General features: G+C 63.7%; 89 protein-coding genes, 2 tRNA genes, 1 pseudogene and 1 riboswitch. Of the genes and pseudogenes, 49 read left to right on the plus strand and 43 right to left on the minus strand.

All coding sequences use genetic code 11. The annotated features are described in order from the left end of the window. Positions 1 to 31 precede the first annotated feature (31 nt). The 3 genes from AC5PZ0_RS21975 to arsC are packed head-to-tail and all read right to left on the minus strand — an operon-like array spanning position 32 to position 1,393. Positions 32 to 445 (minus strand): DUF2069 domain-containing protein, encoded by a 414-nt coding sequence (locus tag AC5PZ0_RS21975; protein WP_493855727.1) that lies wholly within the window; start codon positions 443 to 445, stop codon positions 32 to 34. Continuing rightward, entirely contained in the window at positions 438 to 1,043 is a 606-nt protein-coding gene (gene wrbA / locus AC5PZ0_RS21980) for an NAD(P)H:quinone oxidoreductase (RefSeq protein WP_027595839.1), read from the minus strand. Before wrbA ends, AC5PZ0_RS21975 begins: the two co-directional genes overlap by 8 nt. Continuing rightward, positions 1,040 to 1,393, minus strand: a complete 354-nt coding sequence (gene arsC, locus AC5PZ0_RS21985; protein WP_493855728.1) for an arsenate reductase (glutaredoxin) — start codon at positions 1,391 to 1,393, stop codon at positions 1,040 to 1,042. Before arsC ends, wrbA begins: the two co-directional genes overlap by 4 nt. A gap of 85 nt (positions 1,394 to 1,478) precedes the next feature. On the opposite strand from arsC, the gene AC5PZ0_RS21990 reads away from it, so the two are divergent. After that, entirely contained in the window at positions 1,479 to 1,943 is a 465-nt protein-coding gene (locus AC5PZ0_RS21990; protein ID WP_493855729.1) for a TlpA disulfide reductase family protein, read from the plus strand. Positions 1,944 to 2,078: 135 nt separating this feature from the next. Here AC5PZ0_RS21990 and AC5PZ0_RS21995 read toward each other — a convergent pair whose 3' ends face one another. The 4 genes from AC5PZ0_RS21995 to AC5PZ0_RS22010 all read right to left on the minus strand — a co-directional run bounded on the left by AC5PZ0_RS21995 (position 2,079) and on the right by AC5PZ0_RS22010 (position 6,890). Then, a complete protein-coding gene (locus AC5PZ0_RS21995; protein WP_493855730.1) occupies positions 2,079 to 2,483 on the minus strand; it encodes an META domain-containing protein in 405 nt (134 codons plus the stop codon). Then, on the minus strand, positions 2,480 to 2,917 hold the full coding sequence (locus tag AC5PZ0_RS22000) for a hypothetical protein (protein WP_027595843.1): 438 nt from the start codon (positions 2,915 to 2,917) through the stop codon (positions 2,480 to 2,482). Before AC5PZ0_RS22000 ends, AC5PZ0_RS21995 begins: the two co-directional genes overlap by 4 nt. A 31-nt stretch (positions 2,918 to 2,948) precedes the next feature. Beyond that, positions 2,949 to 3,938 (minus strand): 2-hydroxyacid dehydrogenase, encoded by a 990-nt coding sequence (locus AC5PZ0_RS22005; RefSeq protein ID WP_493855731.1) that lies wholly within the window; start codon positions 3,936 to 3,938, stop codon positions 2,949 to 2,951. 195 nt (positions 3,939 to 4,133) lie between these two features. Beyond that, positions 4,134 to 6,890, minus strand: a complete 2,757-nt coding sequence (locus AC5PZ0_RS22010; protein ID WP_099428502.1) for a response regulator — start codon at positions 6,888 to 6,890, stop codon at positions 4,134 to 4,136. Positions 6,891 to 7,085: 195 nt separating this feature from the next. Between AC5PZ0_RS22010 and AC5PZ0_RS22015 the strand changes: the two genes are divergently transcribed. The 7 genes from AC5PZ0_RS22015 (at position 7,086) to AC5PZ0_RS22045 (ending at position 15,403) form a co-directional block, all read left to right on the plus strand. After that, entirely contained in the window at positions 7,086 to 7,802 is a 717-nt protein-coding gene (locus AC5PZ0_RS22015) for a response regulator transcription factor (protein ID WP_099428503.1), read from the plus strand. Positions 7,803 to 7,805: 3 nt separating this feature from the next. Next, a complete protein-coding gene (locus AC5PZ0_RS22020; RefSeq protein WP_493855732.1) occupies positions 7,806 to 9,194 on the plus strand; it encodes a sensor histidine kinase in 1,389 nt (462 codons plus the stop codon). Between the two features lie 94 nt (positions 9,195 to 9,288). Then, on the plus strand, positions 9,289 to 10,188 hold the full coding sequence (gene cysM / locus AC5PZ0_RS22025) for a cysteine synthase CysM (protein ID WP_027595848.1): 900 nt from the start codon (positions 9,289 to 9,291) through the stop codon (positions 10,186 to 10,188). Continuing rightward, a complete protein-coding gene (rlmD, locus tag AC5PZ0_RS22030) occupies positions 10,189 to 11,547 on the plus strand; it encodes a 23S rRNA (uracil(1939)-C(5))-methyltransferase RlmD (RefSeq protein WP_099428505.1) in 1,359 nt (452 codons plus the stop codon). Positions 11,548 to 11,643: 96 nt separating this feature from the next. Next, positions 11,644 to 13,884, plus strand: a complete 2,241-nt coding sequence (gene relA, locus AC5PZ0_RS22035) for a GTP diphosphokinase (protein WP_027595850.1) — start codon at positions 11,644 to 11,646, stop codon at positions 13,882 to 13,884. 123 nt (positions 13,885 to 14,007) lie between these two features. Further along, positions 14,008 to 14,841, plus strand: coding sequence for a nucleoside triphosphate pyrophosphohydrolase (mazG, locus tag AC5PZ0_RS22040; protein WP_027595851.1), 834 nt, complete (start codon positions 14,008 to 14,010; stop codon positions 14,839 to 14,841). Between the two features lie 22 nt (positions 14,842 to 14,863). After that, entirely contained in the window at positions 14,864 to 15,403 is a 540-nt protein-coding gene (locus AC5PZ0_RS22045; RefSeq protein WP_027595852.1) for a DUF2058 domain-containing protein, read from the plus strand. 57 nt (positions 15,404 to 15,460) lie between these two features. Here the strand turns inward: AC5PZ0_RS22045 and AC5PZ0_RS22050 are convergent, their stop codons facing one another. From AC5PZ0_RS22050 to purM, 4 genes are all read right to left on the minus strand, one after another. Then, positions 15,461 to 15,643: a hypothetical protein gene (locus tag AC5PZ0_RS22050; RefSeq protein WP_027595853.1), complete on the minus strand. Its 183-nt coding sequence runs from the start codon at positions 15,641 to 15,643 to the stop codon at positions 15,461 to 15,463. Between the two features lie 440 nt (positions 15,644 to 16,083). Continuing rightward, the gene (locus AC5PZ0_RS22055; protein ID WP_027595854.1) at positions 16,084 to 16,794 is read right to left on the minus strand and encodes a DUF3108 domain-containing protein; all 711 of its coding nucleotides are present in this window, start codon (positions 16,792 to 16,794) and stop codon (positions 16,084 to 16,086) included. Between the two features lie 8 nt (positions 16,795 to 16,802). Further along, positions 16,803 to 17,456, minus strand: a complete 654-nt coding sequence (gene purN / locus AC5PZ0_RS22060; protein WP_027595855.1) for a phosphoribosylglycinamide formyltransferase — start codon at positions 17,454 to 17,456, stop codon at positions 16,803 to 16,805. After that, complete coding sequence (gene purM, locus AC5PZ0_RS22065) at positions 17,456 to 18,514, minus strand: phosphoribosylformylglycinamidine cyclo-ligase (RefSeq protein WP_027595856.1); 1,059 nt, start codon at positions 18,512 to 18,514, stop codon at positions 17,456 to 17,458. The genes purN and purM overlap by 1 nt, the downstream gene beginning before the upstream one ends. A gap of 514 nt (positions 18,515 to 19,028) precedes the next feature. On the opposite strand from purM, the gene AC5PZ0_RS22070 reads away from it, so the two are divergent. The 6 genes and pseudogenes from AC5PZ0_RS22070 to AC5PZ0_RS22095 form a co-directional block, all read left to right on the plus strand. Beyond that, complete coding sequence (locus AC5PZ0_RS22070; protein ID WP_099428508.1) at positions 19,029 to 20,084, plus strand: DUF2066 domain-containing protein; 1,056 nt, start codon at positions 19,029 to 19,031, stop codon at positions 20,082 to 20,084. Between the two features lie 12 nt (positions 20,085 to 20,096). Then, positions 20,097 to 21,170, plus strand: a complete 1,074-nt coding sequence (locus tag AC5PZ0_RS22075; RefSeq protein WP_085272758.1) for an AI-2E family transporter — start codon at positions 20,097 to 20,099, stop codon at positions 21,168 to 21,170. A 150-nt stretch (positions 21,171 to 21,320) separates the two neighbouring features. Then, positions 21,321 to 22,028 carry a DnaA regulatory inactivator Hda gene (gene hda, locus AC5PZ0_RS22080; RefSeq protein ID WP_027595859.1) on the plus strand — a complete coding sequence of 236 codons (708 nt, stop codon included), beginning with the start codon at positions 21,321 to 21,323 and terminating at the stop codon, positions 22,026 to 22,028. A gap of 127 nt (positions 22,029 to 22,155) precedes the next feature. Beyond that, on the plus strand, positions 22,156 to 22,797 hold the full coding sequence (locus AC5PZ0_RS22085) for a C40 family peptidase (RefSeq protein ID WP_027595860.1): 642 nt from the start codon (positions 22,156 to 22,158) through the stop codon (positions 22,795 to 22,797). A 140-nt stretch (positions 22,798 to 22,937) separates the two neighbouring features. Beyond that, the gene (locus AC5PZ0_RS22090) at positions 22,938 to 23,471 is read left to right on the plus strand and encodes a C40 family peptidase (protein ID WP_099453169.1); all 534 of its coding nucleotides are present in this window, start codon (positions 22,938 to 22,940) and stop codon (positions 23,469 to 23,471) included. A gap of 305 nt (positions 23,472 to 23,776) precedes the next feature. Next, positions 23,777 to 23,854: pseudogene (locus tag AC5PZ0_RS22095) on the plus strand (hydrolase Nlp/P60); the annotation flags it as partial. Positions 23,855 to 23,976: 122 nt separating this feature from the next. Here the strand turns inward: AC5PZ0_RS22095 and AC5PZ0_RS22100 are convergent. Further along, the gene (locus tag AC5PZ0_RS22100) at positions 23,977 to 25,293 is read right to left on the minus strand and encodes a PQQ-dependent sugar dehydrogenase (protein WP_493855733.1); all 1,317 of its coding nucleotides are present in this window, start codon (positions 25,291 to 25,293) and stop codon (positions 23,977 to 23,979) included. 145 nt (positions 25,294 to 25,438) lie between these two features. Between AC5PZ0_RS22100 and AC5PZ0_RS22105 the strand changes: the two genes are divergently transcribed. From AC5PZ0_RS22105 to AC5PZ0_RS22175, 15 genes are all read left to right on the plus strand, one after another. Next, entirely contained in the window at positions 25,439 to 27,985 is a 2,547-nt protein-coding gene (locus tag AC5PZ0_RS22105; RefSeq protein ID WP_493855734.1) for a dermonecrotic toxin domain-containing protein, read from the plus strand. A gap of 72 nt (positions 27,986 to 28,057) precedes the next feature. Continuing rightward, positions 28,058 to 28,279: riboswitch (cobalamin riboswitch) on the plus strand. A gap of 120 nt (positions 28,280 to 28,399) precedes the next feature. Next, positions 28,400 to 29,011 (plus strand): cob(I)yrinic acid a,c-diamide adenosyltransferase, encoded by a 612-nt coding sequence (gene cobO, locus AC5PZ0_RS22110; RefSeq protein ID WP_027595864.1) that lies wholly within the window; start codon positions 28,400 to 28,402, stop codon positions 29,009 to 29,011. Continuing rightward, on the plus strand, positions 29,008 to 30,303 hold the full coding sequence (locus AC5PZ0_RS22115; protein ID WP_493855735.1) for a cobyrinic acid a,c-diamide synthase CobB: 1,296 nt from the start codon (positions 29,008 to 29,010) through the stop codon (positions 30,301 to 30,303). Before cobO ends, AC5PZ0_RS22115 begins: the two co-directional genes overlap by 4 nt. Next, a complete protein-coding gene (gene bluB / locus AC5PZ0_RS22120) occupies positions 30,300 to 30,950 on the plus strand; it encodes a 5,6-dimethylbenzimidazole synthase (protein WP_493855736.1) in 651 nt (216 codons plus the stop codon). The genes AC5PZ0_RS22115 and bluB overlap by 4 nt, the downstream gene beginning before the upstream one ends. Beyond that, positions 30,947 to 31,855 (plus strand): adenosylcobinamide-phosphate synthase CbiB, encoded by a 909-nt coding sequence (cbiB, locus tag AC5PZ0_RS22125; RefSeq protein ID WP_027595867.1) that lies wholly within the window; start codon positions 30,947 to 30,949, stop codon positions 31,853 to 31,855. Before bluB ends, cbiB begins: the two co-directional genes overlap by 4 nt. Continuing rightward, complete coding sequence (cobD, locus tag AC5PZ0_RS22130; RefSeq protein ID WP_027595868.1) at positions 31,848 to 32,840, plus strand: threonine-phosphate decarboxylase CobD; 993 nt, start codon at positions 31,848 to 31,850, stop codon at positions 32,838 to 32,840. The genes cbiB and cobD overlap by 8 nt, the downstream gene beginning before the upstream one ends. Further along, positions 32,837 to 34,291, plus strand: a complete 1,455-nt coding sequence (locus AC5PZ0_RS22135; protein ID WP_493855737.1) for a cobyric acid synthase — start codon at positions 32,837 to 32,839, stop codon at positions 34,289 to 34,291. Before cobD ends, AC5PZ0_RS22135 begins: the two co-directional genes overlap by 4 nt. Before the next feature lies 1 nt (position 34,292). Then, positions 34,293 to 34,814: a bifunctional adenosylcobinamide kinase/adenosylcobinamide-phosphate guanylyltransferase gene (gene cobU / locus AC5PZ0_RS22140; protein WP_265968581.1), complete on the plus strand. Its 522-nt coding sequence runs from the start codon at positions 34,293 to 34,295 to the stop codon at positions 34,812 to 34,814. Continuing rightward, positions 34,811 to 35,866, plus strand: coding sequence for a nicotinate-nucleotide--dimethylbenzimidazole phosphoribosyltransferase (cobT, locus tag AC5PZ0_RS22145; protein ID WP_493855738.1), 1,056 nt, complete (start codon positions 34,811 to 34,813; stop codon positions 35,864 to 35,866). The genes cobU and cobT overlap by 4 nt, the downstream gene beginning before the upstream one ends. Further along, positions 35,863 to 36,429 (plus strand): alpha-ribazole phosphatase family protein, encoded by a 567-nt coding sequence (cobC, locus tag AC5PZ0_RS22150; RefSeq protein WP_493855739.1) that lies wholly within the window; start codon positions 35,863 to 35,865, stop codon positions 36,427 to 36,429. The genes cobT and cobC overlap by 4 nt, the downstream gene beginning before the upstream one ends. Before the next feature lies 1 nt (position 36,430). After that, positions 36,431 to 37,165, plus strand: a complete 735-nt coding sequence (locus AC5PZ0_RS22155; protein ID WP_493855740.1) for an adenosylcobinamide-GDP ribazoletransferase — start codon at positions 36,431 to 36,433, stop codon at positions 37,163 to 37,165. 85 nt (positions 37,166 to 37,250) lie between these two features. Beyond that, complete coding sequence (locus AC5PZ0_RS22160; protein ID WP_493855741.1) at positions 37,251 to 37,655, plus strand: MarR family winged helix-turn-helix transcriptional regulator; 405 nt, start codon at positions 37,251 to 37,253, stop codon at positions 37,653 to 37,655. A gap of 63 nt (positions 37,656 to 37,718) precedes the next feature. Beyond that, positions 37,719 to 38,921, plus strand: a complete 1,203-nt coding sequence (locus tag AC5PZ0_RS22165) for an MFS transporter (RefSeq protein ID WP_027595875.1) — start codon at positions 37,719 to 37,721, stop codon at positions 38,919 to 38,921. Continuing rightward, a complete protein-coding gene (locus AC5PZ0_RS22170) occupies positions 38,918 to 39,040 on the plus strand; it encodes a hypothetical protein (RefSeq protein ID WP_258703717.1) in 123 nt (40 codons plus the stop codon). The genes AC5PZ0_RS22165 and AC5PZ0_RS22170 overlap by 4 nt, the downstream gene beginning before the upstream one ends. A gap of 46 nt (positions 39,041 to 39,086) precedes the next feature. Further along, complete coding sequence (locus AC5PZ0_RS22175) at positions 39,087 to 39,638, plus strand: glutathione peroxidase (protein ID WP_493855742.1); 552 nt, start codon at positions 39,087 to 39,089, stop codon at positions 39,636 to 39,638. A gap of 139 nt (positions 39,639 to 39,777) precedes the next feature. On the opposite strand, the gene AC5PZ0_RS22180 is transcribed toward AC5PZ0_RS22175, so the two are convergent. Further along, positions 39,778 to 40,038 carry a DUF2798 domain-containing protein gene (locus AC5PZ0_RS22180; protein WP_027595877.1) on the minus strand — a complete coding sequence of 87 codons (261 nt, stop codon included), beginning with the start codon at positions 40,036 to 40,038 and terminating at the stop codon, positions 39,778 to 39,780. A gap of 115 nt (positions 40,039 to 40,153) precedes the next feature. Here AC5PZ0_RS22180 and AC5PZ0_RS22185 point away from each other — a divergent pair, with 115 nt between their 5' ends. Beyond that, positions 40,154 to 41,083, plus strand: coding sequence for a LysR family transcriptional regulator (locus AC5PZ0_RS22185; protein ID WP_493855743.1), 930 nt, complete (start codon positions 40,154 to 40,156; stop codon positions 41,081 to 41,083). Positions 41,084 to 41,125: 42 nt separating this feature from the next. Here the strand turns inward: AC5PZ0_RS22185 and AC5PZ0_RS22190 are convergent, their stop codons facing one another. The 3 genes from AC5PZ0_RS22190 to AC5PZ0_RS22200 form a co-directional block, all read right to left on the minus strand. Continuing rightward, a complete protein-coding gene (locus AC5PZ0_RS22190) occupies positions 41,126 to 42,391 on the minus strand; it encodes an OmpP1/FadL family transporter (RefSeq protein ID WP_493855744.1) in 1,266 nt (421 codons plus the stop codon). A 146-nt stretch (positions 42,392 to 42,537) separates the two neighbouring features. After that, the gene (locus tag AC5PZ0_RS22195; RefSeq protein ID WP_027595880.1) at positions 42,538 to 43,020 is read right to left on the minus strand and encodes a hypothetical protein; all 483 of its coding nucleotides are present in this window, start codon (positions 43,018 to 43,020) and stop codon (positions 42,538 to 42,540) included. Positions 43,021 to 43,269: 249 nt separating this feature from the next. Then, positions 43,270 to 43,494, minus strand: a complete 225-nt coding sequence (locus AC5PZ0_RS22200) for a hypothetical protein (RefSeq protein WP_027595881.1) — start codon at positions 43,492 to 43,494, stop codon at positions 43,270 to 43,272. 954 nt (positions 43,495 to 44,448) lie between these two features. Here AC5PZ0_RS22200 and AC5PZ0_RS22205 point away from each other — a divergent pair. Both AC5PZ0_RS22205 and AC5PZ0_RS22210 read left to right on the plus strand, forming a co-directional pair. Continuing rightward, positions 44,449 to 44,868, plus strand: coding sequence for a tetratricopeptide repeat protein (locus AC5PZ0_RS22205; protein ID WP_085272811.1), 420 nt, complete (start codon positions 44,449 to 44,451; stop codon positions 44,866 to 44,868). Between the two features lie 194 nt (positions 44,869 to 45,062). Then, positions 45,063 to 46,436, plus strand: coding sequence for a DNA recombination protein RmuC (locus AC5PZ0_RS22210; protein WP_172960404.1), 1,374 nt, complete (start codon positions 45,063 to 45,065; stop codon positions 46,434 to 46,436). Here the strand turns inward: AC5PZ0_RS22210 and AC5PZ0_RS22215 are convergent. The 3 genes from AC5PZ0_RS22215 to bglX all read right to left on the minus strand — a co-directional run bounded on the left by AC5PZ0_RS22215 (position 46,408) and on the right by bglX (position 53,741). After that, on the minus strand, positions 46,408 to 49,884 hold the full coding sequence (locus AC5PZ0_RS22215; RefSeq protein ID WP_238215216.1) for a hybrid sensor histidine kinase/response regulator: 3,477 nt from the start codon (positions 49,882 to 49,884) through the stop codon (positions 46,408 to 46,410). The genes AC5PZ0_RS22210 and AC5PZ0_RS22215 overlap by 29 nt on opposite strands. A gap of 232 nt (positions 49,885 to 50,116) precedes the next feature. Next, a complete protein-coding gene (locus AC5PZ0_RS22220) occupies positions 50,117 to 51,295 on the minus strand; it encodes an MFS transporter (protein WP_493855745.1) in 1,179 nt (392 codons plus the stop codon). A gap of 115 nt (positions 51,296 to 51,410) precedes the next feature. Beyond that, complete coding sequence (gene bglX, locus AC5PZ0_RS22225; RefSeq protein WP_493855746.1) at positions 51,411 to 53,741, minus strand: beta-glucosidase BglX; 2,331 nt, start codon at positions 53,739 to 53,741, stop codon at positions 51,411 to 51,413. A 253-nt stretch (positions 53,742 to 53,994) separates the two neighbouring features. Between bglX and AC5PZ0_RS22230 the strand changes: the two genes are divergently transcribed. Then, positions 53,995 to 55,872 carry a 1-acyl-sn-glycerol-3-phosphate acyltransferase gene (locus tag AC5PZ0_RS22230; protein ID WP_493855747.1) on the plus strand — a complete coding sequence of 626 codons (1,878 nt, stop codon included), beginning with the start codon at positions 53,995 to 53,997 and terminating at the stop codon, positions 55,870 to 55,872. Positions 55,873 to 55,882: 10 nt separating this feature from the next. Here AC5PZ0_RS22230 and sugE read toward each other — a convergent pair whose 3' ends face one another. From sugE to rdgC, 3 genes are all read right to left on the minus strand, one after another. Continuing rightward, the gene (gene sugE / locus AC5PZ0_RS22235; RefSeq protein ID WP_019470182.1) at positions 55,883 to 56,200 is read right to left on the minus strand and encodes a quaternary ammonium compound efflux SMR transporter SugE; all 318 of its coding nucleotides are present in this window, start codon (positions 56,198 to 56,200) and stop codon (positions 55,883 to 55,885) included. Positions 56,201 to 56,419: 219 nt separating this feature from the next. Next, positions 56,420 to 57,385 carry a bile acid:sodium symporter family protein gene (locus AC5PZ0_RS22240; RefSeq protein WP_027595888.1) on the minus strand — a complete coding sequence of 322 codons (966 nt, stop codon included), beginning with the start codon at positions 57,383 to 57,385 and terminating at the stop codon, positions 56,420 to 56,422. Positions 57,386 to 57,550: 165 nt separating this feature from the next. Next, positions 57,551 to 58,471 (minus strand): recombination-associated protein RdgC, encoded by a 921-nt coding sequence (gene rdgC / locus AC5PZ0_RS22245; RefSeq protein WP_085272776.1) that lies wholly within the window; start codon positions 58,469 to 58,471, stop codon positions 57,551 to 57,553. A gap of 217 nt (positions 58,472 to 58,688) precedes the next feature. On the opposite strand from rdgC, the gene AC5PZ0_RS22250 reads away from it, so the two are divergent. Then, positions 58,689 to 58,764, plus strand: a tRNA-Val gene (locus AC5PZ0_RS22250). A gap of 13 nt (positions 58,765 to 58,777) precedes the next feature. After that, positions 58,778 to 58,854 (plus strand) — tRNA-Asp (locus tag AC5PZ0_RS22255). Between the two features lie 172 nt (positions 58,855 to 59,026). Here AC5PZ0_RS22255 and map read toward each other — a convergent pair. Further along, the gene (gene map / locus AC5PZ0_RS22260; protein ID WP_155951454.1) at positions 59,027 to 59,803 is read right to left on the minus strand and encodes a type I methionyl aminopeptidase; all 777 of its coding nucleotides are present in this window, start codon (positions 59,801 to 59,803) and stop codon (positions 59,027 to 59,029) included. Between the two features lie 290 nt (positions 59,804 to 60,093). Between map and AC5PZ0_RS22265 the strand changes: the two genes are divergently transcribed. From AC5PZ0_RS22265 to nirD, 3 genes are all read left to right on the plus strand, one after another. Next, complete coding sequence (locus tag AC5PZ0_RS22265) at positions 60,094 to 64,125, plus strand: bifunctional nitrate reductase/sulfite reductase flavoprotein subunit alpha (protein WP_493855748.1); 4,032 nt, start codon at positions 60,094 to 60,096, stop codon at positions 64,123 to 64,125. A gap of 287 nt (positions 64,126 to 64,412) precedes the next feature. Beyond that, entirely contained in the window at positions 64,413 to 66,965 is a 2,553-nt protein-coding gene (gene nirB, locus AC5PZ0_RS22270; RefSeq protein ID WP_099428527.1) for a nitrite reductase large subunit NirB, read from the plus strand. Beyond that, positions 66,965 to 67,327 carry a nitrite reductase small subunit NirD gene (gene nirD, locus AC5PZ0_RS22275; protein ID WP_099428528.1) on the plus strand — a complete coding sequence of 121 codons (363 nt, stop codon included), beginning with the start codon at positions 66,965 to 66,967 and terminating at the stop codon, positions 67,325 to 67,327. The genes nirB and nirD overlap by 1 nt, the downstream gene beginning before the upstream one ends. A gap of 113 nt (positions 67,328 to 67,440) precedes the next feature. On the opposite strand, the gene AC5PZ0_RS22280 is transcribed toward nirD, so the two are convergent. The 4 genes from AC5PZ0_RS22280 to AC5PZ0_RS22295 all read right to left on the minus strand — a co-directional run bounded on the left by AC5PZ0_RS22280 (position 67,441) and on the right by AC5PZ0_RS22295 (position 71,381). After that, the gene (locus AC5PZ0_RS22280; protein WP_186676169.1) at positions 67,441 to 68,391 is read right to left on the minus strand and encodes a 2-hydroxyacid dehydrogenase; all 951 of its coding nucleotides are present in this window, start codon (positions 68,389 to 68,391) and stop codon (positions 67,441 to 67,443) included. A 25-nt stretch (positions 68,392 to 68,416) separates the two neighbouring features. Then, positions 68,417 to 69,181, minus strand: coding sequence for an SDR family oxidoreductase (locus AC5PZ0_RS22285; protein WP_085272779.1), 765 nt, complete (start codon positions 69,179 to 69,181; stop codon positions 68,417 to 68,419). A 17-nt stretch (positions 69,182 to 69,198) separates the two neighbouring features. Then, on the minus strand, positions 69,199 to 69,909 hold the full coding sequence (locus AC5PZ0_RS22290; protein WP_027595896.1) for a fumarylacetoacetate hydrolase family protein: 711 nt from the start codon (positions 69,907 to 69,909) through the stop codon (positions 69,199 to 69,201). Positions 69,910 to 70,037: 128 nt separating this feature from the next. Beyond that, positions 70,038 to 71,381, minus strand: coding sequence for an MFS transporter (locus AC5PZ0_RS22295; RefSeq protein ID WP_027595897.1), 1,344 nt, complete (start codon positions 71,379 to 71,381; stop codon positions 70,038 to 70,040). Positions 71,382 to 71,730: 349 nt separating this feature from the next. Between AC5PZ0_RS22295 and AC5PZ0_RS22300 the strand changes: the two genes are divergently transcribed. From AC5PZ0_RS22300 to AC5PZ0_RS22325, 6 genes are all read left to right on the plus strand, one after another. Then, positions 71,731 to 72,660, plus strand: a complete 930-nt coding sequence (locus AC5PZ0_RS22300; RefSeq protein ID WP_027595898.1) for a helix-turn-helix transcriptional regulator — start codon at positions 71,731 to 71,733, stop codon at positions 72,658 to 72,660. A gap of 10 nt (positions 72,661 to 72,670) precedes the next feature. After that, on the plus strand, positions 72,671 to 73,603 hold the full coding sequence (gene pcaQ, locus AC5PZ0_RS22305) for a pca operon transcription factor PcaQ (RefSeq protein ID WP_493855749.1): 933 nt from the start codon (positions 72,671 to 72,673) through the stop codon (positions 73,601 to 73,603). A gap of 222 nt (positions 73,604 to 73,825) precedes the next feature. Continuing rightward, entirely contained in the window at positions 73,826 to 74,572 is a 747-nt protein-coding gene (gene bamJ / locus AC5PZ0_RS22310) for a BamJ family beta-barrel-assembly machinery protein (RefSeq protein ID WP_027595900.1), read from the plus strand. Between the two features lie 280 nt (positions 74,573 to 74,852). Next, complete coding sequence (locus tag AC5PZ0_RS22315; protein ID WP_027595901.1) at positions 74,853 to 75,293, plus strand: YkvA family protein; 441 nt, start codon at positions 74,853 to 74,855, stop codon at positions 75,291 to 75,293. A 100-nt stretch (positions 75,294 to 75,393) separates the two neighbouring features. After that, complete coding sequence (locus AC5PZ0_RS22320; protein ID WP_493855750.1) at positions 75,394 to 75,735, plus strand: helix-turn-helix domain-containing protein; 342 nt, start codon at positions 75,394 to 75,396, stop codon at positions 75,733 to 75,735. Further along, positions 75,732 to 76,100, plus strand: a complete 369-nt coding sequence (locus tag AC5PZ0_RS22325; protein ID WP_027595903.1) for a hypothetical protein — start codon at positions 75,732 to 75,734, stop codon at positions 76,098 to 76,100. Before AC5PZ0_RS22320 ends, AC5PZ0_RS22325 begins: the two co-directional genes overlap by 4 nt. 176 nt (positions 76,101 to 76,276) lie before the next feature. Here AC5PZ0_RS22325 and AC5PZ0_RS22330 read toward each other — a convergent pair whose 3' ends face one another. Further along, a complete protein-coding gene (locus AC5PZ0_RS22330) occupies positions 76,277 to 78,358 on the minus strand; it encodes a carboxy terminal-processing peptidase (protein ID WP_027595904.1) in 2,082 nt (693 codons plus the stop codon). A gap of 140 nt (positions 78,359 to 78,498) precedes the next feature. Between AC5PZ0_RS22330 and AC5PZ0_RS22335 the strand changes: the two genes are divergently transcribed. After that, positions 78,499 to 79,461 carry an NAD(P)H-quinone oxidoreductase gene (locus AC5PZ0_RS22335; protein WP_085272783.1) on the plus strand — a complete coding sequence of 321 codons (963 nt, stop codon included), beginning with the start codon at positions 78,499 to 78,501 and terminating at the stop codon, positions 79,459 to 79,461. Between the two features lie 120 nt (positions 79,462 to 79,581). Here AC5PZ0_RS22335 and AC5PZ0_RS22340 read toward each other — a convergent pair whose 3' ends face one another. The 6 genes from AC5PZ0_RS22340 to AC5PZ0_RS22365 form a co-directional block, all read right to left on the minus strand. Next, positions 79,582 to 80,235, minus strand: a complete 654-nt coding sequence (locus tag AC5PZ0_RS22340) for an HAD family hydrolase (protein WP_493855751.1) — start codon at positions 80,233 to 80,235, stop codon at positions 79,582 to 79,584. Between the two features lie 14 nt (positions 80,236 to 80,249). Further along, the gene (locus tag AC5PZ0_RS22345; protein ID WP_493855752.1) at positions 80,250 to 81,239 is read right to left on the minus strand and encodes an ABC transporter ATP-binding protein; all 990 of its coding nucleotides are present in this window, start codon (positions 81,237 to 81,239) and stop codon (positions 80,250 to 80,252) included. 1 nt (position 81,240) lies between these two features. Further along, positions 81,241 to 82,035 (minus strand): ABC transporter permease, encoded by a 795-nt coding sequence (locus tag AC5PZ0_RS22350; RefSeq protein WP_027595908.1) that lies wholly within the window; start codon positions 82,033 to 82,035, stop codon positions 81,241 to 81,243. Further along, a complete protein-coding gene (locus AC5PZ0_RS22355; protein ID WP_493855753.1) occupies positions 82,025 to 82,864 on the minus strand; it encodes an ABC transporter permease in 840 nt (279 codons plus the stop codon). The genes AC5PZ0_RS22350 and AC5PZ0_RS22355 overlap by 11 nt, the downstream gene beginning before the upstream one ends. After that, complete coding sequence (locus AC5PZ0_RS22360) at positions 82,861 to 83,667, minus strand: alkaline phosphatase family protein (RefSeq protein WP_027595910.1); 807 nt, start codon at positions 83,665 to 83,667, stop codon at positions 82,861 to 82,863. Before AC5PZ0_RS22360 ends, AC5PZ0_RS22355 begins: the two co-directional genes overlap by 4 nt. 157 nt (positions 83,668 to 83,824) lie before the next feature. Then, the gene (locus AC5PZ0_RS22365) at positions 83,825 to 84,889 is read right to left on the minus strand and encodes an ABC transporter substrate-binding protein (RefSeq protein WP_493855754.1); all 1,065 of its coding nucleotides are present in this window, start codon (positions 84,887 to 84,889) and stop codon (positions 83,825 to 83,827) included. A gap of 328 nt (positions 84,890 to 85,217) precedes the next feature. Here AC5PZ0_RS22365 and AC5PZ0_RS22370 point away from each other — a divergent pair, with 328 nt between their 5' ends. Then, positions 85,218 to 85,931 carry a UTRA domain-containing protein gene (locus AC5PZ0_RS22370; RefSeq protein ID WP_099428539.1) on the plus strand — a complete coding sequence of 238 codons (714 nt, stop codon included), beginning with the start codon at positions 85,218 to 85,220 and terminating at the stop codon, positions 85,929 to 85,931. Between the two features lie 99 nt (positions 85,932 to 86,030). On the opposite strand, the gene AC5PZ0_RS22375 is transcribed toward AC5PZ0_RS22370, so the two are convergent. The 7 genes from AC5PZ0_RS22375 to minC form a co-directional block, all read right to left on the minus strand. Then, the gene (locus AC5PZ0_RS22375; protein WP_027595913.1) at positions 86,031 to 88,184 is read right to left on the minus strand and encodes a mechanosensitive ion channel family protein; all 2,154 of its coding nucleotides are present in this window, start codon (positions 88,182 to 88,184) and stop codon (positions 86,031 to 86,033) included. A gap of 44 nt (positions 88,185 to 88,228) precedes the next feature. Next, a complete protein-coding gene (locus AC5PZ0_RS22380) occupies positions 88,229 to 88,396 on the minus strand; it encodes a hypothetical protein (protein WP_167334464.1) in 168 nt (55 codons plus the stop codon). Positions 88,397 to 88,606: 210 nt separating this feature from the next. After that, positions 88,607 to 89,896 carry a M18 family aminopeptidase gene (locus AC5PZ0_RS22385; protein ID WP_027595914.1) on the minus strand — a complete coding sequence of 430 codons (1,290 nt, stop codon included), beginning with the start codon at positions 89,894 to 89,896 and terminating at the stop codon, positions 88,607 to 88,609. Positions 89,897 to 90,048: 152 nt separating this feature from the next. Then, positions 90,049 to 90,684: an RluA family pseudouridine synthase gene (locus tag AC5PZ0_RS22390; protein WP_027595915.1), complete on the minus strand. Its 636-nt coding sequence runs from the start codon at positions 90,682 to 90,684 to the stop codon at positions 90,049 to 90,051. Positions 90,685 to 90,840: 156 nt separating this feature from the next. Then, a complete protein-coding gene (gene minE, locus AC5PZ0_RS22395; RefSeq protein ID WP_003252572.1) occupies positions 90,841 to 91,095 on the minus strand; it encodes a cell division topological specificity factor MinE in 255 nt (84 codons plus the stop codon). A gap of 3 nt (positions 91,096 to 91,098) precedes the next feature. Next, positions 91,099 to 91,911 carry a septum site-determining protein MinD gene (gene minD / locus AC5PZ0_RS22400; protein WP_027595916.1) on the minus strand — a complete coding sequence of 271 codons (813 nt, stop codon included), beginning with the start codon at positions 91,909 to 91,911 and terminating at the stop codon, positions 91,099 to 91,101. A gap of 99 nt (positions 91,912 to 92,010) precedes the next feature. Beyond that, positions 92,011 to 92,763, minus strand: coding sequence for a septum site-determining protein MinC (gene minC, locus AC5PZ0_RS22405; protein ID WP_027595917.1), 753 nt, complete (start codon positions 92,761 to 92,763; stop codon positions 92,011 to 92,013). A gap of 111 nt (positions 92,764 to 92,874) precedes the next feature. Here minC and AC5PZ0_RS22410 point away from each other — a divergent pair, with 111 nt between their 5' ends. Both AC5PZ0_RS22410 and AC5PZ0_RS22415 read left to right on the plus strand, forming a co-directional pair. Beyond that, on the plus strand, positions 92,875 to 93,810 hold the full coding sequence (locus AC5PZ0_RS22410; RefSeq protein ID WP_027595918.1) for a lipid A biosynthesis lauroyl acyltransferase: 936 nt from the start codon (positions 92,875 to 92,877) through the stop codon (positions 93,808 to 93,810). Positions 93,811 to 93,937: 127 nt separating this feature from the next. Further along, positions 93,938 to 95,086, plus strand: coding sequence for a patatin-like phospholipase family protein (locus tag AC5PZ0_RS22415; protein WP_099453206.1), 1,149 nt, complete (start codon positions 93,938 to 93,940; stop codon positions 95,084 to 95,086). Positions 95,087 to 95,201: 115 nt separating this feature from the next. Here the strand turns inward: AC5PZ0_RS22415 and AC5PZ0_RS22420 are convergent, their stop codons facing one another. Together AC5PZ0_RS22420 and AC5PZ0_RS22425 are read right to left on the minus strand one after the other, a co-directional pair. Beyond that, positions 95,202 to 95,945 carry an MlaA family lipoprotein gene (locus AC5PZ0_RS22420; protein WP_374707410.1) on the minus strand — a complete coding sequence of 248 codons (744 nt, stop codon included), beginning with the start codon at positions 95,943 to 95,945 and terminating at the stop codon, positions 95,202 to 95,204. A 73-nt stretch (positions 95,946 to 96,018) separates the two neighbouring features. After that, positions 96,019 to 97,317 (minus strand): serine/threonine protein kinase, encoded by a 1,299-nt coding sequence (locus tag AC5PZ0_RS22425; RefSeq protein WP_027595921.1) that lies wholly within the window; start codon positions 97,315 to 97,317, stop codon positions 96,019 to 96,021. Positions 97,318 to 97,508: 191 nt separating this feature from the next. On the opposite strand from AC5PZ0_RS22425, the gene AC5PZ0_RS22430 reads away from it, so the two are divergent. Next, on the plus strand, positions 97,509 to 97,877 hold the full coding sequence (locus AC5PZ0_RS22430; RefSeq protein ID WP_027595922.1) for a hypothetical protein: 369 nt from the start codon (positions 97,509 to 97,511) through the stop codon (positions 97,875 to 97,877). The last annotated feature ends 10 nt before the right edge of the window (positions 97,878 to 97,887 follow it).

Below are 97,887 nucleotides of genomic sequence, written 5' to 3' on the forward strand. Positions count from 1 at the left end.
CCCGCGAAGGGGCTGCAAAGCAGCCCCTGAATCAACTCCCTTCGCCCGCCATGCGCCGCTCATACTGGAACTTCCAGCGCACAAACAGCAGCCCGCTGATGAACAACCCCAGGCTTACCAGCACCTCGACCCAGCCAAACAGCGCCCGTGCCGGGTCGAACGCCGCCAACACGCCCTTGATGAAATAGATATTCACCACAAAGCAGGTCCAGGCATGCGCCCGGGCGCTGCCCTTCAGCATGCCCGGCAGCAGCAACAGCAGCGGCACCAGTTCGATCGCCAGAATCACTTCGACGCGCGCCCCGTGCAGGTTGGCGAACCACAGGTTGTTCACCACCAGCAACGCGATCAGGCCAAAGAAAAACGCCAGGCTCAGCGCCCGCGTCAGGCGAAGGCGCGGTGCCAGCCATTGCAGCGGCGGCAACACCTTGGGCTTTTTAGCCACGCGCGGCCTCCAGGGCCTTGGCGGTGCTCGCCAGGCGTTGGCCGAGGGCACGGCACAAGGTGATTTCGTGAGGGTCGAGCTCGCGCTTGCCATCGGCGCCGGCGTGGTGGCTGGCGCCATACGGTGTGCCGCCGCCGCGGGTTTCGAGCAAGGCCGATTCGCTGTAGGGCAGGCCCATCACCAGCATGCCGTGGTGCATCAGCGGCAGCATCATCGACAGCAGGGTGGTTTCCTGGCCACCATGCAGGCTGGCGGTGGAGGTGAATACCCCGGCGGGCTTGCCCACCAGTTCGCCACCCAGCCACAGGCTGCTGGTGCCGTCGAGGAAGTACTTAAGCGGCGCGGCCATGTTGCCGAAGCGGGTCGGGCTGCCCAGCACCAGGCCGGCGCAATGGCGCAGGTCGTCGAGGGTGGCGTACAGCGCGCCGCTGGCCGGGATGTCCGGGGCCACAGCTTCGCACTCAGTGGAAATCGCCGGCACGGTGCGCAGGCGCGCCTCCATACCGGCCATCTCGACACCGCGGGCAATGTGCCGGGCCATTTCGCTGGTGGCGCCATGGCGGCTGTAATACAAAACCAGGATGAAGGGCTGGCTCACGGCAGGATCTCCAGCACCTTCTCGGGTGGGCGGCCAATCACGGCTTTATCGCCGGCCACCAGAATCGGCCGCTCGATCAGCTTGGGGTGTTGGGCCATGGCGTCGATCAATTGCGCTTCGGTCAGGGCCGGGTTGGCCAGGTTCAGGTCTTTGTATTCGTCTTCGCCGGTGCGCAGCAGCTGGCGCGGGGCGATGCCCAGCTTGCCGAGCAGGGCCGTCAGGGTGGCGGTGTCTGGCGGGGTTTCGAGGTAGCGCACGATGGTCGGCGCCAGGCCGCGTGCTTCGAGCAGTTCCAGCGCGCCGCGGGATTTCGAGCAGCGCGGGTTATGATAGAGCGTCAGGTCAGTCATGTCGGGTCGCATCCAGCTGGGTGTGGCGGCTATTCTAACCGCAGCGACTGAACCATTTGCTTGAAACTTCAAGAAGGATTGACCCATGGCAAGGCGTTTGGCAGCAGTACTGGCCATCACCGCGGGCCTGTTGCTCGGTGGTTGCGGTGCCGACTACGGCGTGGACCAACACGGCAATACGGTAAAGGCCGAGCAGATCGAGGGGCACTGGGTAGTGCTCAACTATTGGGCCGAATGGTGCGGACCGTGCCGTACCGAAATCCCTGAGTTGAATGCGGCGGCCAAGCATTGGGCGGCCGAGGGGATCAAGGTGGTCGGGGTGAACTTCGACGGCTTGCAGGGCCAGGACCTGAAGCAGGCGGCGGACACCTTGGGCATCGGCTTTACCGTGCTGGCGCAGGACCCGGCCGAGCGTTACGAGCTGCCCCGCAGCGAGGCGTTGCCGGTAACCTACATCATCGATGACAAGGGCAAGGTGCGTGAGCAACTGATGGGCGAGCAGACCCTGGAAGGGTTGCAGGCCAAGATCAAGGCCCTGAAGGGCGCATGATGCCTGTTGGGGCTGCTTTGCGGCCCTTCGCGGCACAAGGCCGCTCCTACAGGTGACCGCGTCATCCCAGCGTACGCGGTTATCTGTAGGAGCGGCCTTGTGCCGCGAAGGGCCGCAGAGCGGCCCCGGCAGTCCTCAACCTTCTTCAGGCCAGAACCGCAACGGCTTGCCCTCGGCCGGCCAGAAGCGCATCTGCTCCATAGGCGAGACATCCCAGCGTTGTACCGTCTCCAGCGCCTGCAGGAAGCGTTTTTCCTGTTCCATCAATGCTGGCGCGCACAGCTTGCGGGTCTTGCCGACCTTGCCGAAGCTCAGGTGCTTACCTTCCAGCGTGTACGGGGCAAACCAATGGTTGCAGCCGCCATTACCGTAGGCGCGGCCATCGCTGGCCAGGGTCAGGGTAAGGTGGCTGTAATCGATCAGCGGGCGTTCGCCAATCCACTCCAGTACATAGCTGCGCTCCTGCTGCAGCTTTGACGGTTGCGCGGCGCAGCCGAGCAGGCCGGTGGCAATCAGCACGCCGGTCAGCAGCTTTTTCACTCAGCGCTCTCCTGGCAACGCGGGCACAGGTGCTTCTCGCCACGGCTGGCCCAGCCCAGCTCCGCGATACGGGCGCTGGCCGCCGGCTGGCGGGCTTTTTTGCCCAGCTTGGCATCGACTGCGAACTCGAAGTCCAGCACGGCGTCGCACTGGTCGCACTCGACCTGCCAGGTGAGGATTTCCAGTTCGCTGAACACCGGGCCGCTGGCCACGGCAACCCACTGGCCGCGCGGGTTGATCAGGTGACGCACGCTTTCCACGGTCAGTCGCATAGACAAGTCCTTGCTGCCCTTGAGGGTCACCAACAGCGTGTCGCCCTTGTGCATCGAACCGCCGTTGCCGGTCACCTGATAGCGGCCGGGTACCAGGGCGCGGCACTCGATCAGGGTGTGTTGCGGGTTGAAAAGGGTGTAGCGGAAATCGTGCTCGACCATGGGTCCTCCAGAAATGCCGCGTATCCTAGCATTAACCCGATACCAGATTCTGGGGTTTGCCTGCCATCCAGCGGTTGATGTTGTCCAGCGTGGTGGCGGCGATGGCGTCCAGCGCCTCGCGGGTGAGGAAGGCCTGGTGGGCGGTGATGATCACGTTGGGGAAGGTCAGCAGCCGGGCCAGCACATCGTCTTGCAAGGGCTGGTCGGAGCGGTCCTCGAAAAACAGTTGGGCCTCTTCTTCGTAGACGTCCAGGCCCAGGTAGCCCAGCTGGCCGCACTTGAGCGCGTCGATCAATGCCGGGGTGTCGACCAGCGCGCCGCGGCCGGTGTTGATCAGCATGGCGCCAGGTTGCAGTTGAGCCAGGCTTTGCGCATTGATCAGGTGGCGGGTGTGCTCGGTCAGCGGGCAATGCAGGCTGATGATGCGCGCCTCGCGCAGCAACTCGGGCAGGGGCAGGTAGCGGGCGCCAAGGGCCAGCAGGTCCGGGTTGGGGTAGGGGTCGTAGGCCAGCAACTGGCAGCCGAAGCCGGCCATGATGCGGGCGAACGCAGCGCCGATCTGGCCGGTGCCGACCACACCGACGGTCTTGCCGTGCAGGTCGAAGCCGGTCAGGCCATGCAGGGTGAAATCACCTTCGCGGGTGCGGTTGTAAGCCCGGTGCAGGCGCCGGTTGAGGGCGAGGATCAGCGCCACGGCGTGCTCGGCCACCGCGTGTGGCGAATAGGCCGGCACCCGCACCACGGCCAGGCCCAAGCGCTGGGCGGCCGCCAGGTCGACATGGTTATAGCCCGCCGAACGCAGGGCGATCAGGCGCGTGCCGCCTCCGGCCAGGCGCGCCAGTACCTGGGCGTCGAGCTCATCGTTGATGAAGGCGCAGACAACCTCGTAACCGCTGGCGAGGGGCGCGGTGTCCAGGGTCAGGCGGGCGGGCTGGAAGTGCAGCTCCAGGGCAGTGCCGGCAGCGGCCTGGGTGAAGCTTTCCTGGTCGTAGTGCTGGCTGCTGAACAACAGGGCGCGCATGGTCGGGCTTCCTTTGCGAATGTCTGGGGATTGTAGCTGGCCGTCCTGTGTGGCCGTTGTAGGAGCAGCCTTGTGCTGCGAAGAGGCCGGTGACAGCACAGTAAATCTTCGCTGCTGTCACGGGCCTCTTCGCAGCACAAGGCTGCTCCTACAGCGGCACAAGGCTGCTTCTACAGCAGGGGCAAGGCAGCGCTGTCAGGCATTGATGTGTGCCTGCGTCGCCAGCCGGCTGATCGCGCTGTCGAGTTCATCCAATGCCTGTTGCGCGTGCGGGTGCTCCTGTTTGAGCAAGGTCTCGCTGCGCTGGCATGCCGCCCGCAGCTGCGGCACACCGCAATAACGCGAGGCTCCGTTGAGGCGGTGTACCTGCTCGATCAAGGTGGTGTGATCCTGCGCTTCGCGGGCGGCGCGTATCGCCTGGCGGTCGGACTCCAGTGACGCCAGCAGCATGGCCAGCATGTCGGCCGCCAAGTCGGATTTGCCGGCAGCCAGGCGCAAACCTTCGTCGGGGTCGAGCACCTTCAGTTCGTCGCTGTTGAGCCGCTGTTCGGCCAAGCGCTCTTGCTGCGGCACGCCCAGGCTCAGGCCGGTCCACTTCATCACCACCTGGGCCAACTGCCTCTCACTGATCGGTTTGGTCAGGTAGTCGTCCATGCCGGCATGCAGCAGCGCGCGTTTCTCGTTGGCCATGGCATGCGCGGTGAGGGCGACAATCGGCAGCGGGCTGCCGCTTTGGGCGTTTTCCCAGAGGCGGATCTGCTCGGTGCAGGCGCGGCCGTCCATGCCGGGCATTTGCACGTCCATCAGCACCAGGTCGAAGGGCTCATCCTGCACCGCTTGCACTGCCGCATAGCCGTTGTCGACGGCCAACACCTGGGCACCCAGGTCTTCGAGCAGGGTCTGTACCAGCAGCAGGTTGGCTGGGTTGTCGTCGACGCACAAAATCTTCGGCTGGCGCTGGCCGCTGAGGATGTTCGGCTCGCCCAGCGGGCGACGTGGTTGGATCAGCTCCAGCAGCAGCCGACGCAACTTGCGCGTGCACGTTGGCTTGGACAGGAGTTGGCCATGGCCATTGGGCAGGTAGGGGTGGTACAGCGCCTGTTCGGTGGTCGGGCACAGCACCACGCACTGGCACTGGTAGCGGTCCAGTTGCAGGTGGTACTCACCGAGCTGCTCGGGCGTCAGGTTGCCCAGGTTGGCGCCGAGCACCGCGAAGTCGAACGGGTGGCCCGCCTGGCTTGCGGCCTGTACCGCATGCAGAAGCTGGTCGTACGAGGCAAACAGGCTGACGCTCAGGCCGCAGTCTTCAAGCTGGTGCTCCAGCGCCTGGCGCGCGAGCTCATGGCTGTCGACGATGGCGGCGCGGCGGCCCAGCAGTGGCTGCAGCGGCAGCTCTTCGGCATCGTCGTGAGCCTTGGGCAGGTTGAGGCTGATCCAGAACTGCGAGCCTTCGCCCGGCGTGCTGTCGACGCCGATCTCGCCGCCCATCTGCTCGATCAGGCGCTTGGAAATCACCAGGCCCAGGCCGGTACCCCCAGGCTGGCGCGCCAGCGAGTTGTCGGCCTGGCTGAAGGCCTGGAACAGCGTGCGCACATCCTGCGGCGACAGGCCGATGCCGGTGTCTTGCACGCTGATGCGAAGCTGCGCGCTGTCTTCGTGTTCGTCTTCAAGCATGGCGCGCACGACGATGGTGCCTTCGCGGGTGAACTTGATCGCGTTGCTCACCAGGTTGGTGAGGATCTGCTTGAGCCGCAGCGGGTCGCCGATCAGCGATGATGGGGTGTCGCGGTAGATCAGGCTGAGCAGTTCGAGCTGCTTGGCGTGCGCGGCCGGAGCGAGGATGGTCAGGGTGTCCTGGACCAGGTCGCGCAGGTTGAACGGAATGCTGTCGAGCACCAGCTTGCCGGCCTCGATCTTGGAGAAGTCGAGGATCTCGTTGATGATCCCAAGCAGGTTGTCGGCGGACTTCTCGATGGTGCTCAGGTAATCCAGCTGGCGCGGCGTCAGCTCGCTTTTCTGCAGCAAATGGGTGAAGCCGAGGATGCCGTTGAGCGGGGTGCGGATCTCGTGGCTCATGTTGGCCAGGAACTCCGACTTGATGCGGCTGGCCTCCAGGGCCTCCTTGCGGGCCATGTCCAGCTCGATGTTCTGGATCTCGATGGTCTCCAGGTTCTGGCGCACGTCTTCGGTGGCCTGGTCGATGCTGTGCTGCAGCTCTTCGTGGGCGCTGTGCAGGGTTTCGGCCATGCGGTTGATGCCGCGGCCCAGCTCGTCCAACTCGTGGCTGCCCATGGCCGGCAGGCGCTCGTCCAGGTGGCCGTCCTTGAGCTGATTGACCGCATGCTTGATGCGTTTGATCGGGTCGTTGATGGTGCGGCTCATGCGCAGTGCCAGCAGGCCACTGAGGGCCAGGCACGCGAGGATCAGCAACAGGCTGGTGAACAGGTTGCGGTAGCCACGCAGCAAGGTGCCGTCGTGCGACAGTTCGATTTCGACCCAACCCAGCAGGCGCTCGGCTTCGGCCGGCACGGCATCGGTGGCCAGGTCGCGGTGGTGGCCGAAGACCGGCATCAGGTAGCGGGTGGCGTCATTGCCGGTGCGTTGCAACAGTTGCGTGCCGGTACCGCCGGTGGGCGGCTGGTTGAGCATGCTCGGGCCTGCATGCGCCAGGCGCGTGCGGTCTGGGGCAAGAAAGGCGACCGCGCGCACGTCGGTTTGCTCCAGGGTCTGCGCGGCAATCCGTTCCAGCTGCGCGGGAGCCCGCTTGGCCATGGCAGGTGCAGCCAGCGGCGCCAGTTGCTCGGCGATCATCTTGCCGCGTTGCAGCAGCTGGGTGCGCAAATCGCTTTGCTGCAGCCAGGTGAAATAACTGCCCAATACCAGCGCCATCAAGCCGGCAGGCAGCAGGGCCAACAGCAGGACCCGGCTTCTGATTCCCAAACGATCGAGCACACTTGCCTCCTGTCATGTGCCTGGACGCCGTCAACTGCGTGACGGACCAAGCCGGGAAGTTACTCCGCCTGCTCGGCTATTGCACCCATTTGTCTGTCTTTTCGTGGCCATGTCGAGGCATTGGTCGCAGGGCGGTTGCCTAGAGCAGAGCGGATGCTCAATAATCGCGCAATTGAGAATGCATGGCAGTTGCCAATGAATCCCGTAGCTATTCATACCTCCACTATCCTCGCCATCGAGGACGACCCGGTGCTGGGTGCCTACCTGCACGAGGAGCTGCAGCGTGGCGGCTTCCAGGTGACCTGGTGCCGCAATGGGCTCGAAGGCCTTGAAACCGCAGGCCGGCAGGCATTCGACGTGGTGTTGATGGACATCCTGCTGCCTGGGCTCAACGGCCTGGATGCACTGGCCCAGTTGCGCACGCGCAGCGCCACGCCGGTGATCCTGATGTCGGCGCTGGGCGCCGAAGCCGACCGTATCAGCGGTTTTCAGCGCGGCGCCGACGACTACCTGCCCAAGCCCTTCAGCATGGCCGAGCTGCAGGTACGCATCGAGGCGATCCTGCGGCGCGTGGCCTTGGAGCGGCGCCATCAGCCGCAGCAAGAGGCCGCCGGAGGTGGGTTGCAGTTCGACGAAGGCCTCAGTGACGTCAGGCTCGAAGGGCGCCTGGCAGGCCTGACCCCCAGCGAATATCGCCTGCTCGAGATCCTCAACCGCAACCTGGACGAGGTGCTGAGCAAACCCTTCCTTTATCAGCAGGTCTTGCAGCGCGGTTACTCGCGGCATGATCGCAGCCTGGACATGCATGTCAGCCAGATCCGCCGCAAGCTCAAAGGCATCGGCTACCACGAACGGCAGATCCGCACTGTCTGGGGCAAAGGTTACGTGCTTAGCGCCAGCGAGATGGAGTGAGCCATGCTCGACCGCCATTCACTGTTCTGGAAGCTGGCCATCCTGCTGGTGGGCTTCTGCCTGCTGATGATCGGCCTTAGCTACACCTGGGGCCGGCACATGGAAACCCAGAACGCCTTCCTGTCCGAACCGGCACGCCAACTGCTGCGCGGTTATGCGGCTGAGGCGGAGCAGGCCTGGCGCAGTGACGGGCGCGCGGGGCTGGACCGCTGGGTGCAGGCCATGCACCAGCGCGAGCGTGGCTGGGTTGGCGTGCTCGACATCAACCTGCGGCCGCTCGACAGCGCCACCCTGAACCCCCAGATCATGCAACGGCTGACGCGCCTGCGCGGCGTCGACTGGCCGATGAGCCTGCGCAGTGTCGACCAGCCATGGCTGCGCATCCCGTTCCCGGGGGCGCCGGAGCAGGGCATGCTGGTGATCGAACTGCCAGAGCGCCTCAACCCCGGCCAGTACCGCATGCTGTGGCGGGTGCTGACCAACGGCATCATCCCCGCTCTGTTCACCTTGCTGCTGTGCGTTGGGCTGTACCGCATGCTGATCGTGCCGCTCAACCAGCTGCGTGAGCAGGCCAATGCCTGGCGCGCCGACCAGCTGTCGGCCCGCCTCGATTCGCGCACCATCGCCCGGCATGACGAACTCGGCGAGCTGGCTCGCGCGTTCGACCAGATGGCCGAACGGCTGCAGGGTACGGTGGCCATGCAGCAACAGATGCTGCGCGACCTGTCGCACGAAATGCGCACGCCGCTCAGCCGGCTACGCGTGGCCTGCGATGGCGAAACCGACCTGCAGCGCCTGCGCGAACGCCTGGCGCGTGAAGTGGACTGCATGCAGCAATTGGTCGAGGGCACCCTGCAATTGGCCTGGCAGGATGCCGAGCGTGCGCCGATGAACCTTGAGCCCATCCAGGTTCAAGCGTTGTGGGACCTGCTCGCCGAGGACGCCAGCTACGAAAGCGGCTGGTCGCCCGAGCGGCTGCGCTGCGAACTGCCCGCCAGTTGCTGGGTGCAGGGTAACCTCAACCACCTGGCCCAGGCGCTGGAGAACATGCTGCGTAATGCCATCCGCCACTCGCCGACTAACGGCGTGGTGCGCTTGGGCGGGCAGCGCGACGGTAACCACTGGCGGCTGTGGCTGGAAGACGAGGGCGGTGGGGTTGCAGAAGAGGACCTGGAACGGATCTTCGCGCCATTCTCGCGCCTGGACGGTTCGCGGCCTGGGGACGGCGGTTTCGGGCTGGGTTTGAGCATTGCGCGCAGTGCCATCCAGCGCCAGGGCGGGACCTTGTGGGCAGAAAATGGCAAGCGCGGGCTGCGCCTGTGCATGCGCTTGCCGCTCCATGTGCCAGCCCCCGCCAAGGACAACCCACGGCCGCAGGTCGCCGCGTTATAGCTTGTAGCTATATGCATCACAGATTGCGTGATATGGCCCGGAAAGGATTGCCGGTATGATAGGCGCCCCTGCCGTCCGGATTGTGAAATACGCCATGACCTTGCAGTACCCAACCATCGCCGATTGCGTCGGCAATACGCCCCTGGTTCGCCTGCAGCGCATTGCCGGAGAGACCAGCAACACGCTCCTGCTCAAGCTCGAAGGTAACAATCCCGCCGGTTCGGTCAAGGACCGCCCGGCGCTGTCGATGATCGCCCGCGCCGAACTGCGCGGCCAGATCAAGCCGGGTGACACGCTGATCGAGGCGACCTCGGGCAACACTGGCATCGCCCTGGCGATGGCGGCAGCGATCAAGGGTTACAAGATGATCCTGATCATGCCAGACAACTCCACCGCCGAGCGCAAGGCCGCCATGACGGCCTATGGTGCCGAGCTGATCCTGGTGACGAAGGAAGAGGGCATGGAAGGTGCCCGCGACCTCGCCGAGAAGCTGCAGGCCGAGGGCCGCGGCCTGGTGCTCGACCAGTTCGCCAATGGCGACAACCCGATCGCCCACTACAACAGCACCGGCCCGGAAATCTGGCAGCAGACCCAGGGCACCATCACCCATTTCGTCAGTTCGATGGGCACCACCGGCACCATCATGGGCTGCTCGCAGTATCTTAAAGAGCAGAACCCAGCCGTGCAGATCATCGGCCTGCAGCCGATGGAAGGCTCGGCCATTCCGGGCATCCGTCGCTGGCCCGAGGAATACCTGCCGAAGATCTTCGACGCCACCCGCGTCGATCGCGTGGTGGACATGTCCCAGCAGGAAGCCGAAGACACCACCCGCCGCCTTGCCCGTGAAGAGGGCATTTTCTGCGGCGTGTCTTCCGGTGGTGCGGTCGCGGCGATGCTGCGCCTGTCCCGCGAGGTGGAAAACGCGGTAATGGTCGCAATCATCTGCGACCGTGGTGACCGATACCTGTCCACTGGCCTGTTTGATCCGAGCTAAATGTCCAAGAAGAAAAGCAACAGCGGCCTGCGCTTCCAGCCAGCCGGTGGCAACCGTAGCCCCCAGGTTCCCGTGGGCAAGAAACAGCGCCTGGACATCGAGCGCCTGGCCGGTGACGGCCGTGGCATCGCTTTCCATGAAGGGCGTACCTGGTTTGTCAGTGGCGCGTTGGCCGGTGAAGCCGTCGAGGCCCGCGTGCTCAATGCCCGCGGCAAAGTCGTGGAGGCGCGCCTGGAGCGCGTGCTGCAGGCCAGCCCCGAGCGGCGCGAAGCCCCTTGCCGGCACTATGCCCGCTGTGGCGGCTGCAACCTGCAGCATCTGCCCCACGAAGCGCAGCTGGCGCTCAAGCAGCGCACGCTGGCCGAACAGCTGCAGCGGGTTGCTGGCGTGCAACCCGAGGCTTGGGCCGCCCCCTTGAGCGGACCGGAATTCGGCTACCGGCGCCGGGCGCGGGTGGCTGTGCGCTGGGACATCAAGGCGCGTCAGCTGGAGGTCGGGTTCCGTGCCGAAGCCAGCCAGGACATCATTTCCATCGACGACTGTGCAGTGCTGGTACAGCCCTTGCAGTCGATTCTGCGCCACTTGCCGACGGCGCTGCGTTCGCTGAGCAAACCGCAGGTCATCGGCCATGTGGAACTGTTCAGCGGCACCGCTGAGGCGCTGCTGGTGCGCCATGTCGCGCCGCTGCCGGCGGATGACCTGGCCCGCCTGCAGGCATTTTGCGACGAGGCCAAGGCGCAGCTCTGGCTGCAGGGCGAGGGTGAACCGGCGCCGGTAGACGCGGCCACGACCCTGGGCTTTACCCTCGAACCCTGGCAGCTGGAATTGGCCTGGCGCCCCGGTGATTTCGTGCAGGTTAACGCGCAGGTCAATACGGCGATGATCGAGCAGGCGTTAGCCTGGCTCGCACCGCAAGCCGACGAACGTGTGCTTGACCTGTTCTGCGGCCTGGGTAATTTTGCCCTGCCGTTGGCGCGGCAGGCGCGTGAAGTGGTGGCGGTGGAAGGTGTACAGGCCATGGTCGATCGGGCCGCGGCCAATGCCCGAAACAACAATGTGCATAACGCACGGTTTTTTCAGGCCGATTTATCGCAGCCTTTGGCAGGTGCCGAGTGGGCCGCCGAAGGCTTTTCTGCGGTACTCTTGGACCCACCGCGCGACGGTGCTTTCGAGGTGGTGCAAGACATCGCACGCCTCAAGGCCAAGCGGCTGGTCTACGTATCGTGCAACCCGGCCACGCTGGCGCGAGACGCCCAGGTGCTGGTCGGACAGGGGTACCGGTTAAAAAGGGCCGGGATTCTCGACATGTTTCCTCAGACGGCGCATGTCGAGGCCATGGCGTTATTCGAAGCGGGCTAGCAGACTGGCCCGTTGGTGCGGTTGCCAGGGAATGGCGGCCACACGGTGGAAGCCTGCGCACCCGCGTGGTGCGCTGTATGGAAAGGTAAAACAAAGATGGTACAGGTGAGAGTGCACCAGCCGGTCAACACTGACGGCAGTATCAATCTCGAAGCATGGCTGGATCATGTGGTAAGCGTCGATTCAGCCCTGGATCGCGCAGCGCTGAAAGAGGCCTGCGAATTCGCTCACGAAGTCGAGAAGAAGGGTAACCCTGCCAAGCATTCCTGGGCCGACGGTACGTCCAGCTTCCAGGCGGGCCTGGAGATCGCCGAGATTCTCGCCGACCTCAAGCTCGACCAGGATTCGCTGGTAGCCGCCGTCATTTACCGTTCGGTGCGTGAAGGCAAGGTGACCCTGGCCGAAGTCAGCCAGCGTTTTGGCCCGGTGGTGTCCAAGCTGATCGACGGCGTGCTGCGCATGGCGGCCATCAGTGCCAGCCTCAGCCCGCGCCAGTCGCTGGTGCTGGGCTCCCAGGCGCAGGTCGAGAACCTGCGCAAGATGCTCGTGGCCATGGTCGACGACGTGCGCGTTGCACTGATCAAGCTGGCCGAGCGCACCTGCGCAATCCGTGCGGTCAAGGCCGCCGACGACGAAAAACGCCTGCGCGTCGCGCGCGAGGTGTTCGACATCTATGCCCCCCTGGCGCATCGCCTGGGCATCGGTCACATCAAGTGGGAGCTGGAAGACCTGTCCTTCCGCTACCTTGAACCCGACCAGTACAAACAGATCGCCAAGCTCCTGCACGAGCGCCGGCTGGACCGCGAGCGCTTCATCAGCGACGTGATGAACCAGCTACAGAACGAACTGCTGGCCACCGGCGTGAATGCCGACATCAGTGGCCGGGCGAAACACATCTATTCGATCTGGCGCAAGATGCAGCGAAAAGGCCTGGAATTCAGCCAGATCTACGATGTGCGTGCGGTGCGTGTGCTGGTCCCGGAGATCCGCGATTGCTACACTGCGCTGGGTATCGTGCATACCCTGTGGCGGCACATCCCCAAGGAATTCGACGACTACATCGCCAACCCGAAGGAAAACGGCTACCGCTCGCTGCACACGGCGGTAATCGGCCCCGAGGGCAAGGTGCTGGAGGTGCAGATCCGCACCCACGGCATGCACGAGGAAGCGGAGCTGGGGGTTTGCGCCCACTGGCGCTACAAGGGCACCGACGTCAAGCCGAGCTCCAATCACTACGAAGAGAAGATTTCCTGGCTGCGCCAGGTGCTCGAGTGGCATGAAGAGCTGGGTGATATCGGCGGCCTGGCCGAGCAGCTGCGCGTCGACATCGAGCCGGACCGGGTCTACGTGTTCACCCCGGACGGCCATGCCATCGACCTGCCCAAGGGCGCCACGCCGCTGGACTTCGCCTACCGCGTGCACACCGAAATCGGCCACAACTGCCGCGGCGCCAAGATCAACGGGCGTATCGTGCCGCTGAACTACAGCCTGCAGACCGGCGAGCAGGTCGAGATCATCACCAGCAAACACGGCAACCCCAGCCGTGACTGGTTGAACTCCAACCTGGGTTACGTCACCACCTCGCGGGCACGGGCCAAGATCGTTCACTGGTTCAAGCTGCAGGCACGCGACCAGAACGTCGCCGCCGGCAAGACCTTGCTCGAGCGCGAACTCAGCCGCCTGGGCCTGCCGCAGGTGGACTTCGAGCGCCTGGCCGAGAAGACCAACGTCAAGACCGCCGAAGACATGTTCGCCTCGCTCGGCGCGGGTGATCTACGCCTGGCTCACCTGGTCAACGCTGCCCAGCAGTTGCTGGAGCCTGAGCGTATCGAGCAGATCGAGCTGGTGCAGCGCAAGCCCACGGGCCCGCGTACCGGCAAGCGCGGCGATATCCAGATCCAGGGTGTCGGCAACCTGCTGACGCAGATGGCCGGCTGCTGCCAGCCGCTGCCGGGCGATGCCATCGTCGGCTACATCACCCAGGGCCGCGGCGTGAGCATCCACCGTCAGGACTGTGCTTCGGTGCTGCAACTGGCAGGCAAGGAGCCAGAGCGGATGATCCAGGTGAGTTGGGGGCCGATCCCGGTGCAGACCTACCCGGTCGACATCGTCATCCGTGCCTACGACCGCCCAGGCTTGTTGCGTGACGTGTCGCAGGTGCTGCTCAACGAGAAGATCAACGTGCTGGCGGTCAACACCCGCTCGAACAAGGAAGACAACACGGCGTTGATGTCGCTGACCATCGAGATTCCGGGCCTGGATGCGCTCGGGCGCTTGCTGGGGCGGATCTCTCAGTTGCCGAACATCATCGAGACGCGGCGTAACCGTACCCCTTGAGACCGAGGTGGCTGCTTCGCGGGTAAACCCGCTCCCACAGGTTGAGTGCAAACCTTAAGCTATGCACAGTACCTGTGGGAGCGGGTTTACCCGCGAAGGGCGCACCACCGAAGGACCTGCTTAATGACCTACACCCTCGAAGACCTGCTGCACCTCATGGCCCGCCTGCGCGACCCGCAATATGGCTGCCCGTGGGACTTGAAGCAGGACTACGCCAGCATCGTCCCGCACACTATCGAAGAAGCCTACGAGGTTGCCGACACCATCGAACGCGGCGATTTCGAGCACTTGCAGGGTGAGCTGGGCGATCTGTTGTTCCAGGTGGTCTATTACAGCCAGCTGGCCCGGGAAGAGGGGCGTTTCGAGTTTGACGGGGTGGTCGACAGCATCACCCGCAAGCTGATCCGCCGCCACCCGCACGTATTCCCCACCGGCGAGCTGTATGCACCGGTGGACACGCCCAGCTTGAGCGAGACCCAGGTCAAGTCGCGCTGGGAAGAGATCAAAGCCGAGGAACGCGCCGAAAAAAGCGAACCCGAACAGCTGTCGCTGCTCGATGACGTGCCAACGGCATTGCCTGCATTGTCGCGGGCAGCCAAACTGCAAAAGCGTGCGGCCACGGTCGGTTTCGACTGGCCCGACGCATTGCCGGTGCTGGACAAGGTCCGCGAGGAGCTGGACGAAGTCCTGCAGGCCATGGCCGACGGTGATGCCGATGCGCTGGAAGATGAGGTCGGCGACCTGTTGTTCGCCACCGTCAACCTGGCCCGCCACCTCAAGCAAGACCCGGAACATGCCCTGCGCCGTGCCAATCGCAAGTTCGAGCGACGTTTCCGTTTTATCGAACAGGCATTGCGCGACAGCGGTCGGCCCATCGAAGACTGTAACCTTGACGAGCTGGATGCCCTTTGGGGTGAAGCCAAACGTCAGGAAAAGAACCTGCCCAGCTGCGGCTGAGCTGTTAAGTGAGTGAACATTCATGAGCCTTTCCCTTCGCGACCAATTGCTCAAAGCCGGTCTGGTCAACCAGAAACAGGTCTCGCAGACCAACAAAGCCCAGAAGAAACAAAAGCGCCTGGAGCACAAGGGCCAGGTCGAGGTGGACGACACCCAGCAGCGCTTGGCCAAGGAAGCCATGGCCGAAAAGGCCAAGCGTGACCAGGAGTTGAACCGCCAGCAGCAGGAAAAGGCCGAGCAAAAGGCCCGCGCCGCGCAGATCAAGCAATTGATCGAAGCGACCCGCCTGCCCAAGCTCAACAGTGAGGACTACTACAACTTCGTCGACGACAAGAAGGTCAAGCGCATTGCCGTCAATGCCCTGATGCGCAGCAAGCTGAGCAATGGCTCGCTGGCGGTCGTGTCGTTTGCCGGCGGCTACGAAGTGATTCCGCGTGAGGCGGCGGTGAAGATTCAGGAACGCGACCCGCATCGCGTACTGCTGCTCAACACCCATGTCGAGGAAGCCGACGACGATGACCCGTACGCGGCTTACAAGATCCCTGACGATTTGATGTGGTAAGCATGAAAAACCCCGCCTAGGCGGGGTTTTTTGTTCAAAGACTGTGGCATTGCAGGGTCATTGTGTAGTGCGCTGACTTTCCAGGTCCTCAAGCTCTACACGGTACTGATGGGCTTCGTGCTCATTGTGGAACATCCCGACCAATTGGCCTTGCTGGTGCACATCCCAGATCCGCACGCCAGCGGCCAGGCCTTCGTGGGACATTTTCGATTCGTCGCGTTCGGTTACTTGGACTGTCATCGGTAAACTCCACTGCTAGGTTGGTTGCGACACTGTGTCGCACACCTCCTTTATAGGGTTTGTTAGCAGGCTAAGTAAATAAAACAGGGATGAAACAAGTTTCATGAAGCTCAGGGGCTGCGATTTGCTTGGCTTGGGGTTTGAGTGGGGGGCGCAAATCGAGCGCCGCCCGCGCGGCGCTTCGCAGCACAAGGCTGCTCCTACATCTGTTTCGGGCCAGTCACGCCTGTACCAACGCGCGCGACCGCCTTGTTTGTTCTACATGAGGGGCGCGCGCCTGTGTCTCAGGACTCATTGGCCCGAAACAAATGTAGGAGCAGCCTTGTGCTGCGAAGCGCCGCGCGGGCGGCGCTCGATCTCATAGGCGCTGAAGATGCTATGGCGAGCACCTCAAAAAACGAAGCCCCGCACAAGGCGGGGCTCCGGGTGCTTGCTGCGGATCAGTTACCCTTCACCGGCTTGCCATCGACCGTGCCATCCTGCAGCACGATCACGTACTCCTTGCCATCGGTTTCGACCTGGCGCAGTTGTACCAGCAGGTAGTCCCAGCTCTTGGCGAACCACAGCTCGGTGATGCGCTTGCTCTGGCTAGGGTCGCGCACGCGCTCGACCTTGACCGCATCGACCTGGCCGGTTTTGGTGGTGACCTTCTCGGTGCCCAGGACGCGGAAGTCGTAGGTGTCGATCTCGTCACCGTCGACCACCTGGTAGGTCATGCTCTTCTTGCCGGCCGCCACATCATGCTGCAGCGCCAGTTGGTAGGACGACTTGTCCAGCACGCCGCGGTTGAGCGGCAGGTTGATCGCATCGCCACGGTCGCTGCCGGTGACTTTCTTGCTGGTCCAGTCGAAGTTCAGGTCGACCTTCTTCGCCTTGCCCAGGCCGCCACGCTCGAAGTGGTACTTCTGCGGCAGCAGGGTGTCGTTTTCCAGGCGCAGGGTGCTTTGCTCGGTCAGGCTGGCGATCATCATGGAAGCCTTGAAATTAAGGTCCCAGGTACCGTTGGCATTCTTCACCAGGCTGCGCTCGGCGGTGCCGCTCATGGGCAGCTGCTTCCAGTCGGCGGTGTAGCTGGCCGAAAAAGGCTTCAGATCAGCTGCCTGGAGGGGCAGGGCGAGCACGGCGAGAGCCAAGAGCAGGGCGCGACGCATAAAGTCTCCTAGGATCGAATCAAATGACCGCTGGCCGCCAGGGGCTGGCCATCCAGTAAGGCACCGTGCTCGTCCAGACGCAAGCGCCCCTCGGCGAACCAGTGCACGGCCAACGGGTAGATCAGGTGTTCCTGGTGGTGAACCCGCTGGGCCAGGCTTTCAGCGGTGTCGTCCGACGTCACCGGTACCACAGCCTGTACGACCAGTGGGCCGCCATCGAGTTCCTCGGTGACGAAGTGTACGCTGCAGCCGTGCTCGGCGTCGCCTGCCTCCAGGGCCCGTCGGTGGGTGTGCAGGCCCTTGTACTTGGGCAGCAGCGACGGGTGGATATTGAGCAGGCGGCCCTGATAGTGGCGGACGAAGCCGCCACTGAGGATACGCATGAAGCCGGCCAGCACCACCAGGTCTGGCGCAAAGCCGTCGATGCGCGCCATCAGCGCGGCATCGAAAGCTTCACGACCGTCAAAGGCGGTGTGGTCCAGTACGGCGGTGTCGATGCCAGCGGCTGCGGCGCGTTGCAGGCCGTAGGCATCGGCGCGGTTGGACACCACCGCACGGATGCGCACCGGGCTGTCTTCACCGCGGCAGCTGTCGATCAGGGCTTGCAGGTTGCTGCCGGAACCCGACAGCAATACCACTACATTGCAGGTCTTGCTCGGCATCAGTGTGCCTTGAGGTTCTGCAGCTCGACCTGGGCGGCGCCTTCGGCGGCCTCTTCGATGCGGCCGATGACCCAAGGCTGCTCGCCTTCAGCGCGCAGAACGTTCAGGGCGTTTTCGACCTGGTCCTGAGCTACGCAGATGACCATGCCGACGCCGCAGTTCAGCACGCGGTGCATTTCATGCTCGTCAACGTTGCCTTGCGCCTGCAGGAAGTCGAATACCGCTGGACGCTGCCAGCTGGCCACGTCGACCACGGCCTGGGCGTTTTTCGGCAGTACGCGCGGGATGTTGTCCAGCAGGCCGCCACCGGTGATGTGGGCCATGGCCTTGACTGCGCCCGTCTGCTTGATCAGTTGCAGCAGCGGCTTGACGTAGATGCGGGTCGGCGCCATCAGCAGGTCGGTCAGTGGCTTGCCGTCGAGCTGGGTGTTCTCGATGTCGGTGCCGGACACTTCGAGGATCTTGCGGATCAGCGAGTAGCCGTTGGAGTGCGGGCCGGAAGACGGCAGGGCGATCAGCGCGTCGCCGGTGGCAACCTTGGAACCGTCGATGATCTCGGCTTTTTCTACCACGCCAACGCAGAAGCCGGCCAGGTCGTAGTCTTCGCCTTCGTACATGCCAGGCATTTCGGCGGTTTCACCACCGACCAGCGAGCAGCCCGCCAGTTCGCAGCCTGCACCGATACCGGTGACCACGGTGGCGGCGACGTCGACGTTCAGTTTGCCGGTGGCGTAGTAGTCGAGGAAGAACAGCGGCTCTGCGCCGCACACCACCAGGTCGTTGACGCACATGGCGACCAGGTCCTGGCCGATGCTGTCGTGCTTGTTCAGGTTCAGGGCCAGGCGCAGCTTGGTGCCGACGCCATCGGTGCCGGAGACCAGAACCGGCTGCTTGTAGCCGGCCGGGATCTCGCAGAGGGCGCCGAAGCCACCCAGGCCACCCATGACTTCAGGGCGTGCGGTGCGTTTTGCCACGCCCTTGATGCGTTCGACCAGTGCTTCGCCGGCGTCGATGTCTACACCGGCGTCCTTGTAGCTCAGGGAGGGTTGCTTGCTCATTGATCCAGGCCTTTAGGAGGGAGGGATTCTTAAAAACGACCGTGACGGCCAAGGCCGGCTTTGCTGCGGCGGCTGCCTGAAACGTCAGAGGTCTGTGAAGGCGCGCGATTTTATCAGGGTTGCCGTGCAGCGGCCATCCTCAGGCCGACGGGCAGGGCTGGAAAGCGTTAAAAAGGTGAGTGGGGAGGGTGTGGGTTGAGGGTTGTGTCGCCTGGGAGATCGAGCGCCGCCCGTGCGGCGCTTCGCAGCACAAGGCTGCTCCTACAGTTATTAGGGCCAATTATTCCTGCAAACGTCACTGGCCCGAAGCAAATTGTAGGAGCAGCCTTGTGCTGCGAAGCGCCGCGCGGGCGGCGCTCGATCGTGAAAACACCCTAAATCCCGAGGCCTGCGCCTGGCAGTCATGCGCGCCCCTGTATAAGGTGTAAGCCATATAGGAGCATTTTTCGTTCCACCGCGGTCACAGCCTGCATGACAACGGCCGTTCCACCTTGTTTCTGGACAGGAATCCTCCATGCGTCTTTTCAACACTCTGGCAGCAGGTTGTCTTGCCCTGATCTCGCTAGCCGCGCAAGCCGAGAGCGTCTCCGGGCTTTATCAGGTGCGCGAGCCGCTTCAGGGGCAGGGCGCTGAAGCCCGTACCCAGGCCACCGGCAAGGCCCTCGAGACCTTGGTCCTGCGCCTGACCGGTGACCCGAAGGCGGCGCAAAGCCCGGCATTGGCCGAGCTGCGCAAAGACCCGCAGCAAATCATCAACCAGGTCGGTACCGAAGCCGGCCCGCCCGAGTCCGTGCTGGTCGAGTTCGACCCCGGCAGCACCGAACGCGCCTTGCGCAAGGCCGGCCTGGCCCTGTGGGGCAGCAACCGGCCATCGATCCTCGGCTGGTGGCTCAACGAAAACGCCGAGGGCAGCAACCTGGTGGGTGACGGCCAATCCGCCGCCCAGCCCTTGCGCCGTGCAGCCCAGCACCGGGGCCTGCCATTGCGGCTGCCGCTGGCTGACCTGCAAGAGCAGTTGGTGGCCAATGCCAAGCAGGTCGAAGGCAATGACCCAAAACCGCTGCGCGAAGCTTCCGAGCGTTACGCGGCCGATGCCCTGCTGGCGGTACACGCCCAAGAGGCGGATGGCAAATGGCAAGGCAAATGGCAGCTGTGGGTAGGCGACCAGCACGAGCAGGGCAGTGCCGAGGGCGCCGACCAGGCGGCCTTGGCCGACGCGGTGATGCTGGCGGTTAGCAGCCGCCTGGCGCCGCGCTATGTGACCCGCCCAGGCGCCAGCAGCCAGCAGCAGGTTCAGGTGCAGGGGATGAACCTGCAACGCTACGCCGAACTGAGCCGCGTACTCGAACCCTATGGGCCGCGGCTTAAAATGGTCGAAGGCAGCACGCTGACTTACGGTGTCACGGCCAACCGCGACCAATTACGTGCCCAGCTCGGCCTGGCCAAGTTGCAGGAGGTACCAGCTGAGCAGGCGCCCGTTGCCCCCGCCGTGCCTGCCCCTTCAACGGGCGTGAGCCCCGAGCAACCTGATGTGCCCAAGCCGTTCGACGGCCTGCGTTTTCGCTGGTAAGGAGTACCCATAGTGACCGATATGCGCCGCTGGATCTGGCTGGGCGCAGCACTGCTGATGGCCGTGCTGTTATATAGCCTGCACAATATTCTGACCCCCTTTCTGATCGGTATCCTGCTGGCGTACCTGGCAGACCCGCTGGTAGACCGCCTGGAGCGCCTGGGGCTGTCCCGCACGTGGGGCGTGGTGGTGGTGTTCGGCCTCTTCACCCTGATACTCATGGCCTTGCTGCTGGTGCTGGTGCCAATGTTGGCCAAACAGCTGGTGCGTTTGTACGAACTGGCGCCACAGATGCTCGACTGGCTGCAGCACGTGGCGCTGCCCTGGGTGCAACACCGCCTTGGTCTGGCCGACGGCTTCTGGAAGTTCGACAAGATCAAGGCTGCCATTGGCGAGCACATGGGCCAGACCACCGACATCGTCGGTATTGTGCTGTCGCAGGCCACGGCATCAAGCCTGGCCTTGATCGCCTGGCTGGCCAACCTGGTGTTGATCCCGGTGGTGGGCTTCTACCTGCTGCGTGACTGGGACCTGATGATGGCCAAGCTGCGCAGCCTGCTGCCGCGCCACCGCGAACCGCAGATCGTGGAGTTGGCGGGGGAGTGCCATGAGGTGCTGGGCGCGTTCGTCCGCGGCCAACTGATGGTCATGCTCGCACTGGGCGTCATCTACTCGGCTGGGCTCATGCTGGTGGGGCTCGAGCTTGGCTTGCTGATTGGCATGCTGGCGGGGTTGGCAGCGATCGTGCCGTACATGGGCTTTATCATTGGTATCGGTGCGGCGCTGGTGGCCGGCTTGTTCCAGTTTGGCGGTGACTTGTATCCGATGCTGGGCATCGTTGCGGTGTTCATGGTCGGCCAGGCGCTTGAAGGCATGGTGCTGACGCCCTTGCTGGTGGGCGACCGCATCGGCCTGCACCCGGTGGCGGTGATCTTCGCCATTCTTGCTGGTGGCGAGCTGTTCGGTTTCACCGGGGTGCTGCTGGCGCTGCCGGTGGCGGCGGTGATCATGGTGCTGCTGCGGCATGCACACGATTTGTACAAAGAGTCGGACATGTATGGCGCAGATGTCGATCCAGAATTGTGAGGTGGGGCCGAAAGGCCCCCATAAAGAGCCGCAACTTGTTGATTTTGTTTGCGCTCTTCTGCTCACTGATTGTGCCGCCCGCGCTCCGGGTATAGACTTTGCACACTGTTCACCAAAGGCCCCCCGTGGTCCTAGCGACCGCCCGCGAGCATGAAACCACCGATCCAGTTGCCCCTGGGTGTGCGCCTGCGCGATGACGCCACCTTCATCAACTACTATCCGGGCGCCAATGCTGCGGCATTGGGCTACGTCGAGCGCCTATGCGAAGCTGACGCCGGCTGGACCGAGAGCCTCATCTACCTGTGGGGCAAGCAGGGTGTCGGCCGCACTCACCTGTTGCAGGCCGCAACACACCGTTTCCAGCAATTGGGCGAGCCCGCCGTCTACCTGCCGTTGGCGCAATTGCTCGAGCGCGGTGTCGAATTGCTCGACCACCTCGAGCAATACGAGCTGGTGTGCATCGATGACCTGCATGTAATTGCCGGAAAGGCCGATTGGGAAGAGGCCATGTTCCACCTCTTCAACCGCCTGCGCGACAGTGGCCGCCGCTTGCTGCTGGCGGCCTCCAGCTCGCCGCGTGAACTGCCCATCAAACTGGCCGACCTCAAGTCGCGGCTGACCCTGGCGTTGATCTTCCAGATGCGCGGCATGTCTGATGAAGACAAGCTGCGTGCCCTGCAGTTGCGCGCGTCGCGCCGTGGCCTGCACCTCACCGATGAGGTTGGCCATTTCATCCTCACCCGCGGTACCCGCAGCATGAGCGCGTTGTTCGACCTGCTTGAGCGCCTCGATCAGGCATCGCTGCAAGCGCAACGCAAGCTGACCATCCCATTCCTGAAGGAAACCCTGGGCTGGTAAGCCCCTGAAATCCTTGGGCCAGAGCGGAAAAACGAAAAAGTCACATCTTTTTCGATAAAATTTGCAAATGGCCATGATAGAGGGCATAGTTTCCCCCTTCTAAAGGATTACTGACACGGTCGTGCCCATGCTAAAGCGCTTCGCACCCCTCGTGCCCCTCGCACTCGTGACCCTGCTTTTTGGCTGCGCGGCACAAGCCCCGGTATCTCAGCCCCAGGATCACACCCCGATCGCCGCACAGTCGGCGTTCAAGGCCAAAGCCTCGCCTTCGTCGGTATTTGGCGAACCGGAAGAGCTGGCCACTGAAGATGACCTGGAGGCCTTCTCCAGCAGCAGCAAGCCTTACCAGCTGCCAGTTCTGGCTGACAGCATTCTCGAGCGCGGCATGTCGTTGATCGGCACCCGCTACCGCTTCGGCGGTACCTCGGAGAAGTCCGGCTTCGACTGCAGCGGCTTCATCGGTTACCTGTTCCGCGAAGAAGCCGGCATGACCTTGCCGCGTTCGACGCGTGAAATGATCAACGTCGATGCCCCAAAAGTGGCGCGCAACAAGCTCAAACCAGGCGACCTGCTGTTCTTCAGCACCAATGGTCGTGGCCGTGTGAGCCATGCGGGCATCTACCTGGGTGACAACCAGTTCATCCACTCCAGCAGCCGCCGCAGCGGTGGTGTGCGCATCGACAGCCTCGGTGATCGCTACTGGAGCAAGACCTTCATCGAAGCCAAGCGTGCCTTGGCGATGGCGCCGACCAACATCGCGCGCAACTGATAGCAAAATGATTTACCCTGCCACGGCGGCGATGCTTTGATAAAAAGCTCGCCGCCGTGCGCATTTACAGAAAGCGTCTAATCTAAATTCTCAACACTTTTCGGCTGCGGTCCAGCGGTCTCAGACAGGATGTTCTGGCCATGGTAATGATGGCGCGCTTCGCATTCCTTTCCCTGGTGGCATTGCTTGCTGCCTGCTCCAGCCGCGCGCCTGCGCCGGCCCCTGTGGTTCAGCCGCAGGTTACCTACAGCCAGCCAGATGGTTCGCCGATTGCCGACGACGTGTTGATCCGGGCGATCGGGCTGGTGGGCACGCCTTATCGCTGGGGCGGCAATACGCCCGACTCCGGGTTCGATTGCAGCGGCCTGATCAAGTATGTCTACCGCGATGCCGCCGGCATCAGCTTGCCGCGTTCGACGCGCGAGATGATCGTCATGCGCGCGCCTACCGTGGATGCCAAGGCGCTGCAGTCGGGTGACCTGGTGTTCTTTGCCACCAGTGGCGGCTCGCAAGTCAGCCATGCCGGTATCTACGTCGGGGAAGGGCGCTTTGTGCATGCGCCGTCCACCGGCGGTACGGTGCGCCTGGACTACCTGTCGAACAGCTATTGGGCCAAGGCTTACCTACAGGCCAAGCGCGTGATTCCGCAGGGGCACCTGGCACAGAATCCCTGAGGCACTGCGCAGTCAGCAGTTGATCGCTGACTGTGTAGGAGCAGCCTTGCGCTGCGAAGAGGCCGGTGCATGCCCCTTACATCCAAGGCATATGCACCGGCCTCTTCGCAGCACAAGGCTGCTCCTACCGTAATGCTGTTCACTTCAGTTACCCATCGCCTGTATTGGGGGCCGCTTTGCGGCCCATCGCGGCACAAGGCCGCTCCCACAGGTGCGGCGCTAGACTTGGAGGCTACACAGTTCGGGTGGGAGCGGCGGTTCGGCGATCCGACTTGTCCCGCGAGTGGGGCTACGCGGTGCATGGCACGAACAGCTACTGGGCCAAGGCTTACCTGCAGGCCAAGCGCGTGATTCCGCAGGGGCACCTGGCACAGAATCCCTGAGGCCTGCGCAGTCAGCAGTTGATCGCTGACTGTGTAGGAGCAGCCTTGCGCTGCGAAGAGGCCGGTGCATATGGCTTAGATGTAGGGGCCTTCACCGGCCTCTTCGCAGCACAAGGCTGCTCCTACAAGGCCTTGCTCACCCGCCAGATCACGTTCCCCACGTCATCCGCCACCAGCAAACCGCCGCGCTGATCATTGATCACCCCCACCGGTCGCCCCATGGCCTTGCCTTCGTCATTCAGAAACCCCGTCAGCAGGTCGACCGGTTTGCCGGCAGGTTTGCCTGTCGCATCGAACGGCACGAAGATCACCTTGTAGCCACTGTGCGGCTTGCGGTTCCACGAGCCGTGCTGGCCCACGAATGCCCCCTGCCCGAACGGCGGCGGCAACACGCCAGGCTCGGCGAACGTCAGCCCCAGCGATGCCGTGTGCGGGCCCACCGCGTAGTCCGGCATCAGTGCCTGGGCAACCTTCTGCGGGGCCTGCGGCTCGACCCGCTGGTCGACGTGTTGCCCGTAATAGCTGTAGGGCCAACCATAGAAGCCGCCATCCTTGACTGACGTGATGTAGTCCGGCACCAGGTCGCTACCGATCTCGTCACGTTCGTTGACCGCCGTCCACAGTGCGCCGCTGTGGGGCTCCCAGGCCAAGCCGTTGGGGTTGCGCAGGCCGCTGGCAAACACGCGCTGCTGGCCGCTGGCAGGGTCCACTTCCCAGATCGCCGCACGGCCTTGTTCCTTGTCCAGGCCGTTTTCCCCCACGTTGCTGTTGGAGCCCACCGTCACGTAGAGCTTCTTGCCGTCAGGGCTGGCGATCACGTTCTTGGTCCAATGATGGTTAAGCGGCCCGCCTGGCAGTTCGACCACCTGCTGGCCCTCGCCGCGAATGTGCATGGCCCCGGGCTCGTAGTGAAAGCGCAGCAGTTTGTCGGTGTCGGCCACGTAGAAGTCCTTGCCCACCAGCGCCATGCCGAAGGGCGAATTGAGCCCTTCGATGAAGGTGGTGCGCACTTCCGCAACCCCATCATGGTCGGCATCGCGCAGCAAGGTGATGCGGTTGGCGCTAGGCACGCCGGCGCCGGCGCGCTGCATCGCCTTGCCCATCACCCAGCCACGCAGGCCTTTGCCATCTTCAGGCTTGGGCGGGGCGTTGGTTTCGGCCACCAGCACATCGCCGTTGGGCAACACATAGAGCCAGCGCGGGTGGTCGAGCTTGTCGGCGAAGGCCGTTACCTGCGTGCCGGCTGCAGCCTGGGGCTTGGCGCCCTGGGGCCAGCCAATGGCCGGCGCGATGTTCACCGTGGGGACCAGCGTCTTGTTGGGCGGGGGCAGTTGCGGCGAAGGGCCGCTGCCGTCCATCACGTCCAGGCGGGCTGTGTCGCTGCATCCCGCCAGGCCGGCAGCCAACACCCAGGGTAAGACGATGCCGATGCGCTTCATGGTCGCTGCTCTCCGAAAAGGAACACTCAATATTCAGAGCAGGGTTGCGCGCACGGGGTTCAGCGGCGGGAGGCATACATCTACCACACGGCAATGATGCAGGTCGCCAGGATGAACGCCCGATTTCTAGTGCCTGGAGTGGGCCATGACGGATATAAAAGCAAGGGTGATTCGCAGCCTCGAGGCATTCGATGCTGCGCGGCCGCTGGTCCGGCTGGTGGATGACGTGGTGCGGGATTACCCCGACCCTTACGCGCTGGCCAGCCAGCAGGCTGCGCGCATTCTGCAAAAACACACGGGCAGGCGAATTGACCCTCGCTTCGTCTGGTGGCACCAGTTCAATAACGAGAACTCCAGCAGCCTCAGTAAAACCGGCTGGCAACACAGCCATCCGCCGCAGAAGTCGATGTTGATGCACGAACTGGTAATCGACCGCTTCGACCTGTACTTCCAAGATGCCAGTGACGAGCTCGACATGCGTGGCGGGTTTTACCGTCAGGGGCCCCATGCGCCGTTTTACGACGAGCGCAACGAAGTGCCGATGCTGGGCAGTGACGTGCAAAAAGACCTGTGGGCGCTGGACTTCGCAGTTGAGTACCGTGCGCAGGTCGAGCGCTTCTGGTCGCAGTATGGTGCTCATTTTCAAGTGCTGGCCAAGACCAATCTGCTAGGGCAGGGCGCTGAGGCATTGGCGGAGGGTACGATTACGCCAGGGGATTGGGATCACGTGCGGGGGATGGTGACCGACGCCTTGCCTAATGGTGAATTGCCGACCCTGGAGGTTCTCGAACAGGACGCCACGCGCAGCGAGATAACGGTCCACCGCTATGTGTTCGGTGAAACGGACCGTTGGTGTTTGTTCAGCCTGAGTGCGCCCGATGGGCGCGTCATGGCCTATATGCCGTGGGCAGAAAAGACCCTCAAGGGCTTCGATTCCGAATTCTCGATGGTGAGTTGGATACGCACGCAGTTGCAGTCCAAGGTCACCCTCGATGCCTTCGTGGCGGGTGCTCATAGCAATCCACGTGATACCACCGCCAGGCGGTTGATCAAGGTGCACCTGCAAGGTATTGCCGACAGCCGTTCGAACGAAGCGGCGTTGATTGCCCTGACGCTGTTCAAGCGGCCGCTTGGCACGACCCTTTTTGCTTACCTGGTCGAACAGGCCAGGCTCGAAATGCAGGGCAATGCGCAACTGATGCAAACCAATGTCGGGCTGCGCAAGGCCATGTGCAGTGGGTATCTGGCGGCGTTCCTGGGGGTGTTTGGTGGTTTTGCGCCGTTGGGCTGGCCGGTCACGCTGATGCTGCTGGGGGCCAGTGTGGGCAAGGTGGCGCTGGATGTGGACGCTGCTTTGCACGCGGGTGATGAACAGAGCCGCAAGGATGCCCTGCGCTCGGCCATGCTCGAAAGCGTATTCGCCAGCATGAACCTGGTCGATATCAGCTTCCAGGCGAGCTTTGCCTCGCTGGCGTATCAAGCACCGCCCCATGAAACGAACCTTTCAGTGGGGCGTTGGCAACCGACGACTGCTTCGGCCTTGCCGGAGGAGTTGCAGGGCGCCAATGCCGTGCTGACCGGGGAGTCGGGCGAGGAGGGCCGCTTGCGCGGCATTCACGTCAATGACGACGGCAGTTGCTGGATCAATGTGCAAGGTTTGCCCTATCGCGTGCGTTACAGCCATGAGCTGGCCGTGTGGTTGGTGGTTTCGGCAGATAACCCGTTTGCCTTCAGCCCGCTGCACCCGGTGCGTCTGAACCAGGCCGGGGAGTGGGAAGTGCTGGCGCCGCCCCGATTGCTGGGGGGGACACCCTTGGCCGTTGAGGGTATGCCGAGCACAAATTCACCGTTCTGGGATACCTATACGTTAGCGAACGGCCCGCAGAGCAAAAAGCTGGGTGAATTCGCGCTTGAGCGGCAGAAGGCGTTATTGGCGTCCTGGCCGGTCGTCGAACTGCCCCGCGGGCGGGCGCCCGACCTCGATGAGCGCAACCTGGACTGCGTCAAGGTCGCGGGCCGCACGCACTACTCGTATCACTACGGCCCGGAGTACTTCAACGCACTGGTCGACTACTACACCAGCGATGAGTCGAAAGTGAACGATGTGTTCCGCTCGGGGAGCTACCGGTATGGCGATGAGGATGACTATATTGCCGAGCTTGCCGATAGCCTCGAACAGTTGCCCAAAAACAATCAGGTGAGGTTGTACCGAGGGGGGCATCGCTCGCGCCGTACCGGTGGTGAGCGTTACCGAAACGGTGAGCTGCGGGTTGGCGATGTGCTGGTCAACACAGACTTCACCTCGTTCACCGAAAACCCCTACATGGCCGCAGAGTTTGCCTGCTTGCGTTACACGAACGTGCCGGGCGGCGTGCCAGGCTTGTTCGATGACAGTTCGGTGGTGTTCGAGCTGCCTGCCGGGGACTACCACAGCGCAACGCCGATCAGCGCCTTTTCGTCTTACCCCGAAGAGGCCGAAACGCTGTTCCAGCCTGGCAACTACTTCCGCATCGATGCCTTGCAGCAGGTCTATGGCGAATACTATCGCTTCATCAAAGTCACCCTGAAGCAGACCATCAAGCCTGCCTTGGGGCCGGTTTACGACCTGCGTACCGGGCTTGCCTTCGACCTGGCGGCTTACACGGCGAACATCAGGACGCCGGCGCTGGTGACGCGGTTCTTTCCTGAATAATGTCGCAAATTGAGCCCCACCGCTGCGCCAAAGGCGGGCGCGTTCGATTGACGCTCCCGCCCCAACCCTCTAACCTTCGCGCGTGTTTCAGGTGCCCTGCCAGCCCCGTCTGGGCAGGGTGAAACTGGGAAGCCGGTGGGCGCCAGCAAAGGCGCGAGCCCGGCGCTGCCCCCGCAACGGTAAGTGAGTCAAATGCCGCGCACAGCCACTGGATGCCAGCATCCGGGAAGGCGCGCAGGCGTGGGCCAAGGCCCGCTCACAAGCCCGGAGACCGGCCTGATTCAGCCAACGGCATCACGGAGGGTGATGCGCGGTGCACCGTGGCGTCCAGCCACGGCTCCTGCGCGTTCTCCGTCTGCCTGCCTATCGACCTGTCGCCGCTTCTCGCGTGGCGTCAGCCTGCGGAGAACCCTGATGAGCGAACCCACCGAACGCGACGAACGCCACCTGGCGCGCATGCAGCGCAAAAAGGCGGTCATCGACGAGCGCATCGCCAATTCCCCTAATGAATGCGGCCTGTTGCTGGTGCTGACCGGCAACGGCAAGGGCAAGAGCAGCTCGGCCTTCGGCATGCTCGCCCGCGCCCTGGGCCATGGCATGCAGTGCGGCGTGGTGCAGTTCATCAAAGGCCGCAACAGCACCGGCGAAGAGCTGTTTTTCCGGCGCTTCCCGGAGCAGGTGCGCTACCACGTGATGGGCGAGGGCTTCACCTGGGAGACCCAGGACCGCCAGCGCGACATCGCCGCCGCCGAAGCCGCCTGGGCCGTGTCGCGCCAGCTGCTGCAAGACCCGACCGTACAGTTCGTGGTGCTCGATGAACTGAACATCGCGCTCAAGCATGGCTACCTCGACCTCGATCAGGTGCTCTCCGACATCCAAGCCCGCCCGCCGATGCAGCACGTGATCGTTACCGGCCGCGCGGCCAAGCCTGAAATGATCGAACTGGCCGATACCGTCACCGAGATGGGCATGCTCAAGCACGCCTTCCAGGCGGGTATCCGTGCGCAGAAGGGCGTTGAACTGTGAGTGAACTGCGACATTGCCCGGCCGTGTTGATCGCGGCGCCGGCTTCCGGCCAGGGCAAGACCACTGTGACCGCAGCCTTGGCCCGGCTGCACCGTAACCTCGGGCGTAAGGTCCGGGTGTTCAAGTGTGGGCCTGATTTTCTCGACCCGATGATCCTGGAGCGTGCCAGCGGCGCACCGGTCTACCAGCTCGACCTGTGGATGATCGGCGCGCAGGAAAGCCGTCGCCTGCTATGGGAAGCAGCGGCTGAGGCCGACCTGATCTTGATCGAAGGGGTCATGGGCCTGTTCGACGGCACCCCGTCGAGCGCCGACCTGGCGCGCCATTTCGGCGTGCCGGTGCTGGCGGTGATCGACGGCACGGCCATGGCCCAGACCTTTGGCGCCCTGGCCCTGGGGCTGGCGCGTTACCAGGCCGACCTGCCATTCGCCGGCGTGCTGGCCAACCGGGTCGGCAGCTTGCGCCATGCGCAGCTGCTAGAAGGCAGCCTGACCGAAGGGCTGCGCTGGTACGGCGGCCTGTCGCGTGAGCGCGGTATCGAACTGCCCAGCCGCCACCTGGGCTTGGTCCAAGCCAGCGAGCTGAACGACCTGGATGCCCGCCTGGATGCTGCGGCCGAAGCGCTGGGCGCCAGTTGCGATGCCGCTTTACCACCGCCCGTGGCGTTTGCCGAGCCGGAACCGCAGCCGGCCGCCGCTTCATTGGCCGGTGTGCGCATTGGCGTGGCGCGGGACGAGGCGTTCGCCTTCCTTTATGGTGCCAATATCGACCAGCTGCGCAACCTCGGCGCGCAGCTGGTGTTCTTCTCGCCGCTGCACGACCGCGAACTGCCCGATGTGGACAGCCTGTACTTGCCGGGCGGCTACCCGGAACTGCACCACCACGCACTGGCGGCCAATGCGCCGATGTGCGCGGCGATCCGTGACCATCATGCCCAGGGCAAGCCGTTGCTGGCCGAGTGTGGCGGCATGCTCTACCTGCTCGACGCACTGACCGACGTAGCGGGCGAGCGTGCCGAACTGCTCGGCTTGCTGACGGGCGAGGCGACCATGCAGAAGCGCCTGGCCGCATTGGCCTTGCAGGCAGTGGAACTGCCCGAAGGCACCCTGCGTGGCCACACCTACCATCACTCGCTCACCAGCACCGAGCTGGCGCCGATCGCCCGGGGGCTAAGCCCCAACGGCGGGCGTGGCAACGAGGCGGTGTATCGCCTGGGCCGCCTGACGGCTTCCTACGTGCACTTCTACTTCCCCTCCAACCCGGACGCGGCGGCGGCGCTGTTGCGACCATGAGCGAACACGCTTTCAGCGACGCCGAACGCGCCGCGCTGTACCGGGCCATCGGCGAACGCCGCGACATGCGCCATTTTGCCGGTGGCGAGGTGGCCCCGGCGCTGCTCGCCCGCCTGTTGGCTGCGGCGCATCAGGCACCGAGCGTCGGGCTGATGCAGCCCTGGCGTTTCATCCGCATCACCCAGCGCGACCTGCGCGCGCGCATCCAGGCGTTGGTCGAAGAAGAGCGGCTACGCACTGCCGATGCACTGGGCGAACGCGCCGATGCGTTCATGGAGCTCAAGGTCGAAGGCATCAACGATTGCGCCGAACTGCTGGTGGCCGCGTTGATGGACCAGCGCGAACCGCACATCTTTGGCCGCCGCACCTTGCCGGAAATGGACCTCGCCTCGCTGGCCTGCGCCATCCAGAACCTGTGGCTGGCGGCGCGTGCCGAGGGCCTGGGGATGGGCTGGGTATCGCTGTTCGACCCCGTGGCATTGGCCGAACTGCTGGGCATGCCGGCGGGGGCCAAACCGGTGGCGGTGCTGTGCCTGGGGCCTGTGACCGAATTTTACCCAGCCCCGATGCTGGTGCTGGAAAACTGGGCAGAAGAACGCCCTTTGAGTGACCTGCTGTATCACAACCAATGGGGAGAGCAGCCATGAGCGTTGCCTTGCTGACCGTGGCCGGGGTGGCCCTGGATGCCTTGCTGGGCGAGCCGCAGCGGCGTCATCCACTGGTGGCGTTCGGCAACATGGCCGCCAACCTGGAGCGTCGCCTGAATGCCGGAGGGCGCGGTTGGCGCAGCCACGGCGTGAGCGCCTGGTTCCTCGCGGTGGTGCCGCTGACCCTGGTTGCACTGATCCTGTCCTGGCTGCCGTACATCGGCTGGCTGGTCGACGTGCTGGCGCTGTACTGCGCGTTGGGGCTGCGTAGCCTTGGCGAGCACGTGCTGCCGGTGGCGAACGCATTGCGCCAGGGTGACCTTGAAGAGGCGCGGCGGCGGGTGGGCTATCTGGTCAGCCGCGAAACCCGCGAGCTGGACGAGCCCGCCGTGGCCAGGGCAGCGACCGAATCGGTGCTGGAAAACGGCAGCGATGCGGTGTTCGCCGCACTGTTCTGGTTCGTGGTGGCGGGCGCGCCTGGCGTGGTGTTGTACCGCTTGAGCAATACCCTGGATGCCATGTGGGGCTATCGCAACGAACGCTTCGAGCGGTTTGGCTGGTGCGCGGCACGCATCGACGATGTGCTCAACTATATTCCCGCAAGGCTGGTGGCGCTGACCTACGCGCTGCTCGGCAAAACCCGCCTGGCCCTGGCCTGCTGGCGCAACCAAGGGCCCCTGTGGGACAGCCCCAACGCCGGCCCCGTGATGGCGGCAGGTGCTGGCGCGCTGGGGGTCGAGCTGGGCGGCCCGGCGGTGTATCACGGTGAGCTGCACGAGCGGCCGCGCCTGGGCGAAGGGCCCATGGCCGATGCCGATGCTATCGAGCGTGGCTGGAGCCTGGTGCAGCGGGGTGTGTGGCTGTGGGTACTGCTGATTTGCCTGGGAGCTTACTGGAATGCTTGAACACGGTGGTCGTCTGCTGCGTGCGGTGCGTCACTACGGGATCGCGCGCGAACATTGGCTCGACCTGTCCAGCGGCATTGCCCCTTGGCCTTACCCGATCCCGCCGATTCCACTCGACGCCTGGGCGCGTCTGCCAGAGACCGAAGACGGCCTGGAAGAAGCCGCTCGGCAGTATTACGGCACCCGCCAGCTGTTGGCGGTGGCTGGCTCGCAGGCCGCGATCCAGGCCTTGCCATTGCTGCGCCCGGCGGGCCGGGTCGGTGTGTTGACCCCATGCTATGCCGAGCACCCGTATGCCTGGCAGCGGGCAGGGCACACATTGCTCGAACTGGATGAAGCCCAGGTGGAAGGCGCGCTCGACAGCCTCGATGTGCTGGTGCTGGTCAACCCCAACAACCCGACCGGCCGCCAAGTCAGCCGGGAGCGCCTGCTCGACTGGCATGGGCGACTGGCGGCGCGTGGGGGCTGGCTGGTGGTCGACGAGGCGTTCATGGACAACACCCCCGCCCACAGCGTGGTCGACTGCGCCGAACGGCCTGGCCTGATCGTGCTGCGCTCGTTCGGCAAGTTCTTTGGCCTGGCCGGTGTGCGTTTGGGGGTTGTTGCGGCGCAGCCCAGCGTGCTGCAGCGGCTGGCTGAGTTGCTCGGCCCTTGGACTGTCAGCGGCCCAACGCGGGTGCTGGCACAAGCCTGCTTTGCCGACCACATTGCCCACCGGGTGCAGATCGAGCGCTGCGCCGCCAGCAGCCAGCGCCTCGCTGCGCTGTTGCACAGCACCGGGCTGGCGCCGAGCGGCGGCTGCGACCTGTTCCAGTACGTGCGCAGCGAGCGTGCCGCGCACTTGCATGACTTTCTTGCCCGGCGCGGCATCCTGGTGCGCCTGTTCGAGCAGCCTGCCGCCGTGCGCTTGGGCTTGCCTGCCAGTGCGGCGGACGAACAGCGCCTGGCCCAGGCCCTGACCGACTATCAAAAGGAAACGGCATGACCACGCTCATGGTGCAAGGCACCACCTCCGATGCCGGCAAAAGCACGCTGGTGACCGCGCTGTGCCGCTGGCTGTTGCGCCAGGGTGTCGGCGTGGTGCCGTTCAAGCCGCAGAACATGGCGCTGAACAGCGCAGTGACCGCCGACGGTGGCGAAATCGGCCGGGCCCAGGCCGTGCAGGCCCAGGCTTGCCGGCTGGCGCCGCATACCGACATGAACCCGGTGCTGCTCAAGCCCAACAGCGACACTGGCGCCCAGGTGATCATCCACGGTCGGGCGGTCACCAGCATGAATGCAGTGGCTTATCACGACTACAAGGCCATCGCCATGCAAGCGGTGCTGGCGTCGCACCAGCGCCTGAGCGCCGCGTACCCGGTGGTGATGGTCGAAGGTGCGGGCTCGCCGGCAGAGATCAACCTGCGTGCCGGCGACATCGCCAACATGGGCTTTGCCGAAGCGGTCGACTGCCCGGTGATCCTGGTGGCCGACATCAACCGCGGTGGGGTATTCGCTCATCTGGTGGGCACGCTGGAGCTGCTGTCGCCGAGTGAGCAGGCGCGGGTCAAAGGCTTCGTCATCAACCGCTTCCGCGGTGACATCGCCTTGCTGCAGCCTGGGCTGGACTGGCTTGAAGCGCGTACCGGCAAGCCGGTGCTGGGCGTGTTGCCGTATGTCACCGACCTGCACCTGGAGGCCGAGGACGGCATCGACGTGCGCCAGGTGGCCAAAGGGGAGCGCGTACTGAAGGTGATCGTGCCGGTGCTGCCGCGCATCAGCAACCACACCGACTTCGACCCGCTGCGCCTGCATCCGCAAGTGGATTTGCAGTTCATCGGGCCCGGCCAGCCGATACCGCCTGCCGACCTGATCATCCTGCCTGGCTCGAAAAGCGTGCGGGGCGACCTGGCGCAACTGCGCGAGCGGGGCTGGGATACCGCCATTGCCCGCCACTTGCGCTATGGCGGCAAGCTCATCGGCATCTGCGGCGGCCTGCAGATGCTCGGGGCTCAGGTGCACGACCCGCTGGGCCTGGAAGGGCCGGCGGGCTCCAGCCCTGGGCTGGGCCTGCTGGACTACGCCACGGTACTGGAGGCCGACAAGCAACTGCGCAACGTTGCCGGTGCCGTGACCCTGGAAAACGCGCCGGTTTCGGGCTACGAGATCCATGCCGGCGTTACTCAGGGCCCGGCCTTGGAGCGCCCCGCCGTGCAGCTGGACGATGGCCGCTGTGACGGCGCCATCAGCGCCGATGGGCAGGTCCTCGCCACCTACCTGCATGGCCTGTTCGAAGGCAGCCAGTCGTGCGCCGCGTTGCTGCGCTGGGCGGGGCTGGCCGATGCAGAGACTATCGACTACCAGGCCCTGCGCGAGCGTGATATCGAGCGCCTGGCGGACCTGGTGGAAAAACACCTGGACACCGCGCACCTGCGCACGCTGTGTGGAGTCGCCTGAAATGCTCAACCTGATCCTCGGCGGCGCCCGTTCCGGCAAGAGCCGCCTGGCCGAACAGCTGGCCAGCGACAGCGGCCTGCCGGTCACCTACATCGCCACCAGCGAGCCGCTGGACGGTGAAATGAACGAACGCGTGCGCATGCATCGCCAACGCCGGCCCGCTGACTGGGGGTTGATCGAAGAACCCCTGGCACTGGCGGCGGTGCTGCGCCGCGAAGCGGCCGAAGGGCGCTGCCTGTTGGTGGATTGCCTGACCCTGTGGCTGACCAACCTGCTGATGCTCGACAACGACCAGCGCCTGGCCGAGGAGCGTGATGCGCTGCTCGACTGCCTGGCGCAGTTGCCCGGCACGGTTGTCTTGGTCAGCAACGAAACCGGCCTGGGCGTGGTGCCCATGGGTGAACTGACCCGGCGTTATGTCGACCAGGCCGGCTGGCTACACCAGGCCGTTGCTGAACGCTGTCAGCGCGTGGTGCTGACCGTGGCTGGCCTGCCCCTTATGCTCAAAGGACCTGCACTATGACTCAAGCCTGGTGGCGTGATGCCTGCCAACCCCTCGACAACGCCGCCATGGACCAAGCCCGCGCCCGTCAGCAACAGCTGACCAAACCTGCCGGTTCGCTCGGCCAGCTGGAAGGCCTGGCCGTGCACCTGGCGGGCCTGCAAGGCCGTGAGCGGCCAGCGGTGGACCAACTGGCGATCACGATTTTCGCCGGTGACCACGGTGTGGTAGAGGAGGGCATTTCGGCCTACCCGCAAGCCGTGACCGGGCAAATGCTGCGCAACTTCGTTGGCGGCGGCGCGGCGATCAGCGTGTTGGCGCGCCAGCTGCAAGCCAGCCTGGAAGTGGTCGACCTCGGCACCATCGACCCCAGCCTGGCGCTGCCCGGTGTGCGGCATCTGCACCTGGGCGCCGGCACCGCCAACTTCGCCCGCCAGCCAGCGATGACCGAGGCCCAGTTGCAGTCCGCCTTGCAGGCCGGCCGCGACAGCGCGTTGCGGGCCGCCGAACAGGGCGCGCAGTTGTTCATCGGTGGCGAAATGGGCATCGGCAACACGACCGCTGCCGCCGCCCTGGCCAGTAACTTGCTGGGCTGCCCAGCGCGTGAATTGAGCGGCCCAGGCACTGGCCTGGACAACGCCGGTGTGCGGCACAAAGCCGAAGTCATCGAGCGTGCGCTGATCCTGCATGGCCTGCGTGCTGACGACCCGCTGCAGGCGCTGGCCTGTGTCGGCGGTTTCGAGATCGCCGCCTTGGTGGGCGCTTACATCGCCTGCGCGCAAGAGGGTGTCGCGGTGCTGGTGGACGGCTTTATCTGCAGCGTTGCTGCGCTGGTGGCGGTACGCCTCAACCCGCAATGCCGGGCATGGCTGCTGTTTGCCCACCAGGGCGCGGAGCCAGGGCATAAGGCCTTGCTCGAAGCGTTGCAGGCCGAGCCGTTGCTGGCGCTGGGCCTGCGCCTGGGCGAGGGCAGCGGTGCCGCCCTGGCGGTCCCCTTGTTGCGCCTGGCCTGCGCGCTGCACGGGCAGATGGCGACGTTTGCCGAAGCGGCCGTGGCGGACCGCCCGGCATGATCCTCGACCTGTTGCGCCACGGCGAAACGGAGCAGGGCGGCCTGCGTGGCAGCCTTGATGATGCCCTGACTGAAAAGGGCTGGGCGCAGATGCGCAGCGCGGTCGCCGAAGCGGGCCCGTGGCAGGTGCTGGTCAGCTCGCCGCTGCAGCGCTGTGCGCGTTTTGCCGATGAGCTGGGAGCACGCCTGCACCTGCCGGTACAGCGTGAGGCCGCTTTGCAGGAGCTGCATTTCGGTGACTGGGAAGGCCGCAGCGCGGCGCAGATCATGGAAGACCAGGCCGATGCGCTGGGGCGCTTCTGGGCCGACCCTTATGGCTATACCCCGCCCAATGGCGAACCGGTCAGTGCGTTTGCCGAACGGGTACTGGCGGGCGTCGAGTGCTTGAGCCAGCAGCATTCCGGCAGGCGCGTGCTGCTGGTCACCCACGGCGGGGTGATGCGCCTGTTGCTGGCCCGTGCACGTGGCCTGCCCAGGGAGCAGTTGCTGCAGGTGGAAGTTGCCCACGGCGCATTGGTGCGCCTGGTGCTGCGTGACGACGGTCAATTGGGCGAGGCGCACTGACATGCTGCCGTTCTGGATTGCCCTGCAGTTTCTCAGCAGCTTGCCGGTGAGCTTGCCGGGCATGCCGGCGCCGCGTGAACTCGGGCGTTCGCTGCTGTTCTACCCGCTGGTCGGGCTGCTGTTCGGGCTGCTGCTGTGGCTGGCCAGCCTTCTGCTGCACGGCACGCCCGCGCCTTTGCACGCGGCGTTGCTGCTGGCGCTGTGGGTGTTGCTCAGCGGCGCCCTGCACTTGGACGGGTTGGCCGACAGCGCCGATGCCTGGCTGGGTGGCTTCGGTGACCGAGAGCGCACGCTGCGGATCATGAAAGATCCGCGCAGCGGGCCGATCGCCGTGGTGACCTTGGTGCTGGTGCTGTTGCTGAAGTTCTGTGCGTTGTGGGTACTGGTCGAGCGTGGGGCAGGGCTTGAGCTGCTGCTGGCACCGGTGGTGGGGCGTGCGGCGATGCTGGGCCTGTTCCTCTGTACGCCTTACGTACGCCCCGGTGGCCTGGGGCAGGCGCTGGCCGAACATCTGCCGCGCGCAGCTGCCGGGTGGGTATTGCTCGCCAGTGCAGCCCTGTGCCTTGCAGTGGGCGGTTGGGGCGCGATCTGGGTGCTGGTTGCAGCCGTGGCTGTGTTCGCCTGGTTGCGGCGCCTCATGTGTCGGCGCCTGGGCGGCACGACCGGTGACACCGCCGGGGCGATGCTTGAGTTGCTGGAGCTGACCGTGGTGCTGGGGTTGGCGCTGGGCCTATGAATCACCTGCGCGCGATCTCCCACGCCGCAGTCCATCCTGAGGAAACTTCTTGCAACACCCATGACGCGGGTATATACACGTATCCATGCTGACCAGTGAATGCATCTGTACCCATCTGCGTCGTGCCGCCCGCGGGGTGAGCCGGCATTATGACGAGGCCCTTGCCGGCTTCGGCATCAATGTCGCCCAGTTTTCCCTGTTACGGCACTTGCAGCGGCTTGACCGCCCGAGCATCACCACCTTGGCCGAGGCCATGGGCCTCGAACGCAGCACTTTGGGGCGCAACCTGCGGGTGCTCGAAACCGATGGCCTGGTGGCCTTGGCTGACGGCGACGACCAACGCAACCGCGTGGTGCTGCTGACCGAAGCCGGTAAGGCGCTGCTGAAAGCGGCTTACCCGGCCTGGGAGCAGGCCCAGGGGTTGCTGGTGGAGCGCTTGGGCATAGGGCAGCGTGATGAATTGGTGCGCTTGCTGGAACAACTGGCTTGAGCTGATGCGACTATAAGCGGGTATATACCCGCAAAACCTTGCGATGTGCTGGAGATAACGACAATGACTTCGGTGTGGCGAACCAGCGGGTGGGTGCTTGTGGGGGCAGCGTTGATACTGGCGCTGTCCTTGGGTGTGCGACACGGCTTTGGCCTGTTCCTGGCGCCGATGAGCGCCGACTTTGGCTGGGGGCGAGGTGTGTTTGCTTTCGCCATCGCTTTGCAGAACCTCATCTGGGGGCTGGCACAACCGTTCGCCGGCGCCTTGGCTGACCGCGTGGGCGCGGCGCGGGTGGTGATCATCGGTGGCATTCTCTACGCCGCCGGGTTGATGTTCATGGGGATGGCCGACTCTGCCTGGTCGCTGTCGTTGAGCGCTGGCCTGCTGATTGGCATCGGCCTTTCCGGCACCTCGTTCTCGGTCATCCTGGGTGTGGTTGGGCGCGCCGTGCCGGCGGACAAACGCAGCATGGCGATGGGTATCGCCAGTGCGGCCGGTTCATTCGGCCAGTTCGCCATGCTGCCCGGCACCCTTGGCTTGATCGAGTGGCTGGGCTGGTCCGCCGCGTTGCTGGTCCTGGGCCTGATGGTGGCACTCATCGTACCCCTCGTCGGCCTGTTGCGTGACCGCCCGCTGCCCAGCCATGGCGCCGAACAGACCTTGGGCCAGGCCCTGCGTGAAGCCTGCTCGCATACCGGGTTCTGGCTGCTGGCGCTGGGCTTTTTCGTCTGCGGGTTCCAGGTGGTGTTCATCGGCGTGCACCTGCCGGCCTACCTGGTCGACCAACACCTGGCTGCGACCACGGGCACCACGGTGTTGGCACTGGTGGGCCTGTTCAACATCGTCGGCACCTTCACCGCCGGCTGGCTGGGCGGGCGCATGTCCAAGCCGCGCCTGCTCACAGGGCTTTATCTGCTTCGCGCAGTCGTGATCGTGCTGTTCCTCTGGGCGCCTGTGACCCAATTCAGCGCCTACCTGTTCGGCATCGCCATGGGCCTGCTGTGGCTCTCTACCGTCCCGTTGACCAACGGCACAGTGGCGACACTGTTTGGTGTGCGCAACCTGTCGATGCTGGGCGGCATCGTGTTCCTCTTCCACCAGTTGGGCGCCTTCCTGGGCGGCTGGTTGGGCGGGGTGGTCTACGACCGCACGGGCAACTACGACTTGGTCTGGCAGATTTCGATCCTGCTCAGCCTGCTGGCCGCCGCCCTCAACTGGCCGGTACGTGAACGCCCGGTCGCCCGCCTGCAGGCCCAGGCCGCATGAAGCGCTACCTGGCCCAAGGGTTGCTCGCCGTTGCCGCGATCGTGCTACTGGCGCTGGTGTGGTGGGGGTGGCACCAGGGTGGGTTGGCGTTGATGCAACTGGGCATGGGGGTTTGTTAAGCGCTACCCTGCAAGTTCAAGGATTGTCTTGCGGGAGAAACGAACGATGCGTGCACATTGGTTGACGGTGCCTGTGCTGGCCCTGCTTGCCGCCACGTCGAGCTGGGCTGCGGATTGCCCGGCCGTGTTGCAGGGCAGCCTGCCCGAACTGCGTGGCAACGGGCAGGTTGATCTGTGCCAGCGCTTTGCCGGCAAGCCGCTGGTGGTGGTCAACACGGCCAGCTATTGCGGGTTTGCGCCGCAGTTCGAGGGGCTTGAGGCGACGTACAAGGAGTACCACGAGCAGGGCTTGGAGATGCTCGGTGTGCCTTCTAATGACTTCAAGCAGGAAGACGCCGACAGCGAGAAGATTGCCAAGGTCTGCTACGCCAATTACGGGGTGACCTTCACCATGACCAAGGCCCAGCCGGTGCGTGGCAAGGATGCGATCCCGCTGTTCAGCGAGCTGGCGAGCCAGAGCAATGCGCCGAAGTGGAATTTCTACAAATACGTGGTGGACCGCAAGGGCAAGGTGATTGGCAGCTTCTCTAGCCTGACCAAGCCGGACGACCTGGCCTTCAGGGCAGCGATCGAGAATGCCATCGCATCGCAGCCATAGTGCCGCTTTTTTTGTAGGAGCAGCCTTGTGCTGCGAAGTGGCCGGTGCAGGTAGCGACTATGTCAGTTGCCTATACCGGCCTCTTCGCAGCACAAGGCTGCTCCTACAAAAGGGTGCGGTGATTCAATGAGGGGGGCGTTTAATGGGGGTGAACGGTAATCGCCACCAGCCGTAGCACCACCGGCCTGACCATCAGCACGCAGAGGAACGCCACCGGCATGGCCAGTTGGTAGGCCTTCAATACGTTGCTCAGATACTGCGGGTTCACCCCGGCGTTGGCCGCCGTGATCACGAAGCACATCAATAACGCCATGATCGACGACATGTAGAAGGCGAACACGTACGGTGTGGCACTGGGGCGCAGTTTGCGCCGGCTGCGCGTAGGGGACAGGTTGCTCATGCGAACTCCAGAAAGTTGAGTGGAGGCGCAGGTTAGCAATCGTCGGTGGCAGGGCTGTAGACCATCGTCATTGAGTTCTTTATAAAGAGATTCTTACGAATCCCAAGGGCTCGACATGGACTTGCTCAATGCCATCCGCAGCTTCATCAAGGTGGTCGAGGCCGGCAGCATCGCTGCCGGGGCGCGCAGCCTGGGGCTCAGCCCGGCGGCGGTGAGCCAGAACCTCGCACGCCTCGAAGCGCATCTGCAGGTGCGCTTGCTCACCCGCACCACGCGCAGCATGGCTTTGACCCCCGCCGGCACGCTCTACTACGAGCGGGTCAGGCAGGTGGACCGAGACCTTGCCCAGGCCGAACTGGCCGTCACAACCCCCGACAGCGAGCCCCAGGGCCGCCTGTGCATTGCCTCGACCTCGGCTTTCGGTCGCCATGTGCTGGCGCCCTTGATCCCGGCATTCAGTGCCCGTTATCCCCAGCTTTCGATAGAGTTGGTAACGACTGATCGACGGGTCAACCATGCACGCGAGGACGTCGATGTCAGCCTGCGCATCGCCCCGCAGCTGGAAGACCACCTGCTGGCGAGGCACATTGCCCGTATTCCATTCATCTGCTGCGCCTCTCCCGGTTACCTCGCAAGCGCCGGCGTGCCTGCCACGCCCGAGGCGTTGCGCGAGCACCGCTGCCTGGTGTTCCGCTACCCGGTCGACGGCCGCTTCCTGCGGTGGGGCTTCATGCGCGACGGGCTGCGTTTTGAAGCGGATTTCGGCACTGTGCTGATCAGTGACGATATCGACGCCCTGACGCAGATGGCCCTGCACGATGGCGGCATCACGCGGCTGGCTGAGTTCATCGTGCGGCCGTACCTGGCGTCCGGCGCGCTGGTGCCTGTGTTCGAATACCGCGACAACGGCCAGGCCTATGCCCAAACCGAGCCGATGGATATCTACCTGTGCCTGGCCGATCGTTTTGCCATGACCGCGAAGGTGCGCGCATTCATGGACTACCTGCATGAATGCCTGGGTGACAGCTGGAAGATCCAGGCATGAAAAAACCGCCACGAGGGCGGTTTTCCATACTGCGGGTGCGACTCAGAAGCGGTAGGTGAGGGATGCACCGACGCCGTGAGCGCTGTTTTCGTACTTGGCCTGGTAGCTGCCTTTGGTCGCGCTGACCTGGTTGACCTTGGTGTCCTCTTCCCACAGGTAGGAATACGCCACGTCGATGGTCATGTCTTCGCTTGGGCTCCAACCGGCACCCAGGCTGAACACCTTGCGATCGCCAGTCGGGATGCGCGGTGAACGGTCGTGGTTGTTGGTTGGCGACTGGTCGACGGTGAAGCCGGTACGCAGTACCCACTCCTTGTTGACCTTGTACGACGCGCCGATGGCGTGTGCCCAGGTGTCGTGCCAGTTCTGCTCTTCGGTGATGGTCTGGAACGCCGAACCTGCCAGCGGTGCTGGCACATCGTTCTGCACGGTGATGTCTTCCAGGCGGCTCCAACGGGTCCAGGTGCTGCCTGCGTACAGGGTCCACTGGTCGTCGAGTTCGTGGGTGACCGAAAGATCGACAGACTCAGGCGTCTTGATCTTCAGGGTGGCATCGAACTTGTTGCCGTTGAACGGCCCGATCAGCGGGGTGCTGACGCGGGTCTTGCCTTCGAGCTTGTAGTCGACCATCGAGTGGTAGGTCAGGCCGACGCGGGTGCTGTCGGTGGCCTGTACCAGGATACCGATGTTGTAGCCCACGGCGGTGTCATCGCCCTTGATCTTCACTTCGCCGTCGTTGCGGCCAGGGCTGAATGGGTTGATCAGGCTCGAGCCCAGCTCACCCTTGATGCGGTTGATGGTTGGACCGAAACCGATCGAAACCTTGTCGTTGAAGGCGTAGCTGACGGTTGGCTGGAAGGTCACCACCTCGACGTGGCTCTTTTTGCCCCAGTAGCGAGCAGCATCGTCGCTGCCGTAGTCGGTCACCAGGCCGAAGGGCACGTAGACGCCGAAACCGACGCTCCAGTGATCATCGATCGGCTTGACGTAGTAGCCCATCGGTACACCAACCAGAGGCACCATGTCACCATCGGTTTCCCCCCCGAGGTTGCTGCCAGGGCCCGAGATATCGGACTTGGCGATGACGGCGGCGCCGCCCACGGTGATCTGTTCGCGCTTGAGGCGGGACATGCCGGCTGGGTTGCCAAACACGGTGCTGGCATCTTCGGCAGAAGAAGAACGTCCCGCGAAACCTGTCCCCATGCTGCTGATGCTCTGTTCGTTCAGGGCAAAGCCGCTGGCGAGCAGTTGGCTGGAAGCAAACGCAACGGCTACGCCGAGGGAGGTTTTGAGCATTACTTTTTTCATTATTAGAAACTCCTTGGGATCTCCGGGGCGAAAAGCTACCAACAAATTGCCCGCCGCGCTATAGCCTCAATCACAGGAGATAGAGCGGTTTTGTAGGACAATCCGACCAAAATTCCATTTTTTCCGGTAAAGCTGTAGGGCGTTTCCTAAGATGCCTGAGGCAATCTCTGATCTATGCAGGTATGCCAGGCGTGGGTGAAGTCGCGCAGGCGACCCTGAGGGTGGAAAACCTGGCGCCAGATTCGCGCCAGGCCCAGCAAGTCGTCAGCAGCAGGCAGGGGCGTGGCTTGCGCCTCGACCAGCATCCAGGCGATGGCAGTGGAATAGCGAAGGTTTACCGTGAGTTCCAGGTGGGGGCCGCCAAGAAAGGCGTGTTGGCTGGCCAGGCCGCGGACCAGGCTGGCGAGGTCAGGGTCGCGGGCGAGATACTCGTCCCAGAGCGCCTGGTGACGGGTTTCGCCGATGCGGTAGAGGCCGTGGCCACGCCGGTCGTGCAAGGCTGAGCCGAGGGCTGACTGGCTGGCTGCGATGCCCAGTAGCAATGCTTCAGCGCTAGGGCAGTGGCGGTCCAGGTAGACCAGGGTGGGTCGGATCACATACAGACACAATTCATTCGCCGCGATACCCATGATGCCCTCGAGCAAGTAAGGGCCGGACGGGCGCTGGAGCTTGGCAGCTGGTGAATGATCAGGCCCGCCGGAAGCGGTTAGCACCGCTCGAGTTGAAGTGTAGTGTGATAATCGTGGTGTAAAGAGCTGTTTTTAAATCGATTGCTGCCTGACGTTCGAGGCTATATGCCATGGGGCAATTACGCCAAGAACGATCAGGCAGGCTACCTGGGCAATGATTCAGCGCCTGAATGCCGCCGTATTCGCCGCTCACGCGGTGAGCGACTGACGGGTCCGGGCGATCACTGCCTGCAGGGGTTCCTTGCGGCTGTACTGTTCAGGGTACAGGCGTTCGGTGTGGCAGGCGACGCCGTGTTCGTCCACCAGGGTAAAGCTGAAGCTGCCCTTGCGAGGGGCAACGATAAGGCACTTCAACGGCGAGAAGGCCTGGGAAAGGGTGCCAATGGCAGCCTGAATGTGTGGATGAGTTTGCATATTATTGGAGGTTCCTGCTTTAAACACGGAGGGTATGATCCGTGCATGATAGAAACGTTCCAGTGACGCCTTTATTAAGGGACGAAACGAACCTGACTGGAACAAAGCAGCCAGAGAGAGCGCAATCAAATGTGGGCGCTTGGGCTGACTGGTAGGTACTTAAGAGGGCAGGCAGCACGCCGGGGCCAAGGTTCTAGGCCGTCGGGGTGGAATCCTGATCAATCTGCAAGGTGATTCTTGCTGGGCAGCGTTTGGCTGGCGAGGGAATCATCGAGTGTGGCCGGTCCTGGTTTCAGCAATGCCTGCTTTTGGGAGAGCAGCGTTGCAAGGACGCTTCTGGCCAGAATTGACTTTCAGCTTGGTACTAACGAGGCGCACCTTACCGCAGATAAAATGCTTTGGCAAGTGTTTGTGCACCTGCCCAGGCTAGCCGAGCAGTATGGCGCTTCTTTCGCGGGCTGGGAAGGGGGGCAAAGGGCTGTCATTACCGAGGATGTGCTGTTTTTGTGCACCCAAATGAAGGCGTGAGGGGCAGTTGTTCACATTTGGCGCGCACGCTGTAACACACCCGCAACAGCCCTCTACAGCGTCGCCAATGCCTTGACTGGTGAGTTAAGTCAATGAAAAAAAACACTAATTTTAGCTGGTGAAAAAATCGTCAGTTTGACTGGAGGCCCCATTTTACGGGGGTTTAAGGGCCACCGAAGGGGGTTGTCCACCGAGTTATCCACAGGAACTGTGGATTGTCCAAAGCGCTTGCTCTAGGACGGGTGTGCCAGCAACCCAAGGAACTGTCGGACAATCTTCGGGCGCCGCTAGACCGGTTGGTCATCCACTCGAAAACGTCAAGAAAAGATCATCGAAATTTTTTTTCAATCCTCCAGAAATCGACAGGCCATGCCAGGAAAAATGGAGTAGAGTGGCGCGCCTTTCGAGTCACCTTGCCTGTTGCTCATGAAGTTTCGCGGTAAACACCTCGCCAACCCTGCTGACGCCTCGTCAGTGCCTCCACCCAAACGCTTCTCCCTGAAAGTGGCCCTGTGGTTGCTCGACAGCCCGCGCCTGGGTGACAAGCCTCAGGTCAAGCACTTGGCAGGCCGCTTGCTGAAACAGCCAGCGCGCCAGGGCGTGGTGGTGGCCCAGAGCCGGCTGGGGCAGATGCTGTGCCGTGATTGCGGCAATGCCCGGGACCGGCGTATCGGCCACGCGCTGCTGCGCCAGGCTGCCCGCGCCGGTGATCGCCGCGCACAGCTGGAATATGCCCGGCTGTGCCAGGCCAGCGAGCCGGACCAGGCCCGCTACTGGCTGGAGCTGGCCGCTGCGCAGGGCTCGCAGGAAGCGCGGCGGCTGCTGGGGCAGTGGTTTTCCGGTTGATGGTGACGCGTGAAAAGGCGCAAGGCCAGTTCCCAGGCTGATAAGCTGCGCAGCATTCATCATGTTCGATCGGGGTAACCATGACAGTGGATCTGGCCAGCATTCTGCTGGGCTTGGTGGCAGGTGCGTTGCCCTGCCTGGTGTGGGTCATGCAGGTGCAGCGTCGCCAGGGCGCCCGACAGGGTGAACAAGCCCTGCTCGAAGAGCGCCTTAACGCTGCCCAGTTGTCCCTGGCCGGGTTGCAGGCGCAACTGGACGCCAGCCGCGACGAAGTCAGCGACCTCAGCGAAGCCAACACCGTCAAGCAAGCCCAGCTGGCAGCCCAGGGTCGTGAGCTGGAGTTGCTGCAGATCGACCGCGACAATGCCCGCGATGCCGCCCACGCCTGGAGCCTCGAACGCGCCAACCGTGAAGCCGAGTTGCGCCGTCTGGAAGCCCAAGGCGCACGCCTGGAGGCGGAGCTGCGCGAGCAGCAGGAAAACCACCAACAACGCCTGGAAGACCTGCAAGAGGCCCGCGACACCCTGCGCGCCCAGTTCTCCGACCTGGCCACGAAAATCTTCGACGAGCGCGAGCAACGCTTTGCCCAGACCAGCCAGCAGCACCTGGGCCAACTGCTCGACCCGCTCAAGGACCGCATCCAGGCCTTTGAGAAGCGCGTCGAGGAAAGCTACCAGCAGGAGTCACGCGAGCGTTTCTCCCTGGGCAAGGAACTGGAGCGCTTGCAGCAGCTCAACCAGCGCCTGTCCGACGAAGCTACCAACCTCACCCAGGCGCTCAAGGGCCAGAAAACCCAAGGCAACTGGGGCGAGATGATCCTGGAGCGGGTACTGGAGCACGCGGGCCTGGAGAAGGGTCGCGAATACCAGACCCAGGTCAGCCTGAAGAGCGCCGATGGCGAGCGTTTCCAGCCCGATGTACTGATCATGTTGCCCGGCGACAAGCAGGTCGTGGTCGACGCCAAGGTCAGCCTCACGGCTTACCAGCAGTTTGTTGGCAGCAATGACGAGGCTGCGCTCAAGCAGCATGTGCAGTCGTTGCGCAGCCACGTCAAAGGCCTGTCGAGCAAGGACTACAACCGCCTCGAAGGCCTGCACAGCCTGGATTTTGTCCTGCTTTTCGTGCCCATCGAGGCCGCTTTTTCGGCGGCCTTGCAGGCCGAGCCCAACCTGTTCCAGGAAGCCTTCGACCGGCACATCGTGATTGTCAGCCCGACCACACTGCTGGCCACCCTGCGGGTGATCGACAGCTTGTGGAAGCAGGAACGCCAAGGCCAGAACGCCCGCGAGATCGCCGAGCGCGCCGGCTGGCTGTATGACAAGTTCGTGCTGTTCATCCAGGACCTGGACGAGCTAGGCAACCGCTTGCAGCAGGTGGACAAGGCCTACGCCGCGGCGCGCAACAAACTGTGCGAAGGGCGTGGCAACCTGGTCAGCCGCAGCGAGCAGCTCAAGCTCTTGGGTGCCCGTGCCAGCAAGAGCCTGCCGGCAGACTTGCTGGAGCGGGCGCTGTCCGATGAAGCCCTGCCGGACGAAGCGGTTACTGAACCAGGCTCAGATGCCGATTGAGCAGGGCGCGCAAGGCTGCCGGCTTGACCGGCTTGGCCAGGTAGTCCAGGCCTGAGGCATGCACCAGGGCGATGGTCTCTTTGCTGCCGTCGGCGCTGATCACCACCCCAGGCACCGGCTCGCCCAGCCGGGCGCGTAGCCAGCCCATCAGCTCGGTGCCGGTTTCGCCGTCGTCCAGGTGGTAGTCCACCAGCGCCAAGTGTGGGCGCATACCGTTGGCCAGCAAGGCCTCGCATTCGGCGCGGTTGCGGGCGGTCCAGACCTGGCAGCCCCAACGGCTGAGCAGGCTGTTCATGCCAATCAGGATGCTGTCTTCATTGTCGATGCACAGCACCTGCAGCCCGGCCAGCGGTTGGCCCGTCTGCTCCACCGGCGCGCTGGGCGCGGGCGCCGCCTGGCGGGCGATCGGGACGCTGACGCGGAACACCGTGCCCTTGCCGGGCCATGAGCGCACTTCCAGGCTATGGCCCAGTACCCGGCACAGGCCGTCAGCAATGGCCAGGCCCAGGCCCAGGCCTTTTTCGGCACGGGTCTGGTGGCTGTCCAGGCGTTTGAATTCCTGGAAAATCTCTTGCAGCTTGTTGTCGGCGATCCCCGGGCCGCGGTCCCACACTTCCAGCCACAGGCGTTCGCCCTGCCGGCGGGCACCCAGCAGAATCGGGCTTTTGCCATAGCGCAGGGCGTTGGTCAGGAAGTTCTGCAGCACGCGGCGCAGCAACTTCATGTCGCTGTCGACCCGCAGGCGGCTGCCGCGCAGGCGGAACTCCAGCCCTTTCTCGGCAGCCAGTACCTTGAACTCGGCGCCCAGGGTGTCGAACAGCTCGTTGAGGGCGAATGGCTTGGCGTCCGGGGTGATCTTGTTGTTCTCCAGGCGTGAGATGTCCAGCAGGTCGCTGATCAGTTCTTCGGCCGAGCGCAGCGAGCTGTCCATGTGCTGCACCAGTTGCTGGGCCTCCTCGTTCATGCCCTCGGCCTGTTGCGACAGGGCGGCGGAGAACAGCCGCGCGGCGTTCAGCGGTTGCATCAGGTCGTGGCTGACTGCGGCCAGGAAGCGAGTCTTGGACTTGCTCACTGCCTCGGCCTGGCTCTTGGCTTCGGACAATGCCTGGTTGAGCTGCGACAGCTCATGGGTACGCTCCGCCACCCGCTGCTCCAGGCCCTCGTTGGCATCGCGCAGCGCCTGTTCGGCTTCGCGGAACGGGGTGATGTCGGTGAAGCTCATGACAAAGCCGCCACCGGGCATCGGGTTGCCGATCAGCTCGATGACCCGGCCGTTGGGGAACAGCCGCTCGGAGGAATGCGCGCGGCCTTGGCGCATCCAGTGCAGGCGCCGCGCCACGTGAACCTGCGCCTCGCCCGGGCCGCACAGGCCGCGCTCGGCGTTGTAGCGGATGATGTCGGCAATCGGCCGGCCAACGCTGATCAGCCCGTCGGGGTAGTTGAACAGCTCCAGGTAGCGGCGGTTCCAGGCCACCAGGTGCAGGTTCTGGTCGACCACGCTGATGCCCTGGTTGATGTTCTCGATAGCCCCTTGCAGCAGCGCGCGGTTGAACTGCAGCACTTCGCTGGCTTCGTCGGCGATGCGCACCACGTCTTCAAGCTGCATGTCGCGGCCTTCGATGGCGGCCTTGACCACGGCTCGGGTCGACGAGGTGCCGAGCACCCCGGCAAGCAAGCGCTCGGTGTGCTCGATCCAGTCACCGTCGGCGTTCTGGTTGGGGTTGAAGCCTTTGCCCTGGCGGTAGGCGAAGCGGATGAAGCTCTGCCGCGCACGTTCTTCGCCGACGAAGCGCGAGGCCAGGGTCAGCAGGTCATCGATCTGCACCGCCAGCAGCGGTTTGCTGCTAGGGCGGGCGCTGGTCTGCTGGCCGATGAAGCGGCCAGCCTGCCAGTGCTCTGACACTCGCGTGCGCGACAGCACCGACACCCAGGCAAACAAGGTGAAGTTACCCGCCAGCGACAGCACCACGCCTTGGGTCAGTGGGCTGATCGGCAGGTTCAGCGGGTTGCCATGCAGCCACGCCAGGCCCGGGAACAGCTCAAGCGACCAACCCACGCTATGGGCGGCAATCGGCAGCACCAGGGTGTAGAACCACAGGAAGATGCCGGCGGCGAGGCCGGCGAACACGCCGCGCCGGTTGGCTTGCTTCCAGTACAGCGCGCCGAGCATGGCCGGGGTGAGCTGGGTCACGGCGGCGAAGGCGATCTGCCCGATGGTCGCCAGGCTCGCGGTCGAACCGAGCAGGCGATAGCTGACATAGGCCAGCAGCAGGATCACCACGATGGTCACCCGGCGTACCGAGAGCATCCAGTGGCGGAACGCTTCGAACGGGCGCTCGGCATTGTTGCGGCGCAGCAGCCAGGGCAGCAGCATGTCGTTGGAGACCATGGTCGACAGCGCCACGGCTTCGACGATGACCATGCCAGTGGCCGCCGAGGCGCCACCGATGAAGGCCAGCAGGGCCAGGCTCGGGTGGGCTTCGGCCAGGGGCAGGCTGATGACGAACGAGTCGGACATCACCGTGCCCGGCAGCAGCATCTGCCCGGCCAGGGCGATTGGCACCACGAACAGCGCAGCCAGCACCAGGTACATCGGGAACACCCAGCGGGCCAGGCGCATGTCCTGCGGTTCGATGTTCTCCACCACGGTGACATGGAACTGCCGTGGCAGGCAGATGATCGCCATCATGGCCACCGCGGTTTGCACCACCATCGATGGCCAGTTGATGGTCTCCTGCCAGTAGCTTTCCAGCTGGATCGACTGGCGCGCCTGGCTGAACAGGTCGTCAAAGCCGTCGTACAGGTTGAACACCACGAAGATGCCCACGGCCAGGAACGCCAACAGCTTGATCAACGACTCGAAGGCAATCGCCAGGACCATGCCGCGGTGGTGCTCGGTCACGTCCAGGCTGCGCGTGCCGAAGACGATGGCGAACAGTGCCAGCACCAGCGACACCACCAGTGCGGTGTCCTGCACGCGGGTGCCGGTGGCGTCGGCGTTGGCGCCGATCAGCAGGTTGACGCCCAGCACGATGCCTTTGAGCTGCAAGGCGATGTAGGGCAGCACGCCGACCAGGCAGATCAGCGCCACTACCACGGCCAGGGTCTGCGATTTGCCGTAGCGTGCGGCGATGAAGTCGGCGATCGAGGTGATGTTCTGCTGCTTGCTGATCAGCACCATCTTCTGCAGCACCCAAGGTGCGAAGATCAGCAGCAGTACCGGGCCCAGGTAAATCGGTAGGAACGCCCAGAGCTGTTCGGCAGCCTGGCCGACGGCACCGAAGAAGGTCCAGCTGGTGCAGTAGACGGCCAGCGACAGGCTGTACACCCAGGCACGCAGCTTCGGCGGCAACGGTGTGCTGCGTCGGTCGCCGTAAAAGGCGATGGCGAACATGATGGCCATATAGGCCAGGGCGACCACGGCGATCAGCCCACTGGACAACGACATGAAAACTCCGGAGCAAAAAAGGTAACGCGGTCCCGATCAATCAGTCTGGCACGCAGGCGCAGGTTCGTCAGCGCCGACGATGGTCGCAGTGGCGAGTCGTCGCAGGGGTCGGCCTACACCTGTACTGGCCTCTTCGCGGGTAAACCCGCTCCCACAGGAACACCACCGGCTTGAGCGCTGCGCAGTACCTGTGGGAGCGGGTTTACCCGCGAAGAGGCCGGTACCGGCAACATCAATACCTGCGGGTACCCCGCCAGTAAAACACCCCCGCCAGTATCACCGACAACACCAGCAGGTAGAAGATCGCCCCCGGCCACCAGTGCCCGAGGGCAAACCCGACCATCACCGGCCCCAGCGCCGCGCCCAGGTTGGACAGGTTCTGTGCACCGTAATACACCCCGCGCAGGTGCTCTGGGGCGATCAGGTCGATGAACATGTACTCGGCGGGTATCACGATGATTTCCCCCAGGGTGAACACCAGCATCGCCAGGCACCACATCGGCACCGTGCTTGCCCATGAAAACCCCAGCAGCCCGGCGATGAACAGGCCCATCCCGGCCAGCAGCCAAGGCATCAGGCGCTGGCGGCTGATACGCCGGCCGATCAGGTATTGCAGGGCAATCACCGTGATGGCGTTGGTGGTCACCAGGTAGCCGACCAGCCGCGCCGCCTCGCTTGGGGTGGTGGTCACCACCAGGTACTGCGACAAATAGGCCGTGAACTGGCCGAACACTACCGCGCTGAGCACCCCGCCCAAGGTGAAGCACACCAGCCGCCGGTCACGCGCCAAGCCCAGCGCCACTTGCGCGAACCCTACAGCCGATTGCGCCGGGGCATCGCCCTGCAGGCTGCGGTCCCCCAAGCGCTGGTAGGCCAGGCCCATCCCCAGGCCGATCAAGGCGGAGGCGATGAAGGGCAGGTGGTCGTCCAGTTCCAGCATCGCGACGCCCAGCAAGGGGCCTGCGGCATAGCCGACGTTGCTCAAGGTGTATTTGATGGCGAACACCTCGGCCCGTTCGTCCACTGGCAGCAGCGCACAAAAGCCGGCCTTGGCCGCGATGTCGACCACCGCCAGGGCGAGGTTGATCAGTACCAGGCACAGGAAGAACAGCGCGGCCGAGCGGCTGGCGATGGCGCCGATGAAGGCCAGGGCAAACACCAAGGTGCTGGCGATCACCAAGGTATGGTTGCGCACGGTGTCCACCAGGTGGCCGCCGTACAGGCTGAGCAGTGAGGCGATGATCAACGCGCCGCCGATCAGCAGGCCGATCTGGCTGACCGGCAGCTGGAAGTTATCAGCCAGGTACACCACCAGGTAAGGCAGCGTCAGGGCGCGCGCCAGGGTCAGGGTGAAGGTGGTGGTGAGCAGCAGGCGTACGGCGGGTGGGTAGCGCTTGAGGGCGGCGAGCATTGCCACGTCCTTGTCACTGGGCAAGAGGCCAAGGATAGGTGGGCAGTGAGGGTTTGTCTCGCGCGTTTCCAGTCGGCAGGTCGTTCAGCGGCGCGAAGAGCCGCTGCAGTGAGGATCAGGGTGGGGTGCCATCGAGTTCGAAGGCGGCCTTCTGTAAATCTTGCGAGTCCAGCCCGATCATCACATCGAATGTACCTGGCTCTGTCACCCGCTGCAGGTGCTGGTTGTAGAAGGCGAGCATGGAGGTATCGATGTCGAAGACAAGCTGGCGTGACTCCCCGGGCTCCAACAGCACCTTCTGGAAGCCCTTGAGCTCTTTGAGCGGACGGCTCACGGAGGCGACGCGATCGCGAAGGTACAGTTGCACGGTCGTTTCGCCCGTGCGTTGCCCTTCATTCTTGAGTGTCACGCTTACCTGCATAAAGTGCCCAGGTCGCAGGCGATGGGTGGACAGGGTCAGCGGTGAGAGGCTGAAGTGGGTATAGCTCAGGCCGTATCCAAAAGGATAGAGCGGTGTGTTATCGGTATCGAAGTAATGTGATCGATAGGCAGAAGGCTGCTGCGGGTCGAAGGGGCGCCCGGTATTCAACTGTGCGTAGTACAGCGGGATCTGGCCGACGCTGCGCGGGAAGGTGACAGGCAGCTTCCCGGAAGGGTTGTAGTCACCGAACAGCACATCGGCAATGGCATTGCCGCCTTCCGTACCGCTGAACCACGTCTCCAGCACGGCGTCTGCCCATTGGCTCTCCTCGACGATCGTCAGCGGTCGGCCATTCATCAATACCAGCACCAAAGGTTTGCCCGTACGTTTCAGCGCTCGCAGCAATTCACGTTGTTGAGTGGGCAGGTTCAGGTCGGTTTTGCTGGCGCCTTCATGGGACATGCCCCGCGCTTCGCCCAACGCCACCACGATGACGTCGGCCTGTTGGGCGATGGCTACCGCTTCGGCAAGCAAGGCCAGGGGTGGACGCGGGTCGAAGTTCGCCGTTTTGTCGGCGAGCAGTAGAAAGTCATCGCGCTTATCGCTGATGTTGGCTCCCACCGCGTAGAGCAGCTTGGCATCGTCACCGACCGCCGCCTTGAGCCCTTGGTAAAGGCTGATGGCCTGGCCAGGTTGGCCGCTGGCGTGCCAGCTGCCAAGGATATCGACCGGGTTGTCGGCCAGGGGCCCTATCACCGCGACGGTACCCCGTTTGACGAGCGGCAACAGCCCATTCTGATTTTTCAACAGGACCAGAGAGCGTCGGGCCACCTCCCTGGCTTGAGCGCGATGAAGCGGCTTTGGGTCGTGTGAAGGCTGCGTGCCGTGCTGGACGTGGCCCAACCTGCGATAGGGGTCGTGGAATAGCCCCAGGTCATATTTGGTGGCCAGGACTTGGTGTACGGCCTCGTCGAGCAGGCTGACAGGAACTGCGCCCTGTTCGATAAGCTGCGCCAGCGCTTGCTCGAAATAACGATCATTCATGCTCATCTGAGTGCCCGCGACCAAAGCGGCCTGGGCGGCATCTTCGCCACCGGCGGCAGTCCCGTGCGCGACCAGTTCTTGCACGGCGCTGTGATCACTGATCACCAGCCCCCGATAGCGCCATTGCTGGCGCAGGATGTCTCGCAGCAGCCATCGATTGGCTGTGGCGGGCACACCATTGAGTGTGGTCAACGCCGTCATGACTGCGCCCGCACCCGCCTCCAGGGCTGCCTGATAAGGGGGCAGGTAATCCTGAAACAGCTGATGAGTGCTGACGTTGGTTGTGTTGTAGTCGCGCCCACCTTCGACTGCGCCGTAGGCAGCGAAATGTTTTACGCAGGCCATGATGCTGTCAGCCGCGCCAAGCGTCGGGCCTTGCAACTGCTGTGTCACCCGCTCGGCGATACGCGAGACCAGGTACGGATCTTCACCGAAACCTTCAGACATCCTGCCCCAGCGAGGGTCGCGGCTTAAATCGACCATGGGTGCAAATGTCATGTCCAGGCCATTGGCGCTGGCTTCAATGGCCGCGATCCGAGCGGCGCTGCCGATCGCTTGCAAGTCCCAGCTCGACGCTTGGCCCAGGCCGATCGGAAATACCGTGCGGTGGCCGTGTACCACATCGCCTGCGAAGAACACCGGTATGCCCAGGCGGCCACGCTGCACGGCCGCATCTTGATAAGCACGCAGCTGCTCGCGGGTAACCCCCGGCTCGGTAAACAGTGCGCCTACCGCGCCCTTGGCCACGGTATCGAGCGCATATTGGGAGGGTGGGGTGCCTGGGGAATGCTTCATGCGTAGCTGGCCGACCTTTTCGGGCAGGCTCATCTGCTCCAGCAGGGCCGCAAGGAACTGTTCCTTCCCCATGGAGGGCGAGCCGCCCGTAGCAGAGACATTGGCTGTATGAAGCAGCAAGGTCAGCCCCAAGGTAAGCAGCGACGTGCTGCGCCGGGCAGGTTGCTTGAATGCACCGCACTCCATCCTTGGCGTTCTCTTAGCTCACACGGCCTCAGGGTGGCAGGCGCGGGGTTGAGCGGCTACTGACAGAACTGTCAGTTGACAGTGGTAATGTGGCTTCCAATGCTTTGCACGCATCCCAGGTTCTGTACGATAACTGTCCGCAGTCGCCCATACTGCGCTGGAATGGAGCTCGTCTGGCCTTGACGCCAACGCCTTTCATTCGGGCTCTAGATAGAACAACAGCCGTCGGTGGCCCAATTCAGGAACAAGGACGATGAGTCACACCTCGCAATTCACCTTGCTCGGCAAGCGGCGCTTCCTGCCGTTCTTCATCACCCAGTCGCTGGGTGCGTTCAACGACAACCTGTTCAAGCAATCGCTGATCCTGGCGATCCTGTTCAAGCTCAGCCTGGGGGACGGTGACCGTTCGATCTGGGTCAACCTCTGCGCGTTGCTGTTCATCCTGCCGTTCTTCCTGTTTTCGGCGCTGGGTGGGCAGTTTGGCGAGAAGTTCGCCAAGGATGCGCTGATCCGTGCGATCAAGCTGGCCGAGATCGGCATCATGGCCATCGGCGCCTTGGGCTTTATCACCAATCACCTTGCGTTGATGCTGGTGGCGTTGTTCGGCATGGGTACCCATTCGGCGCTGTTCGGGCCGGTGAAGTATTCGATCCTGCCCCAGGCCCTGCGTGAAGAAGAGCTGGTGGGCGGTAACGGGCTGGTCGAAATGGGCACCTTTTTGGCGATCCTCGCCGGCACCATCGGCGCCGGGGTGATGATGTCGTCGGCCAGCTATGCCACGGTGGTGGCCGGGGGCGTGGTGGGCACCGCGGTGCTGGGCTACCTGGCCAGCCGCTGGATCCCGCGCGCCGCGGCGGTGTCGCCGCAGATGCGCCTGGACTGGAACATCTTCACGCAGTCCTGGGCGATCCTGCGCATGGGCCTGGGGCAGACGCCTGCGGTGTCGCGCTCGATCGTCGGCAACTCGTGGTTCTGGTTCGTCGGCGCCATCTACCTGACCCAGATCCCGGCGTACGCCAAGGACTGGCTGCATGGCGACGGCACTGTAGTGACCCTGGTGCTGACCCTGTTCTCGGTGGGCATCGCCCTCGGCTCGCTGCTGTGCGAGCGGCTGAGCGGGCGCAAGGTGGAAATCGGCCTGGTGCCGTTCGGCTCGTTCGGCCTGACCCTGTTCGGCCTGCTCTGGTGGTGGCATTCCGGCGATGTGCCGGCGGCGGCGCTGCCGCACGACTGGCTGGCGCTGCTGGGCATGAGCCAGGCCTGGTGGATCCTGGTGTCGATCGTCGGGCTCGGGGTGTTCGGCGGCTTTTATATCGTGCCGCTGTATGCCTTGATCCAGGCGCGCACGGCCGAAGGTCAGCGGGCCCGGGTGATCGCCGCCAACAACATCCTCAATGCGTTGTTCATGGTGGTTTCGGCAATCCTCACCATCGTCCTGCTGGGGCTGGCCGAACTGACCATCCCGCAGTTGTTCCTGGTGGTGTCGTTGCTCAACATCGCGGTCAACGCCTACATCTTCAGGATCGTGCCCGAGTTCACCATGCGCTTCCTGATCTGGCTGCTCAGCCACTCGATGTACCGCGTGGAGCACCGCGACCTGGAGCGCATCCCTGATGAAGGGGCGGCACTGCTGGTGTGCAATCACGTTTCGTTCGTTGACGCGCTGCTGCTCGGCGGTGCGATCCGCCGGCCGATCCGCTTTGTCATGTACTACAAGATCTACAACCTGCCGGTGCTCAACTTCGTGTTCCGCACCGCAGGTGCCATCCCGATTGCCGGGCGCGGTGAGGACGAGGCCATTTACGAACGTGCCTTCGCGCGTATTGCCGAGTACCTGGCGGCGGGTGACTTGGTGTGTATCTTCCCAGAGGGCAAGTTGACCGGTGATGGCGAGATCGATGTGTTCAAAGGCGGGGTCAACCGCATTCTCAGCGAAACCCCGGTGCCGGTGATTCCCTTGGCGTTGCAGGGGCTGTGGGGCAGCTTCTTCAGCCGAGACCCGGGCAAGGGGTTTTTCAAGCGCTTGTGGTCGCGGGTGACCATCGTGGCTGGCGCCGCCATCCCGGTGGAGGCGGCGCAGCCGGATGCGTTGCGTGAGCAGGTCAGCCGCTTGCGAGGCGACCTGCGTTAGCGCGCGCGGGTCAGCTGGCGCTGACTTTCAGGCCGATCAGGCCACAGACGATCAGCGCCACACTGACCAGCCGCACCAAGGCCATGGATTCGCCAAACAGGATGATCCCGGCGATTACCGTGCCCACAGCGCCGACGCCGGTCCAGATGGCATAGGCGGTGCCCAGCGGCAGCTCCTTCATGGCCAGGCCCAGCAGGCCGAGGCTGATGACCATGGCGCCGACGGTGAGTACGGTGGGGATTGGCTTGCTGAAACCGTCGGTGTATTTCAGGCCGACGGCCCAGCCGACCTCGAACAGGCCGGCGAAGAAAAGAATGATCCAGGACATGCTGTGTCTCCATCGTTGTGAAGGATGGGGCCGTCCCCGGAATGGTCACGCGGTGCGTCGTGAGGTCGTCCTCACAGTGGGCAATAGGGTGCACATTTTCTGAATGCTGGGCAAGCCTGTGCCGGCCTCTTCAGGTCCCACAAGTACTCCACAGCTCTCAGGGAATGTGGGGTACCTGTGGGAGCGGGCTTGCCCGCGAAGAGGCCAGGCCAGGCAGCATCAATCCCTGGCTGGCTCGCCATTCTCAACGGCTGACGAAGGCGCTTCCAGGCGCCGGAACCAGGTCGACAGCAACGCCCCGGAAATATTGTGCCAAACGCTGAACAACGCACTCGGCACCGCGGCCAATGGCGAGAAGTGCGCCGCCGCCAGTGCCGCCCCCAGCCCGGAGTTCTGCATGCCCACCTCCAGCGCCAGCGATTTGCGTTGGGCCAGCGGCAACTTGCACAGCTTGCCGGTCAGGTACCCCAGCAAATAGCCAAAGCTGTTGTGCAGCATCACCACCGCCATGATCAGCAGCCCCGACTCGGCAATCTTCGCCTGGCTGGCCGCCACCACCGCGCAGACGATCATGACGATGCTCACCACCGACACCAGCGGCAACACCTGCACGGCGGCCTGCACCCGAGCGCCCAACAGGCGCTGGGCCAGCACGCCGAGCACGATCGGCAGCATGACCAGCTGCAGGATCGACCAGAACATGTCCATGAACGAGACCGGCAGCCAGGCCGAGGCCAGGAACCAGATCAGCGCTGGGGTCAGCAGCGGGGCGAGCAGGGTGGTGACCGCGGCGATCGCCACCGCCAGCGCCAGGTCGCCCTTGGACAGCCAGACCATCACGTTCGAGGCGGTGCCGCTTGGGCAGCAGCCGACCAGAATCACCCCGACGGCGATCTCGGCGGGCAAGTGGAACAGCTGGCAGAGCAGCCAGGCCATACCCGGCATGATCACGAAATGCGCCACCACCCCCAGCATCACGCGCCAGGGTTGGCGGGCGAGGGCAGCGAAGTCGTCGAGCTTGAGGGTCAGGCCCATGCCGAACATCACCAGCCCCAGCAGCGGCACGATGGCCACTTTCAAGGCGATGAACCACTGCGGTTGCAGGAAGGCCAGCACGGCGAACACCAACACCCAGAGGGCGAAGGTGTTGCCGACGAAGCGGCTGAGGGCGGCGAGGGCGCGCATGGGAAAGTCCTTGTACTTATATAAAGAGGTGAGTTTCCAGGGCCCTTACACGGGCAAGCCCGCTGCCACTGGGTGAGCAAGCACCTGTGGCAGCGGGCTCGCCCGCGAAAGGGCCGGTACTGGTCAATGATTAACGATCAGGCCAGCACCGGCAAATCATGAAGGTTAGACCCCTTGCGGAATCTCCTCCCCACCCAAGGCCTCGAACAGCACCGGGAGGAATTCGGTAAAGGTCATCATCATCAGCAGGAAGCTGGCATCGAACTGCTGCTGGGCCTCATCACCGCCATCCTGTTCGGCCTGCTCTTGCAGCAGTTCCTCGAACTTCAGGCGCTTGATGACCATCTTGTCGTCGAGCACGAACGACAGTTTGTCCTGCCAGGCCAGGGCCAGCTGGGTGACCACCTTGCCGGTGCTCAGGTGCAGCTGGATTTCTTCGCTGGTCAAGTCCTGGCGCTTGCAGCGCACGATGCCACCGTCTTCGGCGGTGTCGCGCAGCTCGCACTCGTCCAGTACATAGAAGCCTTCGGCCGCTTGCTGCGACTTGACCCAGTCGGTCATGGTGGCCGCTGGCGCGATCTTCACGGTAGCGGGGCGTACCGGCAGCGAGCCCATCACTTCACGCAGGGTCGACAGCAGGTCTTCGGCACGCTTGGCGCTGGCCGAGTTGACCAGGATCACGCCCAGGCGCGGGGCGATGGCGGCGAAGATCATCGAGCGACGAATGAAGGCGCGCGGCAGGAAGGCCTGGATGATCTCGTCCTTGATCTGGTCGCGTTCCTTTTTATAGACCTTGCGCATCTGCTCGGTCTCGATCTCTTCGACCTTCTCCTTGACGGCGTCATTCACCACGCTGCTTGGGAGGATACGTTCTTCCTTGCGCGCGGCGATCAGCAGGAACTCGCCGCTGACGTGCACCAGGGGAGCGTCTTCGCCCTTGCCGAATGGCGCGACGAAGCCATAGGTGGTCAGCTCCTGGCTGGCGCAGGGACGGGCCGGCTTGCTGGCCAGGGCGGTTTCCAGTGCTTCGGCTTCGAATGGAACATCCTGGGTCAGGCGGTAGGTCAGCAGGTTCTTGAACCACATGAGGGGCAATCTCTCCTTAATGCATAAGGCGGGCATTATTCTCCGAGCGGTGGTTCCCGTCCAACCCTGTCAGAGGGCCAGCACCCTTATATAAAGGAAGAAAAGCCCAGCGTTGCTAGGTCTTTGAAAGGCTTCGAAAAAATTTTTAAAAAAGTCGAAAAAAGTGCTTGCCAGGGTGGGGGCTCATCCGTAGAATGCGCGCCACACCGAGACGAAAGGGTGATTAGCTCAGCCGGGAGAGCATCTGCCTTACAAGCAGAGGGTCGGCGGTTCGATCCCGTCATCACCCACCACTCGATGTATAGCGCAGCGGTAGTTCAGTCGGTTAGAATACCGGCCTGTCACGCCGGGGGTCGCGGGTTCGAGTCCCGTCCGCTGCGCCATATTCAACTTCCAGGGCCCACTGAACACCCGGAAGTTACAGAAAAAGCGACCTTAGGGTCGCTTTTTTTGTTTGTGCTGAATTTTGCTGCGCCAAGCCTATCGTATTCAGTTAGCAGGGGCCTGTGGGAGCGGGTGAACCCGCTCCCACAGGGTCTGTGCCGCGCTGCGGTATCAACGCTTGCGTTCTTCCTCCCGCAACGTCAGCACCTCAACCCCCGCCTCAGTCACCGCCACCGTATGTTCCCACTGCGCAGAAAGCGTATGGTCGCGGGTGATCACCGTCCACCCGTCCTTCAACGTCCGTGTCCCACGCCCGCCCTGGTTGATCATCGGCTCGATGGTAAACACCATGCCAGGCTTGAGCGCCATGCCCATGCCGCGCTGCCCGTAATGCAGCACCTCCGGCTTTTCATGCATCTGCTGGCCAATGCCATGCCCACAATATTCGCGCACCACGCTGTAGCCCGCTGCTTCGGCATGGGCCTGGATAGCATGGCCAATGTCACCCAGCGTCGCCCCCGGGCGCACTTGCTCGATGCCTTTCCATAGCGCGTCATAGGTGGTGTCGACCAATCGCCGGGCCTCATCGCTGATCACGCCAAGGCAATACATCTTCGACGAATCGGCGATATAGCCGCCTTGTTCGAGGGTGATGTCGACATTGATGATCGACCCTTCCTTCAGCACTTCATCAGCCTTTGGCATGCCGTGGCAGACCACATGGTCCACTGACGTATTGAGCGCGTAGGGGAACCCATACTGGCCCTTGCTCGCCGGGCGTGCCTTCAGGCTGTCGACGATGAACGCCTCGGCAAGGTCGTTGATCTGCATCGTGGTTACGCCAGGGCGTATGAAGCGGTCGAGCTCTGCAAATACCTGGGCCAGTAGCTGGCCGGCGTTGCGCATCACGTCGAGTTGGGCGGGGGTTTTGAGGATCACCTGGGACATGGGGAGAGGGCAGTAACTCTGGCTGAAATGTGCCCCAGCATAGCGCTGCCAGCCTGCGAGATGCCACCGCATGGTGCGCCAAACCGGCCCTGATAGCGCAGGCCCTGTAGGAGCGGGCTTGCCCGCGATAAGGCCAGTACAGCTGGCCCGGTAATTGCTGGCTTGCCTCTACCCAGGGCAATCAATGCCGATTGCCCGCACATTTTCACGACAAAGGCGCCGTGTTGCCCCGCTTGCCATGCAAGCCGGGGCAGCCGGCGCCTTTTGTGTTTTTACCAGGAGACCGGCCCATGAGCAGCAGCGAAGTACGCAGTGTCTGCCCGTATTGCGGCGTCGGCTGCGGCATTGTCATGAGCGTGGCCGATGGCAAAGTCAGCAAGATCAGCGGCGACAAGCAGCACCCCAGCAATTTTGGCCGCCTGTGCACCAAGGGCCTGACCGCGCACGTACCGCTGAGCGCGGCCGGGCGCATGGAAGACGCCTACCTGCGCCAGCAGCGCAGCCAGCAACCGGCGCGCACAGGCCTGGACCAGGCCATCGCCCAGGCCGCCGAGCGCCTGCGCGGCATTATCGACCAGCACGGCCCCGATGCCGTGGCCTTGTATGTGTCGGGGCAGATGTCGCTAGAGGCGCAGTACCTGGCCAACAAACTGGCCAAGGGTTTTATCCGCACCCGCCATATCGAGTCCAATTCACGGCTGTGCATGGCCAGCGCTGGCAGCGGCTACAAGCTGTCATTGGGCGCCGATGGCCCGCCCGGCAGCTACCAGGACTTCGAGCACGCGGAGGTGTTTCTGGTGATCGGCGCCAACATGGCCGACTGTCACCCGATCCTGTTCCTGCGCCTGCTCGACCGGCTGAAAGCCGGCGCCAGGCTGATCGTCGTCGACCCCCGGCGCACGGCCACCGCAGACAAGGCCGACCTGTTCTTGCAGGTACGCCCGGGCACCGACATGGCCCTGCTCAATGGCTTGCTGCACCTGCTGCACCAGAACGGCCACACAAACGCTGACTTCATCGCCCGTCACACCGAGGGCTGGGAAGACCTGCCTGCATTCCTGGAGGACTACAGCCCTGCCCGCGTCGCCGCCATCACCGGCCTGAGCGAAGCCGACATCCGCACCGCCGCCGAATGGCTCGGCGGTGCCAAGGACTGGATGAGCTGCTGGACCATGGGCCTTAACCAGAGCATCCATGGCACCTGGCACAGCAACGCGATCTGCAACCTGCACCTGGCCACCGGCGCCATTTGCCGCCCTGGCAGCGGGCCGTTCTCCCTCACCGGGCAACCGAATGCCATGGGCGGCCGCGAGATGGGCTACATGGGGCCGGGCCTGCCGGGGCAGCGATCGGCGTTGGTGGCGGCCGACCGCGCCTTCGTCGAAAACCAGTGGCAGCTGGCCCCAGGCAGCCTGCGCAGCGAAGGCGGCGAGGGCACCGTGGCGCTGTTCGAGCAGATGAAGCGCGGCGAGGTCAAGGCGTGCTGGATCATCTGCAGCAACCCGGTGGCCAGCGTCGCCAACCGCCAGCAAGTGATCGACGGCCTGCGCCAGGCTGAACTGGTGATCACCCAGGATGCGTTTCTCGACACCGAGACCAACCGCTACGCCGACATCCTGTTGCCGGCCGCGCTGTGGGCCGAAGGCGAGGGCGTGATGATCAACAGTGAACGCAACCTGACCTTGATGCCCCGCGCCGTGGCACCCCCAGGCCAAAGCCTGCCCGACTGGCAGATCATCGCCCGCATCGCCTGCGCCATGGGCTATGCCGAAGCCTTCGACTACCCCGATGCCGAAGCGGTGTACGAAGAAATTCGCCGTTTCCACAACCCGGCAACCGGCTACGACCTGCGCGGTATCGGCTACACCGACCTGCGCGCGCAGCCGCGCCAGTGGCCCTGCGCGCCAGGCCATGAGGCCCCGCGCAGCCCGCTGCGTTACCAGAACGACGGCAGCAGCCAGCCGCTGTTGCTCGACGCCCAGGGCAAGCGCCCGGCGCTGGCGTTTCCGACGGCCAGTGGCAAAGCGCGCTTCTTCGCCCGCCCTTGGCTGCCTGCGCCCGAGCTGCCCGACGCGGACTACCCAATGGTGCTCAACACCGGCCGCGTGCAGCACCAATGGCACACCCTGACCAAGACCGGCAAGGTGCCTGCGCTGAACAAACTCGAGCCCGGCCCCTTTGTCGAGCTGCACCCTGACGATGCCGCGCGCCTGGGTATTCGCGACAAGGACCAGGTGGCCATCCGCTCGCGGCGGGGGCAGGCGCTGTTGCCGGCACGGGTCAGTGATCGGGTCATGCCGGGCAACTGTTTCGCCCCCTTCCACTGGAACGATGTGATGGGCGAGCAGCTGGCGATCAATGCCGTGACCTGCGATGCCGTCGACCCGCTGTCGCTGCAGCCGGCCTTCAAACACTGCGCCGTGGCCCTGCAGCGGGTTGCCGGCGAACGTATCGACGCCGTTGACCTGAGCGCCGCCACTGCCATCCCGGAGCCTGCCCGCATGCCGACCGCCACCCTGTCCCGTCTGCTTGGCCTGGACACCCTGCCAGCCCCGGTGCTGGCCGAGGAGGAGCGTCATTACTTGCAGGGCTTTTTGCTCGGCCTGGACCAGGCGCGCGCTGAGGGGGTGCCCAGCCTGCCGGCCAGTGCGCCGCTGGCGGCAAGCCGGCGGCTGTTCGTCGATGGGCTCTTGGCGGGGTTGTTCGCCCAGCCTTCGGAACTGCCCAGCCCGGCGCTTGCGGCGCCCCAGCATCAGGTGCTGTGGGCCTCGCAAACCGGTAACGGTGAGGCACTGGCCGAACGCTGTGCCGAACGCCTGCGTGGCGCCGGCCTCGCGGTGCAGCTCAGTTGCATGGCAGCGGTCAGCCCGCAGCAGTTGCACGGCGCGGCCAGTGTCGTACTGATCGCCAGTACGTTTGGCGATGGCGATGCGCCCGACAGTGCGACGGCGTTCTGGCAAGCCCTGCAAGGCGAGGAGGGCGCCCATTGTGCCGACGTGCCTTACGCCGTGTTGGCCTTGGGTGACTCCAGTTACGACCAGTTTTGCGGGTTTGGCCGCAAGCTCGATCAGCGCCTGGCCGAGCTGGGCGGGCGGCGGTTGTTGCCACGGGTGGACTGCGAGCCGGACTTCGATGAGGCATTCGCCACCTGGCTCGACGCCTTGTCATCACAGTTGGGCAGCGCCGCCGCGCCCCAGGCGAGCAGCGAACCCGCGCCCGTGGAGGGCTACAGCAAGCAGCAACCCTGGTCGGCCACCTTGCTGGAAAACCGCGTGCTTAACGCCCCAGGTGCCAGCAAGGAGACTCGCCAACTGGTGTTCGATCTGTCGGGCAGCACGTTAACCTACCAGCCGGGCGATGCCTTGGGCGTATGGCCGCGCAATTGCCCGGCGTTGGTCGAGGAGTTGCTGGCACTGATGCGCCTCGATGGCCAGGCTCTGGTTGAGATCAAAGGCCAGCCTGCGCTGCCGTTGGCCGTTGCCATGCAAGCCCACCTGGAAATCGCCAAGGTCACCCCTGCGCAGTTGCAGGTGTTCAGCCAGACGGCGGCGGACCTGCGCCGGCTGATTCAGCCTGAGCACAAGGCCGAGCTGCAGAGCTGGTTGTGGGGGCGACAGTTGGCGGACGTACTGCGCGAGTTCCCGCAAGACCTGCCATTGGCCACCTGGCTTGACCTGCTCAAGCCGTTGCAGCCGCGCTTGTACTCGATCAGTTCCAGCCCGTTGGCGCACCCCGGCCAAGTTCACCTGGCGGTCTCGACGGTGCGTTACGGGCAGCGCAAAGGGGCCTGCTCGACCTTTCTGGCCGACCGTGCGCAAGGCATCAAGGTGGCGATCTTCCCGCAGGCATCGAAGCATTTTCGCCTGCCTGAGGACGACAATGTGCCGGTGATCATGGTCGGCCCAGGCACGGGTATCGCGCCGTTTCGGGCGTTTCTGGAAGAACGCGAAGCGCGTGGGGCCAGTGGGCAGAACTGGCTGTTTTTCGGTGAGCAGTCTGCGGCCAGTGACTTCTATTACCAGGCGCAGTTGCAAGCTTGGCAGGCGACCGGCCATGTGCGCCTGGATACCGCTTTCTCGCGCGACCAGCCCGAGAAAATCTATGTGCAGCAGCGCATGCACGAGCAGGGCGCTGACCTCTGGCGGTGGCTGGAGGCGGGCGCGTTCTTCTATGTGTGCGGCGATGCCCTGCGCATGGCCAAGGATGTGGACAGCGCCTTGCGCGCGATCGTCGCGCAGCATGGCGGTATGAGCGAGGCTGCGGCGGATGCGTATGTAGAGGCATTGAGCAAGGCCAAGCGCTATCGGCGCGATGTGTATTGAGTGCACCGGGATGGGGAGGGGTGCACCTTGGCTGTGCGGTTTGGGGTGCCTGTACCGGCCTCTTCGCAGCACAAGGCTGCTCCTACCGGTTCTGCACACTCCCTGTAGGAGCAGCCTTGTGCTGCGAAGAGGCCCACAGGGCAGTATTTGGCACACTCCCTGCTTTATCAGCTTCACAACACGCCCCACTGATCAACGGCGATCAACCAGGGGCACACCCTGATGAGTACAGGCAAAGGCGCCTGGAGCTTCGGCTCCAGGCGTTTTTTTTTGATCGAGGATCGGCTATGAAGGCAACAGCGAACGGCGGACAACGCGAGAAACTGGTCATTGTCGGCAACGGCATGGTCGGCCACCACTGCGTCGAGCAACTGATCGAGCGGGGCGCCTTGGAGCGGTTCGAGGTGCGGGTGTTCGGCGAAGAACGCCAACGTGCCTACGACCGTGTGCACCTGTCCGAGTACTTCGGCGGCAGCTGTGCCGAAACCCTGGCCCTGTGCGAGCAAGGCTTCTATACCCGCCAAGGCGTGCACCTGCACCTGGGCGAGCCTGTGCTGGAGATCGACCGCGCGCGCTGCGAAGTGGTCACCGCCGAAGGCCGCTATGGCTACGACCAGTTGATCCTGGCCACCGGCTCATACCCCTTCGTACCCCCGATCGAAGGCTCCAGCGGCAATGCCCGCCTGGTCTACCGCACTCTCGACGACCTCGACGCCATCCGCGCCGCCGCCCAGGGTGCCCGCCGAGGGGTGGTGGTCGGCGGGGGCTTGTTGGGCCTTGAAGCCGCCAATGCGCTGAAGTCGCTCGGCCTGGAAGCCCATGTGGTGGAGTTCGCCCCTCGGCTGATGCCGGTGCAGTTGGACGGCGAGGGCGGCGCGGCGCTCAAGGCGCAGATCGAGGCCTTGGGCGTGGGCGTGCACCTGTCCCGCGCCACCCAGTCGATCAGCGCCGGTGAGGCGTATCGCTACCGCATGAACTTCGACGGCGGCGAGCACCTGGAAACCGACCTGATCGTGTTCTCTGCCGGTATCCGCCCGCAAGATGCCCTGGGCCGCGCGTGCGGGCTGGAGATTGCCGCCCGTGGCGGGGTGGTGATCGACAATCACTGCCGCACCCATGACGCCCGCATCTTCGCCATCGGCGAGTGCGCTTCATGGAATGGCAGCGTGTTCGGCTTGGTCGCGCCGGGCTACAGCATGGCGCGCAACCTGGCGGCGCTGCTGGTGGGCGATGAAGCGGTGCCGTTCACCGGCGCCGACATGTCGACCAAGCTCAAGCTGCTGGGCGTGGATGTCGGCTCGATCGGCGATGCCCATGGCGCTACGCCGGGCTCACGCAGCTACCGCTTCATCGACGAAGCCAATGCGGCCTATCGCCGGCTGGTGGTGGATGCCAGTGGCAAGCATGTGCTCGGCGCGGTGCTGGTCGGTGACAACAGCTACTACGATACCCTGCTGCAGTACGCGCAAAACGGCATCGCCCTGCCTGCCGACCCGGCCGCCCTGATTTTGCCGCAAACAGGCGGCGCGCCGGCCTTGGGCGCCGATGCGCTGCCCGACAGCGCAACCATTTGCTCGTGCCACAACGTCAGCAAGGGCGCAGTCTGCGCCGCTATCGACAGCGGCTGCAGCGACCTCGCTGCGGTCAAGGGGTGCACCAAAGCGGCCAGCGGTTGCGGCGGCTGTGCGGCCCTGCTCAAGCAGGTGTTCGAGCACGAACTGACCGCCCGCGGCGTGACCGTCGACAAAAGCCTGTGCGAACACTTTGCCTACACCCGCCAGGAGCTTTACGGGCTGGTGCGGGTTGGCGGCATCCGCACCTTCAATGACCTGCTCGCGCGTCATGGCAAAGGCCATGTCGGTTGCGATATCTGCAAGCCGGCGGTGGGCAATATCCTCGCCTCGTGCTGGAACCAGCCGATCATGGACCCGGCGCTGGTGCCGCTGCAGGACACCAACGACACCTTCATGGCCAACATGCAGAAAAACGGCACCTATTCGGTGGTGCCGCGCATCCCTGGTGGCGAAATCACCCCGGACAAGCTGATCGTGATCGGCCAGGTGGCAAAAAAGTACGACCTCTACACCAAGATCACCGGTGGCCAACGCATCGACCTGTTCGGCGCTCAGCTGCACGAGTTGCCGCTGATCTGGGGCGAGTTGATCGAAGCCGGTTTCGAGACGGGCCATGCCTACGGCAAGTCGACCCGCACGGTGAAGTCGTGCGTGGGCAGCACCTGGTGCCGTTACGGTGTGCAGGACAGCGTCGCCATGGCCCTGCGCCTGGAAGACCGCTACAAGGGCCTGCGCAGCCCGCACAAGCTCAAGTTCGCGGTGTCTGGCTGCACCCGCGAGTGCGCCGAGGCGCAGAGCAAGGACATCGGCGTGATCGCCACCGACAAGGGCTGGAACCTGTACGTGTGCGGCAACGGCGGCATGCGCCCGCGCCACGCCGAGCTGTTTGCCACCGACCTGGACGACGAGACCCTGGTGCGCCTGATCGACCGTGTGCTGATGTTCTACATCCGCACTGCCGACAAACTGCAGCGCACCTCGGTCTGGCGCGAAAGCCTGGAGGGCGGGCTGGACTACCTCAAGCAGGTGATCCTCGACGACAGCCTGGGCCTGGCCGCCGAGCTTGAGGCGCAGATGCAGCATGTGGTCGACCACTATGAATGCGAATGGGCCAATGCCCTCAACGACCCGGAGAAGCTCAAGCGCTTCCGCACCTTCGTCAACGACCACCGCGCCGACCCGGACGTGCACTTCGTCCGCGAACGCGATCAGCGCCGCCCAGCGGCACCGCTGCACCTGATCCCCACTGCCGAGGAGGCTGTCTGATGAACCTGTCCAATACTGCTGTAGCCCACCAGACGAACTGGCAGACAGTCTGCCAAGCGCGCGACCTGGTAGCCGACTCCGGCGTGGTGGTGTGGCACGAGGGGGCCCAGGTGGCGCTGTTCTACTTGCCGGGTCAGGAACAGCCACTGTATGCGCTGGACAACCGCGACCCGCGCTCGGGTGCCAACATCATTGGCCGTGGGTTGGTGGGTAGCTTGCAGGGTGAGTTGGTGGTGGCGGCGCCGCTGTACAAACAGCATTTCAGCCTGCACAGCGGGGAATGCCTGGAAGATGCCGGGCAGCGGCTGCGGGTGTGGCCGGTGCGGCTGAACGGGGAGGCTGTGGAAGTGGCGGTGGGCTGATCTGCATCGTGCAACTGTACCGGCCCTTTCGCGGGCAAGTCGGACCGCCGCACCGCCGCTCCTACTATCCCTGTGGGAGCGGGCTTGCCCGCGAAGGGGCCGGTACAGGCCGCTTAGATAACCAACCCCTGTGGTGTACGCCCGGCAAACACATCCACCAGGCTTGCCACCACCATTTCGCCCATGCGCGTGCGGGTCTGCACGGTGGCGCTGGCTCGGTGCGGCTGCAGCACCACATCCTCGCGCTCGAACAACGCCTCGGGCACCCGAGGTTCATCGGCAAACACATCCAGCGCCGCCCCGGCGATCTCACCCGCTTCAAGTGCCGCGATCAACGCGGGCTCGTCCACCAACTTGCCACGGGCGATATTGATCAGGTAGCCGTCTGGGCCAAGCGCCTGCAGCACCTTGCGCCCCACCAACGCCTCGCCCTGGTCGGCGGCCGCCGCCAGAATCAGCGCATCGCTGTCTTTGGCCAATTGCTGCAAGTTCGACTCGAAGCCATAAGGCACGTCCTGTGGCTGCAGGTCGGTGTAGCGAATCGGGCAGCCAAACGCCGCCGCCCGCTGGGCCACCGCGCGGCCGACGCGGCCCATGCCGACGATACCCACACGCATGCCCGACACCTGCCGCGCCAACGGCAATGGCGCCAGCGGTGTGGCGCTGGTGGCCCAGTGGCCGGCGCGGACGAACCGGTCACCGCTGCACAGCCCTCGGCACACGCCAATCAGCAAGCCGATCGCGAGGTCGGCGACATCCTCGGTCAGCGCGCCGAGGGTTGCAGTCACCTGGATACCCCGATCACGCGCATAGGCCAGGTCGATGGCATCGGTGCCAACGCCATTCACTGCGATCACTTCCAGCTTGGGCAGGCGCGCCATCAGCGCTTGGCTGATACCGGTATGGCCGCCGGTGACCACGGCGCGGATGGTGTTGCCATGCGCGCTGACATAGGCGTCCTTGTCGGCTTGCTCGTAGTACCGGTGCACGGTGAACAGCGCTTCCAGGCGCTCGCGGACTTCTGGGATGAGGATCGGGCTCAGTTGCAGGACTTCAGGTTTCATCGGTCACTCCTTAAAAGGCAAGGTGTCAGCCACGGCCGACGAAGGGCATGTTGCTGGCCATCACGGTCATGTTGAGCACGTTGGCGTCCAACGGCAGGGCGGCGATGTAGCGCACGGCATCCGCCACATGGCGCACGTCGAGCATAGGCTCGGCGGCAATCTCGCCATTGGCCTGGCGCACACCGCGGGTCATGCGTTCGGACAGTTCGGTCAGGGCGTTGCCGATGTCCACCTGGCTGCACACGATGTTGTAGGGGCGGCCGTCCAGGGCCAGGGCTTTGGTCAGGCCCAGCACCGCGTGCTTGCTGGCGGTGTAGGGCGCAGTGAAGGGGCGTGGGGTATGCGCCGAAATCGAACCGTTGTTGACGATTCGCCCGCCCTGCGGCTGCTGCCTGCGCATCAGGCCAAAGGCCGCACGGGCGCAGAGGAACACGCCGTCGACATTGGTGGCGATGACATTGCGCCAGTTCTCCAGCGGCAGTTCGTCAATGGGCACGGCAGGCGCGTTGACCCCGGCATTATTGAAGATCAGGTCGAGGCGGCCATGCACCTCCTCGATGGTGGCGAACAGCTGGGCGACGCTCTGTTCGTCGCGCACATCGGTGGGCACCGCAAGGGCCTCGCCACCGGCTGCACGGGCCTGTTCTGCCAACGCCTGCAAGGGTTCGGCACGCCGGCCGGCGAGGACCAGGCTGAAGCCATCAGCCAGCAGCCCCAGGGCGACGGCGCGGCCAATGCCGCTGCCGGCACCGGTGACCAAGGCGATTTTCTTGTTGTGTGTTTGGCTCATCTGTTTGCTCCAGAAATTCAGGCGGCGTGGGCGGTGTGGCGTGCGGGACGAGGGCCAACGCGCAGTTGCAACTCGCCGATGCCGTCGATGCCGGCATGGATCACATCGCCAGGGTTGAGCGGGGCCACGCCAGGCGGGCTGCCGGTCATGATCAGGTCACCGGGGCGCAACGGCAGTTGCCGGGAAAGGCGGCTGATGACCTCGGCCAATGGCCAGGTCTGCTGGCTCAGCCGGGCGCGCTGGCGCTCCTCGCCGTTGACTTTCAGCCACAGCGCAGCGTCCAGTGGCCAGCCCAGTTCGCTGGCCGGCACCAGGGCAGTCATCGGCGCCGAGGCTTCGAATACCTTGGCACCCTCCCAGGGCAGCCCTTCGCTTTTGGCCTGGCGCTGGCGATCACGCAGGGTCAGGTCCAGGCCAGCGGCAAAGCCATAGACGTGCTCCAGAGCGTTTTCTGGGCTGATGTCGGCACCGCCTTTGCTGATCGCCACCACCCACTCGATTTCATGGCAAAACTCTTCGGTCTGCGGCGGGAAGGGCAGTTCGCCCTGTGCCTCGACCACGTTGCTGGCCGGCTTCATGAAAAAGACCGGCTCACGGGGCGCTGGGTCGGTGGCCTGTGGCCAGGGGTAGTTGCGGCCCAGGCAGAACACGCGGCCAACCGGGAAGCGCGCGTCGCTGCCTTGGATGGGCAGGCTGACGATGGCTGGCGGGTCGAACAGGTAAGTCATGGGTCAATCCTCTGTGCTGGAGTGGCCAGCCTAGCCAGCGGCTGGCGGGCAAAGTTGGACGATAAAAGGGACGGTTTGGATAAAAACGGGGGATCTGCGGTGGTGCTTCCGGCACTCACCGCGCCTGCTTATGCCGCGGTCTTGAGCTCGATCCGGTACAGCTTGCCGAGCAACAGCGAGTAGGACAGGGTGCCCATCAACGCCACCCCGCCGATAAACCAGAACGCCAAGGCGAACGAGCCACTGGCCTGCACGATCGCGCCAATCACGATCGGGGTGACGATGCCGCCAATGTTCGCGGCCAGGCTGGTGACCCCGCCGGTCAACCCGATCAGTTGCTTGGGTGCCACTTCCGAAACCGCTGCCCACGACGACGAGGCGATGCCCTGGGCAAAGAACGCCAGCGTCAGCACGGCGATACACAGCACGTTGGAGTCGGTGAAGTTGACCAGCACGATCGACATGCCCAGCATCGACCCCACCACCAGCGGCAGCTTGCGTGCAAAGGACAGCGAGTAGCCCCGGCGGATCAGCAGGTCGGAAACGATCCCCGCCAGCAAGATGCCGACCGTGGCGCCAATGAACGGCATCACCGCGAAGATGCCGACTTTGATCAGCGTCAGCTGGCGCTCTTCGATCAGGTAGGTGGGGAACCAGGTGAGGAAGAAGTACAGCGCTGAGGTGCTGGCGAACTTGCCCAGGCAGATGGCCCACACCTGGCGGTAGCGGAACAGTTCGGCGACCTGGCGCCAGTCGAAACGGGTGCGCTCCTGGCTGCTTCTGACCAGCCCGCCGCCGTCCTCGATGTAGGCCAGTTCTTCCTTGCTGACCTTCTTGCAGTTGAGCGGGTCGCGGTACAGGAACAACCACACCACGCCAAAGACGATACCAATCAGGCCGGTGCTGTAGAACACATGGCGCCAGTCATAGGTGGTCGCCAGCCACAGCAATGCCCCGGTGAACAAGGCTGTGCCCAGGTACTGGCCGCACACGTAGATGCTGCTGGCCATGCCCCGTTCGCGGGCAGGGAACCACACGGTGACAGCGCGGCTGTTGGCGGGGAAGGCCGGTGCCTCCATGGCACCGACGGCCAGGCGCAGGCCGAACAGCGAGGTGAAGCCGCTGGCCAGGCCCTGGGCGACAGTGACAGCCGACCAACTGATCAGCGAGACGCCGTAGGTCAGGCGCGAGCCGAAGCGGTCGGCAATGAAGCCGGCTGGCACCAACGCCAGGGCGTAGGTCCAGGCGAACGCGGAGAAGATCAAGCCCATCTCGACTTTGTCCAGGCCCAGGTCCTTGGCCATGAAGGGCGCCGCGATGGAGATGTTGACCCGGTCGACGTAGTTGATGATGGTCGCCAGCAGCAGCAGCGAGAGCATGAACCAGCGACGGCGGGTGGGTAGGCGTTGCGATGCGACCGCGTCCACTGCGAACGCAGGCGCCGCAGTGCGGGAAGTAGGCGTGCTCGACATGAGTCGACCTCGTTTGTTGTTGTTGGTAGAGGTTGGGCTGCAGTCCCTTTTTTAAGGTGGTCGTACAACATCGGAAAATCAACGGCGGTTTTAGACCGTTTTTTTCACTCGGAACGGGGTAGGGCTGCGCTGTCCAAAAAACTCAGCGGGCGGGGTTTTGTCTGCTTTTTTTGCTTTGGATGGCGGTTTTAAAGGGCTGCGTCGGTTTTTGCCGGATACGTTTTTTGCAGTGGGCTTCAAAATTATGAGTTTCGACGTCGTACAACTCATTGCCAGGCAAGCCGCTTGCCGTTCAGAATTCCCGCATGGCAGGCAACGTCAGCGCCAAGCCCCCCGACCGGAGACCCCCATGCCCCCCAAGCGCGAAGTCCCGACCTACGTCATGCAACAGCGCAGCGAGCTGATGGATTTCTACATCCGCGACCAGCGCGGCCGGCCGGCCGAAACCGCGCCACACCGACACGAGTATTTTCAGATCCAGGTCAATTTCGGCGGCGATACCGTGCAGCACATCGGCAGCGTGCAGCGCCCGTTCAAACGCAACACCCTGGCCTTCATCCTGCCGCACCGGGTGCATGTCATCCCGCACCCGGACGACAGCGATTTCGTGGTCATCAACTTTTCCCAGACATTCCTGCTGCCGCACCTGCCTTGCGACCCCATGGACCTGGAAGAAGTGTCGATACTGCAGGCCCCTGAACTGTCACCGTTCCGCTTCCAGGAGCACCTGGATTTTCACCTCGCCGAGGCCGATTTCAGCGAGGTGCGGCGTATTCTCGGGCAGATGCGTGAACTCGATGCCAACCGCCGCTTCGGCAGCCGTGAAATCCTCAAGGGCCTGTTGCTGCAACTGATCGGCCAGGTGTGCGGCTTGTACGCCGACCCCCTGCGCGAGCTGGCCGAGAGCAATGCTGCGCAACTCAGCCGGCGCGCCGCGTTGGGGCGCATGAGCGAGTACCTGCGCAGGCACATCGACGACCCCGACCTCAACCTGCAGAAGGTCGCCGCCGCCACGTACCTGTCGCCCACCTACCTGACCCATTGGCTGCGCAAGGAAATCGGCAAGACCTTCAGCGAATTGGTGCTGGAGCGGCGCATGCACGCCGCGCGCAATTACCTGCTAAACGGCAGCCGCCCGGTCGGCGAGGTGGCTCGGCTGTGCGGCTTTGCTGATGAAGCGTATTTTTCGCGGCGTTTTCGGCAGATCCATGGCTTGCCGCCGGGGCAGTTCCGCCGCCAGCAGCGCGACCCGGATACACCGCAGGTAGCCATGCGGTAAGCTTGAGGCCATGAACCTCGACACCCGCATCAAGTACCGCCACCTGCTGTGCTTCCTGGAGATTGCCCGGCAGGGCAGCCTGGCCAGGGCCGCAGACATCCTCGCCATCAGCCAGCCCGCGATTTCCAAGACGCTCAAGGAACTCGAAGCGCTGCTGGAAACACGCCTGTTCGAACGCAGCCGGCAGGGCGTCGAGCTGACCCCGGCCGGCACCCGCTTCATGCGGTATGCCGGGCCCAGCGTGCAGGCGCTGCGCGATGGCGTCAGCAGCCTGCGCGGCGAGGCGCGGGCACCGTCGCAGGTGCGCATTGGCGTGCTGTCCACGGTCGAGGGCTTGTTGATGCCCGAGGTGCTGTGCCGCCTGCATCAACGCCATGAGGCGTTGCTGATCAGCGTGGTGACCGGTGCCAGCGCGCAGTTGCTGGGCCAGCTACGCCTGGGTGAACTGGAGCTGGTGGTGGGGCGCATGACCGACAGCCCTCAAATTCAGGGCCTGTCGTTCGAGCACCTGTACAGCGAATCGATGAGCCTGGTGGTGCGGCCGGGGCACCCGTTGCTGGCCAACACGCCTGTCGAGCGGGCACAGGTGGGGCGTTACCCCTTGGTGTTGCCGCCCCCAGGCACCACCATTCGCCAGCACGCCGACAGCCTGTTCGTCCAATGCGGTATCCAGATGCCCGCGCAACGCCTGGAAACCCTCTCGCTGGCCCTGAGCCGCCGCTACCTGCTGGGCAGTGATGCGGTGTGGGTGGCGCCACGGGATGCTGTGCTGATCGACCTGGGCCGTGGTGAACTGGTCGAGCTCGACTTGGGCGTGCGCGAGCCGGGCGGGTCGGTGGGCCTGTGCCGCAACGCGGCGCTGGAGCAGAGCGTGCCAGGGCAGTGGGTGTGCGAGGTGCTGCGTGAGGTGGCGGGGCAGTACCGTGAGGGGCGATACCCCTGACAACTCAGAACGAAGTGAAATTTTTGGCGCGTAAACCCAGGCGAATTCGGCATAAAGGGTCAATACTGGCCAGTGGCTCTAATGTGTCAGATGAATAACCCTTTAAGTACTGAACTTCCTTAGCAAAACCCGCTCCTATGCCGGTAGCCATTGGTCATGGCCGCCTGCTAAGCTCGCGGCTTTACCCTGATTGCCCTTATGGCGCATGAACAAGGAAATAGCATGAAACAGCATCGTTTGGCGGCTGCGGTTGCCCTGGTAGGCCTGGTATTGGCTGGCTGCGACCAACAGGCCAGCAGCCCCGAGCTGAAGACTCCGGCACAGAAAGCCTCCTACGGTATCGGCCTGAACATGGGCAAGAGCCTGGCTCAGGAAGGCATGGAAGACCTTGATTCGAAAGCGGTCGCCCTCGGCATCGAAGACGCCGTCAGCAAGAAAGAGCAGCGCATCAAGGACGAAGAGCTGGTAGAAGCCTTCACCTCGCTGCAGAAGCGCGCCGAAGAGCGTCTGGCCAAGGCCAGCGAAGAAGCCGCCTCCGCCGGCAAGAAGTTCCTCGAAGAAAACGCCAAGAAGCCGGGTGTTGTCACCACCGCTTCGGGCCTGCAATACGAAGTGATCAAGAAGGCCGACGGCCCGCAGCCTAAGCCGACCGACGTGGTGACTGTTCACTACGAAGGCAAGCTGACCGATGGCAAGGTGTTCGACAGCTCCGTCGAGCGCGGCAGCCCGATCGACCTGCCTGTCAGCGGCGTGATCCCAGGTTGGGTCGAAGGCCTGCAACTGATGCACGTCGGCGAGAAGTACAAGCTGTTCATTCCGGCCGAACTGGCCTACGGTGCCCAGAGCCCGAGCCCGCTGATCCCTGCCAACTCGGTACTGGTGTTCGACCTTGAGCTGATCGCCATCAAAGACCCGGCCCAGCTGCAGGGTGCCGAGCCAGAAGCGCCAGCAGAAGAGCCTGCCAAGTAACACTGGCTGGTTTGCGTAAAACGCCCCGTCTTGACGGGGCGTTTTCGTTTGGGGCAATCGGCTGAGAAGAACCTCTGGCGGCTGATACTGTCCGAGCAATAGCAGCGTGATGAAGTAGGATGCTTCTGACGCAAATCGTTTGCGAATCTGAAACGACTGTGTAAAAAACGCCCGATCTGACCGGGACCCTTGCCTAGTGGGCACCTGACGTCAGAAACTTCGCCCTGTTCACAAGGTTATCCACAATAAATGTGGATAACCTGTCCCTCTCGGAGGCTCCATGAGCGCACCCTGGAATTTCGCCCGTTTTCTGCCGTTGGCCGAGCGCCTGCTCAGCCGCGGGCGGTTGCCGGCCTTGCTGTTCGCCGTGGCCCGCAAAGGCCCGCGGATCGGCCAGCTGCGCGAGGATGTAAAGCTGCTGCAGTCGCTGTGCCTGGCCTGGTGGCGCGGCGAGTACCGCGCCATCAGCCCCAAAGCGCTGGTGACCATCGTTGCCGGCCTGTTGTACTTCGTCAGCCCTATCGACGCCATCCCCGACTGGCTGCTGGGCGTGGGCTTTCTTGACGACATCGCCGTGCTGGGTTGGGTGTTGAAGACCGTGGCCGATGAGCTGGCACGTTTCAAAGCCTGGCGCGACAGCCAAGCGCCAGAGCGCTTGCGCGTGGTGGAACGCTTGCCGGATACCCCCGAAGCCCTGCGCCTGGAACGCAATACGCAGTGAAATCAGCCTGAGCTGCACAGACTCCCGTACTTGGTAATATAATTGGCATAAGGATTATGCCTACGGATTACATGCCGTAATCCTAAGTAAGGGGGTTGTAATGGGTATTCAGGTTATTAGCCGGGACGGTCAGCCCGAGTACGCCGTCGTTCCCTGGGAGCAATACCAGGCACTGCTGAAGGCAGCGGGGCAGCCGCCCGTCGAGGCGGGTGTCAGTGAAGTGCAAAGCGATGCTGCCAGTGCTGCACCTTTACCGGCGTTCAGCGAGGTGGCACACATTCGTCAAGCGAAGGGCATCGCCCCTGAGCTTTTGGCGCGCAATGTGGGTGTGAGCCCCGCGTACCTGGCCATGATCGAGTCAGGCGAGCGACAGCCGGACGCTGCCATCCGCCGCGCCCTGGCCTGGCACCTGGGTGTGGCGGGTTGGAGCGAACACTCATGAGCCAGGTCAGGATCAGCCGCCAGCACTGGCAGAGCCTGCTGGACGAGCTTGACCTGGCCCGTCGTCAACGTCATCTGCTGACGTACCGTGCGCTTATCGAGCGCTTGCAATTGCCCAGCCCGGCCATGCAGACGCTGACCGCCGCGCTGGAGTACCTGGCGGTGCTGGACGCCCGCGCCGAACAGCCTTTGCGCAGTTCGCTGGTGATCAGCCAGGGTGCCAGCCGCCTGCCGCGCACCGGTTTTTTCGAGTGTGTAGAGCGGCTGGGGCGTTTTGCCGGGCCGGTCGACGGCATGGAGGCGGCGTCCTGGCATGCCTCGGAAGTGGTGCGGGTGTTCGAGTACCGTTACCCCGAAGAAGCCTGATTCAGCCGAGCGCAGTACTTTGTAGGAGCAGCCTTGTGCTGCGAAGAGGCCAGTGAAAACACCAAAGATCTGCGGTGTTTTCACTGGCCTCTTCGCAGCACAAGGCTGCTCCTACCTACATAGAAAAGGGCCGGGTGCTTTCACACCCGGCCCTTTTGGTTAACGCATGCCTAGCCTCAGTGCTTGGCCACCTGCGAACTTGCGCTCAGGTAGTCGAGCAGAATGCGCCCTGTCTCGGACAGGTAGGCATCGTCTTCCGGCTTGGTGTTTTCATCTTCAGCCGGCAATGCGTCTTCATCTTCTTTCTTCAGCTCTTTGAGCGGCTCTTCACCTTTGGCCTTGCGGCGGATGTTTTCCAGGGCCAACTGCTTGCCCTCGATCTCATCGTGGCGGGCACGGCGTTCTTGCTCGTTGAGGCTGACGGTCTTCTCGTTCATCAGCTTCTGGGCCAGGGCCAGGCGGTCGCGGATGTAGGTGAACTCGGCATCCTTGGCGCTGCGCGCTTCATGCTGTGCCTTGAGCTGGGTCAGGTACGGCTTGAACGGGTCGGCCGCTGGCTTGACCACCGGGCGGATGGTGTCCCACGGCATCGCCTCGGGCAGGGCGCTCTCGCCGATTTCCTTGGTGTCGATGATCGATGGGTAGTCGATGTCCGGCAGCACGCCCTGGTGCTGGGTGCTCTGCCCAGACACCCGGTAGAACTTGGCCAAGGTCAGTTTCAGCTCACCATGGTTGAGCGGCTGGATGGTCTGCACGGTGCCTTTGCCGAAGGTCTGGCCACCGACGATCAGTGCGCGGTGGTAGTCCTGCATGGCACCGGCGAAGATCTCCGAGGCCGAGGCCGACAGGCGGTTGACCAGCAGTGCCAGCGGGCCTTTGTAGAAGGCGCCCGGGTTTTCGTCCTCGAGCACGTCGACGCGGCCGTCGCTATTGCGCACAAGGACCGTCGGGCCCTTGTCGATGAACAGGCTGGTCAGTTCGGTGGCTTCCTGCAGTGAACCGCCGCCGTTGTTGCGCAGGTCGATGACTACGCCATCGACTTTCTCTTTTTGCAGTTCGGTGAGCAGCTTCTTCACGTCGCGCGTGGTGCTCTTGTACTCCGGATCACCGGCACGGTAGGCCTTGAAGTCCAGGTAGAAGGCCGGGATCTCGATGATGCCCAGCTTGTAGTCACGGCCGTCCTGCTTGAGCTTGAGCACCGACTTTTTCGCCGCCTGCTCTTCAAGCTTGACGGCTTCGCGGGTGATCGAAACGATCTTGCTGGTCTGGTCGCTCGGGGCATTGCTGGCCGGGATGACCTCCAGGCGCACCACCGAGCCTTTCGGGCCACGGATCAGCTTGACCACTTCGTCCAGGCGCCAGCCGACCACGTCGACCATTTCCTTGTTGCCCTGGGCCACGCCGATGATCTTGTCGGCCGGGGCGACCTGCTTGGTCTTGGCGGCAGGGCCTGCCGGCACCAGGCGGACGATCTTGACCTGGTCGTTGTCGCTTTGCAGCACCGCGCCGATGCCTTCGAGCGACAAGCTCATGTTGATGTCGAAGTTTTCTGCGTTGTCCGGCGACAGGTAGTTGGTGTGCGGGTCGTAGGACTGGGCGAAGGTATTGATGTAGGCCTGGAAGATATCCTCGGCACGGGTCTGGTCCAGGCGTGCCAGCTGGTTCTTGTAGCGCTTGGTCAGGGTTTCCTGGATCTGCTTGGGCTCTTTGCCAGCGATCTTCTGGCGCAGCACTTCGTCTTTGACACGCTTGCGCCACAGGTCGTCGAGCTCGGCCTGGTTTTTCATCCACGGGGCGTCCTTGCGGTCGATCAGCAAGGTTTCCTTGGTGGTGAAGTCGATCTTGTCGACGCCTTTGTTCAGCTCGGCCAGGGCAAAGTCCAGGCGCTGCTTGACGCGGTCAAGGTAGCGTTTGTAGATGGTGAAGCCCGGGTCGAGGTTGCCGCTTTTGAGGAAGTCGTCGAACTGCGTCTTCCACTTGTCGAACTCGGCGATGTCGGCCGCGGTGAAGTAGCTGCGCGCAGGGTCCAGCAGCTTGATGTAGCTGTCGTAGATGATCACCGAGCGGGCGTCATCGAGCGGTGGCTTGCTGTAGTGGTGGCGCTTGAGCAGTTCCACCACATTAAGGCTGGCGACGATCTCGTCGCGGTCCGGCTGCAGGCTGTCCCACTTGTTGGCGGCCGCCGCATTGCCGCCGAGCGTAAGGCTGCCGAGGCCAATCATCAGGGCCAGGGCGGTGCTTGGGAGGAAATGCTTCATGCTGATTCGACGTGGAGGCAATTGATCACGCATAGTAGGCCGTCTTTTCCGTTGCCGGTTCCATGGAGCCGGACAAATACTGCAAAAAGCCCGGGGCGAGGGTTCCCCAGGCTCAGTCATGATTCAACTATGGAGGCACTGTGAAGGCATTGCAAGGCGAAGACGGACATGTGGAGTGGGTCGAGGCCGAGCGCCCGGCCCTTGACGCGGGCCAAGTACGCATTCGCGTGGCTGCTGCGGGGCTGAACCGCGCCGACCTGTTGCAAATGAAGGGGCTGTACCCGCCACCGCCTGGCGCCAGCCCTTATATGGGCCTGGAGTGCGCCGGCATTATCGAAGAAGTTGGGCCGGGCGCCGATTGGCGTGTGGGCGAGCGGGTGTGTGCGCTGCTGGCCAGTGGTGCGATGGCTGAAGAAGTGGTGGTCGATGCCCGCCATGTGCTGCCGGTGCCTGAAGGCCTGAGCCTGCACGAAGCGGCGGCGCTGCCTGAGGTGTATGCCACGGCGTGGTTGAACATCTTCCAGTTGGGCGCCGTCAAAGCCGGCGAGAAAGTGCTGGTACACGCAGGGGCCAGCGGCGTGGGTTCGGCGGCGATCCAGTTGTGCAAGGCGTTTGGCAACCCGGTGTATGTGAGTGTTGGCTCGCAGGATCGCCTGGCCTACTGCGAAGCGCTGGGCGCTGCCGGCGGCGTGGTGCGTAACGAGAACCTCGATGCGCTGGAAGGCGTTGGGCCCTTCGACGTGATTCTTGACCCGGTGGGTGCCAGTTATGGGGAACTCAACCTCAAGCTGCTGGCGCGTGACGGGCGTTGGGTGATCATCGGCCTGATGGGCGGACGCAAGTTCGAGCTGGACCTGGCACAGGTGCTGGGTAAGCGCCTGGAAATCACCGGCTCAACGCTGCGCAACCGTGACGACGGGTTCAAGGCCGAGTTGCTGCGTGAGTTGCTGCAGCAGGTGTGGCCGCTGTTCGCCGAAGGGCGCTTGTCGGCGCAGTTGGTGGATACCTACCCGGTGGAATTTGCCCAGGCGGCGTATGCCGAGCTTGAGACTAACCAAGTGTCGGGTAAGCTGGTGATGGTGATCGATCCGAGCCTGGTGTAAGCAGGCCCGGCCTCTTCGCGGGCAAGCCCGCTCCCACAGGAATATCACAGGCTCAGGATCAGTGATTTAACTGTAGGAGCGGGCTTGCCCGCGAAGAGGCCAGTAGGTTCAGCGCCAATATCAGCTCCAGCTCAAGATCGGCCACCCATTGACCTCGGCATGCTCGCGCAACACCGCATCTGGGTTCACCACAAACGGATGGTCCACCTTCAACAACAACGGCAGATCGTTCCGCGAATCGGAATAGAAACTCGCCCCTTCCAGATTCTCCTGCTCCTGATCCAGCCACTCCAACAACCGGGTGATCTTGCCTTCACGGTAGGTCAGCACCCCATGAGTCTTGCCGGTGTACACCCCATTCACCGCCTCCAGCTCGATCGCCAGGTACTCGTCCACGCCCAACCGCGCCGCAATCGGCCCGACCAAGTGCGTACCCGAAGCGGAAATGATCAGGATACGGTCGCCACGCTTGCGATGCTCAGCGATGCAGCGGCAGGCGTCGCCGAAAATGATCGGCTCGATAACGTCCTCCACCCACGGCTCCACCAGGTGCTCGACCTCTTCCAGGGTGCGCCCGGCAATCGGCTCCAGGCTGAAGGCCATGTAGTCCTCCATCTGCAGGTGGCCCTTGCCATAGGCCTCCATCAATTCATGGTCGCGACGCAGGAAGTCCTTGCCGTCGACCCAGCCCAGCCGGGCCATCTGCTCGCTCCACAGTGACGCGCAGTCGCCGTGGATCAGGGTTTCGTCCAGATCGAAAATTGCCAGTGCCATTGTGTTGAATCTCCTTAAGCCACTTCCCGCAGCGCCGTGGGGTCGATCGACAAGGATACCCGCTGGCCGTCTGGATGCAGGTCGGCAGACGAGCGGTTGAGCACATCGACCACCAGTTCCACCTCACGTACCCGCACCCGGTAACGGATGACATTGCCCAGCAGGCTGTGGCTGCGCACCTCACCGTCCAGCTCGCCATTCAGGCCCAGGGTGATGGATTCGGGGCGAATGGCCAGGCGGCTGGCCACCGGGCGTTGCAGCAGGCGGCTGGCGCTTTCCGGGTCGAGCAGGTTGTAGTTGCCGATAAAGCCCGCAGCAAACAGGTCCACGGGCGCGGTGTAGAGGGTTTCGGCATCGCCGCTCTGAACGATGCGGCCCTGGTTCATCAGGAAGATGCGGTCTGACATCGTCAAGGCCTCTTCCTGGTCGTGGGTGACGAAGATGGTGGTCAGCCCCAGTTCACGCTGGATCGCGCGAATCTGCTCGCGCAGGTGCTTGCGAATGCGCGCATCCAGCGCCGACAGCGGCTCGTCGAGCAGCAGCAGGCGCGGGCGGGTCACCAGTGAACGGGCCAGGGCCACGCGCTGGCACTGGCCACCCGACAACTGGTGCGGGTAGCGCCCGGCGAAGTTGCCCAGTTCCACCAGGTCGAGCACCTCACGCACCCGCGCCTGGCTCTCGTCGGCCTTGACCTTTTGCATGCGCAGGCCAAAGGCAACGTTCTGTTCCACGGTCATGTTGGGGAACAGCGCGTAGCTCTGGAACACCATGCCGATGCCGCGTTTTTGCGGGCTCAGTGGCACGATGTCCTGGCCATCGAGCAGGATGCGCCCCCCGTCCACCGGGGTCAGCCCGGCGATGCAGCGCAGCAGGGTGGACTTGCCGCAGCCGGAAGGGCCGAGCAGGGTGACGAACTCGCCGCGTTCGATCTGGCAGTCGATGTTTTCGAACACCGGTGTGCCGGCATAGCGTTTGTGCAGTTGCTGTACGCTGACGAAGCTCATGTCAGGTCTTGTCCTTGTTCAGGCGGTTGGCGACCCAGGTGAGTACCAGCACGAAGGCGAAGTAGGAGATCACCAGCGCGCTGTTGAAGTGGCCGCTGCTGTTGCGCATGTTGTTGAGGTACACCTGCAGCGTCTCGTAGCGGGTGCCGACCAGCAGGTTGGCGAACACGAACTCGCCGAACAGGAACGAGAACGACAGCAGCAGGGCCACCATCAGGCCTTTGCGCAGGTTCGGCAGCACCACCAGGAATGCCGCTTGCCAGGTGCTGGCACCGAGCAGTTGGGCGGCGTCCATCAGGTCGCGCAGGTTGATCGCCTGCAGGTTGTTGGTGATTGCCCGGTACATGAACGGCAGGGCGATGGTGAAATAGCAGCCGATCAGAATCCACGGGGTGCCGACCATGGCCATGGGCCCGCTGCCATACAGCTGCAGCAACCCCACTGCGGACACCACCGGCGGCACCGCGAACGGCAGCAGGATGAGGATGTTCATCAGCGCGTCGAGCTTGGGGAAGTGGTAGTGCACCACGAACAGCAGCGGCAGGATCAGCACCACCGACAGTATCAATGCGCCCACGCACACCAGCAGCGACTGGCCGAACGCCGCCAGAAAGCGCGGCTCGCTCCACAGCGCCACGTACCACTTCAGGGTCAGGCCGCTGGGCAGCAGGCTGGCCGACCAGCTGGTGGCCACGGAGTAGAGCAGGGTGCCGGCCAGCGGCAGCAGCAGAATCAGGAACAGCAAGTACACCACCAGGCGGTGGTAGAGGCTGCTGGCGTTGGTTTCAGCGCGCATGGTAGCTCCTTTTCAGCAGCCATTGATGGACCACCGTGACCAGCGTCATCAGCCCCACCAGCACCATGGCCAGGGCACTCGCAAGGTTGGGGTCGAGGCTGATGTCACCGGCCACCAGGCCAGCGATGCGGATCGGCAGCACGTTGAAGTTGCCGGTGGTTAACGCATACACCGTGGCATACGCACCCAGGGCATTGGCCAAGAGGATGACGAAGGTGCCGAGCAACGCCGGGGTCAGCACCGGCAGGCCGATATGGCGCCAGAACTGCCAGTGGTTGGCCCCGAGCAGGGCGGCCGACTCACGCCAGTCTTCACGCAAGGCATCGAACGCCGGGTACAGCAACAGCACGCCCAAGGGGATCTGGAAGTAGGTGTACACCAGGATCAGCCCGCTTTTGGAGTAGATGCTGAAGTCTTCCAGCAGGCCGATCTGTTTAAGCAGCAGGGTCAGTGCGCCATTGAAACCCAGCAGGATGATGAAGGCGAAGGCCAGTGGCACGCCGGTGAAGTTGCTGGTCATGTTGGCGAAGGCACTGACAAAGTCGCGCAGCCGCGAATCCACCTGGCGCAGCGAGTAGGCCCCGAGGGTAGCGATGACGATACCGAACAGGCTCGACCAGAAGCTGATTTCCAGGCTGCGCTGCAAGGCCTGCAGGTAGAACTTCGAGGCGAACACCTTGCTGAAGTTTTCCAAGCCCCAGCCCGCCTCGGACTGCACGCTGTTGATCGCCACCCAGGCCAGCGGGGCGATCTGGAAGATGATGAAGAACACAGCGAATGGCAGCAGGCAGAGCAGGGCAAGGTAACGGCCGCGATGGCTGGCATTCACTTGAGCAGCTCCCGGCACACGGTCTTGTCGTGGGCCACGCCAAGCAGCTCGCAGATGGTGCCGCACAACTCGGTTTGCAGCGGCTTGGCAGCAGGGTCGAGGCTGAAGCCATCGCCAAAGACGAACAAGGGGACCTCACGTTCCTCGGCTAGCAGGCCGTTATGCGAGCGGTCGTTGTTCATGCCGTGGTCGGCGGTGACCAGCACCTGATAGCCCTCTTCGAGCCAGCGCGGCAGGTAGTCGGCCAAGAGGATGTCAGCGCTGCGTGCCGCGTTGCGGTACTGGCTGCTGTCCAGGCCGTGGCGGTGGCCGACGTCGTCGATGCTCATCGGGTGCACCAAGAGGAAGTTCGGCGCATGCCGGCGGCGCAGGTATTCGGCGTCGGCCAGCAGGTGTGAATCGGGGTAGCGGTCGTCCCAGTAGAACAGGCCGTGCTGGATCGGCAGCTTCGGCGCATGGGTGTGGCGGTCGCGCTGCGCATCGAACGGCGAGCGGTTGTACAGCTCGCTCATCCAGTGATAGGCCGCCGCCGCAGTACCCAGCCCCGCTTCGCGGGCGTAGTGGAACACGCTGCGCTGGTTGGACAGGCGGTTGACGTTGTTGTGCACGATGCCGCTGTCGATCGGCGTGACGCCGGTGAGGATGCATTCGTACAACGGGCGCGACAGTGACGGTAGCTCGCATTCCACGCGGTACAGCGCGGCGCGATCGGCCTCGACGTAGGCGTGCAGGTGGCCCATGGCATGGTGGGCGACCTGGTGGTTGAGGCCGTCGAGCAGGACCAGGATGACGTTGTGTTGCATGGTGGCTCCGCTGGGGTATCAGTCATTACCGCGTCGTCCCATTCGCGGGGCAAGCCCGCTCCCACAGGTACTGCACAGCAACGGCACCTGTGCTGTACCTGTGGGAGCGGGCTTGCCCCGCGAAGAGGCCGGATCAGGCACTAGAAAATCCAGGCCGTTATTCCATCTCGATGATCACTTGCTCCTGCCACTTCTGCGGCAGTGCCTTCGAAGTCGTTTCCCAAGCAGCGGCATCCTTGATCGGCTGGGCAGCACCATACTGCTCGTTAGGCAGTAGCTTGGCCTGCACATCGGCCGGCAGCTTCAGGTGCTCGGCGCGGATCGGCCGGGCGTGGCCGATGGCAAGGTTAGTCTGCCCGGCATCGCTGAAGATGTACTCACGCGCCAGCTTGGCTGCGTTCGGGTGCTTGGCGTACTTGTTGATGATGGTGGTATAGCCCGAGGTGATCGAGCCGTCCGACGGGATCAGCACTTCGAAGCGCTTGGGGTCGATCTGATCACGGTAGCTCAGGCCATTGAAGTCCCACACCACACCCACTTCCACTTCACCTTTTTCCAGGGTCTGGATGGTGGGGTTGGCCAGCGACAGGCGCTTCTGTTGGGCCAGCTTGGTGAACAGCTGCAGGCCTGGCTCGATGTTGCTTTCGCTGCCTTTGTAGGCGATGGCGGCAGCCAGCACGCCATTGGCGGCCTGGGCGGCGGTGCCGACATCGCCGATGGCAACCTTGTACTTGCCTTTCTCCAGGTCATGCCAGGTTTTCGGGCGTTCTTCTTCTTTCACCAACTCCTTGTTGATGATGAAGGCGATGGTGCCGGTATAGGCCAGCGCCCAGTGCCCGTCCTTGTCCTTGGCCCATTCGGGTACTTGGTCCCAGGTGCTCGGCTTGTATGGTTGGCTCACACCCTTGGTTACGGCAATCGGGCCAAAGGCGGCACCGACGTCGCCGATGTCGGCACTGGCGTTGTCTTTTTCGGCCTCGAACTTGGCGATTTCCTGGGCCGAGCTCATGTCGGTGTCGCTGTGCTTGAGGCCGTATTTATTGGCCAGGTCCTCCCAGGTGCCTTTCCAGTTGGCCCAGGCATCGGGCATGCCCACGCTGTTGACGGTGCCTTCCTTGCGGGCGGCGTCTTCCAGGGCCTTGAGGTCGGTGCCGGCGGCCATGGCCGTGGTACACAGGGCGATGGCCGAACCGAGCAGTGACGCCATGAAGAACTTTTTCATCCGAAGCTCCTTGGGTGGGTGCCTGTTGCGATCGTTGTCGTGAATGAGGCAGTTGTCAGCGACCTTTGGTCTAGGTCAGCAAACCTTGAGCCAAGGTAGGCCGCTTGCGTGACAGTTTGATGTAGGGGGAGGCTTCAACCGGCGGTTCCGGCTGCCTGAAAATACAGCGTAGACCAGATCGCAGGCCCTGATTTAGCGGGCTTGGCCCGAAACTGGCAAAGCCCGTGTGGTGCCTTTGTCACAGGATGTTCATCAGCCCTGCCTAGGCTTGCACTACTCTCCAATTGCCCCGTCATGGGGCTGGCCTAGTCCAGATAGGTAACCTTTGATGCAACCGATGCCCCCGCGTGCGGTAACAGCCATCTGCCACGCCCTGCAGGAGCAGATCGAACACGGCCTGCTGGCGCCGGGTGGCAAGCTGCCGGCCGAGCGCAAACTCAGCGAGGTGTTCGATACCACGCGCATTACCCTGCGCGAGGCCTTGGCACAGCTGGAGGCCCAGGGGCTGATCTACCGGGAAGAGCGGCGCGGCTGGTTCGTCGCGCCCCAGCGGCTGACCTATGACCTGATCGAGCGTAGCCACTTTCATGCGATGGTGCGTGACCAGGGGCGGGTGCCGAGTACCGAGCTGTTGTCGGCGCGGCTGCAGCCGGCGTCTGCCGTTGTCTGCGCACGGCTGCAATTGCCGGCGTTGTCCAGTGTGGTGCGGATCTGCCGGCTGCGGCGTATCGATGGGCGGGCGGTGCTGTATGCCGAGCACTACCTGAACCCGCGGTATTTCCCGGGCATTCTCGAGCAGGACCTGGCGCAGTCGCTGACCGAGATTTATGGGCGGGTATACGGCATCGGCTATGGGCAGGTGTGCTTCGAGATTCTGCCGACGGCGTTGCCGATCGAGGCAGCGGCCGCGTTGAAGGTGTCGGTCGGCAGCCCGGGGCTACACATCACCCGGGTCAACAGTGACCAGCAGGGGCACCTGATCGACTGTGATCTGGAGTATTGGCGGCATGATGCAATCCGCATCCGCGCTCAGGCGGGGTAATGGGGTGGCTTCTTCGCGGGCAAGCCCGCTCCCACAGGACCACCACAGCTGCGAACACTGTGAGGTCCCTGTGGGAGCGGGCTTGCCCGCGAAAAGGCCCTAACTGGAGGAACTGGTTTCGCTCATACCGCCACCGCCCGCCGTCACCACCTGCACCGACAACCGCGGCGTGGCCAGGTCCAGCCCCGCTTCATCCAGCTGGCGCTTCAACGCCAGGTTGAACGCCCGCGACACTTCCCATTGCTTGATCGGCGCGGTCTTGAAGCGCGCTCGCAAAATCGCCGAGCCCGACTCGAAGCTCTCTACGCCCTGCAGCTCCAGCGGCGACCAGATATTGCGGCGCATCAACGGGTCGTTACGCAGTTTCTGCCCCACCTCGCGGATCAGCGTGATGGCCTGGTCGATGTTCATGCTGTGCGGGATCGCTACGCGGAAAATCGCGTAACCGAACTCCCGCGAGTAGTTCTTGATGCTCTTGATTTCGCTGAACGGGATGGTGTGCACGATGCCGTCGATGTCGCGCAGGCGCACGGTGCGGATGGTCAGGCCCTCGACCGTCCCCAGGTGCCCACCGACATCCACGTAGTCGTCGATGGCCAGCGAATCCTCGATGATGATGAACAACCCGGTGATCAGGTCGGCCACCAAGGACTGGGCGCCAAAACCGATGGCCAGGCCGATCACACCGGCACCGGCCAGCAGCGGGGTGACGTTCATGCCCATGTTGGCCAGGGCAACGATCACCGCGATGATGAAGATGGCCACGAACATGACGTTGCGGATCAGCGGCATCATGGTTTGCGCGCGGGCGTTGGCCAGCCCGCGGCGCGAACGCACCAAGGCGTGGTGCACGGCCGTGTCGGCCAGGATCCACACCAGCCAGGCGGCGATCAGCGTGCCGGCCAGGCCCAGCAGGCGCAGGCTCACCTCGTGGCCGTCGCCTTCGGCGAAGGTGATCATCGACAAGCCCCACACGCGCAGCCCCAACTCGATGAACAGCAGCCAGATGAACAGGTGCACCAGGGCATAGGCGAAGTTGCGCAAGCGCTCGGTGTACACCGCCTGGCGCTTGTTGGCGCGTTTGGGGTTGGCCGCGTGGCGGCGCACCAGGCCGTTGAGCACCATGCACACCACCACCAGCACCGTGCACATCAACGACTGGCGCAGGGCGGTACTGGTGTCGCCGGCCGAGACGAAGGTCGCGAACAGCGAAATACCCACCAGAATCAACGCGGGCGCGAACCAGAAGCTGCCGAGGATCTCGATGGTGTCGCTCAGGGTGCGCCGGGTCAGGCGCCGGTCCAAGGGTTGGTTGCGGATCAGGTGGGCGATCGGGCGGCGGAAGCGCAGGATGAACAGCCCGGTGCAGATCGCCGCGATGACGTTGGCCAAGGTGGCCAGGGCATGGGCCAGGTGGGTGCCGAGGGCGACGGTCAGCCTAGGGTCGCTCATGGCCTCACCGAAGGCGGCAAAGCTGCCGATCAGCCACAGCGGGCGGAAGGCCTGGTGCCGCAGGATATGCAGGGCGCGGTGGCGGTGTGGGCCGTCGAGCAGCGAGAAGGCGATCACGCAGATGGCCGAGAAGCAGGTGCCGACCACCAACGCATACGCCAGCACCATGGCCATCGACTTGCCCAGCGACGAGGGCAGGGCGAAGCTCAGGTACACGGTGAACACCAAGGCCACCAGCCAGGGCCCGAGCTTGCGCAGGGCAAAGCGCACCAGGTCCCAGGTGCGCGGGTGCTGGGGCAGCTCTTCGGTGAGGCCGAAGCGTAGCCGTACCCGGTGGCCAATCCAGTTGAAGGCGTATGCCAGCAGGCTCCAGACCGCGATGATCGCGGCAAAGCCGAACAGGATCGCCGGCCACTGGTGCACCGGGACCACCAGTTCGGTCAGTTCTGCCTGGGCTTGCTCGATCTCCGCCGCCCAGCGGTGGAAGGGGCTGGCATCGCCGCTGAACTGCTGTTCGAAGTCATGCAAAGCACCACCGATCAGGCCCAGCACGCCCTGTTCGACGGTGGGTTGTGATTGCTTGGTGGCGTCGCGCAGTTTTTTCAGGTCGGCCAGCAACTTGGCGCGTTGCTGGTCGTTTTCGAGGTTTTTGATCACCTCGTCCAGCGACTTGCCCAACGGCTCGGTGGCCTCAGGCTGCGCAGGCGCGCTGGAGCCGAGCAGGCTCGGCAGGCCCGCGGCCTGAACCGGGGTGATGAACAATAACAGCAGCAGGGACAGGCAACGCAGAAGGGCAGGCACCGGGAAATCTACCTCAGGTCAAACGATGGACCGAGTGTAGAGGTTTATGTGGGCAGTTTCTCCAGGATCTTCCAGCAGGTGAGGCCGAAGATGCCCAGTGTGCCGATCCACATCATCAGCACACCGATATTGCGCTCGCGCAGGCTGAAGCCGATGGTCAGCAGCAGCAGGAACAGAAACACCGGCACGAACAGGGACAGAAAGGGGGACATGGACAGCAATCCTTTTGCAGTGGGGCCATGTAATAAGCATAGCGGGTAGCAGGCGAAGCGGGTTGACCTTGAGCAAGGTGGCCGGACGCGCTGCCTTTTTTGCCTTGTGTAGGAGCAGCCTTGTGCTGCGAAGAGGCCGGTACATAATGCCCCGTTTTATGGGGCAGTACCGGCCTCTTCGCAGCACAAGGCTGCTCCTACACGATGGCGTTATGGCAGGTCGCGGCTGCGGTAGAACGCCGTCAGCACTTTCACCAGGTGCGCCAGGTCATGGCTGCCGCACAACTCGCGGATCGAGTGCATGGCAAAGGTCGGCAAGCCGATATCGACCGTGCGCACACCCAGGTTGCTGGCGGTGATTGGGCCGATGGTCGAGCCGCAACCCATGTCGCTGCGCACCACGAAGCTCTGCACCGGCACTTCTTCGGCCATGCACAGGTGGCGGAAGAACCCGGCGGTTTCGCTGTTGGTAGCGTAGCGCTGGTTGTTGTTGACCTTGATCACCGGCCCGGCGTTGAGCTTGGGCCCGTGGTTGCCGTCGTGCTTGTCGGCATAGTTGGGGTGCACGCCATGGGCGTTGTCAGCCGACACCATCAGCGAGCGCTGAATGGTCCGCACATAGCTGTCACCCTCGGGCAGCAGGCGTTGCAAGGTCTGCTCGAGCATGGGGCCGTCGGCGCCACAGGCCGAGCACGAGCCAACTTCTTCGTGGTCGTTGCACACCAGCACGCAGGTTTCGTCGCTGTCGGCAGCCAGCAGCGCTTGCAGGCCGGCATAGCACGACAGCAGGTTGTCCAGGCGGGCACCGGCGATGAAGTCGCGGTTGATGCCGATCAGCGCGGCATCCTGGGTGTCGTAGAAGCTCAGCTCGTAGTCCAGCACCACGTCGGCGTTGAGCTCGTGCTCACGGGCCAGCTGTTCGGTGAGCAGCGCGCGGAAGTCGATGCGCTCGTCGCCGGCGACCTGGGCCAGGATGGGCGGCAGTTCGTTCTGCGGGTTGATCTGCCAGCCTTCGTTGGCGGTGCGGTTGAGGTGGATCGCCAGGTTGGGGATCACCGCGATGGGCAGCTTGAAGTCGATCAGCTGGCTTTCGACCTTGCCGTCACGGCGGAAGGTGACCCGGCCGGCCAGGGACAGGTCGCGGTCGAACCAGGGTGCCAGCAGCGCACCGCCGTAAACCTCGACGCCCAACTGCAGGAAGCCTTGGCGCTGCAGTTCGGGTTGCGGCTTGACGCGCAGGCACGGGCTGTCGGTGTGGGCACCGACCATGCGGATACCGCCAAGCAGGGGCGCTTGCTTGCCCAGTTTGATAGCGATGATCGAGGAGTCGTTGCGGGTGACGTAATACCGACCACCCGGCACCGTTGACCAGCTGTCGCGCTCGTCCAGGCGCTGGTAGCCGGCGGCCTCGAGGCGCTGGGCCAGGCTGGCGGTGGCATGGAAGGGCGTGGGGGAGGCCTTGAGGAAATCGATCAGGCCAGTGTTCAGTGCTTCGCGCATAACTCACTCCAGACAGCAGTGGCGCGAGTTTAACGCAGATAGATCACAAATTGTGTCGGCCTCTTCGCGGGGCAAGCCCGCTCCCACAGGTACCCCACAAACCCTGTGGGAGCGGGCTTGCCCGCGAAGAGGCCGGAACTGCCACCCATCAATCAGAACGGTGCCGGGCACTCGAACTTCAACCGCTCCCCGCTGACCGGGTGAGTGAAGCTCAGCATTGCCGCATGCAGGCACAACCGGTCATAGGCCGCCAAGGCTTCAGGGTTGGCATACAAGCGGTCACCCAGCAGCGGGTGGCCGATCGACAGCATGTGCACGCGCAGCTGGTGCGAGCGCCCGGTAATCGGCGTCAGCTCGACCCGGCAGTGGTCGCCGCAACGCTCCAGGACGCGCCAGAAGGTCAGGGCATGCTTGCCTTGCTCATGGTCTACCACATGCCGTGGCTTGGTCGGCGGGTCGTAGCGCAGGGGCAGGTCGATGCTGCCGCTGTCCAGCGCCGGCTGGCCCCAGCACAGGGCGGTATAGGCCTTTTCGGTCTCGCGGTCGTGGAACTGGCGCGACAGCTCGCGGTGGCTGTCGGCATCGCGGGCCAGCAGGATGATGCCGGAGGTTTCCCAGTCCAGACGGTGCACGATCAGCGCATCGGGGTAGCCGTTTTCCTGCAGGCGGGTGATCAAGCAGTCCTTGTTGTCATCGGCACGGCCGGGCACCGACAGCAGCAGGGTTGGCTTGTTGACCACCAGGATGGCGGCGTCTTCGTGGAGGATCTGGACGTTTGACAGCGGCATTGCGTGGTCTCGGTTAAATCGGGGAAAACCATTGGGGCCGCGTTGCGGCCCATCGCCGGCAAGCCAGCTCCTACAGGTACAGCGCGGACCCTGTAGGAGCTGGCTTGCCGGCGATGGGCTGCAACGCAGCCCCAATGATCACGCCAGAACGCTGAATCAGCGATCAGGCAAGGTAATGTTCAGCTCCAGAATCGAGCAGCTACCCTGGTTTTCCAGCTCGATGTGCACATCATCGTTGCCGATGTTCACATACTTGCGGATCACTTCGAGCAGTTCTTTCTGCAGTGCCGGCAGGTAGTCCGGTTCGCTGCGCTGGCCGCGCTCATGCGCCACGATGATCTGTAGACGCTCTTTCGCCACCGACGCGCTGGTCTGTTTCTGTCTGCCACGAAAGAAGTCAAAAAGGTTCATGGTTTACTTGCCTCCAAACAGGCGCGCGAAGAATCCTTGCTTCGGCACTTCGATGAACCGCAGGGGCTTTTCTTTGCCCAGCAGACGGTCGACGGTGTCGCTATAGGCCTGGCCGGCATCGCTCTGGTCGTCGAGGATGACCGGGATGCCCTGGTTGGAAGCCTTGAGCACTGCCTGGGACTCGGGGATCACGCCCTTGAGCTTGATCGCGAGGATGTCGGTAACGTCGTCGATGCTCAGCATCTCGCCTTTCTCGACGCGCTCAGGGTGGTAGCGGGTGATCAGCAGGTGTTCCTTGATCGGCTCTTCGCCGTTCTCGGAGCGGCGCGACTTGCTCGACAGGATGCCCAGCATGCGGTCCGAGTCACGTACCGAGGAAACCTCAGGGTTGGTCACGACGATGGCTTCGTCGGCGAAGTACATCGCCAGGTGCGCGCCTTTTTCGATACCGGCCGGGGAGTCGCAGATGACGTACTCGAAGTCATTCTTGAGTTCCATCAGCACTTTCTCGACGCCTTCCTGGGTCAGCGCGTCCTTGTCACGGGTCTGGCTGGCGGCCAGGACGTACAGATTCTCGAGGCGCTTGTCCTTGATCAGGGCTTGCTGCAGGTTGGCTTCGCCGTTGACCACGTTGACGAAGTCGTACACCACGCGGCGCTCGCAGCCCATGATCAGGTCGAGGTTACGCAGGCCCACGTCGAAGTCGACGATGACTGTCTTGTGGCCGCGCAGTGCGAGGCCGGTGCCGATGGCGGCGCTGGTGGTGGTCTTGCCCACACCCCCCTTGCCGGAAGTAACGACGAGAATCTTGGCCAAGGTGTTTCACCCCTAAATAAGTCGGGACAGGTGTCCCAGCAATATGCAAAAAACGGCAACAGGTAAAAAAGTTGCTCTAAAAATGACGGCAAGTATCCGTTAAAGACGGGTGATGTTCAACACGTCACCAGACAGGCTGACTTGCACGCCGAAGCCCCACAGCGGGTCGCGGCGCAGGTCTTCGCAGACCTTGTACTGGCCCGCGATCGAGACCATTTCCGCCGTCATCTGCTGGCAGAAAATGCGTGCTTTGGTGTTGCCTTTGATGCCCGCCAGGGCGCGGCCGCGCATGGCGCCGTACACATGGATGTTGCCATCGGCCAGAAGTTCCGCACCCGGGCTGACCGACGCAGTCACCACCAGGTCGCCGCCTTGGGCGTAGATCTGCTGGCCGCCACGCACCGGCGAGGTAATGATGCGGGTCGGGCGGATTTCCGGTTCGGCTGCAGGCGCCGGCGCCGGCTCGGGCTTTTTCACCTCAGGCTCGGGCTCCAGCGGCCGTTCGCGCGCGCCGGACGGCGGCAGCACCGGCAGGTCGATGGCGATCGCCGCGGCGATGTCCTCGATGCGGTTGGCGCGGATCGCCAGGGTACGCAGGCCATGGTGGCGGCAGATACGCATCAAGCCGGGCAGGTCGATGGCGCCTTCGCTGGCCGGCAGCTTGTCCAGCGCCAGCACCAGCGGCGTGTTGCTGAAAAAGTTGGGTGCCTGCGCGACTTTGGCCGCCAATTGGCGGTCGAGGGCTTCAAGGTCATTGCGCGCCAGTTCCAGCACAGTGATGGCGAGCATGCTGCCCTTGAGCTGGAACACGGAGGCGGTGTCGGGGGTCTGGTTTAGGCTCATGGTCTGCATAGACGGCTTGTTGCGAAAAAAGTGCCCTGACTTATAACGAGAACACCCGTTGCCCGCAACATGCGCTGATCCGTTGTAGAATGCGCGGCCTTTGTCTTTCCGGAAGCTTCAATGGAACGCCCGCGTTTTCGCCCCTATTTCCTTCACCCCAGATTCTGGGGCCTGTGGCTGGGCCTGGGCCTGCTGTGGCTGATCGTCCAGCTGCCTTACCGGGCCCTGCTGTGGGTCGGCACTGCGCTGGGCGCAGTGATGTACCGGGTTGCCGGCGAGCGTCGACGCATCGCCGCGCGCAACCTTGAACTGTGTTTCCCTGAAATGTCCGACGACGAACGGCAGCGTTTGTTGAAGGCCAACTTCGCCTCCACCGGCATCGCCTTCTTCGAAATGGCCATGAGCTGGTGGTGGCCCAAGGCCAGGTTGGCACGCCTGGCACATATCGAAGGCCTCGAGCACCTGCAGGCTGCCCAGCAGGCAGGGCAGGGCGCGATTCTGATGGCCGTGCACTTCACCACCCTGGAAATCGGCGCCGCGCTGCTGGGCCAGCAGCACACCATCGATGGCATGTACCGCGAGCACGGCAACCCGCTGTTCGACTTCATCCAGCGCAGCGGCCGTGAGCGGCACAACCTCGACTCGCTGGCGGTGGAGCGTGAAGACGTACGCGGCATGCTCAAGCTGCTGCGTTCGGGCCGGGCGATCTGGTATGCGCCCGACCAGGATTACGGCGCCAAGCAGAGCCTGTTCGTGCCGTTGTTCGGCATCCCGGCGGCGACCGTGACCGCCACCACCAAGTTCGCCCGCCTGGGCAAGGCGCAGGTCATCCCCTTTACCCAGAAGCGCCTGGAAGATGGCAGCGGCTATCGTTTGGTGATCCATCCGCCGCTGGCGGACTTCCCCGGGGAGAGTGAAGAAGCGGACTGCTTGCGCATCAACCAGTGGATCGAGGGTGTGTTGCGTGAGTGCCCCGAGCAGTACCTGTGGGCGCACCGGCGCTTCAAGTCGCGGCCCGAGGGTGCGCCTAGGCTGTATGACAAGAAGAAACGCTGATGCCAGGCCTGGCCTCTCCTTGTAGGAGCAGCCTTGTGCTGCGAAGAGGCCGGGGAATGCTGCCGATTATCTTTAAGGCTGCACCGGCCTTTTCGCAGCACAAGGCTGCTCCTACAGGAAGGATGCCATGGCCCCACCTCCGGTAACCGGTCTGATCCTCTCTGGCGGTGGCGCCCGTGCCGCTTATCAGGTCGGCGTATTGGCCGGCATCGCTGAACTGCTGCCCCCGGGCGCGCCCAACCCCTTCCCGGTCATCGTCGGCACGTCGGCTGGCGCCATCAATGCGGTCACCCTCGCCAGCGGCGCTACCCGCTTCACCGAAACCGTGCGCAACCTCACCGCCTTCTGGCAAAACTTTCGCAGCCACCTGGTGCTGCGCAGCGACTGGCCGGGGGTAATCCGCCAGGCCAGCCGCTTCGTCAGCCATAGCCTGCTGGGCCTGGGTGGCCATGCGCCGGTGGCGCTGCTCGACAGCAGCCCCTTGCGCGGCCTGCTGCAAGCGCACCTGGACCTGGACGGCATCGGCCACGCCCTGGCCACCGAACAACTGCGCGCCGTGGCGGTGACTGCATTCGGCTACGAGTCGGGGCAGGCGGTGACCTTCTACCAGGGCCGCGGCACCATCGAGGCGTGGTTGCGCCACCGCCGCATCGGCGTACCCACGCCGTTGACCATCGACCACTTGCTGGCCAGTGCGGCGATCCCGCTGTTGTTCGCGCCGGTCAGGCTGGGCGACGAGTACTACGGTGACGGCGCGGTGCGCCAGTCGGCACCGATCAGCCCGGCGTTGCACCTGGGGGCCAGCCGGGTGCTGGTGGTCGGGGTCAGCGGCAACCCTCAGCGGCCATCGCCGCCGCGGCCCACCCAGCGAGTGTTCAGTGGCCAGCAGCCGAGCCTGGCGCAGATTGGCGGGCACATGCTCAACAGCACCTTCATCGACAGCCTGGAAGACGACATCGAACTGCTGCAGCGGCTCAACCACCTTAGCCACTTGCTGCCTGCCCACCTGGATGCACGGCGCCTGGGGCTGGCGCCGGTGGAAGTATTGGTGGTGGCGCCCAGCCAGCCGCTGGACGAAATCGCTGCGCGGCACCGGCGTGAATTGCCGGCGGCGTTGCGGCTGTTCTTGCGTGGGCCGGGGGCGACGCGGACCAGTGGGGCGGGGGTGCTGAGTTATTTGCTGTTCGAGGCGAGTTATTGCAGTGAGCTGATCGAGCTGGGGCGCAGGGATGCTTTGGTCAAGCGGCGGGAGCTGGAGCAGTTTCTGGGGATTTGATGCAAGCAGTGCTGGCCTCTTCGCGGGCAAGCCCGCTCCCACAGGATCACCACAGCTGCGAACACTGTGAGGTCCCTGTGGGAGCGGGCTTGCCCGCGAAGAGGCCAGTAGCTATTTACTCAGCAATCTGAAGCTTGCGCGCCTGGGTATACACATACCGAACCTTCTCATACTCGAACGGCGAGTTGAGCTGGCCATAGCGGAATTTGGTGGTATAGCGCTTGTCCACCACCTGCAGGGCAAAGATTTCCGGGTGATCGGTACTGGTTTCCGGCACATTGAGGAAGTTGACCGCCTGCTCGCCCGCATAGTCCACCACCAGCCCGGTGGTATCGCGCAGGTTCGAGGGGCCCAGCACCGGCAGCATCAGGTACGGCCCGTCCGGCACACCATAAAAGCCCAGGGTCTGGCCAAAGTCTTCACTCTGGCGCGGCAGGCCCATCTTGGTCGCCGGGTCCCACAGCCCACCAACCCCGATCAGCGTGTTGAACATCAACCGTGCGGTGATTTCCGCCGAGCGCTTGGCTTTCAGTTGCAACACACTGTTGAACAGGTTCGGCACATCGCCGAGGTTGTTGAAGAAGTTGCTCACCCCGGTGCGCACGAAACGCGGTGTTACATACTGATAGCCGCTCACCACGGGCAGCAGCACCCATTGGTCGAGGCGGTAGTTGAAGTGGTAGATGCGCCGGTTGATTGATTCCAGTGGGTCGTAGACGTTCAGCGCCTCCAGTGTGGAGCGTTCGAACTCGCGCTGGTCCAGGCCTGGGTTGAATTTCAATGCGCGCAACGGGTCGATGAAACCATCGGCCTCCGGTGGCAGCGGCGCGGCGGTAACCTGCGGGTCGGCCTCGACCACGCTGGCGCGCGGTGCGACCTCCGCGGCCAGGGCGTTGCCAGCGACGAGCAGGGCAGTGGCGAAGAGGAGTTTGTTAACCACGGAAGAACTCCAGCATGGCGTCGCTGTTGACGCGGTAGTTGAGGTTGCCGCAATGGCCGCCATGGGGGTAAAGGGTCAGGCGGTCACCGAACACCTTGCGCAAGAAGCCGATATCGCCTGGGCCGAGGATGACGTCGTCGGCGTTGTGCATCACGGCAATTTTCGGGCTGTCGCGCAGGTAGTCTTCCAGCGCATACAGGCTGACCTGGTTAACCAACTGCAGGATGCTGTTGCCATCGGTGCGGGCGCGCCACATCGGGATCACCTGCTCGGTCATGTAGCAGTCGAAGTCGCACTGCAGGGCACGCTTGAAGAACGGCGTGAGGCTGCTGCCCTCGGTGATCGGGAACTTCGGCGGAATGATCAGCCCGCGGCGGTTGATCAGGTCGGAGGTAAAGGCGATATCGGCTGCCGAGAAGCGGAACGAGGTGCCGATCAGCATGGCCATCTGCTCGTTGGACAAGTGCTGGCGCGACTGCTGGAAGTCGTACAGCAGGGCTTCGTTGAGGTCGATATAGCCCTTGTCCTGGAAGTAACGGGTCAGCTTGGTGAGCATCAGCTCGTAGAACGTGGTGCTGCGGTCGATGCCTTTGACCTGGGTTTGCACCAGTTTGTCGAGGTTGTTGATCGAGGTGTACAGGTTGACCGGCGGGTTGAGCAGCAGCACACGCTTGAAGTTGAAGCTGCGCCGGGTCTCGTCCAGGTGGCTGACGAACGCCGCGTCCAGCGCGCCGAGGCTGTAGCCGGTGAGGTAGAACTCGCTGATCGGCAAACGCGGGTGCTGGGCGCGCACGGCCTGCATCACCCGGTACATGTCTTCAGCGTCATCCTGGCTGATACCCGGGGTGGCGAAGCGCGACGCCGCACTCATGAAGTCGTAGCTGGTGGGCGAGGACAGTTGCACCACGTGGTAGCCGGCTTGGTAGTACAGCTTTTTCAGGTATTCGTTGATGCTGCTGGAATAAGGGGCACCGGTGCCAGCGATCAGGAAAATCAGCGGCGCCTTGTGGTCCTGACGGGCCAGGCGGTACTTGAGCTTTTTTACCGACCAGAAGTTGTCGGGCAGGGTGAACTCACGCTCGGGTCGCAGGTTGAGGCTGTAGTCGTCCTGGTCGATGTCCTCATCGCTGGGCAAGGTTGGGCGTTGCTCCGGCGGCGTGGTGGCGATGGTCGCCTCGAACGGGTTGGTCAAGGGGTAGCCATAGCTCGCGGCGTCGATATCCCGCGCCGAAGCGGCCACAGCCATGAGCAGGCCGCCGAGCAGGGCAGCGAGGCGCAAAGATCGATGCATGTAACCCCCAAAAAGAAATACAAGGTGTTGCGGTGTGCAGGCTAGGACCACGGCAGTATGGGCAAAGTTGCCAAGTGCGGTGGTCTTTGGTGTGCTTGTTATCTGCAACATAGCTGCAGGAAGGTGATTTTGCCTTACAACCGGCCTTGGGCGATCATGCACGATTTCGATTTCTGCTATTGGAGAACTGGATGTCTCGTTCGCTGCCGGTCATTGCCTTGCTGTTATTTCTGCCTGCGTGGCTGGCCGCCAGTTATGGCGTGCGTTATGGGTTGATGGAAGACGCGCAGTGGGTGGGGCTGTGTGCGGCGCCCGAGGCGTTCTGGCAGTGCCAGGTGCGCTCGCTGCTGGGGCTGGGTATTCATTTTCAGGTCATCGCCTGGAGTGGGCTTGGCCTGGCGCTGGTGGCGCAGGTGGTTGCGGGTCGGGTTGGGTGGTGGCTGGCAGGTTTGGCGTTGGTGTTCGCGATACCGGCGTTGGTGCTGTATACCGCCAGTATTGCGGTGTTTGCCGTGGTGCTGGCCGGGTTGCGGCTGGTGCGGCAACCGCGTCGCGGCTGATAGGGTCCGC

This window comes from Pseudomonas sp. 5.2, assembly GCF_059025405.1.

Excerpts from the sequence above, each read along its gene's own strand:
- cobO (WP_027595864.1), top strand. The coding sequence starts at position 28,400 with ATGAGCGAACCCACCGAACGCGACGAACGCCACCTGGCGCGCATGCAG.
- AC5PZ0_RS22365 (WP_493855754.1), bottom strand. The coding sequence starts at position 84,889 with ATGAAAAAGTTCTTCATGGCGTCACTGCTCGGTTCGGCCATCGCCCTG.
- AC5PZ0_RS22175 (WP_493855742.1), top strand. The coding sequence starts at position 39,087 with ATGCGTGCACATTGGTTGACGGTGCCTGTGCTGGCCCTGCTTGCCGCC.
- AC5PZ0_RS22050 (WP_027595853.1), bottom strand. The coding sequence starts at position 15,643 with ATGACAGTCCAAGTAACCGAACGCGACGAATCGAAAATGTCCCACGAA.
- AC5PZ0_RS22315 (WP_027595901.1), top strand. The coding sequence starts at position 74,853 with ATGAGCGCACCCTGGAATTTCGCCCGTTTTCTGCCGTTGGCCGAGCGC.
- AC5PZ0_RS22135 (WP_493855737.1), top strand. The coding sequence starts at position 32,837 with ATGACCACGCTCATGGTGCAAGGCACCACCTCCGATGCCGGCAAAAGC.
- nirD (WP_099428528.1), top strand. The coding sequence starts at position 66,965 with ATGAACCTGTCCAATACTGCTGTAGCCCACCAGACGAACTGGCAGACA.
- bglX (WP_493855746.1), bottom strand. The coding sequence starts at position 53,741 with ATGGAGTGCGGTGCATTCAAGCAACCTGCCCGGCGCAGCACGTCGCTG.
- map (WP_155951454.1), bottom strand. The coding sequence starts at position 59,803 with ATGTCCCAGGTGATCCTCAAAACCCCCGCCCAACTCGACGTGATGCGC.
- AC5PZ0_RS22180 (WP_027595877.1), bottom strand. The coding sequence starts at position 40,038 with ATGAGCAACCTGTCCCCTACGCGCAGCCGGCGCAAACTGCGCCCCAGT.
- AC5PZ0_RS22240 (WP_027595888.1), bottom strand. The coding sequence starts at position 57,385 with ATGCGCGCCCTCGCCGCCCTCAGCCGCTTCGTCGGCAACACCTTCGCC.
- rlmD (WP_099428505.1), top strand. The coding sequence starts at position 10,189 with ATGTCCAAGAAGAAAAGCAACAGCGGCCTGCGCTTCCAGCCAGCCGGT.
- AC5PZ0_RS22300 (WP_027595898.1), top strand. The coding sequence starts at position 71,731 with ATGCCCCCCAAGCGCGAAGTCCCGACCTACGTCATGCAACAGCGCAGC.
- AC5PZ0_RS22380 (WP_167334464.1), bottom strand. The coding sequence starts at position 88,396 with ATGTCCCCCTTTCTGTCCCTGTTCGTGCCGGTGTTTCTGTTCCTGCTG.
- AC5PZ0_RS22345 (WP_493855752.1), bottom strand. The coding sequence starts at position 81,239 with ATGAGCTTCGTCAGCGTACAGCAACTGCACAAACGCTATGCCGGCACA.
- AC5PZ0_RS22340 (WP_493855751.1), bottom strand. The coding sequence starts at position 80,235 with ATGGCACTGGCAATTTTCGATCTGGACGAAACCCTGATCCACGGCGAC.
- AC5PZ0_RS22220 (WP_493855745.1), bottom strand. The coding sequence starts at position 51,295 with ATGCTCGCCGCCCTCAAGCGCTACCCACCCGCCGTACGCCTGCTGCTC.
- pcaQ (WP_493855749.1), top strand. The coding sequence starts at position 72,671 with ATGAACCTCGACACCCGCATCAAGTACCGCCACCTGCTGTGCTTCCTG.
- AC5PZ0_RS22280 (WP_186676169.1), bottom strand. The coding sequence starts at position 68,391 with ATGAAACCTGAAGTCCTGCAACTGAGCCCGATCCTCATCCCAGAAGTC.
- AC5PZ0_RS22360 (WP_027595910.1), bottom strand. The coding sequence starts at position 83,667 with ATGCAACACAACGTCATCCTGGTCCTGCTCGACGGCCTCAACCACCAG.
- purM (WP_027595856.1), bottom strand. The coding sequence starts at position 18,514 with ATGAGCAAGCAACCCTCCCTGAGCTACAAGGACGCCGGTGTAGACATC.
- minC (WP_027595917.1), bottom strand. The coding sequence starts at position 92,763 with ATGCAGACCATGAGCCTAAACCAGACCCCCGACACCGCCTCCGTGTTC.
- AC5PZ0_RS22320 (WP_493855750.1), top strand. The coding sequence starts at position 75,394 with ATGGGTATTCAGGTTATTAGCCGGGACGGTCAGCCCGAGTACGCCGTC.
- AC5PZ0_RS22085 (WP_027595860.1), top strand. The coding sequence starts at position 22,156 with ATGCTAAAGCGCTTCGCACCCCTCGTGCCCCTCGCACTCGTGACCCTG.
- cobT (WP_493855738.1), top strand. The coding sequence starts at position 34,811 with ATGACTCAAGCCTGGTGGCGTGATGCCTGCCAACCCCTCGACAACGCC.
- AC5PZ0_RS22350 (WP_027595908.1), bottom strand. The coding sequence starts at position 82,035 with ATGCGCGCTGAAACCAACGCCAGCAGCCTCTACCACCGCCTGGTGGTG.
- cobU (WP_265968581.1), top strand. The coding sequence starts at position 34,293 with ATGCTCAACCTGATCCTCGGCGGCGCCCGTTCCGGCAAGAGCCGCCTG.
- AC5PZ0_RS22160 (WP_493855741.1), top strand. The coding sequence starts at position 37,251 with ATGCTGACCAGTGAATGCATCTGTACCCATCTGCGTCGTGCCGCCCGC.
- AC5PZ0_RS22230 (WP_493855747.1), top strand. The coding sequence starts at position 53,995 with ATGAGTCACACCTCGCAATTCACCTTGCTCGGCAAGCGGCGCTTCCTG.
- relA (WP_027595850.1), top strand. The coding sequence starts at position 11,644 with ATGGTACAGGTGAGAGTGCACCAGCCGGTCAACACTGACGGCAGTATC.
- AC5PZ0_RS22000 (WP_027595843.1), bottom strand. The coding sequence starts at position 2,917 with ATGGTCGAGCACGATTTCCGCTACACCCTTTTCAACCCGCAACACACC.
- AC5PZ0_RS22105 (WP_493855734.1), top strand. The coding sequence starts at position 25,439 with ATGACGGATATAAAAGCAAGGGTGATTCGCAGCCTCGAGGCATTCGAT.
- AC5PZ0_RS22205 (WP_085272811.1), top strand. The coding sequence starts at position 44,449 with ATGAAGTTTCGCGGTAAACACCTCGCCAACCCTGCTGACGCCTCGTCA.
- AC5PZ0_RS22415 (WP_099453206.1), top strand. The coding sequence starts at position 93,938 with ATGGCCCCACCTCCGGTAACCGGTCTGATCCTCTCTGGCGGTGGCGCC.
- AC5PZ0_RS22100 (WP_493855733.1), bottom strand. The coding sequence starts at position 25,293 with ATGAAGCGCATCGGCATCGTCTTACCCTGGGTGTTGGCTGCCGGCCTG.
- bamJ (WP_027595900.1), top strand. The coding sequence starts at position 73,826 with ATGAAACAGCATCGTTTGGCGGCTGCGGTTGCCCTGGTAGGCCTGGTA.
- AC5PZ0_RS22045 (WP_027595852.1), top strand. The coding sequence starts at position 14,864 with ATGAGCCTTTCCCTTCGCGACCAATTGCTCAAAGCCGGTCTGGTCAAC.
- sugE (WP_019470182.1), bottom strand. The coding sequence starts at position 56,200 with ATGTCCTGGATCATTCTTTTCTTCGCCGGCCTGTTCGAGGTCGGCTGG.
- AC5PZ0_RS22265 (WP_493855748.1), top strand. The coding sequence starts at position 60,094 with ATGAGCAGCAGCGAAGTACGCAGTGTCTGCCCGTATTGCGGCGTCGGC.
- AC5PZ0_RS22410 (WP_027595918.1), top strand. The coding sequence starts at position 92,875 with ATGGAACGCCCGCGTTTTCGCCCCTATTTCCTTCACCCCAGATTCTGG.
- AC5PZ0_RS22005 (WP_493855731.1), bottom strand. The coding sequence starts at position 3,938 with ATGCGCGCCCTGTTGTTCAGCAGCCAGCACTACGACCAGGAAAGCTTC.
- arsC (WP_493855728.1), bottom strand. The coding sequence starts at position 1,393 with ATGACTGACCTGACGCTCTATCATAACCCGCGCTGCTCGAAATCCCGC.
- AC5PZ0_RS22155 (WP_493855740.1), top strand. The coding sequence starts at position 36,431 with ATGCTGCCGTTCTGGATTGCCCTGCAGTTTCTCAGCAGCTTGCCGGTG.
- AC5PZ0_RS22325 (WP_027595903.1), top strand. The coding sequence starts at position 75,732 with ATGAGCCAGGTCAGGATCAGCCGCCAGCACTGGCAGAGCCTGCTGGAC.
- AC5PZ0_RS22295 (WP_027595897.1), bottom strand. The coding sequence starts at position 71,381 with ATGTCGAGCACGCCTACTTCCCGCACTGCGGCGCCTGCGTTCGCAGTG.
- AC5PZ0_RS22170 (WP_258703717.1), top strand. The coding sequence starts at position 38,918 with ATGAAGCGCTACCTGGCCCAAGGGTTGCTCGCCGTTGCCGCGATCGTG.
- AC5PZ0_RS22185 (WP_493855743.1), top strand. The coding sequence starts at position 40,154 with ATGGACTTGCTCAATGCCATCCGCAGCTTCATCAAGGTGGTCGAGGCC.
- AC5PZ0_RS22200 (WP_027595881.1), bottom strand. The coding sequence starts at position 43,494 with ATGCAAACTCATCCACACATTCAGGCTGCCATTGGCACCCTTTCCCAG.
- AC5PZ0_RS22195 (WP_027595880.1), bottom strand. The coding sequence starts at position 43,020 with ATGGGTATCGCGGCGAATGAATTGTGTCTGTATGTGATCCGACCCACC.
- AC5PZ0_RS22215 (WP_238215216.1), bottom strand. The coding sequence starts at position 49,884 with ATGTCGTTGTCCAGTGGGCTGATCGCCGTGGTCGCCCTGGCCTATATG.
- cobD (WP_027595868.1), top strand. The coding sequence starts at position 31,848 with ATGCTTGAACACGGTGGTCGTCTGCTGCGTGCGGTGCGTCACTACGGG.
- rdgC (WP_085272776.1), bottom strand. The coding sequence starts at position 58,471 with ATGTGGTTCAAGAACCTGCTGACCTACCGCCTGACCCAGGATGTTCCA.
- AC5PZ0_RS22090 (WP_099453169.1), top strand. The coding sequence starts at position 22,938 with ATGGTAATGATGGCGCGCTTCGCATTCCTTTCCCTGGTGGCATTGCTT.
- AC5PZ0_RS22015 (WP_099428503.1), top strand. The coding sequence starts at position 7,086 with ATGAATCCCGTAGCTATTCATACCTCCACTATCCTCGCCATCGAGGAC.
- minE (WP_003252572.1), bottom strand. The coding sequence starts at position 91,095 with ATGAACCTTTTTGACTTCTTTCGTGGCAGACAGAAACAGACCAGCGCG.
- AC5PZ0_RS22330 (WP_027595904.1), bottom strand. The coding sequence starts at position 78,358 with ATGAAGCATTTCCTCCCAAGCACCGCCCTGGCCCTGATGATTGGCCTC.
- AC5PZ0_RS22020 (WP_493855732.1), top strand. The coding sequence starts at position 7,806 with ATGCTCGACCGCCATTCACTGTTCTGGAAGCTGGCCATCCTGCTGGTG.
- AC5PZ0_RS22425 (WP_027595921.1), bottom strand. The coding sequence starts at position 97,317 with ATGCATCGATCTTTGCGCCTCGCTGCCCTGCTCGGCGGCCTGCTCATG.
- AC5PZ0_RS22290 (WP_027595896.1), bottom strand. The coding sequence starts at position 69,909 with ATGACTTACCTGTTCGACCCGCCAGCCATCGTCAGCCTGCCCATCCAA.
- AC5PZ0_RS22390 (WP_027595915.1), bottom strand. The coding sequence starts at position 90,684 with ATGCCGCTGTCAAACGTCCAGATCCTCCACGAAGACGCCGCCATCCTG.
- AC5PZ0_RS22055 (WP_027595854.1), bottom strand. The coding sequence starts at position 16,794 with ATGCGTCGCGCCCTGCTCTTGGCTCTCGCCGTGCTCGCCCTGCCCCTC.
- cobC (WP_493855739.1), top strand. The coding sequence starts at position 35,863 with ATGATCCTCGACCTGTTGCGCCACGGCGAAACGGAGCAGGGCGGCCTG.
- nirB (WP_099428527.1), top strand. The coding sequence starts at position 64,413 with ATGAAGGCAACAGCGAACGGCGGACAACGCGAGAAACTGGTCATTGTC.
- AC5PZ0_RS22430 (WP_027595922.1), top strand. The coding sequence starts at position 97,509 with ATGTCTCGTTCGCTGCCGGTCATTGCCTTGCTGTTATTTCTGCCTGCG.
- AC5PZ0_RS22285 (WP_085272779.1), bottom strand. The coding sequence starts at position 69,181 with ATGAGCCAAACACACAACAAGAAAATCGCCTTGGTCACCGGTGCCGGC.
- AC5PZ0_RS21990 (WP_493855729.1), top strand. The coding sequence starts at position 1,479 with ATGGCAAGGCGTTTGGCAGCAGTACTGGCCATCACCGCGGGCCTGTTG.
- cbiB (WP_027595867.1), top strand. The coding sequence starts at position 30,947 with ATGAGCGTTGCCTTGCTGACCGTGGCCGGGGTGGCCCTGGATGCCTTG.
- AC5PZ0_RS22385 (WP_027595914.1), bottom strand. The coding sequence starts at position 89,896 with ATGCGCGAAGCACTGAACACTGGCCTGATCGATTTCCTCAAGGCCTCC.
- mazG (WP_027595851.1), top strand. The coding sequence starts at position 14,008 with ATGACCTACACCCTCGAAGACCTGCTGCACCTCATGGCCCGCCTGCGC.
- AC5PZ0_RS22070 (WP_099428508.1), top strand. The coding sequence starts at position 19,029 with ATGCGTCTTTTCAACACTCTGGCAGCAGGTTGTCTTGCCCTGATCTCG.
- purN (WP_027595855.1), bottom strand. The coding sequence starts at position 17,456 with ATGCCGAGCAAGACCTGCAATGTAGTGGTATTGCTGTCGGGTTCCGGC.
- cysM (WP_027595848.1), top strand. The coding sequence starts at position 9,289 with ATGACCTTGCAGTACCCAACCATCGCCGATTGCGTCGGCAATACGCCC.
- bluB (WP_493855736.1), top strand. The coding sequence starts at position 30,300 with ATGAGCGAACACGCTTTCAGCGACGCCGAACGCGCCGCGCTGTACCGG.
- hda (WP_027595859.1), top strand. The coding sequence starts at position 21,321 with ATGAAACCACCGATCCAGTTGCCCCTGGGTGTGCGCCTGCGCGATGAC.
- AC5PZ0_RS22190 (WP_493855744.1), bottom strand. The coding sequence starts at position 42,391 with ATGAAAAAAGTAATGCTCAAAACCTCCCTCGGCGTAGCCGTTGCGTTT.
- AC5PZ0_RS22165 (WP_027595875.1), top strand. The coding sequence starts at position 37,719 with ATGACTTCGGTGTGGCGAACCAGCGGGTGGGTGCTTGTGGGGGCAGCG.
- AC5PZ0_RS22370 (WP_099428539.1), top strand. The coding sequence starts at position 85,218 with ATGCAACCGATGCCCCCGCGTGCGGTAACAGCCATCTGCCACGCCCTG.